This is a genomic window from Flagellimonas onchidii (genome assembly GCF_004804315.1).
GTDB lineage: Bacteria > Bacteroidota > Bacteroidia > Flavobacteriales > Flavobacteriaceae > Flagellimonas > Flagellimonas onchidii.
Genome location: NZ_SRXX01000003.1, coordinates 114,113 through 229,455, shown reverse-complemented (window position 1 = coordinate 229,455; position 115,343 = coordinate 114,113). Strand labels below are relative to the sequence as shown.

Sequence of the window (115,343 nt, the reverse complement as noted above, 5' to 3'; positions counted from 1 at the left end):
ATTGCAAGGATTACCATCGTAACCCGTACTCCCAATGGCAACTTGTGCCTTTTTCATATCCTCTTCTTTTAAACCTGTGGCATACAACATGGCTTGTGATGCCGGCTGCGAAGGGTTTTGGGTAACGTTTTTGCTGTGTTTGTTCAGTTCCATTAATAGTTTTATCTCAATTCTAAAATTCTATTGAATTTACTACGGTATCCAAAGATAGATGTTTCAAATACTGAATTATTTTAACAGTTTTTGGGGTTCTAAAGTCATTCAAAACAATATCTATGCATTTACCTGTTAATCAGATATTTAAATCAATTTAAAATCCCATATCCAAATATTTTCAAGGGCATAAAAAAAGCCTGTATCGTTCGAATGATACAGGCTTTTCTTTGTCAATAGCAAGTCCGTATCATTCCCTATCAGGAATAATAATGACCACGTTATTGTTTACATTATTTCTTTTCATGGGGTCAATAGTACGAAAAAATATTTTAGCTGCAAATTCCTTGAAAAATATTAAACGACTTTATAGTTAAGAAGTTACAAAATTTATCTCACTTTTTTTGTATGAAACACCCTAAATTTTTAAGTTTTTCGTACAATAAAATATAAGAATATTTTTATAGATTCACAGCGAATTTTTATTAGGTAAAAAATAAAAAATCAAGTTCGAATCGATAGCACATACAAATGTATCAGGATGTAAAAGCATCCATGAAACAAGTATATAAATGATAAACCTAAAAATTTTAAACATCGAAAATCAATAATTATGAAAAGAACTACTAGATTTAAAAAAAAGTGTAAGTGTCCACATATTCAAATAAAGGAATTCTGTGCCTTTGTAAAATTATGGCTTTTTGGTTTTGGGTTTATGTTGTTTGCCAATGATGCATTTGCCCAACTCTCCCGAACTAATCGTGTTATAGCTCAAAAAGGGCTTCAACTCGTGGTTTGGACCCATGACGACGTTCAAACAGCAGGAGTAGATCCTGGTTATCCTGTGGGGAGTAACTGGACCAATCTTAATTTTACTGCACCAGCGGCACCAAGATATAACAGCACTTTTTTTTCCAGTCACCCTAGTTCACCTTATAGCATCATTTTTGCACCTTATGGAGATAGAATGGATAGATCTCCCAATACCACAGAAATCACAAATGGACCTTATTCCACTACAGACCCCAATGACCCCACGCCTGGACAAACTTCCAATGCCAATATTCTGAACCTAATCAATGACGGAAAGATCACAACCATGCAATTTGGCGATGAAGAAGGATATAGTACCGCCTTAGTAGGACGCTGGCGGGACTGGTATGATGTTTTCAGAAACCATTATCCAAATATATTGGTCCATAATAATCAATACGTTGATCAATGGAGTGAGGGTCAACTAAGGGATTATCTGGTTACGGCCAAACCGGATCTGTTGACATTTGATAACTATTGGTGGTGGAGAACCAATACTAACAGAACAGGTGGGGCATTGCCCTCTATGGGAGAATTGGCAAAATATCGAAAGTTGGCCATGGAAGGTTATGACGGTACAGGTAGCAGTCCTATTAGCTTCGGTCAATATTTAGGAGCATATAAACCGACCACCGGGCAGCAAGCTTCAGGTGGGTGCAATGATGCTCCTGGATATACTTTTTCAGAATCACAAATCTACGGTAATACATACTCTGCATTTGTCATGGGTGGTAAATGGAGCAGCCTTTTCAGATGGGTAGATGTTACAGATGCCGCTGGTGAATGTACCTGGCTTTTTCCCAGTCAAACCAATGGCCCCACACCGCAGTATTGGTACTATTCAAAAGTGGCAAAGGAAATCAATAACCTGTCACCTCACTTGTCTCGCTTGCAGAACAGAGCAATTTACTATGGACAGTTAGGACAATATATGAACGATGGTGCACCTACCAATAATGACCGCTCCAATTTAATTCCTGATTGGAACAGCAATTTTGACCCCTATATCACGGATATTTCCGGAGACAATCTTACTCCGGCGACAAATGATAATCTGGATGGGGATGTGTTTATTTCCTATTTTGAGCCCATTCAAGATATAGACAATACATCCAATGTTACCATGGCTCCTGTACACAACAAAAATGCCAGATATTTTATGATTTTTAACGGGATGACCAAGCCCAATGGCTGCTGTCACCACCCTACAGACCCATTATATGCTCAAGATACCATTCAGGGGAAAGCAAATTTGACAAGACAAAGAATTACATTGACCATGGATTTTGGCACCAATCCAGTGGATCAGTTAAAGCGTGTAAGTACTACCACAGGTAATGTGGAAAATGTGGCACTTACAAGTGTTTCTGGAAGTGTCTACACAACAACTTTTGATTTGGATGGTGGCAAAGCCGCACTTTTCTATTGGGAGAACCAACATTCCATCCCTATGGCCAAATTGGTAGGCCATTGGACATTTGATGAAACTTCGGGAACTACGGCAGCTGATGCATCTGGAAACAATCGTAATGGAACACTAGTCGGTGGTCCTACGTGGAATAGCTCAGGCCGAGTGAATGGCGCTATCAGTTTGGATGGAACAAACGATTGGATCAATCTTACAGATTTTAATCTGGAAAACGCATTTACCATAAGTGCTTGGGTAAAGCTCAATGCGGGCATTAATCAGTTCGATGGGCTTATGAGTGCAGATGATCCACGTACTGGGCAAGATATCAATTTCTATAATGGAGCGCCACGGTTATGGAATGGCTCTTCGGATGTGGTCATTTCCAATACTTCGGTAACGGCTAATGTCTGGACCCATGTGGCGTTTGTACGTGATGGCTCTGATATCACCATTTATATTAATGGCGAAGCTAAAGGAAGGCGCGCATGGACAGAGACCCTTACCGTTGGTGCTTTGGGCAGAAGTTTTGCAGGCATTGGTTTTTCAGGCTTATTGGATGACTTCCGCATTTATGAAGGAGCCCTGACCAGTAGGGAAATAAAAGAATTGCCAGGGTTTGCAACAACCGGACCAGACATTACAAGTAATTTAGAAGGCCATTGGACATTTGATGAGACCAGTGGCACCACGGCAATCGATGCCTCTGGAAACAACCGTACAGGTACATTGCAGGGCAACCCTACATGGAATGCTTCGGGCAAGGTTAATGGAGCCATTGCATTGGATGGTACAGGAGATTGGGTCAACATTTCGGATATGAACCTAAGTGGCGATTTTACCATCGCTTCATGGGTAAACCTGAGCACGGGTATCGGCAATCAAGATGGCATTGTTGCAGCCGATAATGCCAATAACGGACAGGACATTAACTTTTATAATGGAGCAGGACGTCTATGGACAGGTGCTACCGATGTGGTCATATCAAATACCACTATGACGGCCAATACCTGGACACATGTGGCAATCACACGTAGCGGCTCAAACCTGACCATTTACATTGATGGGGTGTCCACAGGTACTGGTTCTTGGTCAGGTACAATGGATGTAGGCGGATTGGGAAGAAGCTTTGTGGGAGCAGTAACTGAAGGGAGCTTAGATGATTTAAGAATCTACTCTAGGGCCTTGAATTCCAATGAAATCAATGCTCTACCTGGTTTTAGTGGAGCATCTAGTCTGAAAGTTAGAATATCTGATGCCCTTGAATTGATCGAGGAAGGACAAAATCAAAATGACATGAGAATATTTCCAAATCCAGCCAAATCAATTTTCTATTTGACCAATGGCAAAACTCATGAAGGAAATGCAACTTTTGCTTTATTTAATCTTTCGGGACAACAAGTGATGCAAAGGAGTATAGATTTAAAGTCAAACGCAACCACAACTTTTGATATAAGTCGTCTTAACAAAGGGTTATATATCTTAATTGGAATACAGAATGGAAAAGAAATACTGAATAAAAAAGTAGTGATTGAGTAAACTTTTTTCATATTGTATAAACTATCTGCCCCAACTATTAAAGGTTGGGGTTTCTTATTTATATCAGTAGCTATCTTGTAATGTTTTATGATTCGCCAACTATTTTTCATCAAACAATTGTGGTATATGATATCAGTAACCTGCTTAATCGTTTAAGTAAAGTATGGATGAATAAGAAGAAGCGTAAAGGTTATAACAACTTAAACGAAAGGAAATCTCCAAATTTTTTCTGTGCCAAAACACAAATGGACTCTTCTGAAAGTTGTAAAATACGTGGGTAACCTCCAGTGGTCTGTCCATCCTTCATTAAGATAATCAATCTTCCTGCTGGTGTAAATTGCACTGTACCTGGAAGAGTTCCAGAAGTAAGCATAGAATGTTTGTGCCCTTCTATCAATTCAGAAAGTTGATAGGCCATCCGATTATTCGCTTTTGACACTGTAAATGTTTTCGAAAAAACTTCACCAAGTTGCCTATCTGTCAATATGGAAAACTCGGGCCCTTTATGCACTTCCAAAGTTCCAGTTTCAAAATACTTCTTCATTTTAACCTCGGTCAAACTGGGATCAAATGCTTTGATTTCATCAAAAGGTATTTCCTCTCCATCAGCAATACATTTTGATGGGGTAATCGGGAAATATTGTGACCTACTGCCCAAAACCTCAGAGGTTCTGAAACCTCCCTTTACGGCCAAATAATTTCGAAAACCATTTTCCAATCTTCCATAAGATAAAATATCACCTTTGGACACCTTGATTACCTGATAATTTTCTATGGGTTTATTGTTCAAGGTTGCCGACATCTGAGCCCCTGCTAAACATATATAGGTATCTGCCTCAAACAACAGGGTTGGCCCTGTCATCGTAATTTCCAAAACTGAATCACTAGGATCGTTTTCCAGCATTTTATTGGCTCTTTTTACCGCAATGGTATCCAATACACCTGAAATAGGAACCCCAACGTGGCGATGGCCTAAACGCCCTAAATCCTGAACCGACAGAAAAAAACCAGATTTCAAGACTTTAAGCATCTAAAGGAGTTTTTTCTAGTTTAAAAATTCCTACTTCAGCTTCAATTTTATGCAGGTCGTAGGCTGCTTTGGATATCTGATAAAATTGGATTTTATCACCAACGTTTACAAAACAGGGTTTTTCTTTGCTGGAATCGAAAATGGGAATTGGGCAGTTACCGATTATATTCCACCCCCCTGGTGAATCCTGTGGATAAATACCTGTCTGTTTTCCTGCAAGTCCTACAGCTCCCTTAGCTACCGCAAGTCTTGGTTCTTTTCGTCGTGGAATTTCCAAAGTTTTCGGTAGTCCACCCAAGTACATAAAGCCTGGTAAAAATCCTATTCCATACACTAGGTATTCGTGTGAAGTATGCAATCCAATCAGTTCTTCAGGAGATAATTTGAGTTCCTTAGCTACATCCTTGAGATCAATTCCGAATTCGGCTTCATAGCAAACAGGAATATGCCAAAGAAAACGCTGTTCTTTTAATTGTCCAGCATTTTTTGATACATAGCAGTCCAAAATCTGCTTTTCGACCTCTTCAAAATCCACATCTTCTTGATTGTTAACCAGGGTTATTGAATTATAGGCTATCGACATTTCCCAACCTGGCTGACGAAGTTTGTTAAAACTATCCCTGAAAGTCAAAATATCCCTTAGAATTGATTCACTCACTTCTTTTGGCCATTCTATTAGAATTGCTCGTTCACCAAAAGGTTGAATGGATATGGAATAATCTTTCACTAGGCTAGTTGTACCCCATGCTTGGGTAATTCTTGGGAAAGATACATCAATATTTGTAATGCGGAAGAGGTATCTCCATGTATGCAAACCGTATCGGCCTTGATTTCTGTATATTTTTCGGAAACCGTAAAAACTCTATTTTCCTTTATAATGGGTAAAAGGTGCTGCAGTACCCTTTCGGGGGCATGTATCAAAGCATTTTCCAACTGCCTGGAAACTAAACTTAAATCAGGGTTATAATTTCTATCTCCAAACGCCTCATAGCGAACACTGAACCCTTTTCTTAGTGCGATTTTAGCTATCGCTGATCTATATGGTACATACAAAAATGTCCTATTTTGATAATCCTGTAAGGCTTCCAAATAAACTTCGGCCAAAGCTTCATCCCTTGCAATTTGATTGTACAAAGCTCCATGGGCCTTTATGTGATGGATTTTGGTGTTTTCTGAATGTACAATAGATTGAAATGCCTGAAGTTGATCCTTCAAACTTTTTTGAAGTTCCGGCATGGAAATTGACATCGGTTTTCTTCCGAAATTCAGTCTATCTGGATACGAAGGGTGTGCTCCTATTTTGACCTTATGTTGCTTGGCCAATCGTACAACTTCGAGCATGGTATGTACATCTCCAGCATGACCGCCAGAGGCTATGTTACAAGAATTTATGAGAGGCATCAATTGCTCCTCATTTCCTACACCCTCACCTACATCACAGTTAATATCAATTGTATTCATAGCCCGTTTAAAACAATCCTATCACCTTCAAAATACTTTTCACCCCAAGAAAAATGGAGAATCCAACAATAAAAAAACCAACAATGTTCTGAGCTTTTGAATTGATATGCTTCCCCATCACCTTCTTTTTATTGACAACCCAAAGCAGTAAGATGGCCATTACCGGCAATAAAATACCATTCGCAATCTGAGCAAACTGAATAATCTGAATAGGTGTGATATCAAAGGACAAAAAGAGAACACCAAGGGTCAAAACGATTGCCCATACCAATTTGAATTTCTTATTTTTCATTCCATTATCCCAACCAAAACAGCTGCTGGCCACAAAAGCTGCAGCCAAAGGAGCAGTGATAGCGGAGGTAACTCCTGCTGCAAGTAGACCTATTCCCAAAAAGTATAAGGAGAGGCTTCCAAATAAAGGTTTTAACCCAATAGCCATGTCCATTACACCTTCAACATTTTGAATTTGCGCAGCGGCTGCCGTTATCAAAATGGCCATAGAAACAAGACCACCTAAAGTAATGAAAACTATGGTATCCCATCTTGCATCTTTCAATGACGATTCTGAGGACCATTTTTCTTTTGTCAATGAAGCATGTAAAAACAAATTATAAGGTACCACTGTTGTACCCACCAAGGCTATAACAGTAAGTAAACTTTCACTGGGTAAAGTGGGTACAAACATACCCTTGATAATTTCTGTTACATCTGGCTTGGTCATAAAAGCAGCTATCACAAAACTTACCCCCATAATCCCTACCAATGCCACAAATACTTTTTCAAGCGTCTTGTAACCACTGAACCATAATAGTACAAAAGCTATTGAACCAATCAACAATGGGTAAAATTGACTCAAAGACCCTTCACCGAACAAACCCTGTAGTCCAAGTGTGGCACCTCCGATATTACCTCCCTCATATGCTGCATTTCCTATCAGGATAGCAGCCAACACAATACCTATTATAATATTTCTGATCCAGGGTTGTGTGAGTTGGGATTTAATGACATCTACCAAACCTGTTTGGGCTACCACTCCGATCCGACCAGCCATTTCCTGCAACGCAATCGTGGCCAAAATGGACAGCATAACCGCCCACAGCAGCGCATATCCAAAATCAGCTCCAGCCAAAGTACAAACTGTAATGGTTCCTGGACCAACAAAGGCAGCGGCCACCAACACGCCAGGGCCAATTTTTTTAAACATATATTTTTTAGCTTTTCACCACACGAAAGTTAACTTGTTTTGTTAGAATTCATGCATTTCATCTAAAAAAATGTATTTCATCTAAAAGTGGTGTGTTTTACATCGACTATTTATACGAATATGTAATTGTTAAAGTTATAATAGTCCCAAATCAAATATTGACCAAAACTTGACCTAATACTCATGACTTGTAAAGATTGTGAAAAAAAAATCAGCCGTGAGCAGTATGATGCATCTATGGAATCTTTAGGCGTCGCCTTATGTGAACGACATAGCCGGCTTATCAAACAAATAATCCTGAACAATGATACCCCGCTAGAGGCGATACAACTGTTTTATGCCCTAAAAGAAGCGGGAGCTCATCCAATGTTGGAATGGTGGGATGGTAAAAAGTCTGTTGACATTGCCATTTCAAGGGTAAAACTCAATATCGAAATTGACAAGGATTATAACATGATTACCCATGAACAAGCCATCAACGATCTTGAAGAGGCCATGCACTCATTTAAAAACGGGTTTACGACAATAAGAATCCCACACTTAGCCGTTAAATATTATCTAGAAGATACAGTTCAAAACATTCTGGGAATCATCAGTGGTCTAAAGGCAAATATTAAGGCCATTTAGTCTGAGTACAAAAGCTTTTTGTTCAAATTAGATTCCTTGTATTCCAGTATGTGTATTGCAATGGTTCTTTCACCAATATTTTCAAGGTCGTTCACGTAATTTTTCCCTTTGAATTCACAATATTCTGTATCTCCGGGTTCTAATTTGATCATACTGATTTTACCATTACCATAACGGGTCAACGCAAGACCTCCGGTAAGACAAACCCAGTTATAATTGGAGTTTTGTTTTCTAAATGGGATTCTTTCGCCAGGCTCCAGCATGATATCCCAAAGTTTAACATTGTCATTCTCGAACACTAAACGTTCCCCGAGTGATTCTTTTATTCCTTGATGAAGAAGTTCATCAATCATTTCTGGTGTCCAGGGATCAAAGTTTCCTATGGGGTTCAGTTCCACACATTGCATAGCTCAATTCTATAAAAATGGGCGCAAAATTATAATATTGAATGCAAAAAAAACATGATAAATGTAGGATTTAACTTATTTTTTGATAGAATGGAAAGAAATTGGATTTTTTATTTTCACATTGATTACCAATGGCTTAAAAAAAATATATTCTTAAATCTTCCCTGGTAAGAATGCATTTTGTAGTCATTCAACCAAAAAAATTGAAATCCATCCAAATTAATACCCTGTATTTTTATAAAAGATTTACATTGATGATATCAAAATGAAAAAAGGTTGGAAAATCTTATCATCAATTTCACTCCTACGGGGATGATTCCTACAAAGGAAATGACACCTTATGTCCCCATCTCTGTTTCAGAAATCGTCGAAAACACACTAGAGGTTTCTGAAATAGGAATTACTTTGGTCCACTTGCATGCAAGAAATCCTATTAACGGAAAACCTACATATAAAAGGGAGATTTATGCCCAAATAATTGAAGGGATTCGGAAGCACGACCCTGAATTGGTCATCTGTGTTTCGCTAAGTGGTCGAGATTTTCCCGAATTTGAAAAACGAGCCGACCCTCTATTTCTTGAAAACAGTCTAAAACCGGATATGGGAAGCTTGACATTGAGTTCCTTAAATTTCAATGCCACAGCAAGCGCAAACTCCCCTGACATGATTCAAGGACTTGCGAAGATTATGTTGGAAAAAGGAATAGTTCCTGAATTGGAGGCATTTGATATTGGAATGATAAATTATGCTAAATATTTAGCTAAAAAAGGCTTAATTAAACCTCCTTATTATTTCAATCTAATACTTGGTAATATCGCCTGTGCGCAGGCCAACTTACTCAATGCAGGTATTATGATCAATGATTTGCCTGATAATTCCTATTGGAGTTTGGCAGGAATTGGAAATTCCCAATTGAAAATGAACTATCCAAAGGATACATACCATTGCACAAGCAAATGAAAGAGAAGTACTTTCTTCTTCAGAGTTCAGAAAATCGTTTGGAATGACACCGGGTAAAGCTTTTGACGACTTAAAAAATTGAGATACCCCTAGAAAAGCAAAGCAAAAACTATACCCTCGCGCTAATTAGAAACCGTTTTAAAAATGGTCTGGTTTTGTATAGCCTGCGCAATCTTTTGACCAGAACCGGAATCGACCTAGATTTATATTACTGGGTTCGCGAAGGAACAGCTGATTATAGTATTCCTGAGGTTAGAGATAACAGTACGCGCTATAAATTTGAATCTCTTGGGTTACAAGATTTGAAAGCAATGAGTTCATTAAGGATGCGCTCCAACAAAGGAGAAATAATCAATGGAATAAAAAACGGGCAAAAGTGTATCGCACTCAAAGATGGTGACAATGTAGCCGCATTTATGTGTATTGAATACAATGATTTTACAATCAACGATAAAAAGTTCAAACTTGAATCTGACGAAGCCTATTTGCTCAACATGTATACCATGAACAACTATCGAGGTCAGAACTTGGCTCCTTTTCTCAGACACAAATCTTATGAGTTACTCAAAGCTGAAGGCAGAAAAAACATCTACAGCATTACGGAATATTTCAACAACTCTTCTCGGAAGTTCAAAGAAAAACTTAATGCAGAAAACATGTCTTTATACTTTTGTATAGGACTTTTCAAGAAAAAGTACTGGACCTTTAAACTAAAGGATATACAAAAGAAATAGAATTATCCCAACCACCCCTCTCGATCTAAGCTACGATATTGGATTGCTTCAGAAACATGATGGTCTTGAATGTTTTTTCTGCCTTCCAAATCTGCAATGGTCCGTGCCACCTTCAAAATCCGATCATATGCTCTGGCCGAAAGTCCCAATCGTTGCATTGCCACTCGAAGTAATTCTTTTGACGAGCCATCTAAAGCGCAAAACTGTCTAATCTGTTTGGTATTCATCTGGGCGTTGTAATGCACTGTTTCTATAGTTGAAAATCTTCTTGTCTGTACCTCCCTTGTCGCAATTACCCTTTCTCTAATTGAACTACTTGACTCAGCTTTCCTGTCATCGGATAGCTTTTCAAAAGGAACAGTGGTCACCTCAATATGAATATCAATCCTATCCAATAATGGGCCTGATATTTTACCTAGGTACCGCTGCATTTCCATGGATGAAGATGTCATTGGAGCTTCTGGATCATTGAAGTAACCTGAAGGGCTTGGATTCATACTCGCCACCAACATAAAACTACTGGGATAAGTCACAGTAAATTTTGCTCTAGCAATAGTAACTTCTCGGTCTTCCATAGGTTGCCTCATTACTTCCAAGACCCTTCTTTCAAACTCTGGCAATTCATCCAAAAAAAGTACCCCATTATGCGAAAGTGAAATTTCTCCCGGTTGTGGATAACTTCCGCCCCCAACCAAAGCAGCACTGCTAATGGTATGATGTGGATTTCGAAATGGCCTTTGACTCATCAAACCACTATTCTTTAAATTTCCTACGATACTATGGATTTTGGTAGTTTCTAAAGCTTCGTACAATGTCATCGGAGGTAAAATTGACGGCAAGCGTTTGGCCAACATGGTTTTGCCAGATCCCGGTGGGCCTATCAATATGATATTATGTCCTCCAGCAGCGGCAATTTCCATACAACGCTTAATACTCTCTTGCCCTTTTACATCTGCAAAATCGAATTCAGGAAAGCTCAAATGTTTATAAAACTCCTCTCGCGTATTAATCTTGGTTGGTGAAAGTGGCAGTTCCTTATCAAAAAAATCAATCACCTCACTTATATTTTCAATACCATATACTTCCAAACCGTCGACAACAGCTGCTTCTTCGGCATTTTCCTTCGGTAAAATAAAACCATTGAACCCTTCTTTCTGAGCATTGATAGCAATTGGTAATGCTCCCTTTATGGGACGTAGCTCTCCATCCAAGGAAAGTTCTCCCATAATGATATATTTTTCAATATCCTTTGATTTGATTTGGTTGGAAGCTGAAAGAATTCCAAGAGCCAAGGTAAGGTCATAGGCTGAACCTTCTTTTCGAAGGTCTGCAGGAGCCATATTAATGGTAATCTTTTTGCCAGGAACACGATAACCGTTGTTTTGAAGCGCAGCAGCAATGCGATAATTACTTTCCTTAATGGCATTATCTGGCAATCCCACAAGATGGTAACCAATTCCTTTATCTACATTAACTTCCACAGTAATTGTGGTAGATTCAACGCCAAATACAGCGCCACCATAAACTTTTACAAGCATAAAAAAGAGGCATATTATTAGGTTGAAAATATATATGAATCTTCTTTAACAATAAGCCCCCATTTGACGGATACCCACTTTCCAATTGATGAATGCCTTCCTAGAATCAACCTACGCATTCCTTTGGCCAATTAATTAACTAATTTTATTTCAATGTTGAACTGAAATGTGTATCAGTAGGGAATATGCTTTTTAGTTCACTTAGTCTTGGCAGTCTCCCGTATGGACTAATCTCAAAAGCTTCAACAAACTCTACATCTCTTCCAAAAGCTTTATCAACTTTATCCCTATATCTATTGCTATTGTTTGAAAACCATCCTTTAATCCCCTTTTTGGCGTTTTCAACGACTGCTTGTTTTTCATCCTCGGTTTTTGGCATAGTTTCCTTACTGCCATTGGTCCCTCCTTCCACAAACTGGGAAAAGTGGCTAAGGGTTGCTTCTAGCTTGGAATCTATAACATCATCAATTGGCAACAGTATTTCTGGTTTAAACGGCAATCTGTTGTACAAATTATCACCATATAAGATTATGGGTGGTGATTTTAAATGCTCCACTTCGGGCAAATAGTTAGGAACATTGAGCAATAACGCTGCATCTATTACCAATTGATTTGTAGCTCTATGATCTGGATGAAGTTCATTGGGACCATGCACGATTATAAGGTCCGTATTCCACGCTCTTATTATACGAACCAAGTCCTCTCGGTTTTTAAGACTAGTTACCAATTCTCCATCATGATTATTCATTATCTCCATGGAAACTCCCAATACATCAGCCGCGAGTTGCATTTCACGCTTTCTTCTTTTGGCCAGCATTTCTCCAGAGTCTCTCCAATGTCCCTTGTTTCCATCGGTAAGAGAAATAAATTTTACGTTATGCCCTTTGCTTTCAATTTTTTTGATGAAGCCCGCAGCCCTAATATCACAATCATCTGGGTGTGCACCAATGGCAAGTATGTTTAAGGCTTTGCCATTTTTGGTTTGAGCAAATGAGTTGGTTGATACAGTAAAACCAAAGACAAACAGAATGAGGAAAAAAATTCTTTGCCTCGTTAAGATTCCATGAATTATATAAGTATTGACCATGAGGTTAAAGGTACTAAAAATGGACTCCGCTACGTGACATTGTTCAATAACACATTTTGTGCAATTCCAGTATCAAAAAAATACTGTCAAACAATATAAATATGTACCCTATTTGACAATAAATTTCTGTTTGACGGATACTGGATTTCCATTTGAGGTAAACCCTTCTACAACTAGCTCATACTCTCCTGGCACATCTGAAGTATAGAACTTGATCTCATTTTTTTCTTTTGATAAATCGAGATTTGGCTCCCACAACAACTGATGTCTAAAATCAGGGATTCTAATCTGTGTCTCCACATCTTTATAATTTTCGTCAAAATAGTCCTTTCGCGGTTGAGGCCTAAAAAGGGCGACGTTTTGAAGGTGCGGCGCATAAAATTCATTATAAAAATCACCATCTATGGTTTTAAAGAGCAATACCCCTTGAAAAGGTTGTGCCCCCAACATGATCTTATCTCTTGAAAAGTCAATACTCTTGATTTTTTTTGCACTAAAATCCATAAAATCTTCATGCCTTTTTATAAAAAGCCCATCTACGAACACCATAGGCAACATACTCAAATCGGTAAACCCCTCTTCTGGTCTTATTTCGAAGACACGCTCACCATTGGCCAATTTTCTTATGGAAACCTGATCGACTACTTCAATTATAGTTTCCCCTATGCTGTTGAACCGCGTATAATCATCCAAATCATAGCTTGCTGTGTATTTTCTATAGTTTGGAGGTAGATGTTTTGCAGGTAGGGTAGAATCCTTTCGTTGTTCTTTGAATGCATTTTCAATTTGATTTTCTATACTTCTTTGAAGAATGTAATCCTTCATTTGTTTTGAGAGTTTGAAATCTGTAAAGGACATATCCAAATCATTTAAATCATTGGAATCCATGGTAACTTCATATTCTTCCCAATTATCTGCAAGAATCTGTAACGAAGCGTTTGTATTATCATATTCGCGATTCACAATGAACTCAAACCTACCTTCGGCATCAGAGGTAGCAACTTTCAACAAAAATTCATTACCAGGAAGCGATAGCGAAATTCGCTTTCCTTGAACTGGTTGTCCACTTTCTTTGTTGGTTATAGTTCCCGATATCACTTCTCCCCTTAGTTGGGGCAGAAATTCTGCTTTTAAACCACTGCCTCCGATGTTTTGTCCTCTCAATACGTAATTGTCAAAGAAATTATGCGCCGTAACTTTTGTTGGCGATGGCAATGAATCCACTTTTCGTACAGAAATAGAATAATCTCCATTCTTTACAACATCGTTCAAGGCAGAAATATGCGCAATGGCCTGTTCTCTTTTTCCCAATTCAGATTTTTCCATCTGCAACTGTAAAAACGGACTTTTTATATTTTTTGAAGTAACACCTCTTTCCTCAGTAGAACTAAAAGATGCTTTCCCAACAACATCTGTGGAATCTGGTTGAGGTTCCAGATAGAACTCCGAAGTAACCTGATAAGGATTAATAATAAGTATGTCTGATTGAAAAAAGTCTGTCGTGTCAAAGTTTTTCATCCACTCGGAGTAGCCTAACAATTTATAACTACCTGTGGGCACCGAAGTGGGGACAAAGAAATCACCATATCCAGATCCATCCTTTAATCTGACTTTATGTGTAAAAACCACATTTCCATCCTTTCCAACAAGTCTCAAGTACGCAATCTGACTAAGTTTACTTGTTTCCTTGGTCTTTTTATCAATGCAATAGAGTTTATACCTAAAGTTTTCTCCCGTAAACAGTAAAGACTCATTGAGATGCACATAAATGCTCTCTTTAGGCATATTGACAAAGGAACTTTGCTTTTCCGTTCTGGCTGATTGCCCCAAGACAAGCATAAAGTTTAGTAAAAACAATACAAAAACAACACTATTTTTTCTCATAATTTAGTCTTATTCAATCCAAAAATCAGGGACCTCCGATGGCCCTAAAATAGTACAATCCCCACATACTTGTGGTACTGTAATATATGGTCCTCCACCCGGGAATTCCCCTTCATTATCTTTTATATATTTTATTAAATCCCATCGAATCAAATCAAGCAATCCATTGAGCGGAGCGCTTTCATGACACGGGTCTATATATTTGGGCAAGGGCTCATCCAAGAAAAAATCTTCATAATTAAAGAAAATACGTTTTTCGGTTACCGATGCCACGTCAAAATACCCCAAAACCTTTTCATTAGAGTTTTCTACGGATGAGATGTTCCCCTCTAAAAAACCAGGTTGAGTCTCAGAAAACAGGCTTTCACTGGCTGAAAACTCGTTTAAGGTCTTCAAAAAATCATAAGCTTTTTGGGTATGGATAAATTGCCTTACCAAGATGCTGTATCGATATGATAGAATGTAATCATCACTATTAACAAAACGAACTAAAAAATTTGACACTTTTCCAGTTTCCAGTTCCTCCGTATCAACCAGTATGAAGTTGTTCGATTTGTTTGTAGGATAGCATACACGTTCTCCATCAGATCTTGGACCTATTACGATAATGGGAAGCTCACCTTCTATCACTTCAAGTTCTTTTGTATTCCATCTGGGAGCAATCACTTTATAGGTTTCCTCGTATTCATATCTATAAAAATTTATGCTTTGGTCTGGATTGGACGTATCGATGAATATACCAATTCCATCTTCCCCTAAATCGTTCGTAATCCTCTTGGCATAAAGGCTATCTATAGGATTGGATACAGGAAGAGTCATGGAAGAGGAATTATATTGTTTTCCCGAAGCCGATGTTATCATCAACTGATATTCTGTATCCTTAGCTGCTGCAAAAGCTACGGTTGAACGATAAACTCCGCCTTCAGTTTCCTCAAAATTATATCTGTTGCCTTTGTTATCCATTACAATGACAGAGGCTCCAGACTCTTCTAAGGGTCCGTCATCATTAAATCTATAGGTTCTCGTCAAGTTTATTTCCTGTCTTATCATTTCGTCGGTGATTGTCGCATCAACCACAAAGGCATCTTCGAAATCAACAAATTCTGTATTAAAAGGTTCTATACATCCACTAAAGACGCAAATACCCAAAATCGCAATTTCTTTTTCATATTTGTTTATCCAGCTTTTCATTCCATCCAAAAATCAGGGATTTCAGAAGGACCTAAAGCACTACAATCTCCACAGACTCTTGTGGTTATACGATATGGTCCTTCATTAGGGTCTTCGGATCCATTGTCTCCAACATACACCCCTGCCCTAACTTCAATTATGGGGCGCAAAACACAACCTCCCATATTTGCTATAACCGGTGCACTCTCCTTACACGGGTCCACGTAAGGAGGTAGGGACTCTCCATGATAAAAATCATCATAATTAAAAAAAATGCGTTGTTCCGAAACACTACTTACATCAAAAAAGCCGAGGACCCTTTCTCGAGAATCATCTCTGGAAAACACGTTTCCTTGTAAAAATCCAGGCTGTATTTGCGACAGCAAACTTTCCGAACTGGAAAGCTCGTCAAGTCTTTCAAAAAAAGTATACGCCTCATTCGATTGGATATATTGCCGTACCAAAATGCTATATCGGTGTGATATAATGTAATTGTTCCTTGGTACAAACCGTACCATAAAATTGCTCACCCTATCCTCTACCAAATCATCCGTAGACGTTAAAATGATGGTATTGGAAAGGTCAGTAGGATAACACACCTGCTCATTAATGTTGTTCGGAACTTTTAGCACATTACATCCACTATTTGGTTCTGGATCGCCAATCAACATGGTTGGGTACCATTTTGGTGCAATTACACGATAGGTTTCCTCGTACTCATATCTATAGTTTTTGGAGTTACCGGCTGGATCAAAACTATTCACCAAAATAGCCATACCGTCCACTCCATCATCATTTGTGATACGTTCTGCAGTAACCTGTTCAATTTCTGTTCCCTGCGAAAATTCAACTGAGTTAGACCCATAGTTTTTACCTTCTGAGACTACGGAAAGCTCATATGACCTACCTAGTTGAGCGGCAAAGGGTTGATTGGAAAGATATATGCCATTCTGCACATGTCCAAAAGAATATGTATTTCCATCGGTGTCCACAATAGACACCGAGGCATTCGTTACCGGTGCAGGTCCGTCTTCCTCAAACATATAGGTTCTTGTAAGCATTATCCTTTGTTGTTTAAGTTCATTAATGGTAGCTTCAATAACCAAAGCACTTTCAAAATCCACAAAAGTGGCTTCAAAAGGTTCGATACATCCACCAAATACCAAAATGGCTAAAATGGCCAGTTTTTTCTTCATATCAGCTACCACAACAAATCATTCTATCCAAAAATCAGGAACCTCCGTTGGTCCTAGTTCTTTACAATCTCCGCAAACCCTAGGAACTACAAGATAGGGCCCCTCATTATCTCCTTGTTCTCCATTATCTGCGAAATAAATTCCCGCTCCATTTTCAATCAAAGGTCTTAACACACAACGTCCACCCATATTAATCAGTGGCGGTGAGCTTGGTCTGCAGGGATCAAGATATGGAGGTAAAGGCTCTCCCGGATAAAGGTCATCGTAATTGAAAAATATTCTTTTTTCCGAAACTGAGGCTACGTCAAAAAAGCCAAGTACCCTCTCATTACTATCTTCTTTGGAAAACACGTTTCCTTGCAAAAATCCAGGCTGGGTCTCAGAAAAAAGACTTTCCGAACCTGAAAGTTCATTGAGTGTTTCAAAAAAGGCATATGCTTCATTCGATTGTACCAACTGCCTTACCAAAATACTGTATCTATGAGACATGATATAGTTGTTCCTGTTTATGAAACGTACCATGAAATTACTTACTCTATCTTCTTCCAAATCTTCGGTTGAAGTGAGAATGATGTTATTGGAAAAGCTAGTTGGATAACATATTTGTTCATCCGTAGTGTTGGGGACTTTGATTACTTCACATCCTGGTTCGGGCGCTGGTTCAAGAGATATTGGATTCCAAGTTGGGGAAATTACCCGGTATGTTTCGATAAACTCATATCTATAATTCTTGGCATTCCCTGTTGGATCAAAACTATCTACCAAAATGGCCACCCCATCTTGACCTTGGTCGTCTGTAATTCGTTCTACACTTATCTCATCTATGGAAGTAGTCGCAGTCAATTGGGTGGGGTCTGAACCGTAATTCCTTCCATCCTGTGTAATTACCGAAAGTTCATAATTTCTACCAGATTGGGCGGCAAAAGCTTGTTCAGAACGATATAGTCCATTAGCTATGTGTTGAAAAGTGTAAGTGTTGCCCTCTCCATCACTGACACTCACGTCGGCAGTAGATTCCGCAGTAGGGCCATCATCTTCAAACTCATACGTTCTTGAAAGAAAAACCTCTTGCTGTTTCAACTCATTTGTGATTGTGCCATCGATAACCAATGCACTCTCAAAATCCACAAAAGAGGTTTCAAATGGTTCGATACAGCCATAAAACAAAAACCCAATGACGCACAAAAACCGATTTTCCATTTTACCCAATTTCACTCTCATCTTTTCTATTATTATTCAATCCAAAATTCGGGCGGTTCTGGATTTCCTATTTCTGAACAATCGCCACAAACATTGGGAACTATCAAATAAGGTCCTTCCCCTAGCCCAGGACTCCCATTGGCATCTACATACCCAACCAAGCCCAGTTCTACTTGGGAGCTCAAAACGCATCTTGGCGGTTGCCCTGGTTTGCTCAACGGTGGAGCGTTAATAATACAAGGGTCTGTATAGGGTGGTAAATCCTCACCTGGGAACAAATCGTCATAATTAAAAAAGATGCGCCTTTTGGATACAGAGGCTACCTCAAAATAACCCAATACCTTTTCATCTCTGCTTTGCTCTGAAAAGACGTTTCCTTCCAAAAAACCAGGCTGGGTCTCCGAAAACAGACTCTCGTTACCCGAAAACTGGTTCAAGGTCTCATAGAACGTATAGGCTGCATTGGATTGTACAAACTGCTTAATCAAAATGCTATATCGATGTGATATAATATAATTGTCTCGAGGTATAAACCGTACCATAAAATTATCTACTCTATCCTCAGACAAATTCGTGGTGCTCGTCTGTATGATTGCATTGGAAATATCTGTGGCGTAACATGTTTCCTCTGACCTTGTATCTGGGATTACTCGCACTTCACAAAGTTCGGTCTGTTCGGCCGGTGGAACTTTTTCCAAATCGTTGGGTCGCCAAAAAGGGGCAATTATCTTATAGGTTTCTTCATATTCATATCTATAGTTTACGGAGCTGCCTGTTGAATCAAAACTATCCACTAAAATGGCTACGCCCTCTACTCCATCATCATTGGTCATCCTTTCAACAGTAACGTCATCCATTTGTGTTGAGGCGGGTAAGGTCATCTCACGCGATATGTAAGTCCGCCCGTCTTGAGTGCCAATTCGGAGCTGATAGGTGACGTTGGGTTGGGCTGAAAAAGCTTGTTCAGAAACATAAATACCCGGAGCGGTTGCTACAAATGTATGGGTCTCGGATCCAGCAACCACCTGTACACTGGCATTGGATTCGGGCAAAGGTCCATCTTCTTCAAACTCAAACGTACGGGTGATAAAAACGGTTTGTCTTTCCAGTTCGTCGGTAAGAGTGGCCTCAATCACTATAGCACTTTCGAAATCTGGAAAAGTTGCCTCAAAAGGTTCTATGCAAGCTTCTAAGCAAAGGAGAGCCATAGGTAGTATCAAGGCATATTTTAATCTTTCCTTTGTCATAACTACTAAGTCAAAATTTGAAATTGTACGTAATCGTTGGAACCGGAATGGAAAAGATTGAACTTTGGTAAGCTTTTATATCCCCATCTTGGGTCACAAAAAATACGGAATAGGGATTATTTCTTCCTAAGACGTTGTAAATGGAAAAACTCCAAAAGCTATGGGCGAATTTTTTAATCTTGTGGTTTCCTTCCATATTAAAGCTCAAATCCAATCTATAATAATCAGGTATTCTGAACTTATTCCTATCGCTGTAAAAGACAAATTCTGAGTTATTGAAAGAGAAACTTCCAATCGGAAATGTAACCGGTCGTCCTGTCTGATATACAAAATTCGCTGACGCGCTGAATCGTCTCGTAAACTTATAATTGGCCACTACGCTAATATCGTGGGGCTTATCATAGTTAGATGGAAAAAATGCTCCACCATTCACTCTTTCTTCATTGAACGGGCTATCGAGTTTTACGAATGACCTTGAATAGGTATATCCTAGCCATCCATTTAACTTCCCTTCGTTTTTCTTGAGCAAGAACTCCACTCCGTAGGCTTTTCCATCACCCTGCAACACTTCGGTTTCGATGGCCTCATTCAACAACAATTGGGCACCTACTTTATAGTCTAGGAGGTTTTTCTGTTTTTTGTAATATCCCTCCAAGCTCAGTTCATATTTATTGCCTTCAAAGTTTTTGTACAACCCAAGTGAGGCTTGATAGGCTTCTTGAGGCTTAATATTAATGTCGGACAACTTCCAGGTATCGGTCGGGGAAACCGTTGTGTTATTGGAAAGTGTGTGAATGTATTGGTAAGCATTGTTCAAACTAGCCTTGACGGAAAAGTCCGGTGCAAGAAAATATCGAGCTGATAATCGAAGTTCAGGTCCTCCATAGGTTTCTATCACCTCATTACTGTCAAAGTCCTGTGTTTCTACCAAAGTCCCACTATTTTTGGGAGCGTTGTCTTGATAAATGCGTTGTTGGGAAGCTCCCAAAGCGGCGTAAAAAGAATATCGTAATCCTAAATCTATCAACAATTTATCATTGACTTCGTAACTGTCGGATATGAACGCTGCAGATTCCAATCCTCTTTCTTCCGGAATCGTAAGCGCTGAAACATCCGAGTCCGCTCCCAACGGCACTATATCACCTGGGTTTACCTGATATAGCTTGCTTGAAATCCCAAAATCGAATTTATGTTTGGGACTATGTAAATATTTCATCTTGATTTTGAACTCGGTCTCGTTGTTTTTATAACCCAAATCAAAATCATCATTGGATTCTCCGTCAAATTCTATCCCGAACTTGTACTCGCTGTTGGAAAGAATCAAACTTCCTGTGGTCTTTTCACTGAATTTATGGTCCCATTTTAATGAAACCAATCTATTGCTATAGTCGAAGATTGAGTCAGAAGTGATGCTGAACTTATCTTGACTAAAATAACCCGTAGCCTTGATTTCATTTTTATCATCGATGGTATGGTTGTATTTAGCCACTATATCAAAGAAGGAGGCGGTACTATTGTTCAACTGTTCGTCATCCAAAGTCCTTAAAATCCAATCGGAATACGTTGCCCTACCACCAACCAGCAAGGCTGATTTATCTTTGACAACCGGTGTTTCTAGTACAATATTGCTGGTAACCGGCCCTATTGAGGCTTCGCCCGAAAATTTCTGAGTATTTCCATCTTTGGTCGTAATATCAAAGACCGACGAAAGCCTACCTCCAAATTCTGCGGGAATATTTCCTTTGTAAATTTCGGCAGCTCCAGTACTAAAAGGGTTTATCGCCGAGAAAATACCAAAAAAGTGTGCTGGGTTGTAAATAACACCGTTATCCAACAAAATCAAGTTTTGGTCGGTTCTCCCTCCTCTTACGTTATATCCAGCAGCACCTTCACCTGCAGTTGTAATACCTGGAAGTGTAATTGCCGCTTTTAGTATATCCCTTTCTCCCAACACAAGGGGGATATTCTTGATTTTTTCAACTTCAATAAGCGTAACACCCGTAAGTGCCGTCTCTACATTTCTGTCTAAATTGCCCTGTACAACAACCTCATCCAACACCTCAAAGCTTTCATTAAGCTGGAAATTATATATGCCATCGTTGTATAAGATCACTTTTGTTTTCGATTCTTGAATACCCAACCCTCTGGTCTGAATAATGTTTTCTCCTATCGGTAGCTGAAGGCTATAATTCCCATTGGCATTGGTCGAAGTACCAATATCCTTACCTTCTACAATAATAGCCAAGTCAGGAATCGGTTTACCATTTCTTGAATTGGTGACTTTACCGGTCAAAGTAAATGTTCTTCTTCTGTTGTTTCTATTTTCTTTTCCAATCTTAACAACTTGAATACCCCTATTGGCACCATCTTCTTCAGAATTTACGAAAAGGGGGCCGTAATCCTGCAAGTCGTCATAACTAGGTTCATCGTCCGCAACTTGTTCCTCTTTTCCAAAAAAGTCATCGGGCAATGCATCGTAAATCTGATTGTTCTGTAATAGATATATCTTGTTGTCGTCCGCTATGTAGAAATTAAGGATGGTATCTTTAAAAAGGTCATCTAAAATCAAACTTACCTGCATATCCTGAAAGTTTCCGGTAACCCGGATATCATCCAGCCAAGATTTTACATAGTAAAACCTATAATCCGTTTTACTTTCAATTTCATCCAAAGCTTCAGAAACGGCGACATTGGAAAAGGACACCGATATTTTAGGGATTTCTTGTGCCACAATATATTGCATGCCGACAAAGAGCATGGCCACTACAAAAGCTTTTTTCATTTTTCTGATTGATTATTATTTTGGGAAAGGAGAATTTCGATTCGTTTCATCAAACTGATGTGAAAACCATCTGGGTCATTCTTTCGAAGTGTCCTTGCTATATTATAAAACTTGTCTATGTCCCTCTTGAGGTTTGGAAACACAGCAATAATGTCCTTTTTCGAATTGACTATGGTATATTTATCATTGTACAACAATACATTTTCACCGGATCCATCCAAGAATTCATAATAGATGGACCTCCTATCTTTTCGGTCAAAGATTTTTTTGTTGTGCTTTATATAGAGTGTAAAGCTTGAGCTTTCCAATGCAATCTCATAAAATCCGTAGTTGTTCAGTAAAGGAGCTTCTGTCTGTGTTATTTTGACAAAATTGTGTCCGTCAATTTGAAAGCTTTCAATATAATCTTTGAACAATTCGAGGGTTCCTCCCCCCACCTCTGTAATCAATCGAACCAGAACCTCATCGTCAAACACATCATATTTTATCTCCAGGTCGTAATAACATTGGCCGTCATAACATACACTACCAGATTGAAATTCCCTAGTCTGAAAAAACTGGGTGTTTTCATTTATAGTTCGGTATTTTTCTGTGTAAATAGTTCCTTGGTAAAGTCCTGTGTTCTCAATCCCTACCTGTTGGTCAAATGAATTGAGGTATTCGATTCGTGCGACATCTTGCCCAAAAGACAAGAAAACACCACCAAATACCAATAGCGGCATTATGGCAGCCCTGAAAAAAGTAAGCATATTGTTTTACAGTAGAATTAAGAGTATTTATTGATTATTTGAATTAGCTGAATCTAAAATACTATTTATAATGACGAATCCTATAAAATTGTCAAAAAATGATTGGATTATTGAGAGAATTTTGAACATATTGCCCTTTGGTTTCACAAAAAGTCAAACTACCAAAAAAGGCTCAACCTCGCTGTTTCCAAAAAAGTAACTGCCCTAACTTTTCGTTCCGAGGGTCAATTTTCAGGAGTGAAAATTAATAATGATTCAGAGGTTTCTTGAATTTCATCTTTATTCATCATCATCTTTCGGAACTGACCTGAAACATATAGTTCGGCCTGATCTTCGTAATGCTTACTGAAAGGATTACCAGATTGTCCCGTAGGAAGGATACTGATACTGTTTTCTATATCCGAAAAATCGATGACTCTTCGGGTGGAAGGCCCTACATTAACACGGTAATAGCCAGTGCTATCATATGGAAAAGACATATTGTTTATCACTTCCCGTGTTCCGTTTACAGGAAAAGGGCCTACATTAAAGAATTTTCGTAAACTTTTGACTTGGCCTATTGGGTGTTGATGCTCCAATGTGTGCACTTTATCCCAAGTCCATTGGGCAGGATCCGGGCCAAAGTCACTAACAAGGGATACCCATGCCTCGGCAAAGGATTTCAACACAATGTCATCCCTGGTTTCGACCACATCAGGCGTGTTTACATTGTCCCACCATTTTCCCTGTTTCATCATTGAGCCCCAAGCAATCTGTCTTTTCAACAGATGAGTGCCCAACAATTGATTAAATCTCTCCGAACCCAATTCATCTTCCATGGTGTTTTTGAGCATAAAGTACTCGCATCTATGAAACAATGTAGGGTTGGAACTATCAAGCGTATAGCTGCCATCCCAATTTTTAAGGGCGTCGACTTGCACCAGTTGTTCATTTGTCAAACTTGAGACATCTAGCAACTTTATGAGTTCTGTAATCAGTCCAGGGTTAACCGAGGATGTAACATCCAATATCATTTCGGCAGTGGAGTCTCTGTCCCAATCATTTTTGCCATCCAGAAGCTCCACAATGCGTTTGGCCCGGTTTTCTGGCAAATAATAGCCCGTATATAGCATTCCGGCAATTGAATCTGGCTGATTGTTCGCGGAATACACGTAATTCCATGGTGGATTTATTGCACTTGGGTTTTCTGAAAAATCAAGAAACCTTATAGGTTCTTGTGTTCCCGTTGTACCGTCCAACACAAATTTGGTGGACAAGCTATCCGGCATTTGATATAGTTTTGCTGTAGCCCACCATGCCACATTTCCTTCTGCATCACCGTACATCACATTTAGGCCTGGAGCATGTATTTTGGGTAATGCGTTTTCGAATTCGTCCAGGTTTTCGGAATGGCTTATACCGTATAAGGCATCCATTACCCTATTGTCTTCTTTGGTATAAATCCAAGACATTGCGATGGGTCGATTACCAGATATTTGCTTTGCAATATTGTTCATCACAGGTCCGTGCCTTGTTTTCTTGTACGAAAAAGAAATTGTTCCACCATCTTTGACCTTGATATCCTTGGTCACTATTTCATAATTTTTCCAACCTTCCTCTGTTTTATACTTTGTACTATCGGTCGGATGGGTTTCTTCATAATAAAAATCTATGTCATCGTTTTCGAACATAGTCAAACCATAGGCTAGATTTCTGTCGTGCCCCAATAAGGGGAATGGTACCCCAGCCAAATGATATCCGTATTTTTCATAACCAGGAGCATTAACATGCGCTTCGTACCAAACTGAAGGCTGTGCGAAACCTATGTGTGGGTCATTTGCCAAGATCACTTTGCCGTTCTTGGTTTTTTCAGGCGCCAACACCCAACTATTGCTTCCTTCGAACAAAGGAACAGGCAAGTTTTTCAATGCCTTTTTCAAGTTAAGTGCAACCGTATTTGTTACGGAATCCGGAACTATATTTTTATAGTTTTTAATCCAAACTGTGGTGGTGTCTGAATCAATGGCCAAATCTTTAATGTACTCCTCTCCAAGTTCATCCCTGATTTCAGTCAATAAAGGGTCCGTTTTATGGGCCATGGCAAAACTAAATGCCATGTACCCCACAACATTGTACATATCCTCAAGGTCAAATGGTTCTTTTTCCAATCCCGTGAGATAGAATTCCACTGGTGTCGGACCTTCTTCTATAAATTGGTTAATTCCATCTAGATAAGCTCGGGATAAAACGACCATTTCACTTTGCATATCCAATTGCGAAACGGTATTTGCAGTGTGTTCATCAATTCCCAAAGAAAGGAAAAACTTGTCGGTGTCTACTAAATCTGCACCAAAAACTTCGGAAAGTCTTCCTTTGGCCAATCGCCGAAGCAATTCCATTTGCCATAGTCTATCTTGGGCATGCACATAGCCGAGTGCCCTAAGTGCATCCACTTCCTTTTGGGCATAAATGTGTGGAATGCCATAGGCATCGAAATAGACATCGACATTACTTGTCAGGCCTGAAAGTGCTTTTTCTCCTTCGTAATCGGGTTTGAGCGTTTGAATGAACAGGATTAAACCAAGAAATACAACAACAAGCAGGCTAACAAGTACTAAAAGTACTTTTTTGAACTTCTTCACGGTGGGGGTCTTTGGTTGTAAATAGTTAGTCTAAATTAAAAGTTTTTTTTGAAATGGGGTATATGGATAAAGGGGAATCCTTGCCTTATGGATTCCGTCCCGTGTCAACCACGGAATGACAGAAAAATAGTGCGGGATGGCAGGGGACATAGTATATACGCACCGGTTTTGTTGTTTCTGTGGCGGTTGTCATTCCCGCTTTCGCAGGAATCTCTTGTTGTTTGACACGAATTCCTCGAATTTCACTGATCCCATAAAACAGGACAGTAATGGATTTCTCAGTCATTGGATTCCTTCGAAATGACGAAAAGCCGGCGATGTCATTCCAAACTGTCAGACTGAGCGCAGTCGAAGTCAATAGTGAGGAATCTTACCCTTGGTGTGGCGCAAAGCATAAATCTTTTGCTGTTTGACACGAATTTCACCGATTGGCACATTTTGTTCCTTTCCCGATTCCCTGAGCAATGTCACATTGAGCCTGTCGAAGTGAAGGTAGTTTGCCCTTTCCGTCCCGCATTGCGGGACACCTTTCCCTTAAAGGGAAAGGAGCTTTTTCTGTATCAAATGTGGGATGACGTAGAAACCAACAAAAGAGATTTCCCAGTCGTTACACTTCTTCGAAATGACGAAAAATCGACAAGGTCATTCTAAACTGTCAGACTGAACGCAGTCGAAGTCAATAGTGAGGAATCTTACCCTTGGTGTGGCGCAAAGCATAAATCTTTTGCCGTTCGACACGAATTTCACCAATTGGCACGAATATTTTTTGTTCCTTCCCTTGCTAAGGGAAGGTGGCTTGGCGCTTGGGCGCTAAGACGGAAGGGATTGTTTTACCCCCTCCGTCCACCTTTAGTGGATACCTCCCCCTAAATAAGGGGAGGAGCTTTTTCCGTATCAAGTGCAGAATGACATGTATAGCGCTAATCACTACATAAAGAAAAAGGAGGCTAAGCCTCCTTTTAATATTTTACCTTGTTCTGTTCAATGGTTAATTACAAGGTCCTGGGTTTCCAACCCCTGGAAAACTCCATCCTTGACCCAACAGAGCGATAGCGGCTATTTGACCATCCGTATCATCATCACAGAGAAACATACCTAAAGACCCCAAAGCTATACCTTCGGGTATTGTCTCTCCTTCGGCCGGGGCCCAACCTATAAGAGTAGCGCCAAAATTCTCTGAGGACATCCCCGAATTGTTGAGCATACCGGTCATATTTGCTATACTGCTTATGTCCCAGGCTCCTAAACTTTGATTAAAAGATGTGGCTGCCTCAAACATAAAGCCCATATCAGTGACACTGGATACATCCCAGCCGCTGATATCCTGATTAAAGGTATCTACTCCTAGGAACATAGAATTCATGCTGGTTACCATAGCGGTCTTCTCTCCCCACGACAAAGGTTGGTTAAAGGCATCGGCTCCTTGGAACATTGATGTCATATCAGTCACACTGGATACGTCCCATTCACTAAGGTCTTGATCAAAGGATGTGGCATTTTTGAACATATTTTTCATGTCAACCGCGCTTGAGACATCCCAACCGCTGATATCCTCATTGAATGATGGACTGCCTTCAAACATATTGTTCATCCACATTATATTGGACATATCCCAATCTCCGATACTTTCATTAAAGATGATATTACTATTTAAAAACATCCAGCTCATGTCCACAGCAATGGACAGGTCTGGCTTGTCCGTGGCGTTGTACTCCATACCATCGACCCCAATAAAATCAATATATATCCATTGGTTATTGCCCCATTGCTCCATACCCGACAAGTATTTGGCACTACTGTTACTTGGTCTAAAATCAGGGAACTTACCTAAAATGGCTACGGTGTAGGTGCCCGGTTCAGCATACTGATGTGAAGGTGTTTTGTCTGTAAGGTTCTCCTCTATGGTGCCATCCCCCCAGTCTACGGTATAATCAAATTCATGTTGTTCTATGCCATTTCCCCACCCTGCATTTAATTGAATCTCAACATTGGGGGCATCCGTTGTCCAAACAGTGATAAGGGAGTCGGGGCTGTCGGACAACAGGCCGTCATCAACCACATTTATGGTAACCTCCTCTGTTACAGTATCCGTTCCGTCGCTGACACTAATGGTAATCGTATGGGTAGGAGTGTCTTCAAAATCGAGTGCCACACCTTCGGCCAGGCTCAATGCACCGGTTGCCTCGTCAATAGTAAAAAGTTCCTCATCCGTCTCTGCATATTCAATGTCAAAGGCTAGTGTATCACCATCTTCGTCCGTTGCTACGATTTCACCTATTTCAGCGCCTTCCACATTCTCATCGACCTCGAAGGGCTCTTCAACAGCTTCAATGACCGGGGGATTGTTCACTTTACCCACATTGATGGTCACCTGGGCATTTACCGTGGGGTTGTTGTCATCACTCACCCCGATGGTGATCTTATAGCTCTTGGACTCTTCCTGGATGTCGAAGCTCTTACCAGCTGCAAGGCTTATGGCACCGCCCTCGTTGGTCTTGACAACCTCGAACAAATCCTCGCTGTTGGCGACCATACTGAACTTTAGTTCATCACCGTCCGCATCGGTCGCTTTCAATGTTCCGATCACATCGGTGTCCGATATGTTCTCATTGGTGTCAAAAATCAGTGTGCTCTGGTCAACCTTGGGTTCGCTGTTCGTTGGTGGGACAGGGTCTTCTTTTTTGCTACAGGATACGGCCCCGATAAGTAAAAGAGACAGTACCCATACTTTTACATTTCTCATAGAAATTGCGTTTTATGGTTATTAATTGGTACAAATGTGGAGAACATGTCCTCTATTATGGGATGCCAATTGACGGATGGCCTGTTTGAATTGACGGATGGGGGAATTCGGTGAACCGTTCAGTTGGCAGTGGTCAGAAATCAGAAATCAGAAGTTATAGGAGAAAGACGAAGGGTGAAGGGTCAGTCCTTCGCCGGTTTTCTTCACCAAAGTAGCATGGCTACGACGGCGGAAAGGCTTCGGACCAGAGGTTTGGTTGTTGGATGGTAGATCCTTCGCCAAGGCTACGGACTACAAGTGAGGAGTGGAAGGCTTCGGACTATCGGAAAATCCTACGCTAAAGCTTCGGATTTTAGGTGAAGGGTTAGGGTGAAATTTCGGATTTCAGACTTCAGATTTCAGACTTCAGATTTCAGATTTCGGATTTCGGATTTCGGATTTCAGAATACTGATAACTGACATCTTAGATCTGACTATTTATTTTTATTATTTGTTCATGGAAAGGTGATACTTCTCTAAACCTGTTTTGAGCCATTCCTCATATTCATCTACGTCTACATATTGAACTGCACCGTTTAAAACTTCCAGATTTGGGGACAACAACACATAATAGGGTTGCGATGCGGCATTAAAGTTTATCGTCTGAAACGTTCCCCATTTTTGACCAATGGTTTCAATGGATTTTATTCTTCCCGAATCGTATTGAAAGTCAAATTGTTGTGCTTCGGGCAGTTCTTTTCTGTCATCCACATAAAGTGAAATCAATACATAGTCATTCTTTATTAATGGGTAGATTTTGCTGTCACTCCAGACATTTTCCTCCATCTTTCGGCAATTTACGCAGGCCCACCCGGTAAAATCGAGTAAAATGGGTTTATTGACTTCTTGGGCATAGGCCACACCTTCATCAAAATCCTTAAAACAATCCAAGCCCAATGGGCAGTCGCTATTGGTTTCCTTTAAGCTATAAAAATCAGGGGGTGGGAATCCACTTAACAGTTTCAAGTTAGTGATGTTGAACAAGCCCAAAATCAGATATATTGAAAATCCTACGCTTGCCAAGCCGATAAATTTTCTGGCTGTTGACAACTTTTGCTTTGGGCCATCATGCGGAAATCTGAACATTCCGAAGAGGTAGAGTGCCATCAAAACAAAAAGTACAATCCAAATGCCCAAGAAAATCTCTCTTTTAAAGATTCCCCAGTTGCCGACCAAATCAGCATTTGAGAGGAATTTAAAGGCTAGTGCCAGCTCCAAAAACCCTAAGACCACTTTAACCGTGGTCATCCAACCACCCGATTTTGGCAAGGAATTCAACCAAGCCGGAAACAGGGCAAAAAGTGCAAAGGGCAATGCCAAGGCAAGTCCAAACCCAACCATTCCCGCAGAAAGGTTCATGGCCACACTACCTTCTGCCAAGGTGGTGCTTCCCAACAAGCCACCCAAAATGGGACCGGTACATGAAAACGATACTATGGCAAGGGTCAATGCCATAAAGAAAATTCCAAAGCCGCCTCCTACTTTGCTGGATGCTGCATCCATTTTATTGGCCCATGAACTTGGCAGTGTAAGTTCATAATACCCGAAAAAGGAAAAAGCGAAAAACACAAAAATGACAAAGAAAAAAACATTGAGCCAAATGTTGGTGGCAATAGTGTTCAGTATTTGAGAATCTACCGAATCAAACAAATGAAACGGAAGACTTAGCAAAAAGTAAATGAGCACAATGAAAAAGCCATATAAAAGGGCGTTAATAACACCTTTAGAACGTTGTTGTGACTGTTTTGTAAAAAAAGAGACGGTCAACGGAATCATTGGAAAGACACAGGGTGTTAAGAGCGCAATAAGCCCTCCTAAAAACCCTAGGCCAAAGATCATCCAAAGACCAGATTTATCCTTTGCTTCCTTCAGTCCTCCCTGATTTAGAACCTCTTTGTTCTTTAAATCGAGTTTTAAGGACTTGCCTAAGGCGATACTATTTTCATCAAGTTTCTTTTTGGCTTGCACGAAAGCACTACCATCCAATGAAATTTGAAACAATTCGTCCTTGGGGATACAAACTTCTTTACAAATCTGGTAAAAAAGATTGACCGTTATCTGCTTTACCTCTGGTTTTAAAAGTTTAATTTTTTGAGTAAAAATAGCTTCGTGCTTAAAGAAGGTCTCGTCAACCTCAAAAATATCACTGTATTCTTTTATGGTCTCACTTTCAGTAGTTTGCCCAATCAGTTTGTAGTCCTCCCCTGCTTTTTCAAAAGTAAACTCACTGGGAAGAGAACCTCCTTCGGCAGTATATTGCGAATAGACATGCCAACCTTCTTGGATTTTCCCTTTGAAAATTAGTTGATACTCGGTATCTGACAGTTTTTTTACCTCGTGTGACCAAACTGCAGGGTTTTTCTCCGATTGTCCTACCGAAGGAGCCATTGTCAACAGAAAACCTAACAAAATCAACAAATTCTTCATACTGAAAGTGTAACTTTTAAAATGTTCTTCGTGGTGCCATCCACCTTAAATCGCTCATCGAGTCTCATCCCCACTACCCAGACGATATCATGACCTGAACACAATAACCATTGTTTCTCCTTGGAGTGCACATCTATCTTTTCATCTTTGAAATACTTGGAGATTTTTTTTCTGCCCCGCATTCCAAAAGGATAAAAATAGTCGCCTTTTTGCCAATTCCTTAATATTAACGGATAGTTTAACTTTTCCTTATCCAAAAAGATGACATTCCTATGGCTAGTTTCAACGGATTCCACACTCTCTATCTTCAAAGTTATTGGGTTATTGACTTCATCCACATCCTCATCAATAAAAAGAATCTGGCCGTCGGCAGGTTCCTTTTGAGAAAGAATCAAATGCTCCCTGTCCTTTAATAGTCTGTGTGTGTTCGACAAAACTTCCTTACCACTCATTGCTGATAAAAGTTTCTTTACATTGCTCCATTCGGTAAATCCGAAATCTTTGAAAAGCTCGTACAAATACGCTTCAATGGGTTGATATTCGAGAAGTGCTTCAACCTTAACTTTTACACTATCCCCCGTATCTTTAAACAAGGTATCCTTAATAGATTGAATGTGATTTTCAATCAAAGCATTGGAGTGGTTCAGGTGGGATTGTGTCCGTTTAACGTTATCCAAAAAAGTGGGATGTAGTTCTTTCAGTTTCGGCACAATATCATGCCTTATTTTATTACGGAGGTATTTATTTTCCTTATTGCTGGCATCCTCACGCCAAGAAATCCCTTCGGATTTGGCATATTCCAAAATCTGGTTTCTTGAAAAACCAATCAGTGGACGCACAATTTTATTGTTCTGTTTAGGAATTCCAGAAAGCCCTTCCAATCCTGTCCCCCTTGATAAATTAATCAAAAAGGTTTCCAAACTGTCGTCTGCATGATGGGCCGTTAGGACATAATCAAATCCCTCTTTATCCATTAATTCTTGAAACCACACATAGCGAAGTGTTCTTGCGGCCATTTGCACAGATCCACCATTTTCATGGATGTGCTCTTTAACATTGAATGAAGTAGTGGTAATGGGACAACCTAAGTTTTTTGCTAATTGTTTGACAAAAAATTCATCTCCGTCACTTTCAACTCCTCTTAACTTGAAATTACAATGCGCCAAGGTAATCTGCAAGCCCGATTTAATGCAAAGCTGGGCCAGAACAACACTATCCAATCCACCACTACAGGCCAATAACAATTTTCTCCCTTTTAGTAGAGCAAAATCAGAATCTAAATGCCGTTTAAATTGTGCCAACATGGTGCAAAAGTAATAATTACTCTTCGCTGCCTTCCAATACACTCCTCATCGCCTTGGCCTTGAGCAAGCATTCTTGGTATTCATTTTCAGGACTGGATTTGGCAGTAATGGCACTTCCAACGGAAAAAGACACATATTTTAACCATGCGTTGTACAGTATGCTTCGAATCACTACATTAAAATCAAAATTACCTTCGGGGTCAAAATATCCAACAGCCCCACTATAGAGACCTCGTTTCGTCTCTTCCAATTCTTCAATAATCTTCATGGCAGAAATTTTCGGAGCTCCTGTCATACTGCCCATTGGGAAAGTTTCCTTGATCAGTTCAACTGGCTTTTTATCGTATGGAACTTTGGCAGAAACAGTGGAGATCATTTGGTGTACCTGTTTAAAGGTATACACTTTGCAAAGTTCTTCGACTTTTACAGTCCCTTTGATGGCACTTTTTGAAAGATCGTTCCTGACGAGGTCTGTGATCATAACATTTTCTGATCTTTCCTTACTATCGTTTTCTAAAAGTAGTTTTAGTTTCTTGTCTTCAGCTGCATTTGCCCCCCTAGCAGCAGTTCCCTTAATTGGCTGTGAGATTATGGCTTGTCCTTCTTTTTTCAGATAACGTTCTGGGGAAGCGCTCAACAAGTATCTCTCTCCTATCTTTAGATAGGATGCAAAGGGTGGCTGGGATATTTTATTGAGATTTTTATACGTTGTCAATGGGTCGATTGCCGTATCCTCGGCATAAAATTCTTGACAAAAGTTTGCCTCATAAATATCTCCGCGATGGATGTGCGCCAAAAACTTTTTTGCTTTGTCAAAGTAGGCATCTTTATGGATGCGCATTTTAATGCGAACTGGCCTTTCACTGTGATTTTTTTCTGAAACGGATGTTACCGACTTGCTAATACTTGAGAAATCTTTATCAATATCATCAGCACGCTCATTCAAGTACATGAAGTTTAATCTTCCTTCTCTTACGGTAATGATTTTTTCAGGTCGAAAGAAAAAAATCTCGGGGAATCCAAGACCATCATAATTGTTTGACTCCAAGTCTTCCAATTGATTTTTTACATCGTATGAGAAATAACCAAAGTGCCAATCTTTTGTTTCATCGATATTACATTGCAATTTATCGATGTTTTTTATCTGATTTTCAGACTTATCGGTCTGTTCACTTAAAGCTAGAATAGCTTCGTAGGAATGGTAATCATCTTGATGTTGATTGTTGTCGAGCCATGTAATGAGTTCATAGTTCTTGGCCCAATCCAATAGGGCTTCTTTGGTCTTTACTATGTCAGAAATCGAAAATGAACGATGCTCTCGCAATGAAACCTTACTTTAAATTATCCAACAGGGAATGTAATGCTTTTTGATGCTCGGTTTTCAAAGACTCATCCAAAATTCCGTCTTTCTCATCAAAATTTTGGTGAAAAGAAGGTAAAGAAAATGTACTGACCATCTCACCTCCAAATCGTGGCAACATTCCCTCAACCACTCCAAGTGCTCCTATTCCGCCCCTACCACCTGGCGAAGCAGACATCAACAATATCTTGGTATTTGCCAAAAATTTCCTTTCTAGACGGGAAAGCCAATCCAACACATTTTTAAAATATGCAGAAGGATTGCTATTGTGTTCATTTACCGACAATATTAATGCATCGGCTTTTTGAATGTCGTTTTTTAGTTCAACCAATGAGTTTGAATATCCACTTTGCCTTTCTTCATTCTCACTGAACATGGGAAAAGGGTATTTTGACATATCAATCAACTGTATTTCATGTTCCTCTATCAATGAGGTGGTATGCTTTACCAGCTTAAAATTCACGGATGCCGAAGAATTACTTCCTGCAAGTGCCAAAATAATTGCCATAATGGAAAAACTTTAATTGTTTGGCTAAAATACCTTAATTGATCCTTAGATGCGAGTATTTTGTCTAATTTTGAACTCGTAAACATCCAAACTTGCTGTCAAACAAGTATATAGGATGATTATCAGGATAGGATGAATGCAAAGACCAACAGATTATTCTTTATTGATGCCATGAGGGCTTGGGCTATTTTAATGATGCTCCAAGGCCACTTTATTGATGGGTTGTTGGACCCTGTTTTCAGGGACAAGGAAAACACAGCCTTTAATCTTTGGCTGTATTTTAGGGGAATCACTGCTCCAGTTTTCTTTACAGTTTCGGGCTTTATTTTCACCTACCTTTTAATAAAGGTACCGCAAAAAGGATTTAAAAATCCTAGGGTGAAAAAAGGAATCCGTCGTGGTCTACAATTACTCCTTATTGGTTATTTGTTGCGACTAAATCTTTTCGGATTGTTCAATGGACATATTTACAGTTCATTTTATTTGGTTGACGTACTCCATTGTATTGGTTTATCCATTTTAGTATTGATTGGGGTTTATCTTTTAACCGTTGAAAGAAGCAAATATCTTTTCCCATGTATGCTTTTGGCGATTACCCTGATGCTGTTTCTTTTTGAGCCTATATACAAACAATGGTCTTTTTCGTTTTTACCCAATGCGATTGCCAATTACTTTACAAAGGCCAACGGTTCGGTTTTTACCATTATTCCATGGTTGGGATATGCCACAATTGGTGGATTTCTTTCCATCTTGCTCACTAGATTTAAAAGTGCTAAGTTGCTTTACCCCATTGCCATAACACTTGCAACCATTATCGGGTTGACCTTGATTTACTATTCATCGCTAGGTTTTGTAAATCTCTATCGATTTAGCGGTATTGAACTTTTTAAACTTATAGAGAGCAATAATTATCTGTTTATACGCTTAGGTGATGTTTTTGTAGTATTTGCTGTTTTTATGTTGTTTCGTCGATTTTTGACCCATAAAACGGTTTTGAATATTGGTGCCAGCACCTTATCCATATATGTAATCCATTTCATTATCCTCTACGGAAGTTTTACTGGATTGGGATTGTATAAGTTTTTTAACCACTCCCTAACGCCGATTTTTGCCATTTCAGGAGCTTTGGTTTTCATGATTATATGTGCATTTTTGGCATTGCGCTATAACCATCATGAAGCTGAAATAAAAGCCCAGGTTCACCAAACCGTTGGATTCCTTAGAAGCCAAATAGCCGAGCTCACGAAAGCCTCAGTCCCTATTTTAAGAGAGGTTTCTATCCGAATCAAAGTTATGGTCAGAAGATTTCTTAGAACGGTAAGGGATTAAGAAAGTCTAATAGAAGATTCCCGCTTTCGCGGGAATGGCATTTTTAGGAAACCCCGGCGAAAGTTCTCTTTGATTAAATATGAATAGCTCTGTCTTCGGTAGCGACCAACGCTGCTTCCTTAACAGCTTCAGCATAGGTTGGATGTGCATGGCTCATTCGTGCCATATCTTCGGCAGATGCCCTGAACTCCATTGCGGTCACAGCTTCGGTAATCAAATCGGCACAACGTGCACCTATCATATGTACACCCAATACTTCATCCGTAGCTTTGTCCGCCAATATTTTTACAAAGCCATCGATATCCATGCTTGCTCTGGCCCTTCCCAATGCCCGCATTGGAAATTGACCTACTTTGTATGCGACTCCGGCTTCTTTAAGTTCTTCTTCTGTTTTTCCAACAGCAGCGACCTCAGGCCAAGTGTAAACGACCCCAGGAATAAGGTTGTAATTGATATGTGGTTTTTGTCCTGCAAGTAATTCTGCCACCATGGTTCCTTCTTCCTCAGCTTTATGGGCCAACATAGCTCCTTTTACCACATCGCCAATGGCATAAATATTGGAAACGTTGGTTTGAAGGTGTTCATTCACCTCTACCCTACCTCTGTCATCTAGTTTTACACCGGCAGCTTCAGCATTCAATCCATCGGTATAAGGTCTGCGACCAACGGAAACCAGACAGTAATCGCCTTTTAAAACAACTTCCTGTCCTTTTTTATCATCGGCCTTCACCACAACTTCATCACCAACACGCTCCACGGATTTCACCTTATGGGATAGATTGAATTTCACCTTTTGCTTTTTCAAAGACCTCATGAGCTCTTTGGAAAGTCCTCCATCCATTCCAGGAATGATTCTGTCCATAAACTCCACAACCGTAACCTCCGATCCTAAACGCTTGTACACTTGTCCTAACTCCAGACCAATGACTCCGCCTCCGATGACAATCATATGCTTGGGAACTTCCTTAAGTTGTAATGCATCCGTCGAAGTAATGATTCGCTCTTTATCAATCTTGATAAATGGCAAGGTAGAAGGTTTGGAACCTGTAGCAATTATAGTATGTTTGGCTTCTATGGTTTCTGTTTTTCCTTCACTATCGATATTGATGTGTGTCGCATCTTTAAAACTTCCCAAACCATGGAACACATCAATTTTGTTCTTGTCCATCAAAAACTGGATTCCCTTAGTAGTTTGGTCAACCACACCCTGTTTGCGTGCAATCATCTGTTCCAAATTGACCTTGACCTCTCCTGGAATATCAATTCCGTGCTCTTCAAAATGCTTGATGGCATCTTCATAATGATGTGAAGAATCCAATAAGGCTTTGGATGGAATACAGCCTACATTCAGGCATGTCCCTCCCAGAGTATTGTATTTTTCGATTATTGCAGTTTTCATTCCCAATTGGGCGCAACGAATTGCCGCTACATATCCTCCAGGTCCAGAGCCTATAACGGCCACATCATATTGATTCATATTTCTATTTTAGAGCTACTATTTAGTTCGATAATCGGAACAAAAATAACAATGTTTATTCTAAAAGGAACGCTTCTTTTTAGTTTTGATTTTCTTTTTGTTTCAGCAACTTATAATTCTATCATAAAGTTGATTTCCACTATGTGGAACATCGCGATTTTCTGATTACATTTGAGAGATGCGTGCATTGAAATTGGACAAAGAAATGGAAGTGTTTATCGCCGGTCTTGGGGCAGCCCAAAGCCTGTTGTTGTCCGTTTACAGTTTCCTTGAAAGAAAAAAAGACTTCAGAAATTTACTCTTGGGGTTGTTCTTTTTGGCCATCACTATCCGATTGGGAAAGTCAATACTCTGGGTCTACCTCGATACTACTCCACTTTGGTTGATTAACATAGGTTTTATTGCACATAGCATTACGGGGCCTGCCCTCTTCTTATACATCCTTCATTTTTTATTTCCCAAAAAATGGTCCAATTGGAACCTATTGCATTTCGTTCCCAGTGCTGTTTTACTGTTCTATGTCGGCATGTTGACATTGGATGGTTTTTGGCATGTTGGTGGTTATACCGCCCTACTATTTCAACAAATAGGCTATAGTTTGGCTTGGCTTGTTGTATTGGGCATTTATTTTAGGCTAAAAGACAAGAGGGTATCGCTTAATAGGGCAACTATAATTTGGATAAGTACTTTAGTGCTTGGTACCGCCGTGCTTCAATTTTTATATTTCTCCAATTACATTCTTGGAATAACGCCTTATTTGCTGGGGCCTGTCAGTTACCTTCCATTTGTATATTTTTTGGCATTTCTGCTCTTCAAAAATCCATCATTATTAAAGCATTCCAACTCGAAAAAGCAGCAGAATATTCGTTTGGAAACACATCAACTCAAGGATTATGCTTCTCAAATGGAACAATTGATGGAGCTTAAAAAACTATACCTCGATCCCAATTGTTCACTGAACAAGGTCGCTACAGAAATGAAATTACCTGCTTATCTTATCTCCCATGTGGTCAACAATGCATTGGATAAAAGCTTCCCTGATTTTTTGAACAGCTATCGCATTGAAGAAGTAAAGACAAGATTGTTACAGCCCAAAAACAAGAATGTAAAGATAGCCAGCCTTGCCTATGATTGCGGATTTAATTCGTTATCCTCATTCAATATTGCCTTTAAAAAATCCACCGGGATCACGCCGAGTAAATTCCTAAGGAACAATGCTTCCTCTTAGGTTTTTATAAATCCATCAGACCAATTCTTCAATCAAAAAGGCCTTTATTTAAAATGTGCCCATTTTCGGTCTTGAGCAACTCAGTTCAATGTCGTTATGATACATTTTTTCAAAGTTTCGACTCAAAAATCAGTCAAGTCATATAACACAAAACTTGTGATTTGCTCCTTTTTCTGTTTCTTCTGTTTGCTGTGTTCTTATTTTATTTTAAGGCCATTACGGGATGAAATGGGCATTGTTAACGGCGCCATAAACATGCAATGGTTATTTACTGGAACTTTTGTAGTTATGCTTTGCATTGTTCCCATTTTTGCATTACTGATGGCCAAAAACTCCATAAAAAGAGTTTTGACTTTCTCCTACTCCTTTTTCTTAACGACCATTTTTGTTTTCTACTATTTATTCAATAGCACTGGAATCACTAAACTAGTTGCCATTGCTTTTTTTATTTGGTTAAGCGTCTTTAATCTTTTTGTGGTTTCATTATTTTGGAGTTTTATGGCCGATGTATTCTCTGGCCCAGCTTCCAAACGTTTTTTTGGTATTATCACATCTGGTGGTAGCTTGGGAGCATTGACCGGTCCCCTTATTGCCAATTATTTGGGTATGCATTCTACCGTGGACAGTTTACTACTTACCGCTGCATTGTTTCTTTTGTTGGCACTTTGCTCCATTTTTGTAATTCTTGCTTTATCCAATAATGACTACGGCACAAAAGTCACAGCAAGAAAAGTACTCAATGCAAAAAATCTTTTTGAAGGAATACATAACATAGGAAAATCCAAATATCTACTGTCCATTGTGTCTTTTATGTTGTTGTATACCGGAATTTCAACCGTACTTTACTTTGAACAGGCACATATTGTAGAGCATACGTTAAAGGAACCCGGTCAGCGCATTGACTATTTTTCCAGTATTGATTTTACAGTAAATACAATTGCAATTATCGGTCAATTATTATTGACAGGAAGTATCATCAAAAAATTCGGGCTGGCCAAAGTATTTGCTTCCGTTCCTCTTTTAGTGGGGCTGGGCTTGTTTTTATTGGGCACAAATTCATCATTATGGGTTATTGCGGTTTTGATGGTACTCCATCGGGCAGGAAATTTTATGTTGCTCCGCCCTTCACGTGAAATTTTGTACACTGTTACTTCTTTGGAAGAAAAATATAAGTCCAAAAACTTCATAGATACCGCTATTTATCGTGGCGGCGATACCCTTGTTGGATGGTTGTTCGCTGGGCTTGTGGCCATCGGATGGGGCCTTGGAGCAATTGCATTTTTGGCCATTCCTTTATCCTTTGTTTGGAGTTTTGTGGGTCACAGGCTTGGAAAACAACAGTATGAAAAAGAGAAAGTTTTAACTTTAAACAACAAGATTTATGAAAACAGCATTTAACCGTAGGGAAGCATTAAAATTGTCCGTATTGGGCGGACTTGGTCTTTCTTTTGGCCGAATTCCAAATTCTTTGATTGCCATGGATAAAATTCAAACCAGACCGATTCCCTCCACTGGAGAAGCTTTGCCCGTAGTTGGGCTTGGGACCTGGCAAACTTTTGATGTTGGTGGTTCTTCAGAAAAACGAAAGGTTTTGACCCAGGTACTTTCCGAATTGCATCGTTTTGGAGGACGTGTCATTGACTCTTCCCCCATGTACGCTTCTTCTGAAAGAGTTGTGGGCGATCTTACGAGCAATCTTACTTTTCAAAATGAACTGTTTTATGCCACCAAGGTTTGGACATCGGGCAAACAGGCCGGAATACGGCAAATGGAAACCTCAGTGCAAAAAATGCGGCGAAAAAGTATGGATTTGATGCAAATCCACAACTTGGTCGATTGGAAAACCCATGTAAAAACACTCAAAACCTGGAAAGAAGAGGGTAAAATTAAATATTGGGGTATTACGCATTATGTAGATTCCTCGCACAGTTCCTTGGAAAAAATTATTATGTCGGAACGTCCAGATTTTGTGCAATTCAATTATTCCATACGGGGGAGACACGCAGAGAATTCGCTATTCGACACTGTTGAAAAGTATGGGGTAGCGACCCTGATCAACCAACCTTATGAGAGCGGCTCGCTATTCCGCCGCGTTAAAGGAAAATCGATTCCAGCATGGGCCAAGGAATACGACATAAACAGTTGGGGGCAGTATTTTCTGAAATTCATCCTTTCCAACAGAAATGTGACCTGCGTGATTCCCGGGACATCAAAACCCCATCACATGATTGATAATATGAAAGCTGGACTAGGTAGAATGCCAGACCAAAAGTCGAGGAACAAAATGGCCTCCTATCTCAAATCTATTTAGGGCCGTTAAACCGGCGCCAATGGAAACTTATTAGCTCCATAGTAGCCTAGCCATAGACCCGCCAAAAGAGATAGATGTAATCCAGATTCGAACCAGAATGGGCCGCTCCATTGACCACAAAGCACAGCAAACGACATTTTGCCTAGAATAAACAGTGAAATGGCAAAGTGGGGCCAATAGTTATCCCTTACTACAATTAGGGAAGCAAGAAACCCAGCTACGACCGCAGAAACAAAAGTGGCTAGTCCACCAATCATTAATTCCGTGTTGGTGGATGTACAAAAACTAAGACCATCCAATAAAATTTCTTGTGATAACGTGGTGTACAGTATAAGGGACAATCCCCCTATGATAGTTGCTGTCACCGTTAGCAAAACTCGCGTACGGGAACTCATTGGTTAAATACGTTTTTTGATTGTTGTTCGTTTTTTGGTAACGAAAAATTAGAAAGATTAGCCTAAAGCACCCGTCCTTTTAACACGGATTACGTTAAACTTTGCTAAATATGGACAGAAGGGCTGTTTTTTACCTCCCTAATAGCGAAAGAACTCTGTGTACTCCCAATATTGCTTATTGCCGTAAGTTTTGTCACCATGAACTCCCGATATTCTTTCATGTCACGGACATTTACTTTTAGAATGTAGTCGTAATCCCCACTTACATGAAAACATTCGGATACCTCATCCAATTTTAAAACCTCTCGTTCAAACCTCAGTACATTTTCCTTGGTATGTTGTACCAATCGTATGTGACAGAGAACCGTGAAATCACGATGCACCTTCTCTTTGTCGATAAGGGCAACATAGTTGGTGACAATACCAGTTCTCTCCAATCGTCGGATTCGTTCGTACACTGCCGTTTTGGACAAATCCAAACTATCCGCGTACTGTTTGGTAGTCTTCTTGCAATCCTCCTGAAGCAGTTTTACAAGCTGTCTATCAATTTTATCCAATTCCATACCGATAATTTTTCAGGTAATCAACTCATTTTCAATACAAACATAGACAAATAATCTAATAATTATTAAAATTTAGATTTATTATCTATAACTAAGCAATATAATTGACTTTATATCAATATATGTAGAATTTTATCGAAAAATCTAACCAATGGACTACAAAGCATCAGAGCAGATTCAGGATCTTCAATATTTTGGAGAATTTGGAGGGGTAAACCCTTCTATTTCCGACTCATCAACCTACACTTTTCTTTCTGCAAAGACAATGTTCGATACTTTCGAGGGTAATACAGAGGGCTGCTATCTCTATAGCCGACATTCTTCTCCATCAAACCTTTATCTTGGTGAAGCAATGGCCCAATTGGAAGGTACCGAAGCAGCCAACGTTTATGCCAGTGGTATGGGAGCCATCAGTGCGGTAATCTTTCAACTTTGCAATAGCAACGAGCATATTGTCAGCAGTCGCACCATATATGGTGGGACCTATGCCCTTTTCAAAAACTTTTTGAAAAAATTCGATATCAACACCTCATTTGTGAACATTACTGACCTTGAAGTTGTTGAACAATCTATCACCTCAAAAACCAAGATGATTTATTGCGAAGCGGTGAGTAATCCATTATTGGAAGTGGCGGACATTCCAGCACTTTCAAAACTTGCAAAAAAACATGGTATTCCCCTAGTTGTGGATAACACATTTTCACCCTTGAGCATTAATGCTGCAAAATTGGGTGCGGATATCGTGGTACACAGTCTTACTAAATTCATAAACGGCAGCAGCGATTGCGTGGCAGGTGCAGTCTGCGCATCATCAGACTTTTGCTTAAGTCTAAAAGATGTCAACAATGGAGCGGGAATGCTGTTAGGAAGCACTTTGGATAGTTTGCGAGCGGCTTCTATCCTTAAAAATATGAGAACGCTGCATATCCGGATTAAAAAACATAGCGAAAATGCGCAGTTCTTGGCTCATCAATTCGAAAAAGACGGACTCAAAGTAGTTTATCCCGGACTGGAAAGTCATTCTGGACACCACACCATGAAATCCCAGATGAACCCTGAATATGGTTTCGGCGGATTGCTGACACTTGACGTAGGATCACTGGACAAAGCCAATGCGTTGATGGAGTTGATGCAAAAAGAAAAATTGGGCTATCTGGCTGTGAGTTTGGGCTTCTATAAAACTTTATTCAGTGCACCAGGGACATCCACTTCTTCTGAAATTCCTTTGGAAGAACAGAAGGCGCTGGGGCTGTCACAAGGATTGATTCGTTTTTCTATAGGACTGGACAACAATATCCAACAAACCTATGATGCCATGAAATCTTGTATGAAAAGATTGGGAGTCTTGGAAAGCTCGTTGACTTTGGCTTAATGCAATTCGACCAAGGTTTGGAGAACAAGCTCCAAAATCGTAATATTACCCGAAACAAAACCAGACTTCATGCCAAAAAAAGAGGAAAAAACCAAGTACCGACAAGCTGAGCATATTGTAGAAAATAAAGCATTGAGTATTTGGGAAGCGCTGATTCCTGTCTTTGCATTGGTCGGAATGTTGGCGTATAATGTTTATGTTTTTGGAGATGATGCGCTTAGTGGCTCTAATCAGTTTATTTTATTGTTGGGTGGTGCAGTAGCAGCCATTGTTGGTTTCTTTAACAATGTCTCCTATAAACAAATGATTGCTGAAGTGGCCGAAAACATTCGCTCCACTACTGGAGCCCTACTTATTCTTTTGATGGTTGGTGCTTTAGCTGGCACTTGGCTTATAAGTGGAATCATCCCTGCCATGATTTATTATGGACTTCAAATATTGAATCCAACCATATTTTTAGCCGCTTGCGTGATTATCTGTGCCATTATATCCATTGCCACCGGTAGTAGCTGGACAACCGCCGCAACAGTAGGTATTGCACTTGTTGGTATTGGTGAGGCACTCGGAGTAAGTTTGGGCATGACTGCCGGAGCGGTACTTTCAGGAGCGTATTTTGGTGATAAGATGTCTCCATTAAGCGATACTACCAATCTCGCGCCCGCTATGGCGGGTGGAGAATTATTCTCACATATACGGTATATGGCGCTGACGACGGTTCCAACCATATCTGTCACTTTGGTGGTCTTTATCATTCTTGGTTTCACTATAGATACCTCGGGAGTTGCCGATACGGAAGCTATTCTTACCAACATAAGTTCTGCGTTCAATATTAATGGTTGGCTTTTTATTGTTCCCCTTGTGGTCATCTTTTTGATTGTTAAAAAAGCACCTCCCCTACTCGCCTTGCTAATTGGAACGCTATTGGGAGGAGTTTTTGCTCTTATTTTCCAACCAGAGGTTGTTACTCTCTTAGGCGGAGGTGACACCTTGACTTTCGAATCGGCCTATAAGGGCATTTTGAATGCCATTACCGTAGATACTTCAATAGCTACTCCGGACCCCGCTCTAAACGATTTGTTTTCGTCGGGAGGTATGGCTGGAATGTTAGGTACCATTTGGCTTATTGTCTGTGCTATGGTTTTTGGAGGTATCATGGATGGTATTGGCGCGTTGGAGCGTATTACCGAATCTCTGCTAAAAATGGCCAAAACCACCTTTGGGCTTTTTGCCAGCACTGTGGGCAGTTGTTTGGCATTGAATGTTACTGCGTCTGACCAGTATTTGGCACTTGTGGTTCCCGGTAAAATGTTTTCGAAAGCGTATCATGATAGAGGTTTGGCTCCGGAAAATTTAAGTCGAACCTTGGAAGATTCTGGGACCGTAACTTCGGTCTTAGTGCCTTGGAATACCTGTGGAGCCTACCACAGTGGAGTTTTGGGCGTTAGCGTAGCCGAATATTTTGTTTATGCCATTTTTAACTGGCTGAGTCCTTTCATGACTTTACTTTTTGCTGCCTTCAGGATTAAAATCAAGCAATTGGCTTCAAAATAAGAAATTTCAATTCAGAATTTTAGAGCTGATAAATTATCAGGATTTTGTGTGTGTTTTTATCGAATTAGAACCTATAAGACTCTTTCGCTTCTATTCACACAACGAATTTCATTCTTTTTTACTCAAATGAAAATAGTACTTTATCAAACCAAATTGAACTGAAAATCCACTGCAAATTCAAGTGGCAAACCATAACTTTGTCATCCCAAAAATCAAACAAATTATGACATTAGTTGGTAAAAAATTTCCAAACCTTGAGGTAAATGCCATCGACAAAACTGGTCAAACCCTTAAGTTGAATATTCTTAAAAAAGCTCAGGAATCAAACAAGAAAATAGTATTGTTCTGGTATCCAAAGGATTTCACCTTCGTTTGCCCAACAGAATTGCACGCTTTCCAGAATGCATTGGATGAATTTGAAAAAAGAAATACCATTGTTATCGGAGCGTCTTGTGATACCGCTGAGGTTCACTTTGCTTGGTTAAATACTGAAAAGAAAAATGGTGGTATTGAGGGTGTTTCGTATCCTTTGGTTGCTGACAGCAATAGAAATCTTGCCTCCATCCTAGGTATTTTGGACATTACCAATGAAAAATACGACGAGGAAACCAAGGTGTTTACCGTTGAAGGTGACAACGTAACTTATAGGGCAACGTATCTAATTGATGAAGAGGGAACCATTTTCCATGAAAGTGTAAACCATATGCCCCTTGGCAGGAATATTTCCGAATTCATTCGACTTATTGATGCATATACCCACGTTCAGGAAAAAGGAGAGGTTTGTCCTGCAAACTGGCAGGATGGTGAAACAGCCATGCATGCAGACCGAAGCGGTGTTGCAGAGTACCTATCTAAACATGCGAATTAGATATTGATGCCATACAGGCAGTTGGCTTGAGCGGCCAATATTCACATACTGAAACAAAGTTATTTAGGCCTTTTGAAAACTTTTTCAAAGGGCCTTCTTTTTAACACGTTTACTTTAGGAATATTTAGTAATTTCAGCTTCTTAAACGCAAAAACTATGGCATCAATTACCTTGGGCGGAAGCCCTGCAAATACAATAGGAGAGTTACCAACTTTAAATACATTGGCTCCAAATTTCACTTTAACGAAATCCGACCTTTCAACAGTTTCACTGTCCGATTATAAAGGAAAGAAATTGGTACTTAATATTTTTCCAAGTGTCGACACAGGTACTTGCGCACAATCCGTAAGACAATTTAACCAAGAAGCCGCAGAACTTGAAGACACTAAAGTATTGTGCATTTCTAAAGACCTTCCTTTTGCGCAAAAGAGATTTTGTGGAGCTGAAGGAATTGAAAATGTGGATATGTTGTCTGACTACAAAACTGGGGATTTTGGTAAAGCTTACGGGGTTACCTTTGCTGACAGCGCATTTGAATCTTTACTTTCAAGGTCCGTAGTAGTCGTCAATAAAGATGGTAACGTTGTACATACCGAGCAAGTTGGCGAAACGGCTGACGAACCTAATTATAAAGCCGCTTTAGAAGCATTGATGGATGCCTAAGGAATCTTTTCTCAAAAATAGAATTCGAAGTGTTGGTTTTGCCTTTAAAGGGATGTTTCTGCTATTACGCACCGAAGCAAGCATTCAAATCCAATTTGTTATTGCCTTGATAATGACAGGCGTTGGGTTCTATTTTGAGATTTCGCCAACAGAATGGGCAATGCAATTGTTCGCTATTGGAATGGTCATGGGGGTAGAAGGAATTAACACGGCTATTGAAAAAATTGCCGATTATATTCAACCAGAAAATGACCCAAAGATTGGCTTTATAAAAGATGTTTCTGCAGGAGCTGTAATGATCGTTTCCTTGATTGCCTGCATTATCGGCGTCATCATATATGCTCCAAAATTGGCATAAGCAACATCCATTCACGCCCCACGCATCGTAAATTTGTAAATTAGCCCCCAGATTAAAAGATTAATGGCAAAAAAAAGGACTAAATCCAAAAAACCTACTCCCGCCAAGAAAGGATTTTCATTTAGATTTTCCAAACAGAATAAGATTATTCTGGGTAGTCTATTGATTGTCTTGAGCATAGCACTCTTTTTCTCCTTTATGTCCTACTATTTTACTTGGCAGGAGGATCAAAGTATTCTATCTGAATTTAAGGATAGAAATGCCCAGGCCAGTAATCTCCTCAACAAATTTGGAGCCAGTGTAAGCCATTTTTTCATGTACAAAGGCTTTGGTTTGGCTTCATTCGCTTTTCCCTTGCTTTTAGCCATTACTGGACTGTATATGTTTCTGGGATTGCAGTCAAAAGCTCTGGTCAACAAATGGATATGGGGTCTTACAGGTATTATCTGGACTTCCATGGCTTTAGGCTTTTTTGCCATTGAACGACCATTGTTAGGTGGATTGATTGGCTATGAGATGAATGATTTTCTTCAAGATTATACAGGAAAAATCGGGGTTTTTCTTTTGTTGGTTTTTGTTTTGATGGTCATTTTGGTTCGGTTGTTCAATTTTACACCAGAAGGTTTTGCCAATTTTTTTCGTTCACAAAAACAACAGTTTAAATCAGATTTTGCCAAGAAGAAGGAAAAAACCATTGACACTTCAATAGACGAAACCAGTATTGAGTTAAGTCCAGAAGAAGGCATCCCTGTTGCTGTCGACACCTATACTCATAAAAATGATATTCCTGTTCTTCAAAATGAAGCCGGACTGGACGTAAACCTTCCGCAAGAAGAAGAATCGGATATAGATTTAAAGGTAGAAGAGGTCAAAGAAGAGAAAGAGGAAACTGATGTGAAAGCTGCCCAATTGGTCAAGGATTTTGGTGAATTTGACCCAAAATTGGAACTCGGCAATTACAAATTCCCTCCTATTGAATTACTAGATCAACATGGTGCCGGGGGTGGAATTACTATCAACCAAGAAGAGCTTGAGGAAAACAAAAACCGGATCGTAAGTACCCTCAAAAACTATAAGATTGGCATCGCCCAAATCAAAGCGACCATTGGCCCAACGGTAACGCTTTATGAAATTGTTCCTGAAGCCGGTATCCGAATATCCAAAATCAAAAATCTTGAAGATGACATTGCACTTTCGCTGGCAGCTTTGGGTATTCGAATCATTGCCCCAATTCCAGGAAAAGGGACTATTGGTATAGAGGTTCCAAACAAAAATGCAACAATTGTTTCCATGCGTTCGGTGATTTCGTCCAACAAATTCCAAAAAGCCGAAATGGAATTACCCATCGCTTTCGGAAAAACCATCAGTAACGAAACTTTTGTGGTCGATCTTGCCAAAATGCCCCATATGCTTATGGCCGGTGCTACAGGTCAGGGTAAATCTGTTGGACTAAATGCCGTGCTTACCTCGCTGCTTTATAAAAAGCATCCTGCCGAGGTCAAGTTTATTTTGGTCGACCCTAAAAAGGTGGAATTAACCCTTTACAACAAGATAGAGCGTCACTTTTTGGCGAAACTCCCAGATTCCGAAGACGCTATCATAACGGATAACACCAAGGTCATCAACACCTTAAACTCCCTATGCATTGAAATGGACAATCGCTACGAGTTGTTGAAGTTGGCCATGGTAAGAAACATTAAGGAATACAATGTCAAATTTAAATCTAGAAAGCTAAATCCGAACGATGGGCATAAATTCTTACCTTATATCGTCTTGGTCATCGACGAATTTGCCGATTTGATTATGACCGCGGGCAAAGAAGTAGAAGCCCCAATTGCCAGATTGGCACAATTGGCACGTGCTATAGGTATTCACTTGATTATTGCCACGCAACGACCATCGGTTAATGTGATTACGGGAATCATCAAGGCCAATTTCCCGGCCAGGATTGCGTTTAGGGTAACTTCCAAAATCGATTCCAGGACCATTTTGGATGCCCAAGGTGCTGACCAACTGATTGGTAGAGGAGATATGCTCTTTACCCAAGGAAATGATGTCACCCGTTTGCAATGCGCTTTTGTGGACACCCCCGAAGTTGGGAAAATCACAGAATATATTGGTTCACAAAGAGCCTATCCCGATGCACATTTGCTTCCTGAGTATGTTGGCGAGGACTCTGGCACGGGTATTGATTATGACATTTCGGACAGGGATAGCATGTTCCGAGATGCTGCAGAAGTAATCGTTAATGCACAACAAGGTTCGGCATCCTTGATCCAACGAAAATTGAAATTAGGATATAATAGGGCCGGTAGGATTATTGACCAGTTGGAAGCCGCTGGGATTGTCGGTCCGTTTGAAGGAAGTAAGGCCCGACAGGTTTTGGTTCCAGATATTTTTGCCCTAGAACAACTTTTAGAGAACGAAAAAAAATAAAATGACACTTAAAAAATACATTCTTTTCATAGCATTTTTTGCCTTCGGTATTTTCTCCTACGCGCAAAATTCGTCCAAAGCAAAAACCCTATTGGATGAAGTCTATGCCAAAGCTACCGGATACGATAATATTTATATCGATTTTGAATCCACTTTAGAAAATACAGAAGCTAACATTAAGCAAGAAACCAATGGTCATGTTACCCTAAGTGGTGATAAATATGTATTGGATTACCTAGGTGCCCAGCAAATAAATGATGGGAAAAAAGTATACACCATAGTTCCAGAAAACGAAGAAGTTACCATCGAAGACGTTTCGGAAGATGATGCCACGGTCACACCATCTAAAATGCTTACATTTTATCGTTCGGGACATAATTATCAATGGGATATCCTTCAAAATGTCGGTGGAAGAAAAATCCAGTATGTAAAATTGACTCCTATTGATTCCAACGCAGAAATCACTTCGATTCTTTTAGGTATCGATACCCAGACCAAGCACATCTACAAACTGATTCAGACAGGAAAAAACGGCACTAAAACCACTTTAACTGTTAATTCTTTTAAAACCAACCAACCGCTCTCGAGTACACTTTTTACCTTTGACACAAAAAAATACGAGGACAAAGGGTACTACATCATAAGAAACTAACGCATTGAAAATACTTGACCGGTATATATTATCCCGATTTTTATACAATTTCTTTAGCGCCTTTTTCATTCTGATTGTCATATTCATCTTTCAGGGGATTTGGCTCTTTATAGATGATTTGGCAGGAAAAGGCCTGGGCATTGTTATTATAGGAAAGTTTATTTTCTACTTTATTCCTACGTTGATTGATAAGGTATTGCCACTTACCGTGCTCCTATCGTCCATTCTTACCTTTGGCACCTTTGCCGAGAATTATGAGTTCGCCGCGATGAAAGCTTCTGGTATTTCGTTACAACGAGGCATGCGAAGCCTTATTGTTTATGTGATTTTTTTAGGTGGAGTCACATTTTTCTTTGCGAACAATGTAATTCCAAAATCCGAACAGAAAATGTTCAACCTCAGAAGAAATATTGCCAAGGTAAAACCTGCCGCGGCCATTACCGAAGGGGTTTTTAGTGATTTTGAAGGTACAGGCGCAGGCATGAACATAAAAGTGGAAAAAAAATATGGAGAGCAAGATCGTTTTTTGGACAACGTGATCATTCATAAAAAAACAAAACAAAACGTAAATAATACAGTAATAAAGGCCATATCAGGGGAGTTGATCAGTAGTGAAGATTCCGACATCATACAATTGGTATTGAAAGATGGCAATTATTATCAGGAATTAGAGCGAAAAAACACCAAGGATCAGAAAAAGCATCCCTTTGCCAAATCTAAATTTGAAACCTATATTATCAACATAGACATTTCCGAGCTCAATAACCAAGATTTGGAAGAAGACGGGAATATCACTACGGATAAAATGAAAAATGTAGGCCGATTGATCAAGGATATTGATTCTTTAGGCAAGAATAACTTAGAAAAAGTAGAAGCTTTCTCCAAAAACATTACCAACAGAATGGGAGCGTTTCCTGTCAAGGCAAAAAAAGACAGTACCCAAATTAATCCATCCTTGAATGAAGAGTACCTTAAGACATCCATAAAAGGGAAGGACAGTATCAAAAACATGGATGACGCCATAGCGGCCCTCCCCGAGTGGCAGCGCACCCAAGTTATTCGTAGTGCAAAAAATAATGTGACGAATATAAAGAACAGCGTCATTTCCAAAAAAGAAGAACTGCAAAAGCGGTTCAAATTCTATAGGAGTCATATATTGTCATTGCACAAAAAGTATGCATTGGCTTTTTCATGTATCATTCTATTTTTTGTGGGAGCTCCATTAGGTGCGATTATTAGAAAAGGAGGTCTTGGTTTACCCATGGTAGTGGCCATTATCCTATTTTTGACCTATTATTTCTTAGGTGTCTTTGCGACAAATTATGCCAAGGAAGGAAACATCAATGAAATATTGGGAGCATGGTTACCTACAATGATTATGCTACCCCTCGGAATCTCCCTGACCAGAAGGGCCACCGCAGATAAAGGTCTTTTAGGTTTTGAGCACATTATTGACGGTATCAAAAATCTCTTTAAGAAAAAGGCTAACAACTCAGAAGATTAATGGCTATAAAAGAAGGTAAGACCAAGCTTAATGCCATCGAAGATGCCATTGAGGACATCAGACAGGGCAAAGTAATCATAGTGGTAGATGATGAGAACCGTGAAAACGAAGGAGATTTTGTTGCAGCTGCGGAACTCATTACTCCGGAGACGATAAATTTTATGGCCAAACATGGCCGTGGACTCATTTGTGCTCCGTTGACTGAAGGGAGATGTGAAGATCTTGGACTTCACAAAATGGTCACCCATAATTCAGATCCGCTGGAAACTGCATTTACCGTATCTGTAGATTTAAGAGGAAACGGGGTTACCACAGGCATCTCCGCGGCTGATCGGGCCAAAACCGTAATAGCGCTTACCGAAGCAGACACCAAACCTCATGATTTAGCTCGTCCCGGACATATATTCCCTTTAATTGCCAAAGAAGGTGGGGTACTACGAAGAACCGGGCATACCGAGGCTGCTATCGACTTTGCGCGTTTGGCCGATTTGAAACCTGCTGGAGTCATCGTAGAAATCATGAACGAGGATGGTACTATGGCAAGGCTTCCACAGCTTATGGAAGTGGCGAAAAAGTTTGATTTGAAGATTGTTTCCATTGAAGATTTAATCGCTTATCGAATGGAGCACGATAGCTTGATTGAACGAAAGGAAGCCTTTGATATCAAAACCCGTTTTGGTGATTTTCGTTTACGAGCTTATAAACAAACTACGAATGACCAAGTACATATTGCTTTGGTGAAAGGAACATGGAAGATTGGCGAACCTGTTCTTACCCGTATTAACTCAACTTTGGTCAACAATGATATGTTGGGCACTTTGACCAACAATCCAGATGAAACGCTTCAACGTATGTTCAATGCGCTCAATGCGGAAGAAAAGGGCGCTATGATCTTTATAAATCAAGGTAATCAACATATGAATCTTTTGGGGCGCTTGGCCGAATTGAAAAAACTTCAAGCCAGAGGTATCCTAAAAGCCCCAAAAATTGATATGGACACCAAAGATTTTGGAATTGGAGCGCAAATTCTTCACGACCTTGACATTTCTAAAATCAGGTTATTGACCAATTCTGGACAAACACGTCGTGTGGGAATGGTTGGCTACGGGTTGGAGATTGTGGAGTACGTATCGTACTAAATCACTTGATTAATAGCCTTGACCATTTTATTGGCTCGTTCGCGGATCTCGTTCTCTATCCAACTTAATTTAATCAAACAAGAAATATTACGTCCTACCCAGTGGTCCGAGGCTGAAAAATCCATTTTAGAATAATCGGGAAGGGCATCCAAAACATCCTGCGGTAGTTTACCAAGTGATTTTGGTTCAATTAAATGTTCCCATTTTCTGTAATAATGCCAGTTGTTATCAAACCAATAAAAACAGCCATCGATTCCGTTTGCTCCCAAAGATTTATGAGCCCGCTGTGCGAGTTTTTCTGTCGGAAGGAAGAAATTCAAAAAGGAATAGTTCTCCTCCCCTCCATCCGGTATACTTCGAAACACCACTTTTGGAATTTGGGATAAAGCCTCTCTTAAAATAGTGTAGTTTCTTTTTTGAATCGAAATAAATTCATCCAATCTTTCTATTTGAGCCAAACCAACTGCCGCGTTCAATTCTGAAATTCTGAAGTTGTACCCTAGAAAAGGATGTTGCTCTGCTCCCCTATCATTTCCAATATGATCGTGGCCATGATCGGAATATTTATGGGCATTCTCATAATACGTTTTGTTGTTAGTGATGACCGCACCGCCTTCTCCACAAGTGATGGTTTTTACATAATCGAACGAAAAACAACCCAAGTCCCCAATACTTCCCAAGGGTTTTCCTTTATAAGTTGCCCCAATGGCTTGACAAGCATCTTCAAGCAGCAACAAGTCATGTTTTGTACAAATGGCATGTAGAGCATCCAAATTGGCCATAGACCCACACATATGTACTGGCATTACAACCCTTGTCTTTTCTGAAATAGCAGCTTCAACTGCTTTTGGGTCCAACGTAAGAGTGTCGTCCACATCAACTAAAATAGGAACAGCTCCTAAAGCCAGTATGGATTCAAAACTAGCCACGAAAGTGAAGGCTGGCATAATCACCTCATCTCCTGCTCCAACACCAGCACTGGCCAAAGCCACTGTCAAAGCTGCAGTGCCACTGCTTACCAAATGCGTATGTTTCACCTGCATTTTTTGCGAAAGCGTTGCTTCCAACTCTCTAGCTTTCCAGTGCCCATTCCGCATGCCATCAAATCCATAGCGCATCAGCACTCCTGAATCCAGTACCTCTTGCACTTGTTTCTTTTCTTTATCCCCAAAAAGTTCAAATCCTGGCATATCAAATATTCTTTTAAAAGTCAATCTTTTAGTTACACAATGCTGGAAAAATGTGGCCACATACAAAATCCGTAAGCTTATCGCCAAACCATAATTTGATGGCCATGATAATGACCATAACCACTAAAAATGTTTTTATAAAACCATCTCCTTTTTTAACCGAAAACCGACTTGCTACCCAAGCTCCGGTTCCATTACCAATGGCCAAAATGAATCCTAATTTCCAGTCAACTTTATCATTAAAGGCAAACACTGCCAGTGCTCCAAGCATATAAATAAATACGACCACAACTTTAGTTGCGTTTACCCTAACCAGATTCATTCGGTTGACAAAATGCATAAAAAGCATCATTAAAAAACCAAGTCCTGCATTGATAAATCCACCATAAATACCAAAAAAGAAAAATGCCATAAGACTCAACCAGAGGTATTTTCCCGTGAGACGTTCTTCCATCTCATGAAGCTTCATTTTGGGTTTAAAGATGATAATCAGTACAACAGCCAGCATCACCATCGCCAAAATCCGGTTAAAGGTCTCCCCTGATACATCAACCGCTATGCGAGCTCCAATAAGAGATCCCAAAAAAGCGGAAATCCCCAAATACAAATTAAATGGATAAGTTGATATTCCTTTACTTTTAAACCCAGCAGTAGCCATGGTGGTTTGTATCACAATGGCAACTCGGTTGGTCCCATTGGCAACATTTGAAGGCAATCCCAAAAAAATTAGAGTAGGTAACGACAACAAAGAACCACCGCCAGCTATGGTATTTATAACACCCACGGCAAAGCCAACTACAACTAAGAGCAAATAATGATACCATTCGTACATGGGCGCAAATGTAGTAGGTAATAATGGAATTTATGACCTGAAAAAAATAAAGTCTTGAGGCTTTTATAGAAATAAAAAAGGTTAGTATATTTGCACCCGCATTGGAGGAATGGCAGAGTGGTCGAATGCGGCAGTCTTGAAAACTGTTGAGGGTCACACCTCCGGGGGTTCGAATCCCTCTTCCTCCGCGGAGAGACACCTTCTCAAAACAAGAAACCCTGTAAATAAAATTTACAGGGTTTTATTTTACATCAAACCATATGAAACTGTCTGTTCCGTTGTCAGTCCAAAATTTCTATATTAACTAGCCCATTCATCTACAAATCAATATAGTAAAAGTTTTTAGTTTTATCGTTCAAACCTTCTTTGTTGGGAAAAACACTAGCTTTCAAAAAAGTCTAAAACTTTTCCCCGGTAACTTGAGCCTATCGGAAGTTCCTGTTCTTCCATTTCCACATCATGCTTTGTATAGCCCGTTACGCAATTAGTGTTGATGATATAGGAACGGTGTATTCTTAAAAAGCTGCCATCCAGTTTTTTTTGAAATTCACCAATGTTTTCCTTGGTTCTTATTTCCTTATGAGTGGTATGGATATTAATATAATCTTTGAAACTTTCAATATAACTTACTTCATTTAAATCTACTTTGATCTTGCGGTGACCTTGGCTCACAAAAATAATTGCTTCGGTCTTCTCCCCTACTGTCTTGTCCACGAAAACAGATTCTCTCTTTTCCACCGCCTTAAAGAATTTCTGGACGGCCAAGAAAAAGCGTTCAAAAGTTATGGGTTTCAGTAAGTAATCCAACGCACTTACCTCAAATCCTTCCAGGGCATATTCTCGATAAGCCGTGGTAAAGATAACTTGGGGTTTATTAATCAGATTTTTAAAGAAATCGATACCCTTCATCACCGGCATATTGATATCCAAAAACAATAAATCTACATGCTGTTTGGCAAGTAAGGAAGATGCCTGCATAGCATCATCGCATCGACCAACAATCTTTAGCTCAGGGATTCTAGAAACATGTTCTTCAATAAGTTCTTGGGCCAAAGGCTCATCATCAATAATCAAACAGGTGTAGGTTACAGACATAACTCCAATTCAGTTAGGTAAGTATTCGATTTTTCAATAATATTCAAACGATGTTTATTAGGGTACAATAATTCCAATTGCTTCTTAACATTGCTCAAGCCCAGGTTTCTACGTCCGGATGCTTCAACCGAAGCTTTTGGTTTCGTGTTTTTCAATCTGAAAAATAAATTGTCCTCCTTATTTTCCACCTGAATCTGAATTGTTGCAGTATTGATTTCCTGAGAAACACCATGCTTGAATGCATTTTCAACGAAAGTGAGAAACAAAAGGGGTGCAATTTGCTCATTACCGGTAATCGATTCATCAAAAGTGACATTGACCCTTTTGCCATACCGAATCTGCTCCAGCTCTATGTATTTATTGATCAATAACAGTTCATCCTTGAGCTGCACATATTTTTTATCGCATCGATACAGCATATAATCCAAGATGTGTGAAAGGTTTTCGATAACACGAACTGTTTTATCCGATTTTTTTAGAGCAAGTAAATACAGACTGTTCAAGGTATTGAACAAAAAATGGGGGTTCAGTTGATTCTTTAAGGCATGTAGTTCAGCTTCCCTCTTTTTTTCATGGAGCTCCAAAAGTTGCTGCTTTTCCCTATAAAACAAAATGGCCATTAAAATGACACATGGATAGGCATAATACAAGGATTTTGAAAAAAACTGATTGAAATTAAAATAAATGCTCTTGAAGGTTGGGGCATCAAAACGTTTCAGGAATGTTTCATAAGAAGATGGGTAGGTTGGTACCAAATACTCCACTAAGTACAATGTGCACAGTGCATGAATCACGGAAAACAATAGTATAACTGAAATTGAAAATGCCATATTTCCTCTTTTAATAAGGACTTTGGGAACCAGGAAACCAATAATCGTATAGGCCACCACCATCTGAAGTAGGGTTCGAAAACCATATACCTCAACGAGTTCCCAAGTATCTGCATAGTACCAGCTAGCACTTGCGGCGGAAAACAAAAAAACACAACCCCAAAAAAGAAGGTGGAGCAATGCTTCCCGTTTTATGTTCATTGGTTTTATTCCAAAATCCATATCAATTGAAATTTAACCAAAATAACCGTAATTCTTCATGAATCGATGAAGAAGTGGACGAAAACATGTTTTGCGCATACAAAGAGTTGTTTTTACACCCATAATGTGAATTATCAGTAAAAGTTGGTTGTTGGTGTGCTGTGATACGGCCTTTATCCACCTTTAAAATTCTGCATGATTTCCTCAATTAGATTTGACAAAATCAAAAAATCATAATCGTGCGAAAAATTCTTTTTTACGCTTCTTTATTCATGGGGAGCGCACTCTTTGGACAGTTCAACGGCACTATTTTTGGAAAGGTATTGGACGAAGGAAACAACCAACCTTTGGCATTTGCAAGTGTGGTACTTAAAACACAGGAGGAAACTGTAATTTCTGGAACCATTACCGATAATGACGGAAAGTTTAAACTCACTGAATTAGCTACCGGTACTTATGTGTTGGAAATTGAGTTTATAGGCTTTACCTCAAATAAAACCACAGTTTCGTTAAAAGAAGATGAAATTATAAATCTTCCTGTTCTTTACCTTTCGGAAAGTGTTGAACGCCTAGAAGGAGTTACGATAACTTCGCAAAAATCAACCATAGAACAACGCTTGGACCGTAAAGTTGTGAACGTGGGCAAGGACCTAATATCGCAGGGGCCATCTGCTATCGACCTTATGAACAATTTGCCTTCTGTGAATATTAATTCTGATGGAAATATTTCGTTTCGTGGCAGTGAGAATGTTCGGATTCTTGTGGATGGGAAACTGAGTAATTTGGAAAATCCGGCCGAGGTATTGCAACAAATTCCTTCCAATTCCATCAAAAAAATAGAGCTGATTACCAATCCTTCGGCAAAATACAATCCAGATGGCTTAAATGGTATAATCAACATTGTATTGAAAAAAACTGCACAAGAAGGATGGAATGTAGCTTTTAGCGCTAACTCTATTATTGCACAAGAAGAGCGTTATAACAGCAGTTTGTCCCTCAATTTCAAACATAAAAAGACCAACTACTATTTGGAATACAACAATGGTTTTGGGGATCAAATCATTGATGGTATGCTGAACCGCTTTGACTTGAATTCGAATCAAATTACCAGGAGTGCTTATAACAGAAATTCCAATGTCATAAAGTTGGGGATTGATTTTTATCCTTTTGAAAACACTGTTTTCTCCATTTTTACCAATCAAAATTTCTACAATTTAGAAATTGACGGTGATAAAGATGTGGTCTTTGAAGATGACGCCCAATTGAATTTTGCCTTATATGATTTGCTCACAAGGGACAACCACACCCAAACCTACAATGCAGATTATAAATGGTTGATCAATGGCGATGCTCATTTTTTGGAACTTGAAGCAAACTATAACCTTTTTAATGGCGATTTGACCAATGATTTTGACTTTATGGGAAATACCTCTGTTCCCTCTTATATTGAAACGGTTGATGATAACCGTTCAGTACTCACGCTGAACCTCGATTACAGTTTGCCGTTAGGCGAAAAAGCAAAGCTTGAAATGGGTGGTGAAAGTCGTATCAACAACATAGAAAACAATTATGCTTCTACCAATGGAAGCATACAAAACTCAACCTTTCAATACGATCGCGATATCTATTCTTCCTATCTTATGTATTCCACAACATTGGGGAAATTCAATCTCAATTTAGGGTCACGTTTTGAATATTATCTAGTGGATGCGTCTTTTAATCAGGAACAATCTGTCGTTGAACTTTTTAATCAGGAACTCTTCAATGCTTTCCCTTCATTATTTTTAAGCTACAAACCATCAGAAGAAAGTAATCACCAATATCAGTTGAGCTATGGACGCAGAATTGAGCGTCCCTCTTTTAGACAAGTAAACCCTATACGACAAACCACAACACCGCAAGTCTTGGTGACAGGAAATTTTGCATTGCGTCCACAGTTCAGCAATAGTATAGAAGCCAATCATATATATCGATTCAATAAGGGAAGTATTAGCTCGAGTGTATTTTATAGAAGAATACAGGACGAAATCAATCGGATTGGCATATTTGACCAAGAAGACCCCAACCTTCTACGATTGAGCTATGATAATTTTGACAGCAACAATGCCTACGGAATCGAAGTGGGCAGCAACCTCAAACTCGCCAACTGGTGGCGCACCAATGTCAATATAGAATTTTACACAAGGCAACAAAGGGGCAATATTGAAGGTGAAGCGGTAACTGTACAAAATACATTGACCAACCTAAAATGGACTCATAATTTTACCATCAACAAACATATCACAGCCTCACTATTCGGTTTTTACAGTGGTAGACAAGAGATTCTGCAATATGAGCTGAAACCCAATTACTACATGAACATGGGGCTACGATACAATTTTGCCAATGGAAACGGAAGTCTAAGTATAAATGCCAATGATGTTTTTAGCACCCAACGTTTTGCCTTTGAAACTTACAGGACTGTTTTTCAAGAGGGGCAATTTATAAGGGATACCCAACAAATTTTCTTTGGGCTCTCCTATCGTTTGGGAGGGAAACTTTCTTCTGTTTCCCGAAAAAAACGAAATAGCAACATCAAAAAAGATCGCTTTTTATAAATCCATAACATCGCTTAAATTCAATACTTGGCAAACGACGACGCTAAATTCGAGAGGTACAACAACAATGGTATTGGTTAACGTCCATTCTCTCTTTGAATATTATTACAATACTGATTACATGGCTATTACCCAGTGGGACATTCTAAAAAAATTTGAAGCTTTTTTAGAACAGATTCAAGAAATAGATACTCACAATTTAAAGAATGTCAACGAGTACGTATTAGGGAAATAGATTGTTGAAAACCTGTTCGACACGGAGTGGAATGAGACACAATTCGCTACAGAAAGTAGATTGTTCAATAAACCGGCCTCTACCGAAGAAATTCACTTTACCCCTGGAACTCCTTTTACTTAAGAGGAAAGATTGTAGTTACATTTTAAAAGGAGCTATCCGTCAAGAAAATATCTTTGCGGATAGTTTACTGAAAATTTATATGCCTCCAGGTCTAGAATCAATGATTTCTAAATTGACCTAAATAACAAAATACAACTAAAATGTTGTCTCTTAGGAAAGTCGAGAAAAGGCGGGTTTTCCTTGTTTAGAACTGGATATCTTACTTCTTGCAATAATAGAACATGATATGCACCGTTGAGATAACCTATCAAAAAGAGTTAAATTCAATAGTGCCATAATTAAGTTAGATGGAACTTTGGTAGGTAAATTGGGCGCATTGTTTATTTTTGCGTTTCTAAGAAAGACTGGAAAAAACACTCTTTTTGTTTCTTGAAGTGAACAATAAGTACTCTTCAAGTGAAAATAGAATTTTTATGAGTAGATATACCGAATACCTTAAGGAAATTGAAGAAAGAAAAGGTCAAGGACTTCACCCTAAACCAATTGATGATGCCGGATTGTTAGGTGAGGTTATAGACCAAATCAAAGATTTGGACAATGAACACCGAAAAGATTCCCTCAATTTTTTTATTTATAATGCGCTCCCTGGTACAACAAGTGCCGCTAATGTGAAAGCTCAATTTTTAAAAGAAATCATTCTAAAAGAAATCACGGTAGAGGAAATTACGCTTGATTTTGCTTTTGAACAATTATCCCACATGAAAGGTGGGCCTTCCATTAAGGTGCTTTTGGATTTAGCTCTTGGCAATGATTCGGCTATTGCCAGTGAAGCCGCTAAGGTGTTAAAAACACAGGTATTTCTCTACGAAGCTGATATGGAACGTTTAGAAGATGCTTTCAAAAAGGGTAATGATATCGCTAAGGATATTATTAAAAGCTATGCACAAGCTGAATTCTTCACTAAACTTCCTGAGGTTGAAGAAGAAATCAAAGTGGTCACATTTGTTGCTGGTGTAGGTGATATCTCTACAGATTTGCTTTCTCCTGGAAGTGATGCGCACTCTAGGTCAGACCGTGAACTGCACGGTCAATGTATGTTTGAGCATAACAAAGAACAGCAAAACGCACTTCTTAAGTTACAAGCTGAGCATCCAGATAAGCGGGTTATGTTGATTGCGGAAAAAGGAACCATGGGTGTAGGCTCGTCAAGAATGTCGGGGGTAAACAATGTGGCCCTTTGGATTGGGAAACAAGCTAGCCCTTATGTGCCATTCATTAATATTGCACCTGTTGTCGCTGGAACAAATGGTATTTCTCCAATTTTCCTAACCACGGTAGGTGTAACAGGTGGTATAGGTTTGGATTTGAAAAACTGGGTGAAAAAATATGATGCCGAGGGTAATCTTGTTGTAGATGACGAAGGTGAGCCAATTTTGGAGCAGGCCTATTCAGTTGATACGGGTACTGTATTCACCATCAATACCAAAACCAAAAAGTTATACAACGGTGACCAAGAATTAATGGATGTTTCCTCAGCATTCACTCCCCAAAAGATGGAGTTTATGAGAGCTGGGGGCTCATACGCTGTCGTATTCGGTAAAAAACTTCAAACATTTGCTGCAAAAATGCTTGGTATAGACGTTCCTCTCGTATTTGCACCTTCCAAAGAAATTTCTCATGAAGGACAAGGTCTTACCGCTGTAGAAAAGATTTTCAATAAAAATGCAGTCGGTACTTCAGGCGCGACTTTGCATGCAGGTTCTTATGTTCGAGTTGAGGTAAATATTGTTGGTTCCCAGGATACCACTGGCTTGATGACCTCCCAAGAATTGGAAATGATGGCCGCAACAGTAATATCCCCCATAGTGGATGGTGGGTACCAGTCGGGTTGTCACACAGCATCGGTTTGGGATTTAAAGTCCCAACAAAACATTCCGAGATTAATGCGTTTTATGAATGATTTTGGTCTGATAACCGCCCGTGATCCAAAAGGTGAATATCATGCCATGACGGACGTAATCCACAAAGTGCTTAACGATATAACTGTGGACGATTGGGCCATCATTATCGGTGGTGATTCGCACACTAGAATGTCTAAAGGTGTAGCTTTTGGTGCTGATTCTGGTACGGTTGCCCTTGCTTTGGCCACGGGTGAAGCATCCATGCCAATTCCCGAGTCGGTAAAAGTGACATTTAAGGGTCAAATGAAAGACCATATGGATTTTCGTGATGTTGTACATGCCACCCAATCGCAAATGCTAAAGAAATTTGGAGGGGAAAATGTATTTCAAGGAAGAATTATCGAAGTACATATAGGAACACTTCCTTCGGATCAAGCATTTACATTTACAGACTGGACGGCAGAAATGAAAGCCAAAGCTTCTATCTGTATCTCTCAAGATGACACCCTAATTGAATCGCTTGAGATTGCCAAGGGGAGAATCCAGATTATGATTGATAAAGGCATGGATAATGAAAAGAAAGTGCTTCAAGGACTTATTGACAAGGCCAACGAACGAATCTCTGAAATAAAATCAGGGAAAAAACCGCCTTTGACCCCAGATGAAAATGCCAAGTATTACGCAGAATTCGAGGTTGATCTGAATATTATTGATGAACCAATGATTGCTGACCCTGATGTTAATAATGAAGATGTATCGAAGCGATATACCCACGATACCATTCGGGAGCTTTCTTTTTATGGTGGAGACAAACATGTAGATCTTGGTTTTGTAGGATCTTGTATGGTTCACAAAGGTGATATTAAAATTGTTTCCAAAATGTTGAAAAACCTAGAGGAAGAATATGGAAAAGTAGAGTTTAAAGCACCTCTTGTAGTGACCGCTCCTACTTATAACATTATTGATGAACTCAAAGAAGAGGGAGACTGGGAAATGTTGCAAAAGTATTCCGGTTTTGAATTTGATGATGCTGCTCCTAAGAATACTGCACGAACTGAATACGACAATATCTTATATCTAGAAAGACCCGGTTGTAACCTCTGCATGGGAAATCAGGAAAAAGCAGAGAAGGGAGATACGGTAATGGCCACATCTACACGTTTATTTCAGGGGCGGGTTGTAAAAGATTCTGACCGCAAAAAGGGAGAGTCGTTGCTAGCCTCAACCCCCGTGGTTGTTCTTTCTGCCATTCTGGGAAGAACTCCGACCCTCGAAGAATATAAGGTAGCGGTGAAGGGCATAAAACTTACGCAATTTGCCCCTCCACTCAAGAAAATGACCTCTAGACCAGGGCACTTGCTTTCTTATTAGTGGATTAAATGTTGAATACAGAGTTTTGAAACCCATCCCACAGACGTCGGCATAACAACCGTAAATTCTTTTAAATTAAAACCACGCACTCACAAATTTATCATAAAGCAGCTTTTGGTAAAGCATCCTTTTATATAAATGACCATCTATAATATGGAACACCCGCTAGCCTATTATAGGTTGTGATGCAATGTTCATGTGGTTTAGTTAGTTATTAGCATGTTGGCGGGTGTTCTTTTTCCTCATTTTCATTTCTGTTTTATGAGTTTTTAAAAAGGTTGGTCCGATTTCTAGATACAACAAGCCAAAGCTCCATGCAAACTCCAAAATACTTCACATCTGCTAAAGCCGAATCTGCCTCAAGTCAGGAACGCTACTTGAACAAATACATAAAAATCAATTAGTCACTTCCAAAATACTTAAAAAGGGAATGTTTGAATCTCGTCAAAATGCATAAAACATCGATTACTGGAAGTTTCACGCCTTTCAATATGTTAATTATCTAAAAAATATTCGATAAAATGCATTTTTTTATCGATATAATTCAAAAACTATGAATAATTAATAGGTAATTCTCAAAAAACTTTCTTCAAATTTGTCATGTATTAACCCCCAAATCTATACATCATGACACGTTCATTCACCAACAACTTGACTTTATTTATTGGTTTAGTCTGTATAGCACAAATTGCAGCCCAAAATCCAATTAAGTTTGAAAACACAAAAGAAGTTCTTCAAGACATTGATAACAATGGGCATTTATCTACATTGGAAGGTTATGTACCTTCAATGTCAGTGACACAGGATGGTAAAACAGCATATTTCAGCAAATCTAGAGAGCAAAAACCGGAATATGGACTGTTTTCAAAAAAAGAACTTGTTCATGAAATCTATCGTGCTGAAAATATAAATGGTAAATGGGGCAATATCACCAAATTGAAAGTGTGTCCAAAATATGCTTCCGCCAAACATCCTACGGTTTCAGAAGATGGAAAACGTTTGTTCTTTGCTTCCAACATGAAGGGAAGCTATGGAAAATACGATATTTATGTCGCTGATATCAGTTCAGATGGGAGCTTGGGTGTGTCCAAAAACCTTGGACCTAAGGTCAATACCAAAGAAGATGAATTATATCCGAACATCTATAACAGCACACTGTTATTCTTTGCATCTGAAGGTCGCGATGGTTTTGGAGGGCTTGATCTCTACGCCACACAGGTAACATATAACAAACTTACCCCCTCTGTTAACTTAGGAGGTCATATCAATAGCAGTAGAGATGATTATGCCATTCAACTCGATATTGAAAAAGGAGAAAGTTACGTGGTATCCAACAGAGGCTTAAACCATACCATTGAACAAGTCACTATCACATATAGAAAGCAGAAGACTATGGATACAGATGCGATTGCCTATAATGATAAAAGTCTTGATACTGCTTTGAATGCTGGAACCTCATATGAGTACACCAGTACATCTTATGAAGATTAAAATGTCAAATAAATTGGTCCACTACCTGGGATTATCTGATTTTGTCAAATACTGAACATTATTGAACTATGATAAATTGAACGGGGGGAACCGAAGGTTATCATAGATGCGGGTTGTGTTATTTCATCCGGACCGATTTGCCAAGAATAGGATGCTCTAAAAGAGCATCCTATTCTATTTTATACATATGTAGTGTCCATAAATTGCCCCTTTTGTGGTAAAAACAGAAAAGTGCATTTGAACGAAAAAAACTACAAAAAATTTTTCTGCAGAAATAAAAAAACTAATTTAAATCTTGAAATAACACAAAACCCAAATCTTATACTCATGAAAAAAGCTACAATTTTAAGTGCACGATGCAATCCTCCGGACCAAGCAAAGGTTTCTATTTAGTACTCCTAAACACTTTTTAAACTACCATTGATTTAATCCTTTTTAAGGATTATTATCAGCCTGTCCCATAGGGTTGATGGTAAGCTTCTGTCGTTTCAAACTAATAGTGCGGAACTTCTAAGCTTTTCCATATGTACCTCAACAGAGATATGGCAGACGGATACCTTTTGCCAATTTTTTGGCAACATGATGGCAACTATGACAAAATCAGATAATCCAAATCCAATAACCATGAAAACTAACCCATTAAAAATTGTAATTATTGACAATGATGAAAAACTACACCCCCTATATCATTTTTATTTCAGTAACGAACCTTTGTATGAATTAATAGAAATACATACTTCTGTAAATACATTTTTATCCAAATCAAAGAGGGAAAGTCCAGATATTATCGTTTGTGAAGTCAATTTGAATGGAATCTCAGGAATTGATGGAATTCAATTCTTCAATAGGTTTAGCTCCTCTCCCAAAATTTTGATGATCAGTCAAGAATCTAATTTTGAAATCATAAAAGAGGCATTTAAAAAAGGTGCCAATGGCTTTTTGACCAAGCCTTTGACTAAAAATCGCCTCTTTAATGCCATAGCCGATCTACATCAACATGGAGTAGTCTTGGAGCACGATGTGGCCAAAAAAATAATCCACTCTTTTCAAATTAAAACTTTCGATAGGTTTTCAAAAAAAGAAAATCAAATTATAGAATTACTCACCCATGGGTACACCTATAAAATGATTGCGGATAGACTCTGTGTGACCCCAAGTGCAGTGAATTTTCACATTCAGAATATCTATGTAAAGCTCAATGTAAACTCAAAAGCTGAGGCTTTAAAGAAACTACAAGAGTTGGAAATACGACAGTTAAATGCCGCATAAATAGTATTTCAAACAAAAAAGCCCGCAATATTGCGGGCTTTTTTTGTTTGTGAATTTTAATACTATTTCACTTCTTCGAAGTCTACGTCTTCAACGTTATCACCTTCAGCGGAATCACTTCCTCCCCCGGCTCCTTCAGCTCCAGCTGCAGCATCTGTCCCATTGGCTTGAGCTTCAGCCTGTGCTTTGTACATTTCTTCAGAGGCTACTTTCCAAGCTTCGTTGATTTTTTCCAAAGCGGGCTCAATAACAACCACATCTTTGGTTTCGTATGCTTTCTTCAATTCTTCCAAAGCTTCTTCAATCGGCTTTTTCTTATCATCAGATAATTTATCGCCAAACTCCTTCAACTGTTTTTCTGTTTGGAAAATCATCGCATCTGCTTCATTCAACTTGTCGGCAGTTTCCTTGGCTTTTTTATCAGATTCAGCATTTGCTTCCGCTTCCGCCTTCATTTTTTGAATTTCCTCTTCGGTCAATCCTGATGAAGCTTCAATTCGGATATCTTGAGTCTTATTTGTGGCCTTATCTGTAGCAGAAACCTTAATAATTCCGTTTGCATCGATGTCGAAGGTCACTTCAATTTGAGGTGTGCCTCTTGGCGCAGGTGGAATACCATCTAAATGGAACCTTCCGATTGTTTTGTTATCTGCAGCCATTGGGCGCTCTCCTTGCAACACATGGATTTCAACAGAAGGTTGATTGTCCGCTGCCGTTGAGAAAACCTGGGATTTCTTAGTTGGAATGGTCGTATTTGCCTCAATCAATTTGGTGAATACACTACCCATGGTCTCAATACCTAATGAAAGAGGGGTAACATCCAACAACAATACATCTTTTACATCTCCTGTCAATACACCACCTTGAATAGCAGCTCCTACGGCAACCACTTCATCTGGATTCACACCTTTTGATGGTTTTTTTCCGAAGAATTTCTCTACCGCTTCCTGTACAGCAGGAATACGGGTTGAACCACCCACCAAGATAATCTCGTCAATATCACTTTTTGAAAGACCTGCGTTTTTCAAAGCTGTCTCACAAGGCTCAATAGTTCTTTTTACCAAATCGTCTATCAATTGTTCAAATTTGGCTCGGGTCAATGTTCTTACCAAGTGCTTAGGGCCGGAAGCCGTAGCAGTTACGTATGGTAAATTGATTTCGGTCTGTGCAGAAGCTGACAATTCAATTTTTGCTTTTTCAGCAGCTTCACGAAGTCTTTGCAAAGCCATGGCATCTTCTCTTAAATCAAGACTTTCGTCTTTCTTAAATTCTTCTGCCAACCAATCGATAATCTTTTGATCTACGTCATCTCCCCCCAAGTGGGTGTCTCCATCTGTCGCCAATACCTCAAAAACGCCATCACCTAATTCCAAGATAGAAACATCATGTGTTCCTCCACCAAAGTCAAATACTACAATCTTTCGGTCTGTATCCTTTTTATCCAATCCGTAAGCTAAAGAAGCAGCGGTAGGCTCGTTGATGATTCTTTCAACAGTCAAACCTGCTATTTCACCAGCCTCTTTTGTAGCTTGACGTTGTGAATCGTTAAAATAAGCAGGTACAGTGATTACTGCTCGAGTGACATCTTGACCCAAATAATCTTCTGCGGTTTTCTTCATTTTTTGAAGAATCATTGCCGAAAGCTCTTGAGGGGTATACAAACGCCCATCGATGTCAACTCTTGGAGTATCGTTGTCGCCCTTTTCTACTTTATAAGGAACGCGATCTGCTTCTTTTTTAGATTCAGAGAATTTATTTCCCATGAATCTTTTAATGGAATATATTGTTTTATGTGGATTGGTGACCGCTTGCCTTTTTGCCGGGTCTCCGACCTTGATTTCTCCTCCTTCCACAAATGCAATTACGGAGGGTGTTGTGCGCTTACCCTCAGCATTTGGGATTACTACGGGCTCATTACCTTCCATTACGGAAACGCAGGAGTTGGTCGTACCCAAGTCAATACCTATAATTTTGCTCATTGTATCTAAAGTTATATCTGTTGAAAATTCTGTTTTAGTATCGCTCTAGCAATGACAATGATTATGCCATGCCATAGAATATGACAAGGTGTCAGACACCTAGAAAGATTGTCTTTCTTTTATATCGATTTCCTCATACAGCTAGCCAATTTTACCTATTTTGGCCTTCAAAATTAACAGCTCAAGTTTCATCCATGGAATGCATTAGTGTTTTTGACATGTTGAAGATTGGTGTCGGCCCTTCAAGTTCACATACCTTAGGTCCATGGAGGGCTGCGGAAAGATGGATAGCCGAATTAAAAGAACAACAATTATTCAGCAAAGTCAATAAAATTCAGGTTGACCTTTATGGTTCACTTTCATTGACCGGAAAGGGGCACGCTACAGACATAGCTGTTGTTATGGGTTTATTGGGTGCTGACCCCGAGACCGTTCCCACGGAAGGTATTGATTCCATTATCGAGAATATTAAAGCAAGTAGGAAGTTAGATTTTGACGGCTCTCTGAAGCTCGGTTTTGAATTTGAAAAGGACATTGTCTTTAAAAAAGAATTTCTTCCTTTTCATTCCAATGGCATTCGATTCACTGCAATACTTAAGAGTGGAGATGCACATACAGAAACCTATTATTCTATTGGTGGTGGCTTTGTGGTCAAAGAAGAACTGGAACACGCCAGGGAAAACAAAGCAACCTTTAAAACTTTTCCTTTCCCAATTAAAACAGGTGAAGAGCTCTTGTTTTATTGCGACCAGCAAAACAGTTCCATTTCAGAAGTAGTTTTGAAAAATGAGCAATCCCTACGTTCGGATGCATTAATTGATAGCGAGCTTAAACGCATCTGGAATACTATGCTCGAATGCATGTACACTGGATGCCATACACAGGGAATACTTCCAGGGGGATTAAACGTAAAACGTCGTGCTTTTAATATGCATGAAAAATTAAAAGGTTCCCACCCCTACTCCAATCCACAAGAATGGCTAGAAAGTATTCGTGAAACAGAGGTTAAATTTCGCCAAATCATTAAATGGGTCAGTTGTTTTGCACTATCCGTCAACGAGGTAAACGCTTCTCTTGGGCGGGTGGTTACAGCACCAACCAACGGAAGTGCCGGGGTAATTCCGGCAGTGCTTATGTATTATTTGGTCATAGAAAACCATGATGGGAATTTTGAGGACATTAAAAAGTTTTTATTGGTCGCTGGTGAAATTGGTTCCATATTTAAAAAAGGAGCCACTATTTCTGCTGCCATGGGTGGGTGCCAAGCTGAAATAGGCGTATCATCTGCCATGGCCGCCGGAGCACTTACCGAGTTAATGGGTGGAACCCCAGAACAAGTATTAATGGCTGCTGAAATTGCCATGGAACATCATTTGGGGCTCACCTGTGACCCCATTGGAGGTCTGGTACAGGTTCCTTGTATTGAAAGAAATGCTATGGGAGCCATAAAAGCTATTAATGCTGCCGAACTTGCCATGGATACCGACCCCAAAGAAGCTAAAGTCCCTTTAGACAAGGTTGTCAATACTATGTGGGAAACAGCAAAGGATATGAATAGCAAATACAAGGAGACCTCTGAAGGAGGCCTGGCCGTAGGAGTATTTTTGAGTGATTGCTAACCAAGACCATTTGCTTTTATGAACAAACAGAAGAATCCCAAACAATACCAGCCAAACAATCCATTGCATGGTGTAAAGTTGGTTGATATATTAGAATTGTTGGTAGAGCACTATGGCTGGGAAGAAATGGCAAGCAGAATCAACATCAACTGCTTTAAAAAAGACCCATCTGTCAAGTCCAGCCTTAAATTTTTGAGAAAAACACAATGGGCAAGAGATAAGGTAGAAAGACTCTATGTTCAATTAATGACCGGAGAAAAATAAAAGTAACCTTACCCAAAACACAATAAAACAGGCATCCTACACAAAATTGGCACCAAAATCATTGAACTTTCACTACTTTAGTAGTTGACTGACAGCGAATTATAAAATAAGCATCCGTTCTAAAGCTTTGGTTCAATAAATACCTTCCCAATAACGTCAACCTACGAACAGGATAGCTCTTCCCCCACGTATTCGCCAAGCAAAACTTAAACGAAGAGAACTTTATTATTAAAAAATTATGAAAACAAAATTGACCTGGGCTATAACGGTTTTGGCATTATTGACTACAGTTCACTTTTTGACCAAAAACAATGCAAGAGCTTCAAAAAATCACCAGAAAGCATCCTTCAGCTTTATTAAATGTACACCAACCACCTATTTATTGGAGGTAGTAGACTCTACACAGCAGATTGCTCCGCTGTTTGAAAACTTGGGGAATCTAAGTTATCCTATCACCACTGAAAATCCACAAGCGCAAACCTTTTTTGATCAAGGGTTGAGACTTACCTATGCCTTTAACCATGCAGAAGCACATCGTTCTTTTATGGAGGCCTCCCGTTTGGATCCAACCTCGGCCATGACCTATTGGGGTCAAGCTTATGCTTTAGGCCCAAACATCAATGACCCGTTGCCTCCAGAAGAGCGGAAAATAAAAACTAACGAGGCCTTGGCAAAAGCCAAGAACTTGGCCGTAAACGCCACACCCAAAGAAAAGGCCTTAATCAATGCATTGACCGCAAGGTACAGTGACGATTTAACCCAGAATGTGGAAGAACTCAATATCGCCTACATGAATGCCATGGCAGAAGTACTTCAAGCATATCCCGAAGATGCCGAAGTGCAGGTTTTGTATGCAGCTGCTGTGATGAACACCGTTCCATGGAACTACTGGGATGAAAATGGGAATCCATCTCCAAATATTACAGAAGCAAAAGCAGCCTTGGAAAAGGCTATGGAAATAAACCCAAACAATCCTGGTGCCCATCATTACTATATTCATATGGTGGAGCTACCCAAACCGGACCTAGGAGTGGCCAGTGCCGACCGATTAGGAGAATTGATGCCTGCAGCTGGACATTTGGTACATATGCCAAGCCATATTTATATCCGTGTGGGACGTTATTTAGATGCGGTAAAGGCCAATCAAGATGCCATACTTGCGGATGAGGATTATATTTCGCAATGCTATTCCCAAGGCCTATATCCTTTAGGATACTATCCGCACAACATTCATTTTCTATGGTCTGCGGCAAGTCTGCTGGGCAATAGTGATATTGCCATTGATGCAGCCAAAAAAACAGCAGAAAAAGTCCCAACCGGTGAACTCATAAGCATGCCATTTTTACAAGATTTTGCTTCTACTCCACTATTGGCCTATGTACGATTTGGAAAATGGAATGAGATTCTGACCATTCCTGCTCCAAATAAGGAAATAAAACACCTCAATCTTATACGTCATTATGCAAGGGGCATGGCCTTTATCCGTAAGGGAAACAGTAAAGAGGCCCAAGAAGAACTGGATGCCATTAAATCCTTAAAAGATGATCCAGAGTTGGAAAACTTGGTTGCCACCGCCCACAATCCGTCCATTAACTCGGCTAAAATCGCATATGAAGTGATTGCCGGCGAGTTGGCGGCTTTGAATGGTGATAATTCAAAAGCCATTGAACACCTTAAAAATGCTGTAGATTATGAAGACGGACTCACCTATACTGAACCGGCCGCTTGGCATATTCCCACAAGACAAAATTTGGGTGCCCAATTAATGAAGGCCAAACAATATAAAGAGGCAGAAAATATATATAGAGAAGATTTGAAGGTACTTAGACAAAATGGATGGTCTTTAATGGGGTTGTATAACAGTCTTCAAGCTCAAGGGAGAACGGAAGAGGCAAAAAGGATAAAAGAAGAATTTGACAAAGCTTGGCAAAACGCTGACCTAGAAATCACAACCTCTATACTTTAAAACTGATGAACAAAAAAAAGCAGCTCAAGATACTTCTGGTCCTTTTAGGCATAGGTATCTTAGCTGTTTTTTACTTAATTTCCAATTTAAGAACAGAACTGCCTGTTTTTGGCCCAAAAGATTTTAATCCTGATTTGGTGGATGTCAAAGTACAAGATGTGAAGGGCTCCCATACCGTTGCTGACTTTAGTCTGACCAATCAAAATGGAAAAATGGTGACTCAAGCAGATTATGAAGACAAGATTTATGTCACCGATTTCTTTTTCACTAGATGTCCCAGCATCTGCCCCATTATGTCCAACAATATGAAAACGCTGCAAGACACTTTCCTTGACAATGATACTGTTATGTTACTGTCGATATCTGTCACCCCAGAAATGGACAGCATTCCCATTTTGAAATCATATGCATATCGACACGGGGCGATTGATTCCAAATGGAACATTACCACTGGAGATAAAAAGCATATCTATAATCTAGCTCGAAAAAGTTACTTTGCAGCTGTTGACCAAGGGGATGGCGGCCTTCAAGACTTTATCCATACCCCAAATTTCATTTTAGTGGATACAAAAAAACAAATTCGGGGGGTGTACAACGGAACCGACAGCAATGACGTTCTAAGGTTGGTCGAGGATATCAAAATTTTATCCGACTGATTACTCTTTCAAGCAACCCGCCTTCCCTCTAGTATCAATTAAATAGATAATCTTCCATTCTCCATCGAAATTTACAAGTTGGAACGAGTTGATTCCGCAGTGGCTGAATTTACCATTCAGCCAAAATTCGTAACCTACCCAAGCATTTGCCATGGTCCGATCCACTTGTATTGAAAAAGATGTCAGCTTTTCCTGAAAGCTTATACTATCAGGAATACTAGTAATCGATTTGATGAAATTTGGAAATTTTTCGGTTCTAAATCTTGTTTTGCCTTCTTTATCTCTTCCGGTAGTTTGTAATACTACCTTGTCAGCGACCGTACTATTGATAATCACAGAGTCCTGTTTGTGAAAACCGTCAAAAAAAGTTTCAACTACTTTTTTAACTGCTTCTTTTTCGTCAATTTCAGGCGGATTGGGTCCTTGGGCATTACATATCACCAAACAACAGCATGCAATAATAAAGGTGGAGATTGTTTTCATTTTTATTGTTTTTTGATTGCAGTTCAATTTAAACAAATCTGCTTACTTTTAGCAGGTAAAATCAAAGAGAATGTCAGTTGCCAAAAAAGAATACAAGCGAATCACTGTAAAATCATTGGTGGAGATGAAGCAAAATGGGGAAAAAATCTCCATGCTCACATCTTACGATTACTCCATGGCCAAAATTGTTGATGCGGCGAACGTAGATGTTATTTTGGTTGGTGATTCGGCCAGTAACGTGATTGCCGGACATGAAACCACCCTTCCGGTAACTCTAGATCAAATGATCTATCATGCAAGTTCTGTAGTAAGGGCAGCTAAAAGGGCTTTGGTCGTAGTTGATATTCCCTTTGGGAGCTATCAAAGTGATTCCAAAGAAGCACTTCGTTCCGCTATCCGTATAATGAAAGAAAGTGGTGCCCATGCCGTAAAAGTTGAAGGAGGTTCCGAAATAAAACAATCCGTTATCCGAATTCTTGAAGCGGGAATACCGGTTATGGGACATTTGGGACTTACACCTCAATCTATCTACAAATTTGGAACCTATACGGTTAGGGCCAAGGAAGAAGAAGAGGCCCATAAGTTGAAGGAAGATGCCAAAATGTTGGAAGAGCTAGGTTGTTTTGGTATCGTTCTGGAAAAAATACCTGCCAAATTAGCCAAGGAAGTGGCTGAAAGTGTATCCATTCCCATTATTGGCATCGGTGCTGGAGGTGGTGTGGATGGCCAGGTATTGGTAGTTCATGATTTGTTGGGCATGACCCATGAATTCAATCCACGTTTCCTCAGAAGATATATGAACTTATATGAAGACATGGGAAATGCTATTTCTCAGTATGTGGATGATGTGAAGAGTAGAGACTTTCCAAATGAGAATGAGTCTTATTGATTGTCGGATAGCTCGATTGTTGGATTCTTTGATGTTCTGAACTTGTTATTTTTGATTTTGATATTTTCAACCTCATAAATTAATCTATAAAAATTTAAAACATTAATTTATGCATCGATTTAAGGATTTGGAAATATGGAAAATGAGTAGATTCTTTTGCTCTAATGTCTATAAAATTACTTCTTCCTATCCCGAAACAGAAAAATTTGGTATAGTTAGTCAATTGAGAAGGGCTTCGGTTTCAGTACCATCCAATATTGCTGAAGGTTGTTCTAGAAAATCCAACAAAGATTTTTCAAGGTTTTTGGAAATAGCAATTGGTTCTTTATACGAAATAGAGACTCAATTGTTGATTTCAAATGATTTAGGATTCATACAAAAAAATGAATTGAACCTTCTCTTAAGTGATTTGAATTCCATTATTAAGATGACCTCCAAATTTAAATCATCTCTAAAATGAAATTTGAACACTCTAAAAATCTAATAATCCAAAAATCCAACTCCACAAATCTTCAAGTACTCTACGAAGACAATCACCTCATTGTAATCAACAAGCGCTCTGGTGACATTGTCCAAGGAGATAAGACGGGAGATGCTCCGTTGAGCGAAGTTGTAAAAGAATATCTGAAAAAGAAATACAACAAACCCGGCAATGTTTATTTAGGTGTAGTACATAGGTTGGACAGACCTACTTCAGGAATCGTTCTTTTTGCCAAAACCTCCAAAGCGTTACCCCGATTGAACAAATTGTTTGCAGAGGGAAAGGCTAAAAAAGTCTATTGGGCTGTGGTAAAAAATCCGCCTGAGCAAGAGCGAGGAACTTTGGAGCATTGGTTGGTTAGAAATCCGAAACAGAACAAGTCCTATGCTTATGAAAAGGAGGTTGCCAATAGTAAAAAAGCAATTTTAGACTACTCCATTCGAAAGAAACTCGATTCTTATTCCCTTTTGGAAATAAATTTAAAAACGGGGCGTCATCACCAAATAAGGGCTCAATTGGCTGCCGTTGGTTGCCATATCAAAGGGGATTTAAAATATGGTGCGCAGCGTAGCAACAAAAATGGAGGGATACATTTACATGCTCGAAGTTTGGCGCTGGAACATCCAGTAAAAAAAGAAACAATCTTGTTTGAAGCAGCCCCTCCAGAAGACGCTATATGGAATGCTTGCCTTTAACGAGTTATTGCCAGAGCTTTTTCCCGAATGATTTGACTTACGGGTTTATTGTGTAAATGACTTTCTAACCATGAAAGAATATCCAAATACAAAAATGCCCTTTTCTCATAGGGGTGGTTTTCATATTTTTTTAGTTCGTTGTACAGTTTTTGAAATTCATTTTTGAGTTCACCCGGGTAAATGTCACCTAAGCTTCTTAAGAACTTTATCATTTCCTTTTGAACCGCGTGTAAATCGTTCATTTTCAACAAAAACTTATAGGTACTTTTAAGTTGAACTTCCAAATGATAATCCATACCAGCTTCATAATGCGCCACAAGACTAAGCACACGTGCAAAGCACATTAAATCTTCCCGCATCTTTAGATTCTTATTGGAAATGATCTTTTTAAGGTAAACAATACAGTTCTTATGGTCCCCATTGCCAAAATACAAACAGGCAATTTTATAATACAAAAGCATTACATGATGCTGGTCGATACGAGTTCCATGCTTTTTAATGCCATACTCGATAATATTGATCAGATATAAGCCTTTGTCAAAAGTCCCTTCTAAAAAATGAAGGTTAAGTTTGTTTGAGTTGATATATAGGAAGGCCAAAGAAGCTATATTGTCATTCTGTGGAAATCCAGAGCTGTTTACCTGTGTCTCAAGTTTTTCAAGTGTTTCTTTAAATTGAGAGCTGTACTTCACAAAGAACAAGGATTCTAGCAAGTAATGATTTCCTTTTAGGAAAAAGACAGGATTCAAACGAATCATTTCCTCTTGATCATAAAAAAGATCTACCCATTTGCTTGCATATTTATATGAGGATAGAAAATCCTGAATCAACAAACTATACCACAAATATGCTTTATACAACCATAATTTCTCCCTGAAACCCAAATCTTCTAAGTTGTATTCAGGTAAATTTGTTTCAAAGTACTTTTTTACCTCCTGTAAATCCGAATCGTTTCGAACATATCCCACTTTGAGCATCATCCCGTAAAGTTGTAGGGATAGGTTGGAAAGCTTACTGGTCATCACATTATGTGTCGACAATTCTTTTGCTTGCCGGGTCAGTTCTTCTGCCCTATCAGGAATACTACGGGTAATGTACTGTGTCTCAATTATTTTTTCAAGCTCTACAATCTCATAGGCTACATTTTTTTCTTCATTTTCAATTGCAAAATTCTTAGCCTTATCCAATATTTTCAAGCTCTGTTTGTACAATCCTTTTTGATAGAGAATAGTGGCAAAATCCAATTGTTCCCGAATCTGAACCCTAATATTTTGATTCACTGGATTAAGTCTCAAGCTTACCAAAATCTGTTTGTACAAATGGGCTTTGAGGTTAGATAATTGTGCTTTTTTTACAATTCCACTGTCCAAAATCTGACGTTCATCGTACTTCTTCAACTTGTCCAACAAATTGAACAGTGCCAAAAATTTGGCATCTGTATTTACACCTAAACGCCCTACATAAAGTTTAAACTGTCTCTTTTCCGATTTGGACAGAGACTTTATCAGTACAAACAATGTATCCTTATGGGCATTTGTCATCGTAAAAAATATAAATTAAGTATCTGTATTTCAATTAATTAATCTTTATGAAATACAATTTAACGTTGTAATGGGTTATAGGGCAATCTGGTTCATGCAAACTCCTACTTTATCTTCGTATAGCTTAGATAAAACAGACTAAAATAATGGGTAAAGATAAGGTACAAATTTTTGACACGACACTAAGGGACGGCGAACAGGTCCCTGGGTGCAAATTGGACACCGAGCAAAAATTAATTATTGCTGAGCGATTGGACGAGCTTGGAGTAGATATCATAGAAGCCGGTTTTCCAATTTCAAGTCCTGGAGATTTTAAGTCTGTGCATGAAATCGCCAAATTGGTAAAAAATGCCACTGTTTGTGGATTGACCAGAGCAGTAAAAAAAGATATTGAAGTAGCCGCCGATGCCATTAAAATTGCAAAAAGGCCTCGTATTCATACTGGAATAGGCACATCTGATTCGCACATCAAACACAAATTCAATTCTACCAGAGAAAAAATTATTGAACGCGCTGTTGATGCGGTCGCTTATGCAAAAACATTCGTAGAGGATGTTGAGTTTTATGCAGAAGATGCAGGTAGGACTGATAACGAGTTTTTAGCGCAAGTCTGCGAGGCTGTCATAAAGGCAGGGGCTACTGTATTAAATATCCCTGATACTACAGGATATTGTTTGCCAGAGGAGTATGGCGCCAAAATGAAATACCTTAGGGAAAATGTCAAGGGAATTGACAAAGCTGTTTTGTCTTGCCACTGCCATAACGACCTTGGGTTGGCTACCGCCAACTCCATTTCGGGAGTAATCAATGGTGCCCGGCAAATTGAATGCACCATAAACGGTATTGGTGAAAGAGCAGGAAATACTTCGTTGGAAGAGGTCGTGATGATCTTAAGGCAGCATCCTTACCTGAACCTGGACACTGGAATCAATAGCAAATTGCTTTATGACACCAGCCAAATGGTTTCTCAAAAAATGGGAATGCCCGTGCAGCCCAATAAAGCGATAGTAGGTTCCAATGCATTTGCTCATAGTTCTGGAATCCATCAAGATGGCGTAATCAAACAACGTGAGACTTACGAAATTATCGACCCTAAGGATGTAGGTGTAAGTGAGTCTTCTATTGTTTTGACGGCAAGAAGCGGAAGAGCCGCTTTGGCCTACCGAGCTAAAAATGTTGGCTACGAATTGACGAAGTTACAGCTCGATGTGGTCTATGAAAATTTCTTGAAGTTTGCAGACCGTAAAAAGGAGATTATGGATAATGATATCCATGAGATCATCCAAACAAGTGATGTTTCCATCCAAAGTATGGCGTAAGTGGGCTTTTAAACAATTTTAATACCCGTATGAATCTTAACATTGCTTTACTGCCAGGGGATGGTATTGGACCGGAAGTGCTGGCCCAAGCAGTTAAGTGTCTTGAAGCTGTTGAGGAGACTTTTAATCACAGTTTTAGCTATAAAGAAGCTTCTGTCGGTGCTATTGCCATAAACCGAAAAGGCGCACCTCTACCACAAAGCACCTTGGCCCTTTGCAAAGAGGCAGATGCAGTATTGCTTGGAGCCATCGGTGATTCTAAATCCGATAACAATCCTGACGCCAAACTAAGACCCAAAGAAGGTCTCTTGATGCTCAGAAAGGAGCTGGGTCTCTTTGCAAATATTAGACCGGTAAAAGTTTTTCCTTCCTTAATTAAGAACTCTCCGTTAAAAAAGGAAATTATCGAAGGCACGAACTTCACTATTTATCGTGAGTTGACGGGAGGAATCTATTTTGGTAAAAAGAGTTTGAACGAAGAAGGTACTATTGCCTCTGACCTCTGCGAATACTCCGAAACAGAAATTTCCCGAATTGCGCATTTGGCCTTCAAGGCCGCTAAAAATCGTAATAAAAAACTAACCTTGGTGGATAAGGCCAATGTTTTGGAGTCATCCAGGTTATGGAGAAAGGTTGTAACCCAAATAGGTGAAAGCTATCCAGATGTGACTTTAGAATTTTTATTTGTGGATAACGCCGCAATGCAGATTATTCTGAACCCTTCCCAATTTGATGTGATATTAACGGAAAATATGTTCGGTGATATCATTTCGGATGAGGGCAGTGTTATTGGTGGATCTATTGGTCTATTGGCTTCAGCTTCCGTGGGTGATGAAAATGCCATGTTCGGACCAATCCACGGTTCTTATCACCAAGCTAAAGGAAAGGATATAGCAAATCCAATAGCTTCCATATTATCCGCAGCAATGTTATTGGAGCATTTTGGCCTTTTTGAAGAGGCCATGGCCGTGCGTGAGGCAGTGGATAAATCATTGAAAAAAGGAATTATGACTCCAGACTTGGATTCCAACAGCCAATATGGAACAAATCAAGTAGGAGATTTTATCGCTGAAAATATTGTGGAAAGTGACGACTTCAATATGAACGATGAAAACATCGACCTAGGAAAATCCACCATTATTTAGATGCTTCCTCTGATGAAAGCACCAGCTCTTGGATAGTGTCATCAAACTCTTTTTTAAACTCCTCGTATTTATCCCCCGTTGCTGGACCATTAAATCCGGTATGGATTTTTTTGACCGCACCGTCCCTATCGATATATATAGTTGTAGGATATGACAGCACATGATTTAACATTGGCAATTTTTCATTGGCTTTCTGTTTGCTAGAAGTTCCATATTGTGCCAATAAAACAGGATAGGTTAATTCCTCTCTCTTTTTGAGCCTATTGATACCTTCCAAAGCTTTCTCTTTCGTCTTTGCATATTCAAAGGCAAGCGCAACCAATTCTATATCCAACTCTGGATGCTTTTTTAAGTAATCCACATAAAAACGTGTCTCGTCTAAACAGTTAGGGCACCAGGTACCCATAATTTGAACCAAAACAGGCTTACGTTGAAATCGGTCATCCGACAAACTTACCAGATTGCCATCGGTGTCTGGAAAAGAAAAATTAAAATTATCATATCCTTCTTTTAGGAAAGTCAACGCATCCGCATCTGGAAGCTCAAAGGCTTCGTTACGTTTGGCAACAAATTTTTCCACAGAATGATTTCCAGAATAAAAGACTCCCTGAAGTGTACTATCGGTAATCTTTGCAGTAAACAAAAATGCATGGGCGCCATCAAAAGTTGATAGTTTTAAGGAATCTCCATTTACAATTCCGTCCAAATATCTATAGTCACCGGTTTTGGTCCTAAAAGTTCCCTTTACCCTATTTCCCGTTTGCATAAAAATGCCCATTGCCGGATATTCCCCATCAGTCCCAACATCAAAGTGGGTCTCCCAAATTCCTGATATATCGGTATTTGGCTCTGAAATGGTCTCAAAACGATTTCGGTCACCATGCATTGCACTAAAAGGTACTATGCGCTCTAGGCTCTCTTTGATAAAACTTCCATGAATCTCGTTTTCGGAGAAGGTTCCTGCAATGTACCCTTCAAAAATGGGCATCTTAATGTAAATGGAATCTCCTTTAATGGTTATTTCATCAACCTCCACAATTTCTTCCGCATTGTAAATCTCCATCTGATAATCGTTGCTTGAGCTGTTTACCAATTTGAATGTAAAAGGCAGTATTTCGGTCGTAGAAACCTCCATTTTACCCCACCAATTGCCTGTTGCTAGCTTTACTTCTTCTTTTTTACAGGCCAAAAACAACAAGCACAGAGCCATCAATCCAAATAAAATCCCTTTCATACTTCAAAATATTTTTTCAAATGTCTAAAATATTACGCAAAACTAACACTATTGCCTACAGCTCGTATGATTTACATTGAATCTCTTTCCCTATTGTTATATATTTGTCCACTTTAAAATTGGGTAATGAAGATTTCTTACAACTGGTTAAAGCAATTTTTGCAGATTGATTGGGATTCCCAGAAAACAGGGGAATTACTAACAGATCTTGGTTTGGAAATAGAGGGGATAGATAGCTTTGAATCGGTTAAAGGAGGATTGAAAGGGATTGTCGTAGGCCATGTACTGACTTGCGAGAAACATCCGAATGCAGACAGGCTTAAAGTGACCACAGTGGATATTGGCGGAGAGACCCCATTACAAATTGTGTGCGGAGCACCCAATGTAGAAGCCGGACAAAAAGTACCCGTAGCCACTATCGGCACTACCTTATACACAAAAGAAGGAGAGTCTTGGCAAATAAAAAAAGGCAAGATCAGAGGGGAAGAAAGTCATGGGATGATTTGTGCGGAGGATGAATTGGGCCTAGGCGAAAGTCATGATGGAATTATGGTACTAAGTGAAACATTGGAGCCGGGAACACCATGTGCAGATGTCTTTGAAATTGAAAATGATGACATCTTTGAAATAGGGTTAACGCCCAATCGAGCAGATGCCATGAGCCATTTTGGTGTCGCTAGAGATTTGAAAGCGGGGCTTGAGCAATTGGAAATACAAAAGGGATTGGTTACACCCTCCACCAGTAATTTCTCAATAGACAATAGATCATTGAAAATTGATGTTGAAGTTGAGGATAGCCAATTGGCTCCACGATATTGTGGTGTGACCATAAGTAACCTCATTGTTCAAGAGTCTCCAGATTGGTTAAAAAACAGATTAAAGGCCATAGGCCTTTCCCCTATCAACAATGTTGTAGACGTTACCAATTATGTTCTGCATGAACTTGGACAGCCGTTGCATGCATTTGATGCAACTAAAATAAAGGGCAACAAAATTGAGGTGAAAACATTACCCGAAGGAACCAAATTTACCACTTTAGACGATGTGGAGCGTGAGCTTCATGAAGACGACCTTATGATCTGCGATGCGGAAAAACCTATGTGTATCGCAGGTGTATTCGGTGGAAGTTACTCTGGAGTTACGGAAAACACTTCTTCTATTTTCTTGGAAAGTGCCTACTTTGATCCTATTTCAATCCGTAAAAGTGCCAAAAGGCATGGGTTGAATACCGATGCTTCATTCCGTTTTGAAAGAGGAGTCGATGTCAATATGACGGAATATGCGCTTAAAAGAGCTGCTTTACTTATTAAGGAAATTGCCGGTGGCGATATCACTTCTGAAGTTGTGGACCTCTATCCCAAAAAATTTGAGGAACGTCATGTCTTTCTGACTTTTGACAAAATCAACTCCTTGATAGGACAAGAAATACCTCGGGACAACATCAAAAGAATATTGGCTTCGCTAGAAATAAAAGTGAACAATGTTACAGAATCAGGTCTTGGGCTTACCATCCCCAATTATCGAGTTGATGTAGAGCGCGAGGTCGACGTGATAGAGGAAATCCTCAGGGTATTCGGTTACAACAACATCGACCATAAAGAAAAGCTTACAGCCTCCATAGCACAGTCCTCAAAATTCGAGAACCACAAAATGCAGGATCTAATCGGAAATCTCTTGGTTGGTCAAGGCTTTTTTGAAATTATGACCAATAGCCTTGTAGCTGCTGGTACGCAAAACATTTTGGAATCTGAGGAAAACATGGTGGGCATGATCAACCCTTTGAGTTCGGACTTGTCCGTACTACGTACTTCCATGCTTTTCTCTGGATTACATTCCGTTGCGCACAACCATAACCGACAAAAAACCGATTTAAAATTGTTCGAATTCGGAAAGACATACCATAAAAATGGTACTGAAAGAGCCGAAAGACAACATTTGTCGCTATATGTTTCAGGCAATCGAAATGGAAATAGCTGGAACGCCAATTCCAACCCAACGGACTTTTTCTATGCAAAGGGTATTGTTGATTATATCCTACAGCGTTTGGGAATAACCAATGCTGTCTCTGGACCTTGTAATGAGGATAATATTTTTGCCGAAGGCCTCAACTATGCCATCAACAAAAAAACCGTTGTCTCCTTTGGAGTGGTTCAAAAATCTTTATTGAAAAAATTTGATATTAAGCAAGAAGTATTCTATGCTGATTTTGATTGGGATTTAATCCTCAATTCCATAAGTACACAAAATGTTACTTTCAACGAGATTCCAAAGTTCCCGGAAGTTACACGGGATTTTGCTTTACTATTGGATGAAGGAGCTACTTTTAAACAAGTTCACGATATCGCATGGAGTACAGAGAAGAAGTTGTTGAAAAAAGTAAGCCTGTTCGATGTGTACACAGGAAAAAATCTTCCCAACGGGAAAAAGTCCTATGCAGTAAGCTTTACACTTCTTGATGAAAAGAAGACTTTGACGGATAAACAAATCGATAAAATCATGGCTAAATTGTTGGCCAACTTCCAGAAAGAACTAGGAGCGGAACTTAGGTAGTTCGTGGTGAATTTGGAAATTCCTTGATTCAAAAAAACCGTCAGTTCGAGTTTTTTTCAAAGAAAAAAGTATCGAGAACGAGGTTTTTGTCTTAAAATTCTAATTCTCGATACAATTTTTCAGGAAATAATCCTGAAAAACCACTCGAATTGACGAATTTTTATCCAAATGCCACGGGTTTAAGGGAACTACATTCGCGAGGGTAGAATCACACTATCAATTTCGTGGATTATACCATTCTTTTGATTCATATCAGCAACGGTGATTCGTGCTGTATTTCCGGTTGGGTCTGTTAAAACGATATTTACACCGTCCATATGGGCCACTAACTTTTTTCCTTGAATAGTGGTAAAACTGGCCTTTCCATTCCCTTTGCACATAGCTCGCAAAATTTTGGAGGCCGACAAATGTCCGGCAACAATGTGGTAAGACAGTAACGATTTCAACTTCCTTTTATCCTCCGAATCAATTAAATCTTGGATTTTCTTGTTGGAAAAACGTTCAAAAGCCGCATCCGAGGGTGCAAAAATTGTAAAAGGTCCTGATTCGTTTAAAATAGCCTCCATCTGCGTAGCCTTTACAGCTTCAAAAAGGATTTTATACTTATTGGAATTTGGAGTATTCTCCGCAGTGGATTTCGTATCAGAAATGATTGTTGATTCCTGACCGGAAATCGTCAAGGACAGGGCAAAACATAGGCCAAGTAGGATGGTTTTGAATGGGAACTTCATAGTGTTCAAGTCTTTGGGACTTCTTTTGTTGGTTAAGTGGTTTGTTGCGTTTTTACGTTTAAATGCCAAAAACTTCGATAAGATACATCTTTTTAACAAAAAAACCTTTCGTTTTTTATCTTGAAAATTTATTTAACATTTTGTTAACACACGTATTTTTTTGACTCTAAATTTTAGAGACAGCAATTCGTTAAATTTGAGATGATTATAAGACTTTGAAAATGCTTTGGAAGAAAACAGATATTGAACAGAAACTGTATGATCTTAAGCTTCGGAAGCAGGATGAGGGGGAGATTTTAAAGCAAGTCAACCTTGTTCTGGCTCAACACCCTACCCCACAAATAAATATCGAGAGTACACTAAAGGCCAAAGAAATTGCAACGTCCAACAATTTCAATTTTGACCTTTTAAAAACCGGCTACATATATCATATAGATCAAATAAAACAGATTTGTATTGATTACCGATTGCGATTTTTGGACAGTGGCTATTTTAAAGGTACGATTCCCGAAAGCGCCATTGACAAAATCAAAAAATTGGAGGCGGCCCACAACCTCCAAATAAAAGGCTTTAAAATCATGGCCCCTTCTAAACTGTTCAAACTGGAAGATAAAGATGACCCGCTACTTTTTGCTCCTCTTGGAAATGGTTATTTTTATCTTATCCATAAATGGGGAAACGACCTTCACCCATTACGAAGGGTTCTGGTTTGGCCTTTTAAAAGCATTATCAATTTGATTCTGTTGGTACTCCTGATCAGTTATTTGACCACGATGCTGGTACCGAACGGGCTGTTTTCCAAAAACGACTCATCTGCCGAGTTTTGGATCATCTTCTTCTTTATGTTCAAGTGTATTGCTTCCGTGGTTATTTTTTATGGTTTCGCATTGGGCAAAAACTTTAATCCTGCCATCTGGAATAATAAATATCAAAAAACCTAAGAAAGCGCTGTTTTTCCAATACTAATCTGACAACTGACTTCCAATTTCAGACCTCAGACCTCAGACTTCTGATAACTGTCAACCAAATCCAACAATCCAACCATCTAATAATCCAACACCAAACCTTTGATCCGAAGCCTTTCGGCCATCGTAGCCATGCTACTTTGGTGAAGAAAACCGGCGAAGGACTGACCCTTCACCCTTCGTCTTTCTCCTATAACTTCTGATTTCTGATTTCTGACCACTGCCAACTGAACGGTTCACCGAATTCCCCCATCCGTCAACCCAAACGGGCCATCCGTCAATTGGCACCCCATAACAGAGGGCATATGCTCCACATTTGTACCAATTAATAACCATAAAACGCAATTTCTATGAGAAATGTAAAAGTATGGGTACTGTCCCTTTTACTTATCGGGGCCGTATCCTGTAGCAAAGATGATGGACCTGCCAACAGGGCTCCTGTTGTAGAGGCAAAGACCATTACAGTAGATGAGACCGCAACCGGTCAAATCGGTACGGTAACGGCGAGCGATCCCGATGGGGATGAAATAACATAACCCTTGGTATTTCCACGAACTTCGAAGCACTGTATGAAATCACCGATGCCGGGGTACTGAGCCTGGCGTCAGGCAAGAATCTTGATTCAAAGACCTCGCACACCATAACGGTAACAGCTTTTGACGGGGCACTGTCTGGAGATGGCAAGATCACCATAAACATAAACAATGTGAACAAGGCCCCGGAGATTGCAGCGGACCAAGTGTTCGAGGTCGATGAGAATGTGGAGGGACCTGTGGAGATCGGTGAAGTCGTGGCCACGGACGAAGATGGTGATGCATTGGCCTTTGACATTGAATATGCAGAGACGGATGATGAACTTTTTACTATTGACGAGGTAACCGGTGCATTGAGCCTTGCCGAAGGTGTGTCTCTCGATTATGAGGGTACTCCTACCCATAAGATTACCGTAAGCGTCAGTGACGGAACGGCGGATACTGTAATGGAGGAGGTTACCATAAATGTGATAAATGACACCTCATTGTACGACGACCCCAACTCCTTTGTTACTACTTGGACAACCGATGGCCCAGAGGTAGAGATCCAACTGAACGTCGGGATAGCGGACGCGGATTTGGAGGGACTTACCTTTGATTACATGATTGACTGGGGAGATGGTTCCGAGGTTGAGGAATTGACCACTTCCAAACCTATACATATTTATGAGGAGCCCGGAACCTATACCGTGGCCATTCAAGGACAGTTCCCTGCGTTTAGGGCTTTAGGATATGAAGACTATTTTACCAGTATGGAGCAATGGGGCAACATTCAATGGCAGTATCTGGAAGGGGCATTTACAGTTTGCGATGGTATGGAGTACAATGCCCAGGATAATCCAGACCTGTCTCTGGTTAAGGACTTGAATGTAATGTTCGGTGGTAGTCAGCAGCAGTCTATTGCAATGGCCTTTAACGGCAGTATCAGCGATTGGAACACAGAAAATGTGGAAAGAATAGCCTTTATGTTCAGTAACAACACAACTTTTAACCAGGACATCAGTGGTTGGAAGGTGTCCAACGTAACAGATATGTTTGGCATGTTCGATGGAGCCACAGCCTTTGACCAAAATTTGGGTTCTTGGAACATAAGCAGTGTTACCAATATGACCGATATGTTGAACAATTCCGGGATGTCCCCACAAAACTATGGCGCTACTCTTATAGGTTGGGCCAACCTTCCCATAGATTCTATACCTGAAGATATAACTTTGGGGTCCGAGGGCATGGCTATTTGTTTAGAGGACCTCAACAACGGGCTTACCCCAGCTTTGGACATATTAGATAATCAAAAGAATTGGGAATTTCCTGGGGTAAATGCAGTACCTATAATATGCGGTAATTAACCGAAAAACAATCTATATGTATGCTATAAAAGGAGGGCTTTGCCCTCCTTTTTGTTTGCATCGGTATCATTTCCGTGATTATGAGGCGCTGTCATTCCTTAATGTTTGTCATCTCCGTGAAAACAGGAATGACAGAAAGTATAGGAATAAACGAAACGTTTTTTTACTTTGGACTATGCCACGGGTTGTGCATACATTTTATCCCGCTGCTCTCTGATGGCTTTATCCGACATGTAATCATCAAAAGTCAGGTAACGGTCTATACACCCTTTGGGTGTAATTTCGATAATCCTATTGGCAACCGTATGTACAAACTCATGATCATGGGTGGTCAATAAAACGGTTCCTTTGAAATTTTTAAGAGAATTGTTGAATGCCGTGATACTTTCAAGATCCAAGTGGTTTGTTGGTTCATCTAGCTGCAGAACATTAGCACGAAGCATCATCATTCTGCTCAACATGCAACGCACTTTTTCACCTCCAGAAAGTACCGTACATTTTTTTAGGGCTTCTTCTCCACTAAACAGCATTTTTCCAAGAAAACCACGGATATACACTTCTTCCCGTTCCTCTTCAGTCTTGGCCCATTGACGCAACCAATCCACAAGATTAATATCCTCTGTAAAATACGAAGCATTGTCTGCCGGCAGGTAAGATTGTATAGTAGTAACACCCCATTGATATGTTCCCGAATCCGCTTTTACTTTTCCATTGATAATGTCATAAAACGCAGTAGTTGCTCTTGAATCCTTAGAGATAACAGCAACCTTATCCCCTTTCGCCAAGTTGATGTTCACATCCTGGAACAGTAAATCTCCATCTTCAGATGTTGCTGAGAGTTTTTCAATATTCAAAATTTGGTCACCCGCCTCACGCTCACGTTCAAAGATGATGGCCGGATATCTTCTACTCGATGGCTTTATATCCTCTACCTTCAATTTTTCCAACATCTTCTTCCTCGAAGTAGCTTGCTTACTCTTTGCTACGTTAGCACTAAATCGTTGAATAAATTCTTGAAGTTCTTTGGCTTTTTCTTCAGCCTTCTTGTTCTGCTGGGCTCTTTGACGAGCAGCCAATTGACTACTTTGGTACCAAAAAGTATAGTTTCCGGAGAATAGGTTGATCTTTCCAAAATCAATATCAGCAATGTGGGTACAAACAGCATCCAAAAAGTGTCTGTCGTGTGAAACCACAATTACAGTGTTATCATAGTTTGCCAAAAAGTTTTCCAACCAATTGATGGTTTCATAATCCAAATCGTTGGTAGGTTCATCCATGACCAGGGCATCTGGGTTTCCAAAAAGAGCTTGGGCCAAAAGAACCCTTACCTTTAACTTGGAATCCATATCTCCCATGTTGGTGTAATGTAATTCCTCGGTAATTCCCAAATTGGAAAGTAAGGCAGCGGCATCACTATCGGCGTTCCATCCATTCATCTCTTCAAATTGCACTTGCAACTCCCCTATCTTTTCAGCATTCTCATCGGTATAATCAGCATAAAGCGCGTCTATTTCCTTTTTTATCTTGAAAAGGGGTTTGTTTCCCATAACAACCGTCTCCAAAACCGAGTATTCATCGTAGGCATTATGGTTTTGTTCCAAAATGGACATTCGCTTTCCAGGTTCAAGGTTTACACTACCGGAAGTGGTTTCAATTTGACCCGCCAAAGCCTTCAGAAATGTTGATTTTCCAGCACCATTGGCGCCAATAATACCATAGCAATTGCCCTGGGTAAAGGTTACGTTTACCTCATCGAACAAGACTCTTTTTCCAAATTGGACCGACAGATTGGATACTGATAACATGTAGCTTTAATTTTTGCGCAAAAATAGCTAAAACCCGTTCTTATTTCCAATTTAAATGCACTTTATTAAACTTCACAAAAACAGTGTTTTGCAACATTTAACTAGCCATTAACAAGGTAAGGCTCAGTGTATTCTTAATTTTGTTGGTCAAACAATGAAGGTTCCCTTTATATGATAAGACTTTTACTCGGCCTCTCACTTCTTTCGATTTTGGCATGCTCAACAAAGTCCAAGGAATGCCAAACCGTGTTTTTCGGAGGAGAGATTGTAAATCCTACAAGTGATTATGTCGTACTCTACAAAAACGATAGTTATATCGATTCTGTAAAGCTCGACAAGGGAAATCGTTTTGCTTTCAACCTTCAAGGAATTGACGAGGGTCTTTACCACTTTGACCACAGTCCTGAACTACAATACTTGTATCTTCAAGAAGGTGATAGCATCCTGATTCGTTTAAACACTAAAGAGTTTGATGAGTCATTGGTATTTTCAGGTCAGGGAAGTGAAATCAATAATTTTTTGATTGAGATGTTTTTGGCCCATGAAGATGAGAAACCTCTTATCTATGAGTATTATGGGTTGAAACCAAATGAGTTCGTGATGAAAATGGACTCCCTTAAAGCTGTAAAAACCAATCACCTTATAGACCTTTCTACAGACAATCAATTATCGGAGAAGGTCATATCCGTTGCCAAGGCCTCCATAGAATATGAGGACTTAATCCATAGAGAAAAATATCCCTTCAAACATAAATGGAAAAAAGGAGCTAATAAGATTCCTGAACTCTCGAATTCTTTCTATGAGTATAGAAAATCGATTGACTTTAACGATGCCAATTTAACTTATTTTAAGCCTTATATCGATTTTCTAAAATATCATTTTGGCAATGTGGCATATGAGACTTGTATGAAAAACTGTACAGCTCAAGAAAAGCCAACTTTTGATTATTTGCATTTTAACAGGCATACCCTAAAGTTGGTGGACAGCATTGTTCAAGAAAACGATTTAAGAGATATTCTTTTTAGAAATATTGCAATGGAATATTTATTGAAAGAACATACACCGAGCAAACAATGTGAGTCTTTTATTCGAAAATTCCAGTCTTTATCAACAAATGATAAACACGAGGAAGAAATATTACAACTATACGGCAATATCAAGAAATTGCAATCCAAAAACAATCTCCCCGAATTATTTGTAACCAATAGTGATGGACAAAAGATTTCTTTAAAAGATATAAGCAGAAAGAAGAACGCTGTTTTCTATTTTTGGTCGGCAGTTCAAAAAAGCGATATAAAACATACTGTTAAACGGGTAAGTAAACTTCAAAAAAAATATCCTGACCATAAATTTGTGGGTATCGGCCTTAAAACATCATCAAAGCAATGGATGGAGTTGATAGAAGAATATGGTATGCAGAAAGAGAATCAATTTTATGCTGAAAATTTTAAGGAAATACAAACAAAATTGGTTATTGATAATCGATACAAATGTATTATTTCCAAAGATACTTTAGTAGTCGACGCATTTGCCAATTTATATACCTCTCTATAAAAAAGCCCTGAAAGTCTAATTTTCAGGGCCCTCTATTTGTTCAAATGCTGTTTTTAGGTCAGGAATTTCCTTTTCTATAATCCGCCAAGAATTTTTCCAATCCAATATCGGTAAGTGGATGCTTTAGCAATCCTGTAATGGATGACAAAGGACCTGTCATTACATCTGCTCCAATTTTTGCACAATCGATTACATGCATGGTATGGCGTATGGATGCAGCCAAAATTTGAGTCTCAAAAGCATAATTGTCATAAATCTGACGGATTTCTGCGATAAGATTCAATCCATCGGTAGAGATATCATCCAATCTTCCCAAAAAAGGAGAAACATAGGTTGCTCCTGCTTTGGCCGCCAAAAGTGCCTGACCTGCCGAAAACACCAAGGTGCAATTAGTTCTAATCCCATTATCGGAGAAGTACTTTAACGCTTTTACCCCGTCTTTGATCATTGGTACCTTTACCACAATCTGCTCATGTAGTTTGGCCAGCTCCTCCCCTTCTTTTACCATGGCATCAAACTCAGTGGAAACTACCTCTGCCGAAACATCGCCTTCAACAATATTGCAGATGTCCACGTAATGTTTTAAAATATTTTCCGTTCCTGTAATTCCCTCCTTGGCCATTAATGAAGGGTTGGTGGTAACTCCATCCAAAACTCCCAATTGTTGAGCCTCGGCAATTTGGTCAAGATTGGCCGTATCAATAAAAAATTTCATGTTCCTTGTGCTGTTTTTAAATAGTAATAGAATTCGTTGCGAATTTACAACAATAAAAAACCACTCTTCTATTATTTGAAAAAAATGAACAAATTGCTCTTGACTGAGTCTTTAAGAAAATGTCGGCCTTTGTTATAAACCCATATTAGTAGATTAACGCTTTTTTGACGTTAATCCTCTCATGAACCATTTTAAGTTGTCCATGCTATAATTCAATTTGCCATCAATTAAAAATACAGGATATAGAAAAGTCTCTGCATCGGGGTTCTGTATCCTTAAAAGCTCAAATAACACTTTTTCATAATGTGGAATTTTCGTAACATTTAAAAACTTATACCGGATATTCTTTCTATCCAAGGCTTCTTTTGCATACATCGACCTCGTACATCCTTCTTTGTAAAACAAAATAGGTTGGCCAGTACGCACCTCTAGATGCTTAAACAACTCTTTTTTAATAGTTTCATTTTGACGAACAATTTCCTCTTTGGTAGGTACTGACCTATAGCTAAAACTGGTTTCATAGCTCCAAGGCTTTTCTTTGACAAATGAAAGGGCTATCATATGAATAGAATCATTTGCAGGAACAAGCTTTGTAACTGGTTGCTTATATCCCAACAAACCTTGAGCAGAGATAGTAAGAGTAACTTCCTGACGGAGGTCGCTGTGATTGATTATATAAAAAGCCAAGGTTTCATCAATTTGATGGATCGATACATCCACATCGGCATTTTGCCCACAAACAAATGAGCAATACAACAGCATAAATTGGCAAACAACGTATCTCATAGCTGATTTTAAATAAGTCATTTTTGCATTCTAGCTACATATTTACTTCTTTTAAAATTATTTCTTTCTCAATCCTGTAATCATTATTATCAATTGTTGAAAAAATAATCACACCATATCTGTAATTAAACCGCCCAAAAGCCTTATAATGGTATACTAGAAAACGATTTTCTCCTATCGAAACTGGCATGGAAAATTTATGATAATCATCCCATTTGGGAAACTCGGTTATCAGTTCAATTCTATCGTCTACTAATGGTGCATCATGAAAACCATCTTCTGGAAAACTATTGATAATCTCCTTTATCTTCTTTTTCGATAAATATTTTTGAAGGTAGCCGTTTTCCTCCAAATCACCCAGCAACGCATCCTTTGCAAACAAATTTGCGTATTGCCTATGCAATAAGAGCTTTACTTCTTTAATTACCTTATAATACTTAGTACTGTCCTCTTTGGTCAATTGACCGCTCTTAACTCTCGATTCAATAATTTCAGCCCTCCATTTTGGAACGATAGTATCCTGAAAAATAATATCTCTTACTAATTTATAGTAAATAGTGTTATTTAGTCGTTCTTGACCGTGAGCAGTACATGCTATAAAGTTAGTTACACTTAGTGCCAACAGACAGGATTTCAAAACCAGTTGTCTCATAATCAATGATATCTTCATAAGTTTCTTTTAAATCACTATCCATAACTGTCCAAGCAACTGAATCTTCCAAACCTACCCATGCCAATGCCAATGCCTGACTACTATCGATTTGGTAGCCCTTACTCTTTGCAAAATTACTAATATATCCCGCCATAGTATCCACAAGTCCAGACATAATCTCATGTTGTGTATAAGCTAAATTATCGGGAGGCATTACACCATTGGAGTTTTGAGCAACAGCTTTTGACCATTGGTCAGCCAAAATAGATAAATCAACATTCGGATTGCTTGGAGCAATCCCCTTTCTATCTAGTTGGTAGTACATAAGGGCATGCATATTTTCATGTATTACAACGGAAAAAATTGATACATCCGTACCCTTTTTCAAAAAGTCAGAGTCCAACCAAATTGTAATGTTGTCAATTTTACCGTTTCTTAATGATACATTTGTCTGACCTAGAGTTTGGTGATTATTATTGGTTGGCAAATCCTTTTGTTTGTAGATAAGGTCGAAATTACTATCGTCATTCCCAAATGCCTTTTTCATATCCTTGGTCAAGCTATTATCAGCAATATTTGCATTATTTACTATTCTAGCTGCACACGGATTAGTAATTTGGTTATCGATTTTTTCCGTTACATTTACGACTATCGAAACTGTTCCTTTAGGACAAGGATTGTTGTCTTTGCCAGATATTGAGCCTACGGTAGTTTTTTGCCATCCTGGGTCGGAGGTTCTTGCCATAAGTTTGACCTCGCCACCATAAACAGTAGCTCGCTTTCCCTTGCGCTTACTCCCATAAATAGGCGTAAAGGAAATACGTGGGCGACCATAACTCACACTGGAACCACTTGTACTTCCACTTCCAGAAGTGGAAGAACCCCCATTTGAACCAGAAGGGGCATTGCCAGAAGAACTAGAATTAGGAGCATTGGCAGTCCTAGTTTTCGGTTGAACAACATCAGGGAAACAAATCACAGGTTTAGTATTTTTGGCATTAAACCCTGTGGCATCAGCAAACTGCTCTAAAGAATATATATTTATTGTACCATCAAAATAATTTTCATCATCCAATGAAAAATTGGATGCTTCTCCGCTATTAAAATTATATTCTATTACAAAGGGGGTGATTGGGTTTCCATCTGTTCTTTTGGTTACGATGAGATTGTACAAAGTTTTCTGAGACGGTTTATCCGAATGTATAACAACTGCATAACTTTCATTGTTGACCGAATCTCTCAGTTTTAAAATATCTTCCTCGTCTATCCAGTATTTAGAATCCCCTTTCTCCGAATATGACCTTGCCAATTTCGATTTCCCCGAAACACTGTTCAGCGCTTCCGATAGTTCGGGAATTGAATTGAAATCGACTTCCTCAACAAGAACGTTGGATTGTTCTGTTTCTTGAACAGTTTCTAACTCCAAGGATTCTTCTTTTTCACAGGAATAGAAGAACACGAACAAAACAATAAAGGATAACGCAAATTTTAGAAAAGAATGTTTTTTCATAAGTAGGAATTTAAGATTTAACAGTTAATAAATGTCAGGGGACTAGCTGCTAAAATAACCACTTGCGTTCAAACGGGATTGTAGGAAAACCTTAAAAATTCTATGGGTTTTCTGTGATCTATGAAGTAGAAATGTGCATAAGCTTAATATGTACAAAGGACAAGTAGTCCTAATCTCTATAAATTAAGATGTTAATCAACAATAAGGCTATTATAGGAAACGTATTTTGTTTTTCTTACAGTCTTTAAGTCTACTTCCACAATAAATAACCTATGCTAAGTTCCTTTGATTAAAACACTTCTTAATCAACAACCTGAATCATGAACTCGCGAACTGTGGAATCCGAACAGGTAGGGCTTCCATCGTATCCGTCATAATCATAAGATTCTACAAAGAGTTCCACTCTAAACCTAAAGGTACCCTGTTCTTCGGGAATTCCAAAAAACTCCACGGATCTTCGGTCAATATCATAGGAAATTCCTGGAGGTAGTTCCCCAAAAACATCAAATTCATAGAAGTAATCATTGTCATTGACCTCATTGCTGATTTCAGCAGTAACCCTATCGAAATATCTTTCACCAACAAACCCAATCTCCAAAGGCTTGTCATGAAGTTCTGGATTAATGTTGAAAACACACTCGTAAATCTCGTCGCAGCCCTGAAAAAGAAAAGTTATGGCCGCTATTAAAATGATAGTAATACTGTTCTTTGGTTTCATGTTTTCAATGCAATCAAAAAACATGCCATCACCTTAAAGCTTGTAATGGTCGAGCAAAAGCTTCTCGTATAATTTACTTGGTAGAACCTTCTTTAGAAGAAGTGAAATCTTTTGCATAAAAGCACCTACGGGATAATGTACTTTCGGTTTTTTGGTTTGAATGATGGAGTAGACTTTTTTGGCCACTTCTATCGGGTCACCACCCGAATCCACATGCTCATTCATCAAATCCAAGCTGCTTTGATAAACAATTTCATAAGCCGAACCCTTGGTCACAGGAACATGGTAACGTCCGGAAGCAATGTTGGTTGCAAAATCTCCCGGGGCAAGATTAGTGATCTTAATTCCAAAACTTTTAGTTTCCATTCTGAGCGCTTCTGTAATTAGGCCCAAAGCTCCTTTTGTCGCGGAATAATACCCTCGAAACGGCAAGCCCATGTAACCCGCAATGGAGGTTATATTGATTATCAACCCTCCTCCCTGCTTCCGCATTTGCGGCAACACGGCTTTCATCATGCGCACAGGTCCATGCAGATTGGTATCAAAAACATTCAACACTTCTTCATGCGGAGTTTCTTCTATAGGCCCCGTAATACCCATCCCGGCATTATTGATTAAAACATCCAACCTTCCTTCCTTGGAAATGACCAAGTCTACAGCTGTTTTAACAGTCTCAGGCAGTTTTACATCCAAAGTAATTAAGTTAAAAACATCAAAATCAGGATACTTTTCAAGACTTCGGGTAGTGCCGTATACCGTAAATCCTTTGGAAGTCAAATAGGTTCCAATGGATTTTCCTATTCCAGAAGAACCACCAGTGATCAATACAACTTTTTTATCCATTTATCTGGTTTACAATTGTTTTGAAAGATACGTGATCAGGAGAATTTAGAGCACAAAAAAAGGCAAGCTACCTACATCGCACCGCTACGACCGCATACCCTTGCTGCGTTCCCACCCTGGGGGATTTTGCAGGAGCTGGTCGTGTAGGACTTGCCAAGGGCAAATATACGACCTTTTAAATTTGCTGCAATCCTATTTCATTCTTAATTTCGATGACAATGCTGTTAAAGATGACATACGCACATAAAACTATGGTCAAGATACTTTCATCCCTATGCCTGCTTGTTTTTTTCCTAGGATGCGGCGGCAATGCCGATCCTTCAAAACTTTTTTCCATTGAATTAGAAGGAAAACAGAGTAAATTTCAACAAAACCAAGAAGTTGGAGTTGCCATTAAAAACAAAAAAAACATCGAAATTGAAGCTATTATCTATTCCATCGATGGTAAAACCCTTCCCCTTTCCAACGGGAAAATCAAATTAGATATGCCCACCTTAGGGAATAAAAATTTGGTAGCCAAAATCAATTTGGGAGAAGAATCCGTGGAAATCACAAAAAAAATAAGGCTTTTATCGGCCAAGGCCCCCGAAGTCTATACCTATGACATCATAAACACCTATCCGCACGATACAAAAGCGTACACGCAAGGGTTGGAATTTCATAATGGTATCCTATATGAAAGCACGGGCAAAAAAGGAGCTTCCACAGTACGGAAGGTGAATTTTAAAACCGGGGAAATCTTACAGAAAATTGATTTGGACAATTCGGTCTTTGGAGAGGGAATCACGTTGATGAACGATAAACTCTATAATCTGACCTGGCGCTCTGGTATTGGATACGTATTCAATCCCTCCAATCTAGAAAAAATCAAGAATTTCAGTTATGGCAATAGCCGTGAGGGTTGGGGACTTTGTAACGACGGCTCCAAGTTGTATAAAAGTGATGGTACTGAAAAAATCTGGTTTTTGAACCCCGAGACCCTTGAAGAACAGGGATATATTGAAACTGTGACCAACAAATCCATTTTCAATAAGGCCAATGAACTGGAATATGTGGATGGAAAAATCTATGCCAATGTGTATCAAAAGGAAAGTATGATGATCATCGATGCCACGTCTGGGGCCATTGAAGGTGTTATCAACTTCGGAGGATTGAAAGGTAAAGTCAAAAAAGGGCCAGAATGGGATGAGAATAATTCTGTATTGAACGGTGTGGCCTACCACAAAGAACGGGGAACGTTTTTTGTGACGGGCAAAAACTGGGACAAACTCTTTGAAGTCAACATCCGTAAGAAAAATTAATGCAAACCTATTCACGGATCTTTCCTGTTCAGCAAAACGACCTTGACGAACTTAACCATGTCAATAATATCAGGTATGTTGAATGGATTCAAGAAGTTTCCAAAGAACACTGGGTTCAAGCCACCTCCCCAGAGATACGGGAACAACTCATCTGGGTTGTGAAAAATCACAATATCACCTATAATAAGTCCGCTGTATTGGACGACACACTTCAAATATCAACCTACATTGCTGAGAGCAAAGGGCCCATATCTAAGAGAGTTGTGGAAATAAAGAACAATAAAACTGGCGATTTATTGGTTAAAGGAATAACGGAATGGTGTCTGCTCGATGCAAAAACGTTTAGACCTAAGCGCATTCCAGAAACCATACAACAATTGTTCAACAAAACATGAATTCTTTTCTAAAGCCCTTTGCCGTAATTGCCATCTTGGTCGTTTTAGGTTTATGGAGTTCTTGCCGAAAAGATTTTGACTATGCTCCCAGTACGGGCAACCTTCAATTTTCAAAGGATACTGTTTTTCTGGATACCATCTTCACCAATATTGGAAGCGCAACCTATACCTTAAAGGTATTTAATCGCAGTAATGAAGACTTATTGATTCCATTTATAGGGCTGGAAACAGGTCAGACAAGCAGTTATCGACTTAATGTGGATGGCCAATCAGGAAAGGAATTTACAGACATTCCCATCTTGGCAAAGGATAGTTTGTTTGTCTTTATAGAAACCACTTTTGATGTTTCACAAGTTCCTGAAAATGAATTTCTCTACACAGAAAGTCTTTTGTTCGGCACTAGTGGTAGTCAACAAAAAGTTGAACTTGTCACTTTGGTGAAAGATGCCGTTTTTTTATATCCTGCTACTCTTTCCAACGGCACCAAGGAAACCCTTGTGTTGGGTTTGGATGAAAATGGAAATGAAATACGAATCGAAGGCTTTTTCTTGGAAGCAGATGAGTTGCTATTCACCAATGAAAAACCTTACGTGATTTATGGTTATGCTTCCGTTCCAAATGGCAATACCCTAACTATTGACGCCGGCGCAAGGATACATTTTCATAAAGATTCAGGTCTGTTGGTCGGGTCCGGAGCTTCATTGCTCATTAATGGATTACTGAGCGAAGACCAAGAACTTCTTGAAAATGAGGTCATTTTTGAAGGTGACCGTCTAGAGCCCGCTTATAGCGACATTCCAGGGCAATGGGGAACGGTCTGGCTTCGTGAAGGCAGTATCAACAACCAAATGGAACATCTTACTATTAAAAATGCCACTGTGGGGCTAAGAGTTGAAGGAGATGGTATACTCAGTGAACCTACATTGGTTTTAAAAAATTCGCAAATACTAAACAGTCAGAGCTTTAATTTGTGGGCGACAACCTCGTACATCAATGCCCAGAATTCCGTTTTGGGTAGCAGTGGAAACAGTGCTTTCTTTGCTAGTCAAGGGGGCAAATACAGTTTTGTGCACTGCACCTTGGCTAATTATTGGAATGATACACCCCGTAACTGGCCTACATTGATTATGGATAATGCTCTTGAAACACCTCTGGAACAGGCCGACTTTATAAACTGTATTATAGAAGGAACACTGCCATTGGAATTGTCCCTACTGGAAAACCAAAATATTGGATTCAACTTTTTGTTTCAAAACTGTCTTTTAAAGTTCAATGATACCGGCAACGAATTTGAGAACAATCCGCTCTATGATTTTTCCGACGTAAGTAAGTACCAAAATATCTTATTAAATCAGGATCCCGATTTTAAAGATCCTTTTCAAGGTCAGTTTGAAATTGGCCCGAATTCTGCAGCCATTGATGCAGCAAATTCGAACATAAACCCTCCTATTCCTATAGACCTTTTAGGGAATGAACGAAATACCGACCCTGACATTGGTGCGTACGAAATTGTTAAGGAAAACTAGTTTTTCTTTAAATTTTATGAGAAAAATCATATAAACTTCCTGATTTTGAGGGAAATCCGTAGTTTTTTTAAGGGAAATCTGCAATCGGTTTTTTTTGGTCGTTAGTATCTTGCACCCAGTACTTTACCTATGGATTACACTTATGCCATAATTGATTCATGCGCTACCTCAAAGCTCCAATTACAACTTCACATGGAGGAGTATGGGGATTTTAACTGTGTAGGAAACGCAAGGAGTTCCCAAGAGGGCATGAACACCATTTTAAAGTTTATCCCCGACCTAGTCTTGATCAACCTTAATGAAAATAGCATGGAGCATTTTCAGATGGTGACCGAGCTTAACCAGTTTATACCTTCATTACCTATAATAGTAGGATATTCCACTTCCAAAAAGTATGCGTACAATGCCATTAAAAGTGGTTTCTTTGATTATTGGATTTTACCACATACCGAGTTCGATGTTAGAAAAACCATTATGCGGTTGCGCAAATTGTTTCCCAAAACAAACACTCCATCCACCATTTGCCTAAAATCGTATAGCGATTATCGGTATTTGGACACCAGTGAAATCCTGTATTTGAAATCGGACAACAACGCCACGGACTTTTTTATGGCTAATGGTACTGTGGTAAGTGCTTTCAAAACGCTTAAGTCTTTTGAGAAAAAATTGCCTAAATCCTTTGTGCGGGTGCACCAAAGCTACATTATAAATAGCAGGTATGTATCGGGCATCAACTATGGTAAGTGCACTTGTACCCTTCGTAACGATAAGGAAGAGGAACTTCCATTTACCAAGACCTACAAGAACAAGGTAGATGACCTAAAGCAAATACTCTCCAAAACGGCAATAGAGACCCTTAATTAGATCAATTCTTGCAGATTACAGCAAAATTCTAGCACATTTCATGTAATTGCTAAAAACTTTGCATACCCTTAGCGCTCTCATTAACGTCTAAATATCTTGTGGTAGTTAACCGAAATATCTAATCAAAACACACACAATTATGAGAAAGACGTTAAGCATTTTGGCCATTGCAGTATTTACCCTAGGATTGTTTTCTTGCGAATCAGAAACAAGTGTTGCAGAAACTGAAAACTTATTTGAGACCTTAGATCCAGATGCCAATACTGGAAATAGTAAAAGTGATGATGACAGAAATTAATCTTCGTCTTGAATATTTCATAGCTCAAGATGAATACACCAACCTCTATAATTACTTATTTAATTGTCAGTCTATTCATATTGTCATGCGGTAATAACGATGCCAAAAAAAGTCCTTTGACTTCAAAAGCTATGACAACTTTTAAAATAGATGCAACAAATTTTGACCAAAACAGTGCAAACAATTTGGTTACAAAGAATTATTTTTCAACTATGCAGTCCGTAGTTGATGATGACAGAAAATTATAACCTAAACTGGTACAAACATGGCCCCTAATCCCATCCGATTTGGGGCTTTTTTTATACCTTGTAGTAGAAGAAAATAAATAATCGCCTATTTTTATCATACCAAGTTGAAAAACAAGGGTTTAATACTACTCCTTATTATTCTTGCCAGTTGCGGAAGGCAATCCCAGGATAAGACCATTACTACATTACCTGAATCGAAAGCTATTAATGGTTGGATAAATATTGCCAGAGATAGTGTTCCATTATCGTTGGACAACAGAAAAGACTATTTACGAATGGCCGAGTCAAAGGCTAATTCAATTACTAATGATACAATCCGTTTGGACCACCTTTCCAGAATCTCCCTTGCTTATAAAAAATTGAAAGATTCATTGGAATTTAGACAAATGAACCTTAAGGTTCGGCAATTATCCGAAGATGATGGGATTTTTAAAGCGTTAGGTGAATCCCATTGGGATCTGGCCGCTTTCTTCAAATCTTATATGGTTATGGATAGTGCCTATTTTCATTATCAACAGGCTTTTAAAAGTTTTGATAAGCTACCAATAGATTCCACTTCCCAATCTCTTAGAGGAAGGATTTTATATAATATGGGATCGATTCAAGATTATTTTAAAGATTATCTAGGTGCTGAAACAAATGCAACCAAAGCCCTACGCATTTTTAATGATTTGGATGATGAGCTAAGGATCTATAATTGCAACAATATGCTTGGTGCGATTAACAGTAATATGAAGAATTCGGAAAAGGCGCTGGAATATTATATGAAAGCAAGTGTTTACTTGTATAATCCCAAAAGTTCTCATAATAAAAATCTTATATGGCAAAACCAAAATAACATTGCCAGAGTGTTTATGAGGAATGGAGATTATGAGAAAGCAGAGGGGTCATATACCAAACTGATAAATGATTATGATTTAAGGTCACTTAATCCAGAATTATATTCCACCGTTCAAGTCAACCTTGCTTATACTCTAATGAAAAAAGAAAAGGATATTGCCAAATCCCAAAACCTGCTTCAAAGTTCCATCGCCATCAATGACAGTATAGGTTTTTCAATGGACCAAGCCCGGGCAAAACAATATTATGCTGAAATTTTAGCCATACAAAAAGATACGCTTAAAGCAGTACAAGTTGCAAATGAAGCATTGGTCCTGGCAGAAGAAACTTCCAACAATGAGCACTTTTTGGAAGTACTCCGGTTATTGACCAATATTGATGTAGGTAATGCAGTCGCTTATTCCAACCAATATTATACTCTAAGTGAAAAGATAAAGGAAGAAGAACGTATGATCCGCGATAAATTTGCCCGAATCCGGTTAGAGACCGATGAGGTCATTGAACAGAACGAGGTACTTACCCGACAAAAACAGATTTGGATCGGGGCGGTTTTAGGGCTGATTACACTTGGTTTGGCATTTTTCACTATTATTTCGCAACGTATTACCAATAACAAACTAAAGTTTGAACAAAAACAACAAGAATCCAATCAAGAAATATACAACCTTATGCTCTCCCAGCAGGGCAAGTTTGAAGAAGGTAAACAACTGGAGAAAAAACGCATTTCAGAAGAACTACACGATGGAATTTTGGGCCAAATGCTTGGTATTCGATTAATTCTTAGCGGATTGAACGAAAAAGAAGATCCCTCATCCGTAGAGCAACGTTCCGAGCTTCTCGAAAAACTCCAAGGTGTGGAGGAAGAAATACGTACCATTTCGCATGAACTTAGTGATGCCTCTTATCAAAAAATTCATAACTTTATTGTATCCATCGAGGAGTTGATCAATACCACTAGCAAGTCTTCCGGAATTGAATGTTCTTTTAAATATGATGAGGATGTAAAGTGGGACAGCATGGTAGGGGATATTAAAATCAATGCCTACAGAATCGTGCAAGAATCACTTCAAAATTGCGTCAAACACGCTCGTTGCCAAAAAGTGGATGTCAATTTTAGTGTTAAGGAAGGATTGTTGAAATTGGTAATCGCCGATGATGGAGTCGGTTTTGATACTGGCAAGGGCAAACGTGGCATCGGCCATAGAAATGTGATTTCGAGAGTCGAAAAGCTCAACGGAACCCTAAGTTTAAATAGTAAAAAAGGTAAAGGCACTATAGTAACCGTTGTGTTACCTACACAATATGTTCAATTGGAGAGTCAGGCCGATATCATTGAATATAGACAAATGTTGAATGTTTAAAGTATGGAAGAAAATCAAGATCAAATAAAGACGTTACGCATATTAGCGATAGATGATCATGAAATGACCATGTTGGGCTACAAATTTATACTTGAGCGAATTGTTTTCGAGGGTCACAACATTATTTTGGATACAGCCAACTCGTATGAATCGGGCAAACAAATGATCGAGGATTCTGTGCACGCCTTTAAATATGACATTCTTTTTCTTGATGTCCAATTGTACCCTCCGAACGAGAATCAGCCGCATTCTGGAGAAGAGCTTGGTGTATTGGCACGCCAGCTAGTACCCGACACAAAGATTGTTTACATGTCCTCCTTTGGGGACAGTTACAGAATCAACAGTATTCTTACCTCGGTGGATCCAGATGGTTATTTGGTGAAATCTGATATTGACCCCAAGACTCTGGAAGAGGCCGTCAAAGTAGTAGCCCTTAATCCACCATATTATTCCTATAAAGCACTGGCCGCGATTAGAAAGAAAATGGCCAACGATATCAATTTAGATGAAAAGGATAAAAAGATTTTATATCATTTATCCATTGGCACCAAAAACAAGGATCTCGAAAAGTTCATTCGATTGTCCCCTTCCTCAATTGAAAACAGAAAACGACATTTGAAATCTCTTTTTGGCACAGAAAACGAGAATGATCTTGCCTTGATTTTGGCTGCAAAAAATCGTGGTTTTATTTAGTGGGCTGTCAATCCTAAAAAAAACTTGCGGACACAAAATGTCCGCTTTTTTTTGAATTTGATTCAAAATAAGCCCAAAACACAAGAAAAACCCCAGAATTTTTAAGGATTTCCTCCAATCTGAAAAAAAAGATTCGTTTTAACTTTGGTAGAGAACATTATAACAATCTACCAAATATGCCATTCCAAAAAAAATCCGACTATAAATTCCCCCTTGACGGAATAAGCAGTTTTATTATTGCGCGAGGCTTGGAGGAGTTTACACGTTCGTTAGAAAAAGACTTTTTTGCAAAGGTCTCCATTCAGTGTGTTTATCTTACGGAAAAGCACAGGGCGGACCTTACTGTAGAACTCCAATGTAATTTTGCATTGACCGAAGGCATGCATTACTTCAACAGTGAAAGCTGGAGTGGAGTTGAGCAGACCATAGAAGAATCCGAATCAACACCATTTTATACGGCGTACAAAACACTGAGTCTATTAAATAAAGGTGCCGTTGATATTGCAGAAATCTCTTTACACTTTAACGATACCTCTATAATAATCAATAGGATATATAATCAGAGTATTCCCGAACAGCTTGGAAACATATTGGATAGGCTAAGTGAACACTTTGTTTACTTTACCAAAGGACTTACTGAGATGCCCTATGAAATTTTTGTTCCGGTATTCGAAGATATCCCTCCTCAGCTTCCCGAATCAAAGCAAGAAAAGCCAAGTTATTTTGACTATTGGGGTCTCTATTTTGACGACGGCAATAACCATGACGCCAAAGTCTATAATTTAAAAACCAAAAAACTGCTAAATGAGGATTTGTTTCTTTTAGATTAAAATCCTTTAAAGTTATCTAAGTAGAAATCCAATTATTCCCAAGTTGGTTCTAACCATTAAACAAAGGTCTTGACTTCATAAGTTCATTGACCTTTGTTTTTATTTGAGCAATATTTTCCTCGTTTTCTGAATCTGATAATACAGCATCAATAAATTCGACTATGGTTTCCATGTCAGATTCCTTGAGTCCTCTAGTCGTAATTGCAGCTGTTCCAAATCGAATACCCGAAGTAATAAATGGAGATTGGTCATCAAATGGGACCATATTTTTGTTGGCCGTAATAGCTGCCTTTTCCAATGCTTTTTCAGCGTCCTTACCCGTAATGTTCTTATTCCTAAGGTCAATCAACATCATATGGTTGTCCGTTCCGTCCGAAATTACTTTGTAATCTCTTTTAACAAATGCCGCTGCCATTGCCGCTGCATTTTTCTTAACCTGTAGCATATAATGTAAGAAATCATCAGAAAGCGCTTCCCCAAAAGCAACTGCCTTAGCAGCTATTATATGTTCTAATGGTCCACCTTGGTTTCCAGGGAAAACTGCTAAATCCAACAAAGCGGACATTTTCCTAAGGTTTCCATTCTTCAAACGTATACCAAATGGATTTTCGAAGTTCTTTCCCATCAAAATCAGCCCTCCTCGAGGACCACGAAGTGTCTTGTGAGTCGTGGTCGTTACAATGTGACAGTGTGGAATGGGATCATTCAAAATGCCCTTTGCAATCAAACCTGCAGGATGCGATATATCTGCCAACAAAATAGCATTGACACTATCCGCTATCTCCCTGAAGCGTTTAAAGTCCATATCACGGGAATAGGCCGATGCTCCTGCAATTATCAATTTTGGCTGTTCCTTTGTAGCAATCTCTTGGATTTTATCATAATTCAACGTGCCCGTTTCTTTATCTACACCGTAGAAAACAGGATTATACAACTTACCAGAAAAATTAACCGGGGAGCCGTGGGTAAGGTGTCCTCCATGGGAAAGGTCAAAACCCAAAATAGTGTCACCAGGCTTAAGACAAGCATGATACACCGCAGCATTGGCCTGAGAACCAGAGTGAGGTTGTACGTTCGCGTATTCCGCACCAAAAAGTGCCTTGGCACGGTCAATGGCCAACTGCTCTACCTCATCCACTACTTCACAACCTCCATAATATCGTTTCCCAGGATAACCTTCGGCATATTTATTGGTCAAAACCGAACCAGCTGCCTCCATAACCTGTGGGCTGGTAAAGTTTTCCGAAGCTATAAGCTCAATTCCTTCTAACTGTCTAGTTCTTTCATCCTCGATGAGGTCAAAAATCTGCTGGTCTCTTTGCATTTGCCTTTAAATTAAGAAGTCCCAAAATTACGAATAGAATGGGAATTTGAACTGAAAAAAAAATGAGGAGAGGAAGTATTTTATCAAATGACAATTAACAATGTGCTTTAGGTAGAAGATTGATGAAAAACAGCTTGTTTTTATGTATTTCATCGATATTATACTACCGTTTACCCTTTTTCGTTACTAAACTAGAGGTTTTTGGCACGGCTGTTGGAAACCTCCTAAAAAACCAATAAAATCGAAATGCCATGAAAAAAACATTACTCATTAGTTTATTGATCATACTTACGGCCTGTGGCGGGGTCAAAAAAACCCAAGAAGCCCTGAATAGTGGTAACTATCATTCAGCCATGAACAGGGCCATCAAGAATCTAACGGAAAACAAGACAAAAAAAGGTCATCAAACCTATGTTTTGTTGTTGGAGGATGCTTTCGCAAAAAATGCGGAACGCGAAATGGAGGAAATATCGTTTTTGAATCGAGATGGTAACCCGGCAAACTTGGAAACCATTTACAACAAGTATTTGCAGCTGAAGCGAATTCAGGAGCGAATCAGACCATTGATGCCCCTTCCTATTTATAATGAAAACAGGAACGCCTCTTTCGACTTTGTCAACTATGATTCCAAAATTGTTTCTACCAAGAACAACCTTTCTGAATACTTGTACAACAATGCAAATGGACTACTGTCTTCTGCAAAGCAAAAGGCTGATTACAGAATTGCATACGAAGAATTGAAATACTTGCAGGAAATCAATCCAGGATATAAGGAGACCATTGCCAAAATGGACGAGGCCTATACCCAAGGACTTGAATATGTAAGGGTTGAAATCGGAAATGATACACAACAGATCATCCCGGAAAGATTGGAAGAAGAATTACTGGACTTCAATGCATATGGCATTAACAACTTTTGGATGGAGTACCATGCCAATCCTGTGGCCAATGTTAAATATGACTATGCGCTTAATCTCGACTTTAGGGAAATCAACGTTTCACCTGAACAAGTAAACGAGAAGCAGATTATAAAAGAAAAACTGGTCAAAGATGGTTATAAATATGTTCTGGATGATAATGGAAATGTAGCCAAAGACAGTCTCGGAAATGACATAAAAGTTGATAAGTTCAAAAAGGTGAAGTGCAACTTTTACCAGTTCACGCAATTTAAAGCTGCCCAAATCGGAGCTAAAGTTAGTTTTACGGATTTGAAGAGTGGTCAGGAAATCAACTCTTATCCGTTAAGCAGTGAATTTATATTTGAGCACGTATATGCAAATTATAGAGGCGATAAGAGAGCTTTGGACACAGATCTTATCACTTTGCTTAACGTTAGGGCTGTTCCGTTCCCTACCAATGAGCAAATGGTTTACGATGCCGGTGAGGACCTAAAGTTAAGGTTAAAGTCCATTATTGCCCAGAACCGGTTTGTTGCGGATAATCACTTCGATGATTAATTAAATTATCAAATCGAGCGTAATCGATATCCATGTTCATTTAAGGATTCAGTATCGTTTGGGCTCGATTTGATAAATACCTTTCTCTACACAAGTTCGCTTAAATCTAAATCTGCAATTGATCCATGCGAAGTATGATAGGTAGCCTCTCCGTTCTTAATAATCAGCAATTGCGGAGATTGGTGCAACACTTGAAATTTGGATGCCACGGCATTGGAAACCTCTCTATGTGCGTGCAGGTCCAAAAAATAGATATCCGCATCTTTTTCCACCTTATAATTAGAGGTAAACATATTCAATACCATTCTGCTTATTCCGCAAGTTGTAGAATGCTTAAAGATGAGCTGGGTATTTGTTTTGGAATTTTCTGCAATATCATCCAATTGCTCCAGAGAGGTCAAAGGTATCCATGGAATTTGTTTTTCTTCTCTCCCTTTCTCTTCTTTATTGCCAAATAAGCTATTGAATATTCCCATGCTGTAAATTTAATAGATATGTCGAGCCTTTTCAAAAAGCTTACAAACTGACGAAATGTCCTTTATTTTTAGGGTTTTACAGACATTTTGACGGTTCATTGCTTGTGGTAGGGTTGTTGACCAATAGATGTAAAAACATTGAAAATGAACTTTAACAATTTTACCATAAAATCACAAGAAGCCATTCAGCAAGCGCAACAGCTCGCTCAAGGGCTTGGACATCAACAGATAGAAAACGAGCACCTTTTTAAAGCCATTTCAGACGTAGATGAAAATGTGCTTCCCTTTATTTTAAAAAAACTGAATGTAAACACCTCCCTACTCCATCAAATTTTGGAAAAGGAATTGGAAAGTTTCTCAAAAGTATCAGGAGGCGACATCATGCTTTCAAGAGAGGCAGGAAAATCCTTGAATGAAGCTAGTGTTATTGCCAAAAAAATGGGAGACGAATTCGTTTCCATAGAACATCTGCTATTGGCAATTTTCAAATCCAAAAGTAAAATCGCCCAAATCCTAAAGGATCAAGGGGTAACAGAAAAAGATTTGACCGCAGCCATCCAAGAACTTCGGAAAGGTGGAAAAGTAACCTCACAAAGTGCGGAGGACACCTATAATTCTTTGGATAAATACGCTAAAAACCTGAATCAGTTGGCAGACAGCGGTAAGCTGGACCCTGTTATTGGACGGGACGAAGAAATTCGAAGAGTACTCCAAATCCTTTCCCGAAGAACAAAAAACAATCCTATGCTGGTTGGAGAGCCGGGTGTAGGTAAAACTGCCATTGCCGAAGGATTGGCTCACCGAATTGTTCAAGGTGACATTCCCGAAAACTTGAAAGACAAAATCATTTACTCCTTGGATATGGGAGCACTTATTGCCGGCGCAAAGTACAAGGGAGAGTTCGAAGAACGTTTAAAATCCGTAATCAAAGAAGTAACCTCATCCGATGGAGACATTGTACTCTTTATTGATGAAATACACACTTTGGTAGGTGCCGGGGGCGGTCAAGGTGCCATGGACGCGGCAAACATTCTTAAACCTGCACTCGCCAGAGGTGAACTGCGAGCCATAGGGGCCACTACCTTGGACGAATACCAAAAATATTTTGAAAAGGACAAGGCTCTTGAACGAAGGTTTCAAAAAGTGGTCATTGATGAGCCCGATACGGAAAGTGCAATTTCTATTCTTCGTGGAATCAAGGAAAAATACGAGACACACCACAAAGTTCGTATCAAAGACGAAGCGGTAATTTCTGCTGTGGAACTTTCACAACGTTATATCACAAACCGGTTTTTACCGGACAAGGCTATCGACCTTATGGATGAGGCAGCATCAAAACTTCGGATGGAAATCAATTCCAAACCTGAGGAATTGGATGTGTTAGACCGAAAAATAATGCAGCTCGAAATTGAGATTGAAGCCATAAAAAGAGAAAATGACAAGCCCAAATTGCAAAGCTTAAATCTCGAATTGGCGAACCTGAAAGAAGAACGTAATGAGATTTTTGCCCAATGGGAAAGTGAAAAAAGCGTGGTGGATAATATCCAGAAAACAAAGCAGGATATTGAAAACTATAAACTCGAAGCAGAGCGCGCTGAGCGAAATGGTGATTATGGAAAAGTAGCAGAGCTCAGATATGGAAAAATAAAAGAGTCTCAAGAAAAATTGCAGCAATTGCAAGATGAGTTAGCAAATCAACAAAGTGCAGGAACATTGATCAAGGAAGAAGTGACCAATGAAGATATTGCAGAGGTTGTTGCCAAGTGGACGGGTATTCCTGTTACCAAAATGATGCAGAGCGAACGCGAAAAATTGCTTCAATTGGAAGATGTACTTCATAGACGCGTAGTGGGTCAAGAAGAAGCTATAGTTGCCGTTTCGGATGCCATACGGAGAAGTAGGGCCGGCTTACAAGACGCAAAAAAACCTATAGGCTCCTTTTTGTTCCTCGGCAATACTGGTGTAGGAAAAACAGAATTGTCCAAAACGTTGGCGGCCTATCTTTTCGATGATGAAAATGCCATTACCCGTATTGACATGAGCGAATATCAAGAGCGTCATTCTGTGAGCAGATTGGTGGGAGCACCTCCCGGATATGTCGGGTATGATGAAGGAGGACAACTGACCGAAGCCGTTCGGAGAAAACCGTATTCCGTAGTTCTGCTCGATGAAATCGAAAAGGCGCACCCCGATACTTTCAATATTCTCTTGCAGGTATTGGATGAAGGAAGATTGACAGACAACAAAGGTCGTGTAGCGGATTTTAAGAATTCCATTATCATTATGACCAGTAATATGGGAAGTCAGATCATTCAAGAAAAGTTTGAGGATGCTGTTGACCCTGAAAATGCTGCAGATGCAGCTCGAATAGAGGTAATGGGTCTACTGCGGAAAACTATTCGACCAGAGTTCTTGAATCGTATTGATGATATAATTATGTTCACACCGTTGAGCAAATCAAATATCAAGGAAATTGTGCGGTTACAACTGGATTATCTTAAAAAGATGGTTGCCAAACAGCATATTACCTTGGATGCTACGGAAGAAGCCATTGCTTATTTAGCGGAAAAAGGATATGACTCACAATTCGGTGCAAGACCTGTAAAACGATTGATTCAGAAAGAGGTGCTTAACAATCTGTCCAAAGAATTATTGGCAGGAAAAATAAAGGCCGACAGTATTGTTTTATTGGATTCTTTCGATGAGCAACTGGTCTTTAGAAACCAAAATGAATTGGTGTAATGGCATGCTGTGTCACACTGAGCCTGTCGAAGTGTTTTTCGAATAAAGAAAGTACTCAGTCAATAGTTGTCTATCCTTCGACAAGCTCTGGATAACAGCTCTACCCAACATATCAAATAGAATTATTAGCCCTTATTGTGTTAAAATAAAGGCTTTTATGTTTTTAATATACCATACAGTATCTGATTTTTATATATTAGCCATACCCAGAACCAACCCGAACCACTATGACCAAAAAAGCAGAAAGGACTACCGCCTACATTATTGAGACGGTTGCACCCATATTCAACAAGTATGGATATGTAGGTACCAGCATGAGTGATCTTACCGATGCAACCGGACTTACCAAAGGAGCCATTTACGGAAATTTTGAAAACAAGGAAGCACTTGCTTTATCAGCTTTTGAATTTAACCGAAATCATTTGTTGGCGGTCATAGATGAAAAATTGGATGTTGATGGTGGAGCCTTGGACAAAATATTCAACCTATTAAGATTCTATAAGCAGTACGATGTATTCACTCTTAATTTGGGAGGTTGCCCAATATTGAATGTTGGCGTGGACGCTCAAAATAACAATAAATTATTGGCCGCGGCAGTAAAAGAAACCATCAAGGAAATTGAAGGTAAAATAGCTTTGGTTCTGGAAAACGGAATCAAAACTGGTGAGATTCATTTGCCCGTCCCCCCATTGCAATTTGCGAAACAGTTGTTCACAATGCTTCAGGGCGCCATCTCAATGAGTACTATGACACGTGACAGAAAATACTTGATCAACACCATTGCGTATCTAGAACATTTGGTTCAAAAAGAAATTAAGAAATAATTTCATACTCAATCTCTTCGCACCCTAAAAATCCAAGTCTTCTCCGAATACTTGCCAAAAAACTTGCTATCCCTAGCTTTTCGAGCTTCTTGCATGGTATCATAGCGTTCCAGATACACATAATTGAACTTGTTCTGACTTCTATAAAAGGATTTAGGGCTCAGTCCTTTCTTTTTTAAGGTGGCTATAAAATTTTCAAAATACCGCTTGGTGCCAAATACATTGGCGATTAGATAAAATCCTGGCTCCAATCCATCTGCGTCGGTGACTTCTTGATACTTTTCATTTGGTTTCACCTCTACTACTTGTTGCCGGATTTGAGCTATACTATCCTTTCTTTTTTCTTCCAAAAGCAATCTTTGTGCTTCTTGCTGCGCTAGAGCAATGGAATCTCGTTGCCGTTCTTGCTCTGCCAACAGTTGCTGCTGCCTCTGCTGTTCCTTTCTTTCTTCCTCGGTCACCCGTATCTGCTCTTCTCTTACCTTTCTTTGAGCTTCTTGCTGATCTTGTATCTTTTTAGCCTCCAAAGCTTCACGTTCTTTTCTTTCTTCTTCTGCCCTAATACGCGCTAACGCCAATTCGTCATCCTTGTCTACATCAAACCCTACCACTTTTTTTCGAGCATCACTTTTTCCAAAATGGTAAGAAGCCACCAACTCCAATGTTGATTTTTCGTTACCAAAAGCATCATCAGTCGCAAATTCTAACAACGCTCCTATAGAGAATTGTCTTGCAAGTGTAAAACCAACCCCACCTGATGGACCATAAAAATTATTATATCCGCCTTGAACCCAAAATATGGGAGTAGAAAGTAGTCCGTTTATACCAAATTGTGTATCCGCTCCCGATATACTCTTCATATAAATTATAGGTCTGACATGGCTTTCTCCATATGATGATAGAAGAGCAACCGGAAAGTCGTAGCTGATCGTCCCTATAAATGCCGAAGTGCTTTCCGTTTCTGTGTCTTTCGATAGACTGAAATCCGCTGCATTCTCAATGGCAAGACCCAAGCCAAATCCATCCGCTTGTAACCGCACCGCAGGGGAAGCTGTAACAATAAAACCGCTGCTGTCTTCTCTTGGGGGTTCTCCATCAGGAATTACAGCATCATCGGCAAGCTTTTGTTGAAAACCAAACACATTCGCTCCAAAAAACAATCTTACACCATCCAAAGAAATTGCGTGAACATAGTTCAAATTCGCACCTGTATTTAAATAAACTCCAGTGTTGTGCTGCAAAAAGCCTACACCAAAAGATGAATCCAGGTTTATACCATGTGTGTAGTTGATGAACAAGCTGGTAGGGTCACCATCAATGGATTGCCATTGCCAACGCGACCATACGGAAAGTGAATTCGGGTTGTTCCAGTCTAAGCTATACGTTGCGTTCAACAAGTTCGCATTGAATTGTGTTAGGTTGTGCTGCCTAAAGTCTGCTGGCAAATCAACCTCCTGGGCCGAGGAAAAACAGGAAATCAATAATAATACTGTTACAACGAAAAACTTAGACATACGAGAAAATGAAAATTAAACGTTACTTTTAGGTATCAACAAAGTAAAAAGGGGACTTTAGAACAATTATTATGCGAATCACCAAACTTCTGATTGCGGTTGCAATTCTTTCTATTGGAAATATTAGCTGCAATAATTCTAATAAAGATAGCGAAATTACCGATCCTATAATCTCGACTTTTTACTTTATCCGACATGCGGAAAAGGATTGTACAGATCCTGAAAATCATGACCCCGAACTAAATCAAGATGGTTTAATGAGAGCAGTTCGCTGGGCAGAAGTATTTGATCCAATTGATATTGATGTTATTTATTCTACCAACTACGAGCGAACTTCAATGACAGCTGCTCCTACATCAGTCAAGAAAAATATTAACGTTAAGTATTACGACCCTAGAGATTTGGATATAGTTGCCTTCAAGACTGAAAATTCTGGAAAGAACGTCTTAGTCGTGGGACACAGCAATACCACACCAACATTTGTGAATAATATGTTGGGTTTTGAAAAGTATGAACAGATGGATGATGATGATAACAGCAGTCTCTTTATTATCCGAATCATTGATGGTGAAGCTACTGATATTCGCCTAAAGTTGGATTAATTTTCGGTTACTGTTACTTTTGAAAGTTCAATTTTGGAGAGCAAATCCAATTCTCCTTTTTCAAACAATTTCCCAATATCCAAAATATCAGAACCCCTAGTCTGGGGTTTGTAATTGTTGTAATCAACAAATCGGATTCCATTCACGTAGCGTTCGTTGTAGGCTTCTCGAAAGCGTTGTCCGCCCCCATCCACATGAAAATCATAGGCTAGATAATCTGGCTTAAAAGTTTCCTTATTGAACCAATACACATAAGTGTCATCAAAATCATCCCCGCCCCCAGCTTGATTAAAAGTGACCTTGATCTTGTAGTATATCTTTCCATTAATGCTTTCTTCACCAAGGAGCGTCTTGTTCACTGCTCCATCATTCAATCCGAACGGTAATCGTGCAAAATAATGAACGGAGTTTACCGAATTTGCATAACGATTTGAAATGGAATCAGGTAAATTTACTAGAGTGTCCTTTATAAAACGTTGAAAGCTATTGTTGGTTTTAATATCCAAAATGGTCACACTATCCAATTTTGAAATTCTTTTTAAAGTCTTTTTCCCATCAATATGTTGTGAAACGTACTTTCGATTCCTAAACTCAAAGGAAGTGTTCCTATTGGCATATAACTCTCCACCACTTATTCTAATCGACTTATCCACAATTTCTTGTGCAGAGAGTTTTTTCGGCGGCTTCTCTTTACACGCCACAATCAAAATCAATAAAACACCTATAAAAGCTCTTTTCATGAGTCCCATTTTCCTTACAATCGTAATTTAGCCTGTAACATTACAATTTTCTTTGCAAAGAGTTTCTATTTTTGCCAGCAATGCAGAAAAATATTAACATAAAGAACAAACGGGCCCGATTCGATTATGAAATCTTGGACACCTATACTGCTGGATTGGTATTAGGAGGAACAGAGATAAAATCAATTCGATTGGGCAAAGCATCCATTTCCCAAAGCTTCTGTGAATTCAATGATAAGGGAGAGCTTTATGTAATCAATATGCAGGTAGATGAATACAGTCACGGCGGATACTACAACCACAAACCCAAAGCAGAACGCAAATTGCTCTTGAATAAAAGAGAGTTAAAAAAACTACACAAAGAGGTAGCAGCATCGGGACTTACCATTATCCCCCTAAATCTGTTTATCAATGAAAAAGGACTTGCCAAATTAAATATAGGTTTGGCAAAAGGTAAAAAACTTTACGATAAACGAGAAACGATTAAAGACCGCGATAATAAGCGTAACCTATCTCGAATCAAGAAAGATTTTAATCGCTAGTTTTTATTTTCCAATAAAGGAACAAAGCGGAAAGCGCCCAATTCTTGCTTTTCAAATTCTTTTTCAGACTTTCTTGTGAACAAGGTCATTACCTGATCATCAACACCCACAGGAATAACAAGCTTCCCTCCTACTTTTAATTGGGATAATAAGGGTTTGGGAACCATAGGAGCTCCTGCGGTTACAATTATGCCATCGAAAGGTGCTTCTTCTGGCAAACCTTTATAGCCATCTCCAAAGATTATCTTCTTTGGACGATAACTCATTTTATTAAAAAAAAGCTTTGTTTTTTTGAACAGCTCTTGTTGCCTTTCTATCGTATAAACCTTTGCTTTTAGGTGTAACAGAACGGCTGTTTGATAGCCACTACCTGTGCCAATTTCCAAGATCTTATCATTGGGATGTAGCTTGAGCAATTCGGTTTGAAAAGCCACTGTATAAGGCTGGGAAATGGTCTGTTCCGCACCTATAGGAAAGGCTTTATCTTGGTAGGCATGATCTTCGAAACTACTATCCAAAAATAGATGTCGGGGCACTGTTCGTATTGCATCCAAAACTCCTTTATCCTGTATTCCTTTGGCAGACAGTACCTCTGCCAATTTATTGCGCATACCACGATGCTTCAACGTATCCTTCATGTCTTTGGTCTGGTACACGAATTTAAAAAGTTCTTGAGGATTTTATGGACAGATGCCACCTTATTTTTATGGAAGAATGATCCCATATCCGTATTTTTGACAAAAACCACAAGTATGTTAAAAGTAGGTGTTCTTGGAGCTGGACATTTGGGTAAAATTCATCTTCGGCTGTTAAACGAATCCAGGAAATATGAACTCGTCGGCTTCTATGATCCCGATGAAATCAATGCCAAAAAAGTAGCGGACGAATTTGGTTATACCTACTTTGAGAATATCAACACCCTAATGGATGTGGTGGATGTCGTGGATATTGTAACTCCAACCTTATCCCATTTTGATTGCGCTAAAAAGGCCATTGAAAAAGGCAGGCATATCTTTATAGAAAAACCGATTACCAATACTGCAGAAGAAGCAGAAGAGTTGTTGGGTTTATCCAGAAAACACAATATCAAAGGACAAGTAGGTCATGTAGAGCGTTTCAATCCCGCATTTTTATCGGTAAAAGATAAAATTGAAACTCCAATGTTTATCGAAACACATCGATTGGCTGAATTCAATCCCAGAGGAACTGATGTTCCAGTGGTTTTGGATTTGATGATCCATGACATTGATGCGATTTTGAGCGTCGTAAACTCTGAAGTAAAGAAAATCAATGCCAGTGGTGTTTCCGTTATCAGTAAATCTCCCGACATTGCCAATGCCAGAATTGAATTCGAAAATGGATGTGTTGCCAATCTAACTTCAAGTAGAATTTCTTTGAAGAACATGCGCAAATCCAGATTCTTTCAGCGTGACGCCTATATCTCTGTAGATTTTCTGGAAAAAAAGGTAGAAGTAGTAAAAATGAAAGATGCGCCCGAAAAGCCTGGTGATTTTGATATGATCTTGCAAAATGCAGAGGGTGAAAAAAAGCAGATTTATTTCGAAAATCCGGAAATACAGGCCAACAATGCCATTTTAGACGAATTGGAAACTTTTGCTGACGCCATCAATAATGACACAGAACCTGTGGTGACCTTGGAACAGGGAACCAAAGCTCTTAAAGTAGCTCTGCAAATTATAGAATCCTTTAAAAATTAAGTTGATGAATACAATTGCTGTTATTGGTGCGGGGACCATGGGTAATGGAATCGCTCATGTTTTTGCTCAAAGTGGGTTTCAGGTAAAACTAGTCGATATTTCGCAAGCATCTTTGGATAAAGGAATGGGCACCATTTCCAAAAACTTAGATCGAATGGTTTCAAAAGAAATTATTGGAGAAACGGACAAAGAAAATACGCTAAGTAATATATCAGTATACACCAATTTAAAGGACGGGATACAAACTACAGATTTAGTGGTAGAAGCAGCTACAGAAAATCTGGAAATCAAACTTCAAATCTTCAAGGATTTGGATGAAATCTGCGATGCAAATACCATTTTGGCCACAAACACTTCGTCGATATCAATAACCCAAATCGCCGCGGTTACCAAACGGCCTGAAAAGGTCATTGGAATGCACTTTATGAATCCTGTTCCCATTATGAAACTGGTCGAGATCATAAGAGGATACAGTACTTCGGATGAGATCACCCAAACCATTATGGAACTGTCAAAGCAATTGGGCAAAACTCCAACTGAGGTGAATGATTACCCAGGTTTCGTGGCCAACAGAATTTTGATGCCCATGATCAATGAGGCGATTGAAACCTTGTTCAATCAAGTCGCTGGCGTACAAGAAATCGACACTGTAATGAAATTGGGTATGGCACATCCCATGGGACCGTTACAGCTAGCAGATTTTATCGGGTTGGATGTATGCCTCTCCATTTTGAATGTGATGTATGATGGTTTTAAAAATCCAAAATATGCGCCCTGTCCCCTATTGGTGAACATGGTCATGGCAGGAAAACTAGGTGTAAAATCAGATGAAGGATTCTATGATTATTCCGAATCAAGAAAAGCGGAAAAAGTAGCTGCTCAATTCAATTAGACTCCAATGGCCCTGATAAAACCCTTTAAGGCCATTCGTCCCACTCCCGACAAAGCCGCTTTTGT

96 protein-coding genes, 1 tRNA gene and 1 other RNA gene (2 of these 98 running past the window's edge) are annotated in these 115,343 nt (G+C 39.2%); 52 read left to right on the top strand and 46 right to left on the bottom strand.

Going from position 1 to position 115,343, the window contains the following annotated elements:
• Window positions 1-153, bottom strand: the 5' portion of a protein-coding gene (gene ilvD, locus E4661_RS04920) for a dihydroxy-acid dehydratase (protein WP_136465709.1). 1,527 nt of this gene lie to the left of the window's left edge; the window shows 153 of its 1,680 coding nt (coding positions 1-153); its start codon is at window positions 151-153; the stop codon falls past the left edge of the window.
• Between the two features lie 613 nt (window positions 154-766).
• Here ilvD and E4661_RS04915 point away from each other — a divergent pair.
• Entirely contained in the window at window positions 767-3,913 is a 3,147-nt protein-coding gene (locus E4661_RS04915) for a T9SS type A sorting domain-containing protein (RefSeq protein WP_136465708.1), read from the top strand.
• A 190-nt stretch (window positions 3,914-4,103) separates the two neighbouring features.
• On the opposite strand, the gene E4661_RS04910 is transcribed toward E4661_RS04915, so the two are convergent.
• The 4 genes from E4661_RS04910 to E4661_RS04895 are packed head-to-tail and all read right to left on the bottom strand — an operon-like array spanning window position 4,104 to window position 7,608.
• A complete protein-coding gene (locus E4661_RS04910; RefSeq protein WP_136465707.1) occupies window positions 4,104-4,943 on the bottom strand; it encodes a 5-oxoprolinase subunit C family protein in 840 nt (279 codons plus the stop codon).
• Window positions 4,936-5,670 carry a 5-oxoprolinase subunit PxpB gene (pxpB, locus tag E4661_RS04905; protein ID WP_136465706.1) on the bottom strand — a complete coding sequence of 245 codons (735 nt, stop codon included), beginning with the start codon at window positions 5,668-5,670 and terminating at the stop codon, window positions 4,936-4,938. Before pxpB ends, E4661_RS04910 begins: the two co-directional genes overlap by 8 nt.
• Window positions 5,670-6,404 carry a 5-oxoprolinase subunit PxpA gene (gene pxpA / locus E4661_RS04900; protein ID WP_136465705.1) on the bottom strand — a complete coding sequence of 245 codons (735 nt, stop codon included), beginning with the start codon at window positions 6,402-6,404 and terminating at the stop codon, window positions 5,670-5,672. Before pxpA ends, pxpB begins: the two co-directional genes overlap by 1 nt.
• A gap of 7 nt (window positions 6,405-6,411) precedes the next feature.
• Window positions 6,412-7,608: an Nramp family divalent metal transporter gene (locus E4661_RS04895; RefSeq protein ID WP_136465704.1), complete on the bottom strand. Its 1,197-nt coding sequence runs from the start codon at window positions 7,606-7,608 to the stop codon at window positions 6,412-6,414.
• 183 nt (window positions 7,609-7,791) lie between these two features.
• On the opposite strand from E4661_RS04895, the gene E4661_RS04890 reads away from it, so the two are divergent.
• On the top strand, window positions 7,792-8,235 hold the full coding sequence (locus E4661_RS04890; protein ID WP_136465703.1) for a hypothetical protein: 444 nt from the start codon (window positions 7,792-7,794) through the stop codon (window positions 8,233-8,235).
• Here E4661_RS04890 and E4661_RS04885 read toward each other — a convergent pair.
• Window positions 8,232-8,642 (bottom strand): hypothetical protein, encoded by a 411-nt coding sequence (locus E4661_RS04885; RefSeq protein WP_136465702.1) that lies wholly within the window; start codon window positions 8,640-8,642, stop codon window positions 8,232-8,234. The two genes, E4661_RS04890 and E4661_RS04885, sit on opposite strands and share 4 nt — an antisense overlap.
• 276 nt (window positions 8,643-8,918) lie before the next feature.
• Between E4661_RS04885 and E4661_RS04880 the strand changes: the two genes are divergently transcribed.
• Together E4661_RS04880 and E4661_RS04875 are read left to right on the top strand one after the other, a co-directional pair.
• Complete coding sequence (locus tag E4661_RS04880) at window positions 8,919-9,602, top strand: beta-keto acid cleavage family enzyme (protein WP_205728922.1); 684 nt, start codon at window positions 8,919-8,921, stop codon at window positions 9,600-9,602.
• Window positions 9,603-9,757: 155 nt separating this feature from the next.
• Window positions 9,758-10,336, top strand: a complete 579-nt coding sequence (locus E4661_RS04875; RefSeq protein WP_136465701.1) for a GNAT family N-acetyltransferase — start codon at window positions 9,758-9,760, stop codon at window positions 10,334-10,336.
• A gap of 2 nt (window positions 10,337-10,338) precedes the next feature.
• On the opposite strand, the gene E4661_RS04870 is transcribed toward E4661_RS04875, so the two are convergent.
• The 15 genes from E4661_RS04870 to E4661_RS04800 all read right to left on the bottom strand — a co-directional run bounded on the left by E4661_RS04870 (window position 10,339) and on the right by E4661_RS04800 (window position 34,191).
• On the bottom strand, window positions 10,339-11,874 hold the full coding sequence (locus E4661_RS04870) for a YifB family Mg chelatase-like AAA ATPase (RefSeq protein ID WP_136465700.1): 1,536 nt from the start codon (window positions 11,872-11,874) through the stop codon (window positions 10,339-10,341).
• A 145-nt stretch (window positions 11,875-12,019) separates the two neighbouring features.
• Window positions 12,020-12,961, bottom strand: a complete 942-nt coding sequence (locus tag E4661_RS04865; protein WP_136465699.1) for a PIG-L deacetylase family protein — start codon at window positions 12,959-12,961, stop codon at window positions 12,020-12,022.
• Between the two features lie 108 nt (window positions 12,962-13,069).
• On the bottom strand, window positions 13,070-14,845 hold the full coding sequence (locus tag E4661_RS04860) for a carboxypeptidase-like regulatory domain-containing protein (RefSeq protein ID WP_136465698.1): 1,776 nt from the start codon (window positions 14,843-14,845) through the stop codon (window positions 13,070-13,072).
• 9 nt (window positions 14,846-14,854) lie between these two features.
• The gene (locus E4661_RS04855) at window positions 14,855-16,036 is read right to left on the bottom strand and encodes a DUF4249 domain-containing protein (protein WP_136465697.1); all 1,182 of its coding nucleotides are present in this window, start codon (window positions 16,034-16,036) and stop codon (window positions 14,855-14,857) included.
• Entirely contained in the window at window positions 16,033-17,211 is a 1,179-nt protein-coding gene (locus E4661_RS04850; RefSeq protein ID WP_136465696.1) for a DUF4249 domain-containing protein, read from the bottom strand. Before E4661_RS04850 ends, E4661_RS04855 begins: the two co-directional genes overlap by 4 nt.
• 18 nt (window positions 17,212-17,229) lie before the next feature.
• The gene (locus E4661_RS04845; RefSeq protein ID WP_136465695.1) at window positions 17,230-18,432 is read right to left on the bottom strand and encodes a DUF4249 domain-containing protein; all 1,203 of its coding nucleotides are present in this window, start codon (window positions 18,430-18,432) and stop codon (window positions 17,230-17,232) included.
• A gap of 11 nt (window positions 18,433-18,443) precedes the next feature.
• Window positions 18,444-19,658 (bottom strand): DUF4249 domain-containing protein, encoded by a 1,215-nt coding sequence (locus tag E4661_RS04840; protein WP_136465694.1) that lies wholly within the window; start codon window positions 19,656-19,658, stop codon window positions 18,444-18,446.
• Between the two features lie 10 nt (window positions 19,659-19,668).
• On the bottom strand, window positions 19,669-22,440 hold the full coding sequence (locus E4661_RS04835; RefSeq protein WP_136465693.1) for a TonB-dependent receptor: 2,772 nt from the start codon (window positions 22,438-22,440) through the stop codon (window positions 19,669-19,671).
• A complete protein-coding gene (locus E4661_RS04830; protein WP_136465692.1) occupies window positions 22,437-23,189 on the bottom strand; it encodes a hypothetical protein in 753 nt (250 codons plus the stop codon). Before E4661_RS04830 ends, E4661_RS04835 begins: the two co-directional genes overlap by 4 nt.
• Before the next feature lie 224 nt (window positions 23,190-23,413).
• Window positions 23,414-25,810 (bottom strand): penicillin acylase family protein, encoded by a 2,397-nt coding sequence (locus E4661_RS04825; RefSeq protein ID WP_136465691.1) that lies wholly within the window; start codon window positions 25,808-25,810, stop codon window positions 23,414-23,416.
• Window positions 25,811-26,798: 988 nt separating this feature from the next.
• The gene (locus tag E4661_RS04820) at window positions 26,799-28,553 is read right to left on the bottom strand and encodes a BspA family leucine-rich repeat surface protein (RefSeq protein ID WP_136465690.1); all 1,755 of its coding nucleotides are present in this window, start codon (window positions 28,551-28,553) and stop codon (window positions 26,799-26,801) included.
• A 486-nt stretch (window positions 28,554-29,039) separates the two neighbouring features.
• Window positions 29,040-31,019 (bottom strand): protein-disulfide reductase DsbD family protein, encoded by a 1,980-nt coding sequence (locus E4661_RS04815; protein WP_136465689.1) that lies wholly within the window; start codon window positions 31,017-31,019, stop codon window positions 29,040-29,042.
• On the bottom strand, window positions 31,016-32,323 hold the full coding sequence (gene tilS / locus E4661_RS04810; RefSeq protein ID WP_136465688.1) for a tRNA lysidine(34) synthetase TilS: 1,308 nt from the start codon (window positions 32,321-32,323) through the stop codon (window positions 31,016-31,018). Before tilS ends, E4661_RS04815 begins: the two co-directional genes overlap by 4 nt.
• Window positions 32,324-32,339: 16 nt before the next feature.
• A complete protein-coding gene (locus tag E4661_RS04805; protein WP_136465687.1) occupies window positions 32,340-33,647 on the bottom strand; it encodes an anthranilate synthase component I family protein in 1,308 nt (435 codons plus the stop codon).
• A 7-nt stretch (window positions 33,648-33,654) separates the two neighbouring features.
• Window positions 33,655-34,191, bottom strand: coding sequence for an NADPH-dependent FMN reductase (locus E4661_RS04800; protein WP_136465686.1), 537 nt, complete (start codon window positions 34,189-34,191; stop codon window positions 33,655-33,657).
• Window positions 34,192-34,323: 132 nt separating this feature from the next.
• On the opposite strand from E4661_RS04800, the gene E4661_RS04795 reads away from it, so the two are divergent.
• Window positions 34,324-35,520, top strand: coding sequence for an acyltransferase family protein (locus E4661_RS04795; RefSeq protein WP_136465685.1), 1,197 nt, complete (start codon window positions 34,324-34,326; stop codon window positions 35,518-35,520).
• A 73-nt stretch (window positions 35,521-35,593) separates the two neighbouring features.
• On the opposite strand, the gene lpdA is transcribed toward E4661_RS04795, so the two are convergent.
• On the bottom strand, window positions 35,594-36,997 hold the full coding sequence (lpdA, locus tag E4661_RS04790) for a dihydrolipoyl dehydrogenase (RefSeq protein ID WP_136465684.1): 1,404 nt from the start codon (window positions 36,995-36,997) through the stop codon (window positions 35,594-35,596).
• 178 nt (window positions 36,998-37,175) lie between these two features.
• On the opposite strand from lpdA, the gene E4661_RS04785 reads away from it, so the two are divergent.
• The 3 genes from E4661_RS04785 to E4661_RS04775 all read left to right on the top strand — a co-directional run bounded on the left by E4661_RS04785 (window position 37,176) and on the right by E4661_RS04775 (window position 40,536).
• Window positions 37,176-38,225, top strand: coding sequence for a helix-turn-helix domain-containing protein (locus tag E4661_RS04785; RefSeq protein ID WP_136465683.1), 1,050 nt, complete (start codon window positions 37,176-37,178; stop codon window positions 38,223-38,225).
• 96 nt (window positions 38,226-38,321) lie between these two features.
• Window positions 38,322-39,623: an NTP/NDP exchange transporter gene (locus E4661_RS04780; protein ID WP_136465682.1), complete on the top strand. Its 1,302-nt coding sequence runs from the start codon at window positions 38,322-38,324 to the stop codon at window positions 39,621-39,623.
• Window positions 39,607-40,536: an aldo/keto reductase gene (locus tag E4661_RS04775; RefSeq protein ID WP_136465681.1), complete on the top strand. Its 930-nt coding sequence runs from the start codon at window positions 39,607-39,609 to the stop codon at window positions 40,534-40,536. Before E4661_RS04780 ends, E4661_RS04775 begins: the two co-directional genes overlap by 17 nt.
• Before the next feature lie 5 nt (window positions 40,537-40,541).
• Here E4661_RS04775 and E4661_RS04770 read toward each other — a convergent pair whose 3' ends face one another.
• Both E4661_RS04770 and E4661_RS04765 read right to left on the bottom strand, forming a co-directional pair.
• On the bottom strand, window positions 40,542-40,931 hold the full coding sequence (locus E4661_RS04770) for a hypothetical protein (protein ID WP_136465680.1): 390 nt from the start codon (window positions 40,929-40,931) through the stop codon (window positions 40,542-40,544).
• 104 nt (window positions 40,932-41,035) lie between these two features.
• Window positions 41,036-41,494 carry an Lrp/AsnC family transcriptional regulator gene (locus E4661_RS04765; RefSeq protein WP_136465679.1) on the bottom strand — a complete coding sequence of 153 codons (459 nt, stop codon included), beginning with the start codon at window positions 41,492-41,494 and terminating at the stop codon, window positions 41,036-41,038.
• 151 nt (window positions 41,495-41,645) lie between these two features.
• Here E4661_RS04765 and E4661_RS04760 point away from each other — a divergent pair, with 151 nt between their 5' ends.
• From E4661_RS04760 to ribB, 9 genes are all read left to right on the top strand, one after another.
• Window positions 41,646-42,866 (top strand): aminotransferase class I/II-fold pyridoxal phosphate-dependent enzyme, encoded by a 1,221-nt coding sequence (locus tag E4661_RS04760; protein WP_136465678.1) that lies wholly within the window; start codon window positions 41,646-41,648, stop codon window positions 42,864-42,866.
• Between the two features lie 69 nt (window positions 42,867-42,935).
• Entirely contained in the window at window positions 42,936-44,417 is a 1,482-nt protein-coding gene (gene nhaC, locus E4661_RS04755) for a Na+/H+ antiporter NhaC (RefSeq protein ID WP_136465677.1), read from the top strand.
• A gap of 223 nt (window positions 44,418-44,640) precedes the next feature.
• Complete coding sequence (locus tag E4661_RS04750; protein WP_136465676.1) at window positions 44,641-45,285, top strand: peroxiredoxin; 645 nt, start codon at window positions 44,641-44,643, stop codon at window positions 45,283-45,285.
• A gap of 156 nt (window positions 45,286-45,441) precedes the next feature.
• Window positions 45,442-45,948 (top strand): thiol peroxidase, encoded by a 507-nt coding sequence (gene tpx / locus E4661_RS04745; protein ID WP_136465675.1) that lies wholly within the window; start codon window positions 45,442-45,444, stop codon window positions 45,946-45,948.
• Window positions 45,941-46,306 carry a diacylglycerol kinase gene (locus E4661_RS04740; RefSeq protein ID WP_136465674.1) on the top strand — a complete coding sequence of 122 codons (366 nt, stop codon included), beginning with the start codon at window positions 45,941-45,943 and terminating at the stop codon, window positions 46,304-46,306. Before tpx ends, E4661_RS04740 begins: the two co-directional genes overlap by 8 nt.
• A gap of 63 nt (window positions 46,307-46,369) precedes the next feature.
• Window positions 46,370-48,742 (top strand): DNA translocase FtsK, encoded by a 2,373-nt coding sequence (locus tag E4661_RS04735; protein WP_136465673.1) that lies wholly within the window; start codon window positions 46,370-46,372, stop codon window positions 48,740-48,742.
• A 1-nt stretch (window position 48,743) separates the two neighbouring features.
• Window positions 48,744-49,394, top strand: a complete 651-nt coding sequence (gene lolA1 / locus E4661_RS04730) for an outer membrane lipoprotein periplasmic chaperone LolA1 (protein WP_136465672.1) — start codon at window positions 48,744-48,746, stop codon at window positions 49,392-49,394.
• A 4-nt stretch (window positions 49,395-49,398) separates the two neighbouring features.
• Window positions 49,399-50,898, top strand: coding sequence for an LptF/LptG family permease (locus tag E4661_RS04725; protein ID WP_136465671.1), 1,500 nt, complete (start codon window positions 49,399-49,401; stop codon window positions 50,896-50,898).
• A complete protein-coding gene (gene ribB, locus E4661_RS04720; RefSeq protein ID WP_136465670.1) occupies window positions 50,898-52,037 on the top strand; it encodes a 3,4-dihydroxy-2-butanone-4-phosphate synthase in 1,140 nt (379 codons plus the stop codon). The genes E4661_RS04725 and ribB overlap by 1 nt, the downstream gene beginning before the upstream one ends.
• On the opposite strand, the gene E4661_RS04715 is transcribed toward ribB, so the two are convergent.
• Both E4661_RS04715 and E4661_RS04710 read right to left on the bottom strand, forming a co-directional pair.
• Entirely contained in the window at window positions 52,034-53,227 is a 1,194-nt protein-coding gene (locus E4661_RS04715) for a DegT/DnrJ/EryC1/StrS family aminotransferase (protein ID WP_136465669.1), read from the bottom strand. The genes ribB and E4661_RS04715 overlap by 4 nt on opposite strands.
• Before the next feature lie 28 nt (window positions 53,228-53,255).
• Window positions 53,256-54,059, bottom strand: a complete 804-nt coding sequence (locus tag E4661_RS04710; RefSeq protein ID WP_136465668.1) for a sulfite exporter TauE/SafE family protein — start codon at window positions 54,057-54,059, stop codon at window positions 53,256-53,258.
• A gap of 103 nt (window positions 54,060-54,162) precedes the next feature.
• On the opposite strand from E4661_RS04710, the gene E4661_RS04705 reads away from it, so the two are divergent.
• Window positions 54,163-54,247: transfer RNA gene (locus E4661_RS04705), tRNA-Ser, on the top strand.
• A gap of 193 nt (window positions 54,248-54,440) precedes the next feature.
• Here E4661_RS04705 and E4661_RS04700 read toward each other — a convergent pair.
• Entirely contained in the window at window positions 54,441-55,154 is a 714-nt protein-coding gene (locus E4661_RS04700; protein ID WP_136465667.1) for a LytR/AlgR family response regulator transcription factor, read from the bottom strand.
• The gene (locus E4661_RS04695) at window positions 55,145-56,206 is read right to left on the bottom strand and encodes a sensor histidine kinase (protein ID WP_136465666.1); all 1,062 of its coding nucleotides are present in this window, start codon (window positions 56,204-56,206) and stop codon (window positions 55,145-55,147) included. The genes E4661_RS04700 and E4661_RS04695 overlap by 10 nt, the downstream gene beginning before the upstream one ends.
• A gap of 218 nt (window positions 56,207-56,424) precedes the next feature.
• On the opposite strand from E4661_RS04695, the gene E4661_RS04690 reads away from it, so the two are divergent.
• The 4 genes from E4661_RS04690 (at window position 56,425) to E4661_RS04675 (ending at window position 65,112) form a co-directional block, all read left to right on the top strand.
• Window positions 56,425-58,782 carry a TonB-dependent receptor gene (locus tag E4661_RS04690; RefSeq protein WP_136465665.1) on the top strand — a complete coding sequence of 786 codons (2,358 nt, stop codon included), beginning with the start codon at window positions 56,425-56,427 and terminating at the stop codon, window positions 58,780-58,782.
• 771 nt (window positions 58,783-59,553) lie between these two features.
• Window positions 59,554-62,352, top strand: a complete 2,799-nt coding sequence (locus E4661_RS04685; protein ID WP_136465664.1) for a bifunctional aconitate hydratase 2/2-methylisocitrate dehydratase — start codon at window positions 59,554-59,556, stop codon at window positions 62,350-62,352.
• Window positions 62,353-62,979: 627 nt separating this feature from the next.
• Complete coding sequence (locus E4661_RS04680) at window positions 62,980-63,843, top strand: TolB-like translocation protein (protein WP_136465663.1); 864 nt, start codon at window positions 62,980-62,982, stop codon at window positions 63,841-63,843.
• Between the two features lie 624 nt (window positions 63,844-64,467).
• Window positions 64,468-65,112, top strand: a complete 645-nt coding sequence (locus E4661_RS04675; protein WP_136465662.1) for a response regulator transcription factor — start codon at window positions 64,468-64,470, stop codon at window positions 65,110-65,112.
• 62 nt (window positions 65,113-65,174) lie between these two features.
• Here the strand turns inward: E4661_RS04675 and dnaK are convergent, their stop codons facing one another.
• Window positions 65,175-67,091, bottom strand: coding sequence for a molecular chaperone DnaK (dnaK, locus tag E4661_RS04670; RefSeq protein ID WP_136465661.1), 1,917 nt, complete (start codon window positions 67,089-67,091; stop codon window positions 65,175-65,177).
• Between the two features lie 194 nt (window positions 67,092-67,285).
• Between dnaK and E4661_RS04665 the strand changes: the two genes are divergently transcribed.
• The 4 genes from E4661_RS04665 to E4661_RS04650 all read left to right on the top strand — a co-directional run bounded on the left by E4661_RS04665 (window position 67,286) and on the right by E4661_RS04650 (window position 71,596).
• Window positions 67,286-68,710, top strand: a complete 1,425-nt coding sequence (locus E4661_RS04665; RefSeq protein WP_136465660.1) for an L-serine ammonia-lyase — start codon at window positions 67,286-67,288, stop codon at window positions 68,708-68,710.
• A gap of 18 nt (window positions 68,711-68,728) precedes the next feature.
• Window positions 68,729-68,974 (top strand): VF530 family protein, encoded by a 246-nt coding sequence (locus E4661_RS04660; protein WP_136465659.1) that lies wholly within the window; start codon window positions 68,729-68,731, stop codon window positions 68,972-68,974.
• Window positions 68,975-69,212: 238 nt separating this feature from the next.
• Window positions 69,213-70,940 (top strand): tetratricopeptide repeat protein, encoded by a 1,728-nt coding sequence (locus E4661_RS04655; protein ID WP_136465658.1) that lies wholly within the window; start codon window positions 69,213-69,215, stop codon window positions 70,938-70,940.
• A 5-nt stretch (window positions 70,941-70,945) separates the two neighbouring features.
• Window positions 70,946-71,596 (top strand): SCO family protein, encoded by a 651-nt coding sequence (locus E4661_RS04650; protein ID WP_136465657.1) that lies wholly within the window; start codon window positions 70,946-70,948, stop codon window positions 71,594-71,596.
• Here E4661_RS04650 and E4661_RS04645 read toward each other — a convergent pair whose 3' ends face one another.
• Window positions 71,597-72,079, bottom strand: coding sequence for a nuclear transport factor 2 family protein (locus E4661_RS04645; protein WP_136465656.1), 483 nt, complete (start codon window positions 72,077-72,079; stop codon window positions 71,597-71,599).
• A 70-nt stretch (window positions 72,080-72,149) separates the two neighbouring features.
• Here E4661_RS04645 and panB point away from each other — a divergent pair, with 70 nt between their 5' ends.
• The 3 genes from panB to E4661_RS04630 all read left to right on the top strand — a co-directional run bounded on the left by panB (window position 72,150) and on the right by E4661_RS04630 (window position 74,144).
• Window positions 72,150-72,968, top strand: coding sequence for a 3-methyl-2-oxobutanoate hydroxymethyltransferase (gene panB / locus E4661_RS04640; RefSeq protein WP_136465655.1), 819 nt, complete (start codon window positions 72,150-72,152; stop codon window positions 72,966-72,968).
• A gap of 109 nt (window positions 72,969-73,077) precedes the next feature.
• On the top strand, window positions 73,078-73,428 hold the full coding sequence (locus E4661_RS04635) for a four helix bundle protein (protein WP_136465654.1): 351 nt from the start codon (window positions 73,078-73,080) through the stop codon (window positions 73,426-73,428).
• Entirely contained in the window at window positions 73,425-74,144 is a 720-nt protein-coding gene (locus tag E4661_RS04630; protein WP_136465653.1) for an RluA family pseudouridine synthase, read from the top strand. Before E4661_RS04635 ends, E4661_RS04630 begins: the two co-directional genes overlap by 4 nt.
• On the opposite strand, the gene E4661_RS04625 is transcribed toward E4661_RS04630, so the two are convergent.
• Window positions 74,141-75,685: a hypothetical protein gene (locus tag E4661_RS04625; RefSeq protein ID WP_136465652.1), complete on the bottom strand. Its 1,545-nt coding sequence runs from the start codon at window positions 75,683-75,685 to the stop codon at window positions 74,141-74,143. The genes E4661_RS04630 and E4661_RS04625 overlap by 4 nt on opposite strands.
• 146 nt (window positions 75,686-75,831) lie before the next feature.
• Here E4661_RS04625 and E4661_RS04620 point away from each other — a divergent pair, with 146 nt between their 5' ends.
• Both E4661_RS04620 and leuB read left to right on the top strand, forming a co-directional pair.
• Window positions 75,832-77,004, top strand: coding sequence for a 2-isopropylmalate synthase (locus E4661_RS04620; RefSeq protein WP_136465651.1), 1,173 nt, complete (start codon window positions 75,832-75,834; stop codon window positions 77,002-77,004).
• A 29-nt stretch (window positions 77,005-77,033) separates the two neighbouring features.
• The gene (gene leuB / locus E4661_RS04615; protein ID WP_136465650.1) at window positions 77,034-78,149 is read left to right on the top strand and encodes a 3-isopropylmalate dehydrogenase; all 1,116 of its coding nucleotides are present in this window, start codon (window positions 77,034-77,036) and stop codon (window positions 78,147-78,149) included.
• Here leuB and E4661_RS04610 read toward each other — a convergent pair.
• A complete protein-coding gene (locus tag E4661_RS04610; RefSeq protein WP_136465649.1) occupies window positions 78,142-79,383 on the bottom strand; it encodes a peroxiredoxin family protein in 1,242 nt (413 codons plus the stop codon). The genes leuB and E4661_RS04610 overlap by 8 nt on opposite strands.
• Before the next feature lie 126 nt (window positions 79,384-79,509).
• On the opposite strand from E4661_RS04610, the gene pheT reads away from it, so the two are divergent.
• Window positions 79,510-81,933 (top strand): phenylalanine--tRNA ligase subunit beta, encoded by a 2,424-nt coding sequence (gene pheT, locus E4661_RS04605; protein WP_136465648.1) that lies wholly within the window; start codon window positions 79,510-79,512, stop codon window positions 81,931-81,933.
• Between the two features lie 188 nt (window positions 81,934-82,121).
• Here the strand turns inward: pheT and E4661_RS04600 are convergent, their stop codons facing one another.
• Window positions 82,122-82,664 (bottom strand): fasciclin domain-containing protein, encoded by a 543-nt coding sequence (locus E4661_RS04600; protein WP_136465647.1) that lies wholly within the window; start codon window positions 82,662-82,664, stop codon window positions 82,122-82,124.
• 221 nt (window positions 82,665-82,885) lie between these two features.
• On the opposite strand from E4661_RS04600, the gene E4661_RS04595 reads away from it, so the two are divergent.
• From E4661_RS04595 to E4661_RS04585, 3 genes are all read left to right on the top strand, one after another.
• On the top strand, window positions 82,886-83,605 hold the full coding sequence (locus E4661_RS04595) for a hypothetical protein (RefSeq protein WP_136465646.1): 720 nt from the start codon (window positions 82,886-82,888) through the stop codon (window positions 83,603-83,605).
• A 374-nt stretch (window positions 83,606-83,979) separates the two neighbouring features.
• The gene (locus tag E4661_RS04590; RefSeq protein WP_136465645.1) at window positions 83,980-84,165 is read left to right on the top strand and encodes a hypothetical protein; all 186 of its coding nucleotides are present in this window, start codon (window positions 83,980-83,982) and stop codon (window positions 84,163-84,165) included.
• On the top strand, window positions 84,162-85,508 hold the full coding sequence (locus tag E4661_RS04585) for a BspA family leucine-rich repeat surface protein (protein WP_417936346.1): 1,347 nt from the start codon (window positions 84,162-84,164) through the stop codon (window positions 85,506-85,508). The genes E4661_RS04590 and E4661_RS04585 overlap by 4 nt, the downstream gene beginning before the upstream one ends.
• 173 nt (window positions 85,509-85,681) lie before the next feature.
• Here E4661_RS04585 and E4661_RS04580 read toward each other — a convergent pair whose 3' ends face one another.
• The gene (locus E4661_RS04580; RefSeq protein ID WP_136465643.1) at window positions 85,682-87,313 is read right to left on the bottom strand and encodes an ABC-F family ATP-binding cassette domain-containing protein; all 1,632 of its coding nucleotides are present in this window, start codon (window positions 87,311-87,313) and stop codon (window positions 85,682-85,684) included.
• Window positions 87,314-87,484: 171 nt separating this feature from the next.
• On the opposite strand from E4661_RS04580, the gene E4661_RS04575 reads away from it, so the two are divergent.
• Window positions 87,485-88,867 (top strand): TlpA family protein disulfide reductase, encoded by a 1,383-nt coding sequence (locus E4661_RS04575; RefSeq protein WP_136465642.1) that lies wholly within the window; start codon window positions 87,485-87,487, stop codon window positions 88,865-88,867.
• Window positions 88,868-88,925: 58 nt separating this feature from the next.
• On the opposite strand, the gene fsa is transcribed toward E4661_RS04575, so the two are convergent.
• From fsa to ffs, 7 genes are all read right to left on the bottom strand, one after another.
• Window positions 88,926-89,582: a fructose-6-phosphate aldolase gene (gene fsa, locus E4661_RS04570; protein ID WP_136465641.1), complete on the bottom strand. Its 657-nt coding sequence runs from the start codon at window positions 89,580-89,582 to the stop codon at window positions 88,926-88,928.
• A 153-nt stretch (window positions 89,583-89,735) separates the two neighbouring features.
• Complete coding sequence (locus E4661_RS04565; protein WP_136465640.1) at window positions 89,736-90,368, bottom strand: hypothetical protein; 633 nt, start codon at window positions 90,366-90,368, stop codon at window positions 89,736-89,738.
• 34 nt (window positions 90,369-90,402) lie between these two features.
• Window positions 90,403-91,038 (bottom strand): hypothetical protein, encoded by a 636-nt coding sequence (locus E4661_RS04560; RefSeq protein ID WP_136465639.1) that lies wholly within the window; start codon window positions 91,036-91,038, stop codon window positions 90,403-90,405.
• A complete protein-coding gene (locus tag E4661_RS04555) occupies window positions 90,971-92,530 on the bottom strand; it encodes a hypothetical protein (protein ID WP_136465638.1) in 1,560 nt (519 codons plus the stop codon). Before E4661_RS04555 ends, E4661_RS04560 begins: the two co-directional genes overlap by 68 nt.
• Before the next feature lie 301 nt (window positions 92,531-92,831).
• Window positions 92,832-93,248 carry a hypothetical protein gene (locus E4661_RS04550; protein ID WP_136465637.1) on the bottom strand — a complete coding sequence of 139 codons (417 nt, stop codon included), beginning with the start codon at window positions 93,246-93,248 and terminating at the stop codon, window positions 92,832-92,834.
• A 33-nt stretch (window positions 93,249-93,281) separates the two neighbouring features.
• Entirely contained in the window at window positions 93,282-94,091 is an 810-nt protein-coding gene (locus E4661_RS04545; RefSeq protein WP_136465636.1) for an SDR family oxidoreductase, read from the bottom strand.
• Between the two features lie 57 nt (window positions 94,092-94,148).
• Window positions 94,149-94,247, bottom strand: an RNA gene (gene ffs / locus E4661_RS04540) — signal recognition particle sRNA small type.
• Window positions 94,248-94,342: 95 nt separating this feature from the next.
• Between ffs and E4661_RS04535 the strand changes: the two genes are divergently transcribed.
• The 8 genes from E4661_RS04535 (at window position 94,343) to E4661_RS04505 (ending at window position 102,447) form a co-directional block, all read left to right on the top strand.
• Complete coding sequence (locus tag E4661_RS04535) at window positions 94,343-95,392, top strand: glutaminyl-peptide cyclotransferase (RefSeq protein ID WP_136465635.1); 1,050 nt, start codon at window positions 94,343-94,345, stop codon at window positions 95,390-95,392.
• Window positions 95,392-95,787, top strand: a complete 396-nt coding sequence (locus tag E4661_RS04530) for an acyl-CoA thioesterase (RefSeq protein ID WP_136465634.1) — start codon at window positions 95,392-95,394, stop codon at window positions 95,785-95,787. Before E4661_RS04535 ends, E4661_RS04530 begins: the two co-directional genes overlap by 1 nt.
• Complete coding sequence (locus E4661_RS04525) at window positions 95,784-97,313, top strand: choice-of-anchor Q domain-containing protein (protein WP_136465633.1); 1,530 nt, start codon at window positions 95,784-95,786, stop codon at window positions 97,311-97,313. The genes E4661_RS04530 and E4661_RS04525 overlap by 4 nt, the downstream gene beginning before the upstream one ends.
• A gap of 129 nt (window positions 97,314-97,442) precedes the next feature.
• The gene (locus E4661_RS04520; protein ID WP_136465632.1) at window positions 97,443-98,177 is read left to right on the top strand and encodes a LytR/AlgR family response regulator transcription factor; all 735 of its coding nucleotides are present in this window, start codon (window positions 97,443-97,445) and stop codon (window positions 98,175-98,177) included.
• 139 nt (window positions 98,178-98,316) lie between these two features.
• Complete coding sequence (locus E4661_RS19030) at window positions 98,317-98,475, top strand: hypothetical protein (RefSeq protein WP_168796327.1); 159 nt, start codon at window positions 98,317-98,319, stop codon at window positions 98,473-98,475.
• Window positions 98,476-98,827: 352 nt separating this feature from the next.
• Window positions 98,828-100,924 carry a tetratricopeptide repeat-containing sensor histidine kinase gene (locus E4661_RS04515; RefSeq protein ID WP_136465631.1) on the top strand — a complete coding sequence of 699 codons (2,097 nt, stop codon included), beginning with the start codon at window positions 98,828-98,830 and terminating at the stop codon, window positions 100,922-100,924.
• Window positions 100,925-100,927: 3 nt separating this feature from the next.
• Window positions 100,928-101,617 carry a response regulator gene (locus E4661_RS04510; protein ID WP_313779183.1) on the top strand — a complete coding sequence of 230 codons (690 nt, stop codon included), beginning with the start codon at window positions 100,928-100,930 and terminating at the stop codon, window positions 101,615-101,617.
• Window positions 101,618-101,793: 176 nt separating this feature from the next.
• A complete protein-coding gene (locus E4661_RS04505) occupies window positions 101,794-102,447 on the top strand; it encodes a hypothetical protein (RefSeq protein ID WP_136465630.1) in 654 nt (217 codons plus the stop codon).
• Between the two features lie 49 nt (window positions 102,448-102,496).
• Here E4661_RS04505 and glyA read toward each other — a convergent pair whose 3' ends face one another.
• Window positions 102,497-103,771, bottom strand: coding sequence for a serine hydroxymethyltransferase (glyA, locus tag E4661_RS04500; protein WP_136465629.1), 1,275 nt, complete (start codon window positions 103,769-103,771; stop codon window positions 102,497-102,499).
• 251 nt (window positions 103,772-104,022) lie between these two features.
• On the opposite strand from glyA, the gene E4661_RS04495 reads away from it, so the two are divergent.
• Window positions 104,023-105,228 (top strand): hypothetical protein, encoded by a 1,206-nt coding sequence (locus E4661_RS04495; RefSeq protein ID WP_136465628.1) that lies wholly within the window; start codon window positions 104,023-104,025, stop codon window positions 105,226-105,228.
• A gap of 86 nt (window positions 105,229-105,314) precedes the next feature.
• On the opposite strand, the gene ytxJ is transcribed toward E4661_RS04495, so the two are convergent.
• Window positions 105,315-105,704, bottom strand: coding sequence for a bacillithiol system redox-active protein YtxJ (gene ytxJ / locus E4661_RS04490; protein WP_136465627.1), 390 nt, complete (start codon window positions 105,702-105,704; stop codon window positions 105,315-105,317).
• A 144-nt stretch (window positions 105,705-105,848) separates the two neighbouring features.
• Between ytxJ and clpB the strand changes: the two genes are divergently transcribed.
• Together clpB and E4661_RS04480 are read left to right on the top strand one after the other, a co-directional pair.
• Window positions 105,849-108,446, top strand: a complete 2,598-nt coding sequence (gene clpB, locus E4661_RS04485; protein ID WP_136465626.1) for an ATP-dependent chaperone ClpB — start codon at window positions 105,849-105,851, stop codon at window positions 108,444-108,446.
• 227 nt (window positions 108,447-108,673) lie between these two features.
• On the top strand, window positions 108,674-109,270 hold the full coding sequence (locus E4661_RS04480; protein WP_136465625.1) for a TetR/AcrR family transcriptional regulator: 597 nt from the start codon (window positions 108,674-108,676) through the stop codon (window positions 109,268-109,270).
• Between the two features lie 8 nt (window positions 109,271-109,278).
• On the opposite strand, the gene E4661_RS04475 is transcribed toward E4661_RS04480, so the two are convergent.
• Window positions 109,279-110,784, bottom strand: coding sequence for a PorP/SprF family type IX secretion system membrane protein (locus E4661_RS04475; protein WP_136465624.1), 1,506 nt, complete (start codon window positions 110,782-110,784; stop codon window positions 109,279-109,281).
• A gap of 71 nt (window positions 110,785-110,855) precedes the next feature.
• On the opposite strand from E4661_RS04475, the gene E4661_RS04470 reads away from it, so the two are divergent.
• The gene (locus tag E4661_RS04470) at window positions 110,856-111,386 is read left to right on the top strand and encodes a histidine phosphatase family protein (protein ID WP_136465623.1); all 531 of its coding nucleotides are present in this window, start codon (window positions 110,856-110,858) and stop codon (window positions 111,384-111,386) included.
• Here E4661_RS04470 and E4661_RS04465 read toward each other — a convergent pair.
• Window positions 111,383-112,126 (bottom strand): DUF6503 family protein, encoded by a 744-nt coding sequence (locus E4661_RS04465; RefSeq protein WP_136465622.1) that lies wholly within the window; start codon window positions 112,124-112,126, stop codon window positions 111,383-111,385. The genes E4661_RS04470 and E4661_RS04465 overlap by 4 nt on opposite strands.
• Before the next feature lie 80 nt (window positions 112,127-112,206).
• Between E4661_RS04465 and smpB the strand changes: the two genes are divergently transcribed.
• Complete coding sequence (gene smpB, locus E4661_RS04460; RefSeq protein ID WP_136465621.1) at window positions 112,207-112,668, top strand: SsrA-binding protein SmpB; 462 nt, start codon at window positions 112,207-112,209, stop codon at window positions 112,666-112,668.
• Here the strand turns inward: smpB and E4661_RS04455 are convergent.
• Window positions 112,665-113,306, bottom strand: a complete 642-nt coding sequence (locus E4661_RS04455; protein WP_136465620.1) for a protein-L-isoaspartate(D-aspartate) O-methyltransferase — start codon at window positions 113,304-113,306, stop codon at window positions 112,665-112,667. The genes smpB and E4661_RS04455 overlap by 4 nt on opposite strands.
• 114 nt (window positions 113,307-113,420) lie before the next feature.
• Between E4661_RS04455 and E4661_RS04450 the strand changes: the two genes are divergently transcribed.
• The 3 genes in view from E4661_RS04450 to E4661_RS04440 are tightly spaced (at most 6 nt apart) and all read left to right on the top strand, a layout consistent with a single transcriptional unit that may run on beyond the window.
• Window positions 113,421-114,386 carry a Gfo/Idh/MocA family protein gene (locus tag E4661_RS04450; protein ID WP_136465619.1) on the top strand — a complete coding sequence of 322 codons (966 nt, stop codon included), beginning with the start codon at window positions 113,421-113,423 and terminating at the stop codon, window positions 114,384-114,386.
• A gap of 4 nt (window positions 114,387-114,390) precedes the next feature.
• On the top strand, window positions 114,391-115,278 hold the full coding sequence (locus E4661_RS04445; protein ID WP_136465618.1) for a 3-hydroxyacyl-CoA dehydrogenase family protein: 888 nt from the start codon (window positions 114,391-114,393) through the stop codon (window positions 115,276-115,278).
• A gap of 6 nt (window positions 115,279-115,284) precedes the next feature.
• On the top strand, window positions 115,285-115,343 hold the beginning of the coding sequence (locus E4661_RS04440) for a DUF1015 domain-containing protein (RefSeq protein ID WP_136465617.1). The gene runs 1,177 nt beyond the window's last position; 59 of the gene's 1,236 nt are visible here — the first part of the coding sequence; the start codon lies at window positions 115,285-115,287; the stop codon falls past the right edge of the window.

Bases quoted from the DNA above. Each gene is read 5' to 3' on its own strand.
- E4661_RS04915 (WP_136465708.1), top strand. From the start codon at position 767: ATGAAAAGAACTACTAGATTTAAAAAAAAGTGTAAGTGTCCACATATT.
- E4661_RS04910 (WP_136465707.1), bottom strand. From the start codon at position 4,943: ATGCTTAAAGTCTTGAAATCTGGTTTTTTTCTGTCGGTTCAGGATTTA.
- pxpA (WP_136465705.1), bottom strand. From the start codon at position 6,404: ATGAATACAATTGATATTAACTGTGATGTAGGTGAGGGTGTAGGAAAT.
- E4661_RS04895 (WP_136465704.1), bottom strand. From the start codon at position 7,608: ATGTTTAAAAAAATTGGCCCTGGCGTGTTGGTGGCCGCTGCCTTTGTT.
- E4661_RS04890 (WP_136465703.1), top strand. From the start codon at position 7,792: ATGACTTGTAAAGATTGTGAAAAAAAAATCAGCCGTGAGCAGTATGAT.
- E4661_RS04885 (WP_136465702.1), bottom strand. From the start codon at position 8,642: ATGCAATGTGTGGAACTGAACCCCATAGGAAACTTTGATCCCTGGACA.
- E4661_RS04870 (WP_136465700.1), bottom strand. From the start codon at position 11,874: ATGCTTGTAAAAGTTTATGGTGGCGCTGTATTTGGCGTTGAATCTACC.
- E4661_RS04865 (WP_136465699.1), bottom strand. From the start codon at position 12,961: ATGGTCAATACTTATATAATTCATGGAATCTTAACGAGGCAAAGAATT.
- E4661_RS04860 (WP_136465698.1), bottom strand. From the start codon at position 14,845: ATGAGAAAAAATAGTGTTGTTTTTGTATTGTTTTTACTAAACTTTATG.
- E4661_RS04855 (WP_136465697.1), bottom strand. From the start codon at position 16,036: ATGAAAAGCTGGATAAACAAATATGAAAAAGAAATTGCGATTTTGGGT.
- E4661_RS04850 (WP_136465696.1), bottom strand. From the start codon at position 17,211: ATGAAGAAAAAACTGGCCATTTTAGCCATTTTGGTATTTGGTGGATGT.
- E4661_RS04845 (WP_136465695.1), bottom strand. From the start codon at position 18,432: ATGAGAGTGAAATTGGGTAAAATGGAAAATCGGTTTTTGTGCGTCATT.
- E4661_RS04840 (WP_136465694.1), bottom strand. From the start codon at position 19,658: ATGACAAAGGAAAGATTAAAATATGCCTTGATACTACCTATGGCTCTC.
- E4661_RS04835 (WP_136465693.1), bottom strand. From the start codon at position 22,440: ATGAAAAAAGCTTTTGTAGTGGCCATGCTCTTTGTCGGCATGCAATAT.
- E4661_RS04830 (WP_136465692.1), bottom strand. From the start codon at position 23,189: ATGCTTACTTTTTTCAGGGCTGCCATAATGCCGCTATTGGTATTTGGT.
- E4661_RS04820 (WP_136465690.1), bottom strand. From the start codon at position 28,553: ATGAGAAATGTAAAAGTATGGGTACTGTCTCTTTTACTTATCGGGGCC.
- E4661_RS04815 (WP_136465689.1), bottom strand. From the start codon at position 31,019: ATGAAGAATTTGTTGATTTTGTTAGGTTTTCTGTTGACAATGGCTCCT.
- tilS (WP_136465688.1), bottom strand. From the start codon at position 32,323: ATGTTGGCACAATTTAAACGGCATTTAGATTCTGATTTTGCTCTACTA.
- E4661_RS04800 (WP_136465686.1), bottom strand. From the start codon at position 34,191: ATGGCAATTATTTTGGCACTTGCAGGAAGTAATTCTTCGGCATCCGTG.
- E4661_RS04795 (WP_136465685.1), top strand. From the start codon at position 34,324: ATGAATGCAAAGACCAACAGATTATTCTTTATTGATGCCATGAGGGCT.
- lpdA (WP_136465684.1), bottom strand. From the start codon at position 36,997: ATGAATCAATATGATGTGGCCGTTATAGGCTCTGGACCTGGAGGATAT.
- E4661_RS04785 (WP_136465683.1), top strand. From the start codon at position 37,176: ATGCGTGCATTGAAATTGGACAAAGAAATGGAAGTGTTTATCGCCGGT.
- E4661_RS04780 (WP_136465682.1), top strand. From the start codon at position 38,322: ATGATACATTTTTTCAAAGTTTCGACTCAAAAATCAGTCAAGTCATAT.
- E4661_RS04775 (WP_136465681.1), top strand. From the start codon at position 39,607: ATGAAAACAGCATTTAACCGTAGGGAAGCATTAAAATTGTCCGTATTG.
- E4661_RS04770 (WP_136465680.1), bottom strand. From the start codon at position 40,931: ATGAGTTCCCGTACGCGAGTTTTGCTAACGGTGACAGCAACTATCATA.
- E4661_RS04765 (WP_136465679.1), bottom strand. From the start codon at position 41,494: ATGGAATTGGATAAAATTGATAGACAGCTTGTAAAACTGCTTCAGGAG.
- E4661_RS04760 (WP_136465678.1), top strand. From the start codon at position 41,646: ATGGACTACAAAGCATCAGAGCAGATTCAGGATCTTCAATATTTTGGA.
- nhaC (WP_136465677.1), top strand. From the start codon at position 42,936: ATGCCAAAAAAAGAGGAAAAAACCAAGTACCGACAAGCTGAGCATATT.
- E4661_RS04750 (WP_136465676.1), top strand. From the start codon at position 44,641: ATGACATTAGTTGGTAAAAAATTTCCAAACCTTGAGGTAAATGCCATC.
- tpx (WP_136465675.1), top strand. From the start codon at position 45,442: ATGGCATCAATTACCTTGGGCGGAAGCCCTGCAAATACAATAGGAGAG.
- E4661_RS04740 (WP_136465674.1), top strand. From the start codon at position 45,941: ATGCCTAAGGAATCTTTTCTCAAAAATAGAATTCGAAGTGTTGGTTTT.
- E4661_RS04735 (WP_136465673.1), top strand. From the start codon at position 46,370: ATGGCAAAAAAAAGGACTAAATCCAAAAAACCTACTCCCGCCAAGAAA.
- lolA1 (WP_136465672.1), top strand. From the start codon at position 48,744: ATGACACTTAAAAAATACATTCTTTTCATAGCATTTTTTGCCTTCGGT.
- ribB (WP_136465670.1), top strand. From the start codon at position 50,898: ATGGCTATAAAAGAAGGTAAGACCAAGCTTAATGCCATCGAAGATGCC.
- E4661_RS04715 (WP_136465669.1), bottom strand. From the start codon at position 53,227: ATGCCAGGATTTGAACTTTTTGGGGATAAAGAAAAGAAACAAGTGCAA.
- E4661_RS04710 (WP_136465668.1), bottom strand. From the start codon at position 54,059: ATGTACGAATGGTATCATTATTTGCTCTTAGTTGTAGTTGGCTTTGCC.
- E4661_RS04700 (WP_136465667.1), bottom strand. From the start codon at position 55,154: ATGTCTGTAACCTACACCTGTTTGATTATTGATGATGAGCCTTTGGCC.
- E4661_RS04695 (WP_136465666.1), bottom strand. From the start codon at position 56,206: ATGGATTTTGGAATAAAACCAATGAACATAAAACGGGAAGCATTGCTC.
- E4661_RS04685 (WP_136465664.1), top strand. From the start codon at position 59,554: ATGAGTAGATATACCGAATACCTTAAGGAAATTGAAGAAAGAAAAGGT.
- E4661_RS04680 (WP_136465663.1), top strand. From the start codon at position 62,980: ATGACACGTTCATTCACCAACAACTTGACTTTATTTATTGGTTTAGTC.
- E4661_RS04675 (WP_136465662.1), top strand. From the start codon at position 64,468: ATGAAAACTAACCCATTAAAAATTGTAATTATTGACAATGATGAAAAA.
- dnaK (WP_136465661.1), bottom strand. From the start codon at position 67,091: ATGAGCAAAATTATAGGTATTGACTTGGGTACGACCAACTCCTGCGTT.
- E4661_RS04665 (WP_136465660.1), top strand. From the start codon at position 67,286: ATGGAATGCATTAGTGTTTTTGACATGTTGAAGATTGGTGTCGGCCCT.
- E4661_RS04660 (WP_136465659.1), top strand. From the start codon at position 68,729: ATGAACAAACAGAAGAATCCCAAACAATACCAGCCAAACAATCCATTG.
- E4661_RS04655 (WP_136465658.1), top strand. From the start codon at position 69,213: ATGAAAACAAAATTGACCTGGGCTATAACGGTTTTGGCATTATTGACT.
- E4661_RS04650 (WP_136465657.1), top strand. From the start codon at position 70,946: ATGAACAAAAAAAAGCAGCTCAAGATACTTCTGGTCCTTTTAGGCATA.
- E4661_RS04645 (WP_136465656.1), bottom strand. From the start codon at position 72,079: ATGAAAACAATCTCCACCTTTATTATTGCATGCTGTTGTTTGGTGATA.
- panB (WP_136465655.1), top strand. From the start codon at position 72,150: ATGTCAGTTGCCAAAAAAGAATACAAGCGAATCACTGTAAAATCATTG.
- E4661_RS04635 (WP_136465654.1), top strand. From the start codon at position 73,078: ATGCATCGATTTAAGGATTTGGAAATATGGAAAATGAGTAGATTCTTT.
- E4661_RS04630 (WP_136465653.1), top strand. From the start codon at position 73,425: ATGAAATTTGAACACTCTAAAAATCTAATAATCCAAAAATCCAACTCC.
- E4661_RS04625 (WP_136465652.1), bottom strand. From the start codon at position 75,685: ATGACAAATGCCCATAAGGATACATTGTTTGTACTGATAAAGTCTCTG.
- E4661_RS04620 (WP_136465651.1), top strand. From the start codon at position 75,832: ATGGGTAAAGATAAGGTACAAATTTTTGACACGACACTAAGGGACGGC.
- leuB (WP_136465650.1), top strand. From the start codon at position 77,034: ATGAATCTTAACATTGCTTTACTGCCAGGGGATGGTATTGGACCGGAA.
- E4661_RS04610 (WP_136465649.1), bottom strand. From the start codon at position 79,383: ATGAAAGGGATTTTATTTGGATTGATGGCTCTGTGCTTGTTGTTTTTG.
- pheT (WP_136465648.1), top strand. From the start codon at position 79,510: ATGAAGATTTCTTACAACTGGTTAAAGCAATTTTTGCAGATTGATTGG.
- E4661_RS04600 (WP_136465647.1), bottom strand. From the start codon at position 82,664: ATGAAGTTCCCATTCAAAACCATCCTACTTGGCCTATGTTTTGCCCTG.
- E4661_RS04595 (WP_136465646.1), top strand. From the start codon at position 82,886: ATGCTTTGGAAGAAAACAGATATTGAACAGAAACTGTATGATCTTAAG.
- E4661_RS04590 (WP_136465645.1), top strand. From the start codon at position 83,980: ATGAGAAATGTAAAAGTATGGGTACTGTCCCTTTTACTTATCGGGGCC.
- E4661_RS04580 (WP_136465643.1), bottom strand. From the start codon at position 87,313: ATGTTATCAGTATCCAATCTGTCGGTCCAATTTGGAAAAAGAGTCTTG.
- E4661_RS04575 (WP_136465642.1), top strand. From the start codon at position 87,485: ATGATAAGACTTTTACTCGGCCTCTCACTTCTTTCGATTTTGGCATGC.
- fsa (WP_136465641.1), bottom strand. From the start codon at position 89,582: ATGAAATTTTTTATTGATACGGCCAATCTTGACCAAATTGCCGAGGCT.
- E4661_RS04565 (WP_136465640.1), bottom strand. From the start codon at position 90,368: ATGAGATACGTTGTTTGCCAATTTATGCTGTTGTATTGCTCATTTGTT.
- E4661_RS04560 (WP_136465639.1), bottom strand. From the start codon at position 91,038: ATGAAGATATCATTGATTATGAGACAACTGGTTTTGAAATCCTGTCTG.
- E4661_RS04555 (WP_136465638.1), bottom strand. From the start codon at position 92,530: ATGAAAAAACATTCTTTTCTAAAATTTGCGTTATCCTTTATTGTTTTG.
- E4661_RS04550 (WP_136465637.1), bottom strand. From the start codon at position 93,248: ATGAAACCAAAGAACAGTATTACTATCATTTTAATAGCGGCCATAACT.
- E4661_RS04545 (WP_136465636.1), bottom strand. From the start codon at position 94,091: ATGGATAAAAAAGTTGTATTGATCACTGGTGGTTCTTCTGGAATAGGA.
- E4661_RS04535 (WP_136465635.1), top strand. From the start codon at position 94,343: ATGGTCAAGATACTTTCATCCCTATGCCTGCTTGTTTTTTTCCTAGGA.
- E4661_RS04530 (WP_136465634.1), top strand. From the start codon at position 95,392: ATGCAAACCTATTCACGGATCTTTCCTGTTCAGCAAAACGACCTTGAC.
- E4661_RS04525 (WP_136465633.1), top strand. From the start codon at position 95,784: ATGAATTCTTTTCTAAAGCCCTTTGCCGTAATTGCCATCTTGGTCGTT.
- E4661_RS04520 (WP_136465632.1), top strand. From the start codon at position 97,443: ATGGATTACACTTATGCCATAATTGATTCATGCGCTACCTCAAAGCTC.
- E4661_RS19030 (WP_168796327.1), top strand. From the start codon at position 98,317: ATGAGAAAGACGTTAAGCATTTTGGCCATTGCAGTATTTACCCTAGGA.
- E4661_RS04510 (WP_313779183.1), top strand. From the start codon at position 100,928: ATGGAAGAAAATCAAGATCAAATAAAGACGTTACGCATATTAGCGATA.
- E4661_RS04505 (WP_136465630.1), top strand. From the start codon at position 101,794: ATGCCATTCCAAAAAAAATCCGACTATAAATTCCCCCTTGACGGAATA.
- glyA (WP_136465629.1), bottom strand. From the start codon at position 103,771: ATGCAAAGAGACCAGCAGATTTTTGACCTCATCGAGGATGAAAGAACT.
- E4661_RS04495 (WP_136465628.1), top strand. From the start codon at position 104,023: ATGAAAAAAACATTACTCATTAGTTTATTGATCATACTTACGGCCTGT.
- ytxJ (WP_136465627.1), bottom strand. From the start codon at position 105,704: ATGGGAATATTCAATAGCTTATTTGGCAATAAAGAAGAGAAAGGGAGA.
- clpB (WP_136465626.1), top strand. From the start codon at position 105,849: ATGAACTTTAACAATTTTACCATAAAATCACAAGAAGCCATTCAGCAA.
- E4661_RS04480 (WP_136465625.1), top strand. From the start codon at position 108,674: ATGACCAAAAAAGCAGAAAGGACTACCGCCTACATTATTGAGACGGTT.
- E4661_RS04475 (WP_136465624.1), bottom strand. From the start codon at position 110,784: ATGTCTAAGTTTTTCGTTGTAACAGTATTATTATTGATTTCCTGTTTT.
- E4661_RS04470 (WP_136465623.1), top strand. From the start codon at position 110,856: ATGCGAATCACCAAACTTCTGATTGCGGTTGCAATTCTTTCTATTGGA.
- E4661_RS04465 (WP_136465622.1), bottom strand. From the start codon at position 112,126: ATGAAAAGAGCTTTTATAGGTGTTTTATTGATTTTGATTGTGGCGTGT.
- smpB (WP_136465621.1), top strand. From the start codon at position 112,207: ATGCAGAAAAATATTAACATAAAGAACAAACGGGCCCGATTCGATTAT.
- E4661_RS04455 (WP_136465620.1), bottom strand. From the start codon at position 113,306: ATGAAGGATACGTTGAAGCATCGTGGTATGCGCAATAAATTGGCAGAG.
- E4661_RS04450 (WP_136465619.1), top strand. From the start codon at position 113,421: ATGTTAAAAGTAGGTGTTCTTGGAGCTGGACATTTGGGTAAAATTCAT.
- E4661_RS04445 (WP_136465618.1), top strand. From the start codon at position 114,391: ATGAATACAATTGCTGTTATTGGTGCGGGGACCATGGGTAATGGAATC.